The sequence below is a fragment of the Comamonas sp. A7-5 genome (assembly GCF_039581385.1).
Lineage (GTDB): Bacteria > Pseudomonadota > Gammaproteobacteria > Burkholderiales > Burkholderiaceae_C > Comamonas > Comamonas thiooxydans.
In genome coordinates, this window is sequence record NZ_JBCPWO010000009.1 from 57,672 (window position 1) to 171,901 (window position 114,230).

The window sequence follows — 114,230 nt, forward strand, 5'->3', positions numbered from 1 at the left end:
GGACGGTCGCCTGCGCGAGCGCTGGGCCGACCTCTATCTGAAGGAGCAGGCGCTATGGCTGCTGCAGTGCCGCGCTCTGACGGCGCTGAGCAAGGGTCGCCAGCCCGGCCCCGAAATGAGCGGCGCCAAGAACGTGGCCGCTGCCGCACTGCAGTCCTTTAGCTATTTCGCCATCGACTTGCTGGGCGAGCGAGGTGTGCTGGCCGCCAGCGAACTTGGAGAGCGTTTTGCCATGGTGGAGCGCCTGTGGTTCGGCTCTGCCGGCATGCGCATTGCGGGCGGTACCGACGAGGTGGTGCTCAACAGCATTGGCGAACGCGTGCTGGGGCTGGCTGCCGAGCCCCGTGCGGACAAGGACCTGCCCTTCTGCGAACTGCTTGCCTAGTGACTTGGCGCGGCACACCGCAATGTGCCGCGTCCTTTTTACTGGGCATACAAGACTCCATTCAATCCACGTGGCGGAGATCACGTTTTTCAGGAGACAGGAAATGAGTGCATCTGCTGCGGCCCGTGTGCCGCAAGCCGCTTCGGCCAGGGTGATGCCGGTCAGCAATGTGACGGGCTGGCGTCGTCACTATCTGCTGCTGGTGCTGTTGCTCGTCTATGGCGTGAGCATGATAGACCGTCAGATCATGGGGGTGCTGATTCAGCCCATCAAGCAGGAGATGGGGGTTTCGGACAGTGCCATGGGCCTGCTCACAGGACTGGCCTTTGCTCTGTTCTACAGCATTCTGGCAGTGCCATTTGGCCGCTTTGCCGACCGTACCAACCGCCGCAACCTGATTGCCTGGTGCTGCGCCGGCTGGAGCGTTGCCACGGGTCTTTGCGGCATGGCGGTGGGCTTCTGGAGCCTGACGGCTGCTCGTGTGGGCGTGGCTGTGGGCGAGGCGGGCAGCACGGCGGCATCGACCACCATGATCGCCGACGTCTACCCGCCCGAACAGCGCAGCCGAGCCATGAGCGTGTTCAGCCTGGGCCCACATCTGGGCTCGCTGGTGGGCCTGGGCGTGGGAGCCTGGATTGCCCAGCACCATGGTTGGCGTGCGGCCTTTTTGTGGCTGTCTGTGCCCGGCGTGCTGATCGCTTTGGTGCTGCGCATGACTTGTCGTGAGCCTGTGCGCGGCGCGCAGGAGGGCCGTGCCGTGGTGCAGGCAGCAACCGAAAAGTTCAGCGAGGTGATGTCAGCCCTGGTGCGCAACAAGGCGTTTGTGGGCCTGGGGCTGGCCAGCATGCTGATGGCGTTCTCGGGCTATGCGATCGGCATGTGGAATACCGCGTTTCTGGTGCGCTCCCACGGTCTTCAGCTCAAGGACGCGGGCGCCATCATGGGATTCATCGGCGGGCCGGGGGCGATTTTTGGGGCTTTGCTCAGCGGCTGGGTCACCGATCTGATGGCAAGGAGGGATGTACGCTGGCAGATTGGCGTTCCGGTTCTGGGGACGCTGATTTCGATTCCGCTGGGGCTGGCTTTCTATCTGAATGACTCTGCGGGACAGTGGACGCTGGCCGGCCTGCAGATTCCGCATGCGATTGCCTACTACGGCCTGTTCTCCATCTTCTCCAGCTTCTGGGCCGCGCCGGTGTTTGCTGCACTGACCAATGTGATTGCCTCCAGCCGTCTGGCGACTTCTCTGTCCATCTACAACCTGCTGCTGACTGCAGTTGGCGGTGGTCTGGGACCTCTGACGGTGGGTTTGCTCAGCGATGCATTCATCGTTCGGGCGGGCAGTGAATCGCTGCGCTGGGCGCTGGTTTGCATGCTCGCCTTTTATGCACTGGCGCTGCTGATCTATGTCTGGACCATCAAGCCCTATGTATCGATGATGACTGCGAAAAAGATCGCCTGAGGCGATCTGGAAACAGACGATGGAGAGAATTTCCACTGAGATTGTGCTTTCTTCGACTGAGTCTTGGGAAATGCCATGGCGGAAGTTTTTTAAGGGTAGGTGCTGTTGGGAGCTGCTTGCCTATCTGCGAGCATGCACCCTCGAAACCACAAGGGTCTGCACCAGGTTCAAGCGGACGATGAATGTGGACAGGCCGTCGTCGAGCATTGCAGCACCTGCGGGACAAGTGGATTCGTAAAAACGGGAAGACAGACGGAGACAAGAGATGACACGGACCTTCAATCTGGCGGATATTTTTGAGTTGGTGGTGCAAGCTGTGCCGGATCGCATTGCCTTTGGCTGCGGCAGGCAGAAGCTCAGCTTCAAGCAGCTCGATGAGCGAGCCAATCAGCTGGGCAATGCGCTGCGTGCGCGTGGCGTAGGACGGGGCGACAACGTCGGCATCCAGCTCTACAACTGCGCCGAGTATCTGGAGGCCTTTTTCGCCTGCTGCAAGATCGGTGCCGTGCCGGTCAACGTCAACTACCGCTACGTGGCCGATGAGCTTCAGGGGCTGTTCAACAGCCTGGACCTGCGCGGCCTGGTCTATGGTGCGGACTTCGATGCGTCGGTGCTGGAAGTCATTGCCCTTGTGCCCACTTTGCGTCTGGCGCTGCGGGTTGGCGAGGAGCGCCATGGCCTGCCCAGGACAGTGCAACCCTACGAGCGCGTATTGGCCGAAGGTGGACGGGAACTCACGGACGCCGAGCGCAGCGATGACGATATCTTCATGCTCTGCACCGGCGGCACCACGGGGTTGCCCAAGGGGGTGATGTGGCCGCATAAATCCTTGTTCATGGGGGCCTTGGGCGGTGGCGGCTATTACTTCCGCAGACCTCCCATCGAAAGGCCGGAGGAGCTGCTGCAACTGGTGCCCAACGGCCCGGCACTGGCCTATCTGGCGGCGGCACCGCTCATGCATGGCGCAGCCATGTGGGCCACCCTGATCAGCCTGTTTTCCGGACATCCGGTCTATGTGAATGATCGCAAGAACTTTGATCCCGTACACATGCTGGATCTGATCGAGCATCACCAGATCAATGTGATGGCCGTGGTTGGCGATGCCATGGCCTTGCCCATCATCCAGACGCTGGAGAACAACCCCGGGCGCTGGCCTCTCAAGTCACTGATGATCTTCGGCAACGGCGGTGCCGTGTTCTCGCGTCATCTGCAGGAGCGGCTGCTGGTGCAAGTGCCTCATCTGGTGCTCAACAACGGCATGGCCAGCTCCGAATCCGGAGTCTTGGGCGGAGGGGAGAAAACGCCCGAGGGCGAAGGCTTTATGCGCATCGCGCCGCGTCCCGACCTCAGCGTGATCTCCGAAGATCTGCGCATTCTGACGCAGCCAGGGGAGGAAGGCATTCTTTCGCGCCGTGGTCACATGCCCCTGGGCTATTACGGAGATCCCAGGAAAACGGCCGAGACCTTTGTGATGGTCGAGGGCAGCCGCTGGGTGTTGACAGGGGACAGGGCCCGCATCGACACCACGGGTGAATATGTGGTGCTGGGCCGTGGTTCGCAGTGCATCAACACAGGAGGCGAGAAGGTTTACCCCGAAGAGGTGGAGGAAACCGCGCGCCGCTACCCGCCGGTTCAGGATGTGGTGGTCGTGGGCCTTCCTGACGAACGCTGGGGCAGCAAGGTGGTGGCCGTGGTGCAGGTGCAGCAGGGCCACGAGTTTGATCTGCAGGAGTTCGAAAAGATCTGCCGCAGCAATCTGTCGGGCTACAAGCTGCCGCGCGCCGTGTATCTGGCCACTGAAGTCAAGCGCAGCCCGGCAGGCAAGGCGGATTACCGCTGGGCCAAGGCCTATGCGGCAGAACATGAACCGCTGAGCGCCGTAGCGGCCTAAACCGGAGGGAAGAACAGTTACAGACAGCACAAGGGATACCCTGTTCGTCGCGCCTGACGACGGGATTTAAAGGAGGCTCCGGCCTCCTTCTTTTTTTATCTTCAGCGTGGCGCAGCGCAGATCCGGCGCGCAGTCTTCTCGGACTTCAGCGCCACAAAGGCTTTGGCTTGCGTGTCATAGCGATGTGCAATCACATACTGGCTGCAGCGATCCGAATAGCGCGCGCAGGTCTGCATGGCAATGCAAAGATGGGGCCCGTTTCCCCAGACCTTGGCGGGCGGCCGGTCGTAAATGCCTTCGTACAGCGTCTGCTCCTGCGCTCCCCCGTCATTCCATCTGGCCACGATTTCAGAAGAGAAATGGTCAAAGCCTGCGCTGCTGTAGCCCACCTCGTAGTCAATCGTGCCCAGCCTGGTGATGGAAGTGCGGCCCGTGACCTGCTTTTCCCAGGCCGCAGCTTCCTGCGCGCTGCAAGGCATGACGCAAAAGCTCAGCAGCATGAGCCAGATCTGAGGCGGGATACGGAACTTGCGCAAATGCATGGGGTATGGACGTGGAAGATGACGGGGTCACTATATCGCTGGCATCCGCATGGAGTGAACACGATCTGCTCGATGTGCCTGCTCAAGGCGCTTGGTCGAGGCGCCCTATTTCTGCGAAGGAGGCCAGGGAGGATGGCTGCTCGCAAGCAGGGCGGGTCTGACGGATTGGGGCCGTTTTTGGATGAGGAGGGGATGAAAAACGAGCGCAGGCCTCAAGAGCCGGGCTTGCTTCGAGGCCTGGGGGTAGGATCGGCAGCGCTCAGTTGGCCCTGTGCTCGCTGCGCTTGAGCAAGCGGCCCGGCAATGCATCGGTGGCCATGCTGTCGCGGTAGGTGATCTGGCCGGACTTGATGGTGTAGCGATAGCCCTGCGCGCCTTGCAGGAAGCGCTTGCCGCCGGCGGGCAGGTCGCGAGCTATGTGCGGCGGCAGAATTTTGAGCGCCTGCAGATCGATGAGGTTGAGATCCGCCAGTTTGCCGACCTGCAGGACTCCTCGGTCGGCAAAGCCGTAGAGCGAAGCCGGCCGCTGCGTCAGCATATGGACGGCCTGCTCGATGCTGAACAGGCCGCGCTCGCGCACCCATTCGGTGAGCAGAAAGGTCGTGGCGCTGCCGTCGCAGATGGTGCCCACATGGGCGCCACCATCGCCCAAGGCGGGTACGGTGTGGGGATGGCCGAGCAGCTCGTGCAGGGCGCTGCAATCATGGTCCAGATAGTTGGCCATGGGCAGATAGACCAGTGCCTGGCCTTCATTGCCCAGCATGAAGTCATACATCCAATCCAGCGGTGGCTGGCCGGCTGCGTCGGCCAGAGCCTGAACCGAATCGCCTTCTTGCGGCAGATAGTTGGGCTCTTGTCCGCACCAGGGGTACATGCCCGCAAAGTTCTGGCCGAAATACTCCATGAACAAATGGGGATTGCGGTCCTTCTCGCCGAGGATGGCGCTGCGCGTGCCTGGTCGGGACAGCTCTTTGATGCGTTCTGCCGGACTGAGCTGTGCCAGCGCTTCATAGCTGGGCTTGCAGGAAAAGGGGTTCAGGCTGCATTCAAACCCCATGAGTACGCCCACAGGGCGGTTGAGCACCTGGCCCATGATGCGCAGCCCGCCGGCATTGGCTGTTTCAATATGCCGTAGCAGCTCTCGGTGCAGCTGCGGGCGGTGCGGATACTGAAGCACGGTGAGAGTGCCGGCGCAGCCTGTGCTCTGACTGACGCGTGTGAGAATGCTGAATTCGTCCTCGATGTGCTCGAAGTCCGAGATCATCTGGAAGACGCTGTTCGGATAGCTCTTGAGCGAGAGTCCCAGCTCCAGCAACTCCTCGCTCACGGCCTGGTACATGGGGGTGAAGTCCCCCGACTTGGAGCGGTGGGCCATGGTGCGCGAGGTTGACAGACCAACGGCACCGGCGGCCAGACCTTGCTTGATCAGCTCCTGCATGGTGCCGATGTCCTCGGCATTGGCCTGCTCGCGCCGTATGGCGCGCTCGCCCATGGCATAGACGCGCAGCGGACCGTGAGGCAGCAGGGCTGCAATATCGATGTCGTAGTGCCGCCCTGCCAAGGCTTGCAGATACTCAGGAAAGCTTTCCCAGTTCCAGGGCAGGCCTTCATGCAGCGCGGTGTCGGGGATGTCTTCCACGCCCTCCATGAGCGCAATCAGCGTGTCGCGGTCCTCGGGCCGGCAGGGGGCAAATCCCACGCCGCAGTTGCCAATCACTGCGGTGGTCACGCCCTGCTGGGAGCTTGGCCAAAGCCTTTCATCCCAGGTCGCCTGACCGTCAAAGTGGGTATGCACATCCACAAAGCCCGGCGTCACCAGCAATCCGTCGGCATCGATTTGCTGCGCGGCGGCTCCCAGGTCTTGGCCGATGGCGGCGATGCGCCCGTTGCGCACGCCAAGGTCTGCGCGGTAAGCAGGGGCGCCGGTGCCGTCCACGATGCGGCCGTTGCGGATCAGCAAGTCGAATTGCTGCATGTGTCAGTCTCCTTGAGGTTCTGGCATGCGGTCGAGCCCGCAGCCGCATTCCATTAAGAGGCAATCCGCACACAAGGCCAATCCGGGTTAGGGAATCGTCCGTTGGGACGATGTGAGGGCGGCTGCTCATGACCACGATGCTCAAGGCGGTGCCATCGAACTGGACATGGATGCGGCCGCGATGCGAGACGTGCGCAAAGACCTGCTCTCGCGCTCCTTGCGTCCGAGGGCAGACAGCGCTGCTGAGGCGTGAGCAGCGGCGAGAGCCATGACGTGATGCAAAAAACCAAGAAAACAATGACAAACAAAAATCATCAAAGCTCATCCAGAGTGTATGTGCTGGTGCTGCTGACGGCCTTGTCTGCCCTGACCTTCATGGACCGGCAGATCCTGGCTGTGCTGCTGCAGCCCATCAAGCAGGAGTTCGGCTTCTCGGACCTGCAGATCGGCCTGATCACCGGACTCGGTTTTGCGCTGACGTTCGCAGTGCTGGGCATTCCTCTGGGACGACTGGCAGACAGAAAAGAGCGCCGCAGCCTGATTGCCTGGTGCCGTGGCGTTGGTGGCAGCGTGGCGGCGCTGGGCGCGCTGGCCACTGGCTCGGGTGGACTGACTGCATCGCGCGCCGGTGCCGCATTGGGGGATGCCGGTGGCGGCGCTGCGTCCATGTCCATACTGGCCGATCTGTACAAGCCCCATGAGCGCTCGCGTGCCATGAGTGTTTTTGGTGTCGGCAATGCGATCGGCGCCTTGCTGGCTTTGCTTCTGGGGCCGTTGTTTGCCGAGTGGTGGGGGTGGCGTGTGACCATGGTCATCATCGGTGTGGCCATCATGGTCTTGTCCCTGGTGCTGCGCCTGAGCATCAGCGAACCCGTTCGGGCCATCGCGCAGGTGATCTCCGAGCCGCAGGACGGCCGGCAGCAGGCCAAATCTGCCGTCGCCTTGATATGGAGAGAGCCCGTGACCCGATTTCTAATCGTGGGCGCTGCTTGTGTCCTGATCGCGGGAATCTCGATCGGCGCCTGGAATGTGGCTTTGCTTGCGCGGCGTTTCGATCTCAGTCTCAAACAGGCGGGGACGATTTCTGCAGGGGCCGCTGTGCTCTCGGTCTCGGGCAGCCTCTTTTCTGGCTGGTTGACGGACCGGCTGGCGCGCAGCGATGTGCGCTGGCAGATTCGCATCCCCGTGATCGGCACCAGCCTGGCCATGGTGCTGGGTTTCGGCTATCTGCTGGTGGGCTCGGACATGTTCATGCTGTCCATGGCCTGCATGTTGATCTATTCGTTCTTCACATCCTGGTGGGCTCCGGCCACCTACGCTGCCTTGAGCCTGGTCGTGCCGACCGAGCGGCGCGCCACGGCCAGCGCCATGGTGCTGATGGCCGGAGCCCTGCTGGGCAACGGAGTGGGGCCTATTGTGGCCGGCTGGCTCAGTGATGTGCTCAACACTGTTGCGCCCGGCGAAGGCCTGCGCTATGCCATGGCGATCATGATGTGCACGCTGCTGCCCGCGGTATGGGCGTTTTACCGTGCTCTGCAGCATTACCCCGGCGCCTATCGCAAGGCCCACGCGCCCGTGGTCGCTGCCGCATGAAGGCGGAAAAAGTGACCGAGAAGGATTCTTGCGTCGTCTGGAAGATGATCTATCTGGCGCGGCGCAACCCGGCGCTGCGCCCAGAGGAGTTCGCGCAGGCATGGCGCGAGCATTCCGCGCTGGGCCGCCAGTGTCGCAACGTGGGCCAGCGCGTCAAGGCCGTGGCCCAGTGCTCACGACATCTGCAGGCAGATGCCGCAGAGCTGGGCAAGGACTATGACGGCGTCAACCTCATGGTGCTGGCCGAGCGCGAAGCGGGCTCTGCGATCTGGAGCGACCCCGAAACCCTGGCCGTCATGCGCCCCGACGAGCCGCGCGTGTTTGCCGACTATGTTCGCAATTTCTCGCTGCTATGCCGTCAGCAGGTGTTGCGTGGCAGCCTGTGCGCAGATGTCTTGCCGCAGCACAAACAAGTCATGTTGATCGGCTTTTTGCAGCGCAGCGACGTCTGGCGCGGGGCTGCGGCCTTGCCGGAGATTTGTCCACCGCAGTGGCAAAGCCTTGCTCTGGACCTGGCCAGCCGCATTGTCTGCAACACCGTCGATGAGCAGCCTCCTTCCGACTACGGCTACCGCCATGTGGTCGAGTGGTGGTTTGACACGGTGGAGCAGGCGCAGGCGGCAGCGGCTTCACTCGATGTCTCGGCCCGTGCGCAGGACGGCGAGTTCGGCTGGGGCGAGCATGTCTTCATGCTGACGGAGGTGACACATGCCAGACCTTGAGGGATTGAAAAGATAGTAGCTGCTTGCGCTTTATGAATAAGGATTTCAATATGTTTTGTATTGAATTTCCATGGAGATAAAGCGCTGGAAGCTATGGTTTTAAAGGGCAGACCTTCACCCCGACAAAAAAAGGCCCATGCAAGCGCATGGGCCTTTGGCCTTGGAGATTCTCGGGATCAGGCCGTCGCTTCCTCGGCTTCCTGGGTATAGGCCACCATTCCGCGAGGAATGTACCTGCCTTCGCACTGGTCCAGATACTCGGCCGCCTTGGCGCGGGGGTTGTAGAACTGCTTGTACCAGATGCGGGCCTTGAGGAAGGCGCCGTCACTGGGGATGAACAGCGGGTTCAGGCAGGGCGCCTTCTGAGACCAGACCTCAAAGTCCTGAGCAAAGGCCAGGCGGCTGGCCTCCTGGTACTGTTTGGCCGCGATTTCGTCCGCCTTGGTGGGCAGGCCGCCGTGTGCAGTCTTGACCAGCAGGTTGTGCCAGACCTTGATCCTGCCGTCCTCGATGGGGGTGTGCATGATCATCATGAAGGAGTTGAACATGCCGCTGACCTTGGAGACCAGGATGGAGGGGCCGTGGTACCAGGTGTCGGTGTGCAGATCGGCGCTGGCGCCGCCTTCGCCCACCAGGGTGCGGTGACCGCCGCACTGGCGCTGGATGGCGTTGTGGCCCTTGAACTCGTTCTCGAAGCGTGCCACGGTGGAGCCGTGGATGGGGCTCAGATGACCATAGTCGGCAATATTGTCCACGACCTCCATGGGGTGCTGGTTCAGCTCGCCCAGGTAGTCCCACTGGCCGTTGACATAGGTCTCGTCATGCCAGTCGCCAAAAGTGGGCAGATCGTAGTCGGGCTCGCCGCCTTCGGGATCGAACCAGACCCAGATGGCTCCGTACTGCTCGACAACCTTCCAGCTCTTGACCGCAGCCGCTGCCGGAATGGCTCCGTCGTGATAGGGGATGTGGTTGCACTTGCCGTCCGCGCCGAAGCGCCAGCCGTGATAGGGGCAGCGGATGCCGTCGCCTTCCACATTGCTGCCGCCGCCGTCGATCACCACATAGCTGGTGGCATTGGGCGCTGCCAGATGGGTCTTCATATGGGGGCAGTAAGCGTCCAGCAGCACGACCTTGCCGCTTTCGCGGCCACGGTACAGCGCGAAATCCTGGCCGAAGAAGCGCACGGCCACGGGCTTGTGGGTGTCGAGCGCCTTGGCCTCGGAAATCATGAACCAGCCACGTGGGTAGGTGAATTCACCGAGGCGGTAGTCCTTCGTGGTTGCCATTGCAGAGGTCTCCGTATTTAGTTTTGGACGGATGAATCTTCTGGCAAGCGGCGTCGCCGCGCATACTCTGTTTGGACGAGTGAAGGCGCGGCTTTGATCTGGCGCAAACCGCACAGGGTTTGCCCTTGGTTGGGTGTTTGCGCACGCTTACCTGCTGCTCACATGGTCGCAGCCACGCGCTCTTTGTGAAGTGGTTGCAGGTCAATCATGGTGTAACTCTTGGCCAGTGGCAGAGCATCTTTCTCAGTGCCCAGCCAGAACAGTGCCGCCGCAATTTCTTCGGGGGTGGAGGCACCATAGCGCTGAGCCAGCAGGCCATCGTCGCCCAGCGTGGCCTTGACGGCCTCGGTGCTCACCACGCCGGGGTTGACGCTGAAGGCGCGCACATTCTGCTGCTTGTATTCGGTGTTGATGCAGCCGGCCAGGCGCGCGATGGCGGCCTTGGAGGCTCCATAGGCAAAGCCCCAGCCGCCCTGGTCGGCGGGCACGGGCGGGTTGTACTGGCCCGCAGCCGAGCACACATTGATGATGCGGCCGCCGCCTTGTGCCGCCATGGCCGGCAGCAGGCGCTGAGCCAGATGGAAAGGGGCGATGACATTGCCCAGCATGGAGCGCTGCAGCGACTCGGCCGTTATCTCGGGGATCAGGTGGTTGATTTCGCGGTTTTGGTAGACGGCGTTGTTGATCAGCAGATCGACACGGCCAAAGCGTGTCAGCACGGCGTCGGCGGCCTTGTCCAGGCTGCTCAGGTCCATCAGGTCCATGACATGCGGAAACACCTCGCCCCCAGCGGCCTCAATGGCCTTGGCTGTGGACTCCAGACTGCCGGACAGAAGCTGGCCGTTGGGCAGGCGCAGCTGGTTTTCCATCTGCGCACCTTCGGTCAGCGTGCGGGCGGTGATGGCCACGCGCCATCCCTTGGTGGCAAAGAAGACGGCGGTTGCAGCGCCGATGCCGCGGCTGGCACCGGTGATGAGAACTACGGGTCGGCTCATGAGAGTCTCCAATTTTTGATGATCAGGCGGCATTCATCTGCAACTGCTGCAGGCGCTGCTTATAGGGACGGATGGCCAAGGCGAAGAAAAGCGAAGTGATGACTAGCAGCGAGGTCACGCCCATCAGCGCCCAGCGCAGGCCTTCGGAGCCATGGGTTCGGGCAAAGTAGTCCGACAGAATGCCGGTTACCAGTGGACCCAGGCCCACGCCCAGCAAGGTCATGAAAAGATTGAGAAGTGCCGAGGCGACGCTGCGTTCGGCTGCAGTCACCATCTGGCTGACGGCGCTGTATGAGAGCGTGGCAAACCAGCTCGCAAAAAAGCCGAACAGCAGGGCGAATGCCATGGCATAGGGGACCTTGATGCCGGCAACCGTCCAGAAGTCGGATACAGGCCAGAAAAACACGGCGACGCCTGCAGGCACGGCGCAGAAGGTGCCCATGGCGGCCAGACGCAGCTGCCAGCGCGAGTCGCGCTGGGTCAATCTGTCGCTGAGCCAGCCGCAGAACATGGCGCCGAACACGGCACCCAGGCCGCTGGCCAGGCCGAACACCAGGCCGGCGTGAGAGATGCTCATGCCGTGAATGCGCATGAAAAAGCTCGGCGCCCAGACACCGTAGCCATAACCTGCAATACCGGCCACGCCGCAGGCGATGCAGATATAACGCAGCGGCGCCATGCCCAGCAGGCGCCTTATCTGGCGAAACATGGATTCGCGCGGGGCACTGTCTTGAGCTGCGGGCTTGATGCTTTCATAGGCGCCGCGTGCCGGCTCCTTGACAAAGAAATACACCAGCAGCGCAAGAATGACGCCCGGAATGCCGAAGGCGAGAAACACGGAGCGCCAGCCGTAATGCTGGGCCACCATGCCGCCTATGACCAGTCCCAGCAGCGTTCCCAGGTTGGGGCCCATCATGAACAGACTGATGGCAAACGAACGCATCTTGGGAGGATACAGATCCGAGACTATGGACACCGAGGGCGCCATGCCGCCGGCTTCGCCCACGGCCACGCTCATGCGGGCCAGCAGCATGTGCCAGTACTGGGTGGCCATGCCGCAGGCAGCGGTGGCAAGGCTCCAGATCCCGCAGCACAGGGCCACGATGTTGCGGCGGTTGCGGGTGTCGGCCAGACGCCCCACAGGCACACCCAGCATGGCATAGATCAGACCGAAGGCCAGCCCCGTGAGCAAACCCATCTCGGTATCGGAGGCGCCGAATTCCTGTTTGACGGGCTCCAGCAAAATAGACAGAACCTGTCGGTCAATGAAGGAGAAAATATAGACCAGCGCCAGCAGGGCGAGGCTGAGATGAGTGCGCCAGCTGACGGCGGGAGGCGGAGTTTGAGGGGTGTGCATGCGCTGCATCGTGCGAGGGGCTTAGGGTTATGCCATCGTCTTTTTGGACGACGACCGCGAAATCCGGAGGTCTGAGCATGTGCCTTCCGTTCATGGCTTTCAAGAGAAATATCGAGGAGACAAAATGACCCAGACGAATTCGTCCATCGGCATTCGCCAGCTGCTGGACATGCAAAAACAGGCCTTTATCGAGGAGGCTGCGGTCAGCGCCGATGTGCGCATGCAGCGCATTCAGCAAGTCATCGATATGCTGGTGGAGCACAAGGAGGAACTTTGCCAGGCCATGGGCGAAGACTTTGGTGGCCGCCCCGCCGTGTTCTCGCTGGCCAATGACATTCTTGGCTCGCTCTCCTCGCTCAAGCATGCACGCGATCACCTCAGGGACTGGCTGGGTGACTCCGAACGTCCCAGCGTCAAACCCTTTGACATGTTTGGCGCCACGGCCTGGGTCAAGTACCAGCCCAAGGGCGTGATCGGCATCATCGGCACCTGGAATGCACCTCTGTTCACCTTGCTGTCGCCGCTGGCCTGCGCGTTCGCGGCTGGCAACCGGGCCGTGCTCAAGCCCTCCGAAATTGCGCCGCGTACGGCCCAGGTGCTGGCCGAGGCCGTGGCCAGGCGCTTTGATCCCCAGGTGCTGGCCGTGGTGCAGGGAGGCCCCGAAGTGGCTGCGGCGTTTGCCGAGCAGCCCTGGAACCATATGGTCTTCACGGGCTCCACCAGCGTGGGCAAGCTCATCATGGCTGCTGCCGCCAGGAACCTGGTGCCCGTGACGCTGGAGCTGGGTGGCAAGTCTCCCGTGCTGGTGGGCGATTCCGCCGACATCGCCAATGCGGCCGAGCGCATCGCCGTAGGCAAGTCGCTCAACTCCGGCCAGCTTTGCGTGTCACCCGACGTGGTCTGGGTCCATGAATCCCGCCTGCAGGCGCTGGCCGATGGCATTGCTTCGCAATACCAGGCGCTGTATCCCTCGGTGACAGGTAACGCAGACATGACGCCCGTGATCAACGAGCGCCACTACGCACGTGTGAAAGCCTATGTCGATGATGCCAAGGCGCGCGGTCTGACCGTGTTGGAAGTCGGCGCCGCGCAAGCCGGCGCAGACCGCCGCCTGCCGCTGGCGCTGGTCGTCAACCCGCCAGCCGAAGCCGAAATCTCTCAGCACGAGATCTTTGGCCCGGCCGTGGTGCTGCGCAGCTTCCAGAACATCCGCGACGCCGTGGCCGCGATCAATGCCGGTGAGCGCCCGCTGGCTCTGTACTACTTCGGCAGCGACGAGACGGAGCAGAACTGGGTGCTGGACAACACGCTGTCCGGCGGTGTCTCCATCAATGATGTGGTCATGCATCCGGCGCTGGAGGATGCGCCGTTTGGCGGCGTGGGCGCTTCGGGCATGGGCCACTATCATGGCCGCGAGGGTTTTCTCGAGTTCAGCCATGCCCGCTCCGTCTACAAGGCCGGCAACCACGACCCGCGTCGCGAGTGGGGCATGCTGCCGCCCTACAACCCGCAGTTCGAACAGATGCTGCAGGCCGCAGTCACCCCCTGAGCCGTTGCGCGGCTTCCCCCTCTGTGCTTCGCGGAGGGGGACGACAGCCTCGCTGCGGGACGGCGGGGCCGCTTTGGCCCTTGCTCGCTGTCCTTGATCTGGACTTTGCCTGATTCGCGGCTCTGCCCTGGTGCAGCGCTATCAATTTCAAGGGCTCAATGCTTGCGTGTTGACGCAAGCTGCAGGGGCAGGCCATGGGACTTGTCCCATGGTCCGTTTGGCTGATGTCCTGAAAGCGTTTCGTACAGAGCATGGGCGGGTCTGAACGCAATCATAGGAAGAGACATGAACGAGATTTTTCGCCAGTTTTCGCTGGAGGGGAAGGTGGCCGTGGTGACCGGCGCGGGCAAGGGTATCGGTCGTGCATGCGCTGTCACGCTGGCCAAGGCCGGCGCCGATGTGGCGCTGTTTGCGCGCACCGAGGCGGATCTGAAGGCAGTCAAGGCCGAAATTGAAGCGCTGGGCCGCCGTGCCATTGCCGTGCAGGGCGATGTGAACAAGGAAGAAGATCTGGACAAGCTCATCGTCCGCACTGTGGAGGAGCTGGGCAAGATCAATGTGCTCATCAACAATGTGGGCGGTGGCGGCCCCAACGACCCGCGCAAGGTGGCGGGCAAGGCCGTGGGCGACATGCTGGCCTTCAATGTGGTGCCTGCATACACGCTGATCCAGAAGGCGGCCGCGGCCATGGAAGCTGCGGGCGGCGGAGCCGTGGTCAATATCTCGTCGACGGCGGCACGCTACTCGCAAAAGTACTTCAGCGCCTATGGTGCGGCCAAGGCCGCTCTCAACCAGATGACACGCTGCCTGGCGCAGGACTTTGGTCCCAGGGTGCGTATCAACGCCATCGAGCCCGGCACCATCATGACCGATGCACTGGCGCCGTTTCTCACGCCGGATCGCAAGGAGCGCATGGAAAAGACCACACCCATGGCACGCATGGGCCAGCCCGAAGACATCGCCAGTGCCGCGCTGTTTCTGGCCAGCCCCGCATCGAGCTGGGTGACCGGTAAAGTGCTGGGGGTGGACGGAGGTGTGGAAGCGCCCAACTTCTGAGTCTGATGGCATCGCTCAGGCGGGAGCGGCCGCCTTGCACAGAAAAAGGGGAGCTTGGGCTCCCTTTTTCTTTGCCCTGTTGACGATGTCGCTTGAGCCGGTCCGTAGCAGGAATCGAGCCGCTGCGTTCCCGGTCAAGCGCAATTGCAAGGTCTGCAAGCTGCTGCCCGGATGGCGTGGCTGCTGTGCGGTGGTGGTCCGATGTGTCTTCAGCATGCCATCGCCTGAGCCGCTTGTCAGCTGTCTGATGGCCGACCTTGGTCATGCCCTGGAGCGGATTTGCTCCTGCATCAGGTCCACGAAGGCTTTGACCTTTGCCGGTCGGAATCGTGCGGTCGGGAACACGGCATGAACGCCCCCCGATGGCAGCGACCAACTGGGCAGCACCTGTATCAGCGCGCCGCTTTTCAAATCATCGGCCACGGCAAAGTCGGGCAGTACCGACAAGCCCGCCCCATGACGCACGGCTTCGCGCACGGCCAGTGTCGCATCGAGCGAGATCACAGGGTGCACTGTCACGCTCTGGCGCTCCAACTCGCTGCGCGAGAAGCTCCAGTTGCAGGGTTCACGCAAGGCCGTGTTCGCGACAAAGGGAAGCTCGCTGATGTGCTGTGGCTGTTTGAGCTGCGTCACTTGCCGGCGCAATGAGGGAGCGGCGACCAGCAATTGCCTGAAGCTCCCGATCTGACGGGCCTGCACATTCAAGTGGGAAAGCCAGCCGACGCGGATTGCCAGCTCGACCTGCCCCGACATCAGATCAAGCGGCTGGTCGCTGAACACGGCGTCCACCTTGCATTGGGGGTAGTGCCGCGTGAACTCGGTGATGGCTGGCACCACTGCCGTGATGCCATAGTCCAGCGGGGCGGTCAGACGCAAGGTTCCCGAAGGCTCGGCCGCAACTTCCCCCAGCTCGTCGAAAGCATCGCCCGCTTCCTTGAGGATGGATGCGCAGCGTTGATAAAAGATCCGGCCTGCATCGGTGGGAACGACCTTGCGGGTGGTGCGGGTCAGAAGCGTCGTGTGGAATTCGCGCTCCAGCCTTGCGACCTGCTGGCTGACCACGGCCTTGGTGATGCCCAGACGGTCCGCGGCCGCCGTGAAATTGCCGGTTTCCACCACGGCCGCGAAGTAGGCCAGGCGCTTGAGATTGGCAAGCCTGCCGGCGACGGATTCTTCTGAATTGTTTGCTATTGGCATACAGTTTATCTATTCGATCAGGCTTTTTCTGTCAATGCTTTGTTCCTACGATCACGGTATTGAAGCAACGGAGCCCTCGGTGACCAAGACCCTGCATTACGTATTCGACCCCCTGTGCGGCTGGTGCTACGGTGCCGCCGCAGCGGTGGCGGCTCTGGGCAAAGTGCCTGAGGTCGAACTGCGCCTGCTGCCCAGCGGCCTTTTCGCAGGCGCGGGTGCACGTCTCATGGACGATGGCTTTGCAGCCTATGCCTGGAGCAACGATCAGCGCATCGAGCGCCTGACGGGCCAGCGCTTTAGCGAGCGCTACCGCAGCCATGTGCTGTCGGATCGTCAGCAACTGTTCGACAGCGGCCCGGCCACCCTGGCGCTGAGCGCTGTCAGTCTGTGCACCCCAGAGCGTGAGCTTGACGCCCTTGAGGCCATTCAGCATGCCCGCTACGTCAATGGCGAGGACATCACGCAACCGGACACATTGATGGCCGTTCTGCAGGCCCTGGGGCTGGAGCAGGCTGCTGCAAGCCTGCGCCGGTCCGATGGCGAACTGCTGGCTGCCAATCGAGCCCGCATCGAGAGTGCAAAGGCGCTGCAGAGCCAGCTTGGTGCACGTGGAGTTCCAAGCTTCATTCTGGAAACCAATGGCCAGCGCCAATTGCTGAACTCCAGTGCCGCTTACTCCAACCCGCAGGCCTTTGCCGAGCAGCTCAGCGCGGCCTGAGCCTTTCGCGTCTGACCCCCGCCATTTTTGAAATTCACTGAAGGACCATCATGATGAATCGCCGAGACTTTGTTCAAACCGCTGCCGCTGTCGGCATTGCCACAGGCCTGGCTGGTTGCGCCGCAGCTGTGAGCGGCCATTCCAGGCTGCAATGGAAGCACTTTCCCGCAGGCGACAAAGGCTTTTTCCGTGCGCCCGTGCTGCTCTCGGGCGATAGGGAGGCCGTTCTCATCGACGGCGGCTTTTCCCTGCCCGATGGACGCGCCGTGGCCGAAGCCATCAAGGCATCGGGCAAGCAGCTGACCACCATCTACGTCAGCCAGAGCGACCCGGACTATTACTTCAGCCTGGGCCCGATCAAGGCCGCCTTCCCCGCCGCCAGGGTGCTGGCAGCCTCCGACACCATTGCCGCCATCCGTGCCAATGTGCAAAAGAAGATAGCTACCTGGGCGCCCCAGCTCAAGGAGAACGGTCCGCAGAAGCTCGCCGACATCGTCTTTCCTGAAGCCTATGACGGCCCTGCACTGATGCTGGAAGGCAACACCATCGAAATCGTCAAGGCACAAGGACTGGACAATCGCCGCTACCTGTGGGTCCCCTCGCTGAATGCGGTCTTCGGTGGCGTGCTGATCTTCTCCGGGTTGCATGTGTGGACGGCCGATACCCCGACGGCTGCCTCTCGCGCGGCCTGGGTAAAGAACCTGGAAGCTATCGCCGCCCGCAATCCGGCCGTGATCGTGCCGGGCCACCTCGGTGCCCATGGAACGCTGGATGTTTCGGCCGTGAACTACACCCGCGAGTACCTGCTGGCCTTCGAGCAGGAGCTGGCCAGGGCGGCCAATGGCGACGCGCTGATCGCAGCCATGAACAAGCGCTACCCTGACGCCGGCCTGGCCGCCGCGCTGCAGATCGGCGCAAAGGTGGCCATGGGTGAGATGAAGTGGGGCTGAAGCCCGGGATGCACACCATGACCACCAATCTGGATATCATCCGCGCGACCTACGAAGGTTCGTCCGAAGAGAACGGCAGGAATCTGCTGGCAGCACTGGCGCCCGATGCCCAATGGACCGAGGCCGCCGGTTTTCCCTATGCAGGAACTTATGTCGGCCCGCAGCAGATCGTCGCGGGCGTGTTCCAGCGGCTGGCGACGGAGTGGGACGGCTACAGCGCCAAGGTCCACACCTACCTGGCCGATGGCGACCGTGTGGCAGCTTTCGGCGTCTATTCGGGAACCTACCGCAAGACGGGCAAGGCGATGACGGCGGGCTTCGCTCACCTGTACCGGCTCAAGGAGGGCAGGATCACGAGCATGGAGCAGTATGTGGACAGCCACCTGGTGCAGCAGGCGCTGCTGGCCTGAGCGCGACGGAGTCCTGTCATGAGCGAAGTCAATGCGCAGCTGCAAGCCATTCTGTCGCTGATGCGAGCCGGGCAATGGAATGCCGCGCACGATGCCGTGCAGCGACATGAAGGCCTGCTCGCGGCCTGGCTGCACGGACTGCTGCATCTGCAGGAAGGCGATCTGGAGGACGCCGAGAACTGGTATGAGCGGGCAGGGCTGCGCTTCAGGCAGCGCGGCACGCTGCAGCAGGAGCTGGCCCGGTTCGAAGCGGCGCTGCGCGCTCGGTCCGGCGCGTGAACCCGAGGCCGGCCGTTCGAGAGCCGGCTTTTTGGCGGCAGAGCTGGAAGCCTCATCCCAGTGCCTGTCGGGCGAGATGCGCAACGGCCAGCTGCCTGTTGGCCCTGGTGCGCTCTCCGTCCTCCAGGAACCAGGCTGCCGACAAAGCGGCGTGAGCCATCACCCATTTGAGTAAACGCCGACGTTCCAGCCCCGTGACATTGATGACTACTGCAAGCTGCCGCGCGAAGCGCCCCGGGTCGGTGCAAGTCTCCAGGTCGGGGTTGCACAGCACGCTAACGTAGTCGTAGTACCGCTCACCTGTGACGCGCTTTGGATCTATCGCCAGCCATCCACGCCTGTCGAAATCGAGTATGTTGCCATGGTGCGCGTCGCCATGCAGGACGACAGGCTCGCGCTGCTCATGCAGCAGCTCAGCTGCCACCGTTGCGCATTCGGCCATCAAGCCGCCTTCCTGCTGCGCCATCAACGCGAGTGACCTAAAAAAATCCGTCAGCGGCAGCAGTTCTTCAGGTGGTGCCGAGGATCTCTTTGAATGCAGTTGCTCGATGGTGTGGCAGATACAGCTTGTCGCAGCATCATCTTCGCCTTCTCTAGCCATGTGCAGCAAATGCCTGGAGCCGGTTGCGCGCTCCATCAGCAGCGCTCCTGAATCTTGGTCGCAAGCATAGACTCGCGCTGCGCCATTGCCGTCCCACCATTGAAGCACTCTGCCGCCGATGCGCTCGTCAAGGTTTCGCGTGATCTTGATCATCGCAGGAAGATCTGCCCAGTTCCTTGCAAGGATGACTGGCAGAAGGTCACTTGTATGAGTTGTGAAGGGGTCACCAGCCGCCTTCGCACTCCAGCGGTGGAGATGGATATCAAACAGGTCAAGGTTGGGCATCTGGCTGATTTTCGAGCTAACTCATGCAATCCGAAGATGTGGTGCGATATCCAATGTCCGCTGACGGCTGTGGTTTCAACGGGTCAATGCAGCTCCTTGACCGGGGCTCCGCAGTGTCGGGCATGCCTGGGAAGGTCGGCTGGGTGGTGTGCTCAATTTCTCCGGCATTACATTCTTCCGGTGCTCAAGCCAGCTTCCACAAGCAGCCAAGGCCATGCTACGGACATTGGTCGCCCTGAAAGGGCCCGCGACTTCTGAACAAGGGTCTTGTCCGGAGGTTCAGTCCTCGCTCTCACGCGGGTAGCCTGCGTCTGCCCAGTGCTGTGCAGAAGCACGGGTGAGACTATGGTCCGGCCGGACTCGTACCTTGGCCAATTCGCTGCCGTCCGCCGCGGTGGCCGTGAGAGTCGCCGTGGGATTGTCCTCATCGGGCTCAATATCGAGAGCCACCGTCACGCGCAATCCGCGAACTTCAATCTGTATGGCTTTGTGCAACAGCGCTGCCTGGTGCTGCTCATGGCGACGTATCACTTCGCTGGCAGTTTTCACCAGCGTGTTGAAGGCCGACACGTCAAGAGGCTTGGGATTCTTCTTGTCGCGCCCCATGGTCCATGGTCCGACCAGAGCTGGTTCCGCCTGGCCGTCCTGAGTCATTGACACCGCCCATCCATCGTCGTCTTCATTCTTGATGACGCGGGCTTCCCAGCCCTTGTGGTGCCAAAGGCGGTCTTCGAAGATGGAGACGTCTTCTGGTTCGAGTTCTGCTGGCATGTCTGGACTTTTCCTGGAGCTATCAAGTCCAAAGTCTACTGTTTCTTTATACAGCTCGTGAGGCTGGGTCTATCTCGAGCTGGACGCTGTGGGCCATGCATGCCCTGACCAGGTCGATGCAGAGGCCGGCATTGGGCAAGAGCGTCCTGGTTGAAAGCAGCGGCTGCATTCGAGCATCGAGTCAACCCAAAGCCAGCATTAATTGACGAGCCTCATTCGCCCATCTGGAGTGAGAGACTACAGTTCATGGCTATACACGATGAAACCGCTATGTTTGGCTAACTTGTCGTAGAGCGCTCGGCCGGCTTCATTGGTTGCTTGTGTTTGCCAATAGACGCGATTTGAGCCAGCCAGCATTGCTTGCTTATAGACGTTGCTGATCAGGGCCTTTCCAACTCCAAGCTGACGCCTTTTCGGGGCCGTGAAAAGATCCTGCAGATAGCAGACCGGACCAAGTCTCGTAGTACTACGGTGAAATATGTAATGCGCTAGACCAACCACTTCTCCTGCATCTTCAGCGACCAGCGCAAATACAGGTTCGATGGGATTGAAGAATCGCTCCCAGGTCTTTTGGGTAATTTCCTTCGCCAGTCCGGTAGCTCCGGACCTTCCATAGAAAGCGTTATAGCCATCCCAGAGTGAAAGCCAGGCTTCAAAGTCATGTGGCTGGACTTCTCTTACTACGACAGTTGTTGCTGCGTCACTTTTAGACATGGGAAAGACTTTTCATAGTGCGAGCCGTGAGTAAATTGAACGGCCTGCACCGAAGTGTAAGGTCTGCTCGTGGCCGGTAGGCCACCGTCCCAGCACGACCCTGGGCGGACATGCATGCACACATCAGAGTGCATCAATTCTCTGAGGCTGATGGCCGTGGGCAACGATTCGCAGCCATGGCCAACGCGCTCGGTAAGACTCGGCCTTCTTTTGGAAAAGCTCACGATGCGGGGTCAATGGATTGAGTGCCAAAACTCCGTCATAGATCAGATCCAGGCTGTTCGGTGCATAGAGGCCGCCTGGGCGAAGACCCACGCAGGTAGCTGGGATCAGGAATCGGTCTATTCCCTCGCAAGAGCTTCGCAGTGCCTCATATGGGCGACCGAAATATGACTCATACCACAAGTGAACCCGAGCTTGGTTCGTGACTTCAATCCTGATGCCCAGGTCGCGTAAGACGCGATCGGCATGTGCTTGTACTTTCTGCTCCGCACCGTCAGTGGTGCTCGATGGATCAAAGTAGAAGAGATCGTAGTCTTTGATGGAATCCTCTGGATTCCGCTGCGCCTGCAAATTCCACACTGTCTGAAATAAGCAGCCTGCAACAAGCCAGCCGTCTGGAAGATTCAAATCATCCCAGCGTTCAAGAATCGTACGATTGTTGATATTTTGGAGGACATCCGCAACGAAGCGCTCAGGCGTAGGCATCGGGACAGTCAATCCTTGGTGGAGCAAAAGTGAGAGGCAGGTTCGAGCCTATTTTGCTGCAGTTGCGGAGACCCGCTTCCGGCCAGATTAAGCCTCTTGCTCCGTTCTACCGAAATGCGATGACTCCAATAGAAAACCGCCTGCGTGCATGGAGCGCGCAGGCGGTTTCAGCTATCAAGGAGTATCTTCAGACTTCGCGTCCGGCCTGATGGCCTGAATGCATGGCGCCCTCGATATAGCCCAGGTCCTGGCAGTCGCCGATGCGGCGCACGGGAGTCCGGGTAAGGGATTGCAGTTGGTCGGCAACGGCGGAGTCAGCCTCGGCTCCAATGGCCAGCACCACGGAGTCGGCTGGCGTGCGGTATTCCTCGCCTTTTTTGTCCGTCCAGACGACTTCCTTGCGCTCGATGCGCGTGACGTTGGACTGCATCAGCAGCTTGCCGTGCTTCTTCACGGCGTCGTACACGCGCCAGCGGCGCACGATGGCCAGCTCGGTACCGGGATGGGTGCCGGGGTCCAGTACGGTGACTTCGCGGCCGCGATCGAGCAGGAACTCGGCCAGTTCCAGGCCGACCAGGCCTGCGCCGATGATGACCACGCGCTTGCCCAGGGGCATCCACAGCTTGGACAGGTTCTGGATCGCTGCCGTGCTGTCCGTCACCTTGAACATGCCGCCGGCCTTGAACAGCGCGCGCTCGGCCAGATTCAGCTTGGCCTTGGCAATTTCTTCGGCGCGATCGCCCGTCATCAGACGGCGCAGTTCGTCGCCGCTCCAGACATGGCTTTGCTGCGCGCCTTCGATGGCGGGCGCGGCACGCCTGGCGCCGGTGCCCACCAGAATTTCGTCAGGCTGCAGCTCGGCCAGCAGCCCGGCGTCGACCGTGGTGTTCAAGCGCAGCTGGATGTTCGGGTGGTCCATCTGCCGCACCAGATAGTCGAGCAGGCGGCCGTTCTCGGGATAGGCCAGTGCGGCAAAGAACAGCGTGCCGCCCAGGCGGTCGCTGCGCTCGACCAGCGTCACGCGATGGCCGCGAAGGGCGGCGACGCGGGCGGCTTCCATGCCCGAAGGGCCGCCACCGACGATCAGTACATGCTTGGGCTTTTCGGCAAAGGTGATGGTCCTGCTCGCCTCGTGGCCGGTCTGTGCGTTGACCGCGCACTTGATGCCCTTGTTGATGAAAATCTCGCTTACGCAGGCATAGCAATAAATGCAGGGGCGCACGCTCTGGGCGGTGTTGGCTTGCAGTTTGTTGGCCAGGTCGGGGTCGGCCAGCAGCTTGCGGCCCATGGCCACAAAGTCAATCTCGCCATTGCTGATGGCGGCGGCGGCGGCATCCAGCTCCCAGCGGCCGGCCGAGATGATGGGAATGCCGACAGCCTTTTTGATGCCGGTGGCAAATTCGCGATAGGCATTCTGCTTTTGCGGAATCGGTGCATCGGTGAAGGCCGTGCCTGTGGGCAGGCGCGCATAGGCCGAGACATTGATGGCATCCACGCCCAGCTCTTCGCAGAGCTTGGCGGTCTTGAGCGCCTCGTCCATGGTGATGCCGCCGGGCGTGTGCATTTCCTCGGCGTCGATACGCACCCAGATGGGGAAGTCGGCGCCCACGCGCTCGCGCACGGCAGTCAGAACTTCGCGCAGCAGGCGGCTGCGGTTTTCATAGCTGCCACCGTATTCGTCGGTACGGCTGTTGAAAAAGGGGGAGAGGAAGTTGGCGATCATGTAGTTGTGCGCGCAGTGCACTTCCACAGCATCGAAGTTGGCCTGCTTGGCGCGCAGGGCGGCCGCAGCAAACCATTCCACCATCTGTGCAATATCGGCCTTGTCCATCACGCGGTAGCGGTCGGGGTAGGGGCCAACTCCCACAAAGGTCGAGAACTCCTTGGGCGTGACGGTGCGCATGGCTTCGGCCACAGGGCCGTCGGGCGGAATCGAGGACACCCACATCTCGCGCCCGTGGGTGCGGTCATTGGCCGCGACCTTGCCGCTGTGATTGATCTGGATGGCGACTTTGCCGCCGTGCGAGTGAACGCGGCGCGTGACTTCGGCCAGACCGGGGATGAAGCTGTCGTTGGAGATACCCAGTTGGTGCGGCTCGCTGGTGCCGGTGGGCCAGGAGATGGCGGCCGTGCCCATGATGATGAGGCCGGTGCCGCCCTTGGCACGCTCTTCGTAATAGTCCTGGGCGCGTTCGCCGCAGATACCGTCGGTGCCGCCGTAGTTCTCGCCCATGGGGGCCATGATGATGCGGTTCTTCAGCTCCATGGTGCCGATACGGCCCGGCTCCAGCATTGATGCGTGGGGATTGCTCATTTTGTTTCGCTGTCTCCTATAGTTTTCGGCCGAGTTCGGCCCCTTCTTCGATGGCGCGCGCTGCATCAATTTTGTGGGCATTGCGCGCGCCCCCAATCACTGTGTGCGCAATGTTTTGTGCTTGAAGTCTTGATGACCAGGGGTCATGTGATTCCTGGCCGGCGCAGACCACGATGTTGTCCACGCTCAGGCAGCGCTGCTCGCCGCGTATGCGCAGGTGCAGGCCGTTGTCGTCGACGTGGATGTACTCCACGTCGTTGAACATGCGTGCGCTTTTGTTCTTGAGCCGGGCGCGGCGAATCCAGCCCGTGGTGGTGGGCAAGGTGCTGCCCATGGCCGCCTTGCTGCGCTGAAGCAGCCAGATCTGACGCGGCGAATCGGCTTTCTCGCTGGCCTTGATGCCGCCGCGCTGCTCGCGCTTTGGATCAATGCCCCATTCGCGGTCAAAGGCGGCCACGCTGCCGTCGTCGGCCTTGTGATGGGCCAGCAATTCGGCCATGTCAAAGCCCAGCGGCCCCGCGCCCACGATGGCCACGCGTTCGCCGACAAAGCGGGGGCTGCGCAAGGCCTCGATATAGTCCACCACCTTGGAGCTGTTCTCCCCCTCGATGCCGCTGCGTCGCGGTGTCACTCCCGTGGCCACGACCACGTGATCAAAGACGCTCAGGGTGTTGATGTCCGGTGTGGTGTTGAGCCGCAGTTCTATGCCAAGGCGCTGGATCTCATGCTCGAAGTAGCGCAGCGTCTCGCCCAGCTCCTGCTTGCCGGGCACCTTCTGCGCCAGAAAGAACTGGCCGCCGATGCGGATGCCGGGCTCGAACAGCGTCACCTTGTGGCCTCGGTCGGCCGCCTCGCGCGCGCAGGCCAGTCCTGCAGGTCCAGCACCGAGCACGGCGATCTTGCGCGGAACTGCGGCTTTGTCCTGCGGCCATTCCCATTCGCGGCAGGCTCTGGGGTTGACCAGGCAGCTGACCTGCTGGCGCGTGAAGATGCGATCCAGACAGGACTGATTGCAGGCAATGCAGGTGTTGATGGCGCTGCTCTGGCCCGCCTGCGCCTTGCGCACAAAGGCCGGGTCGGCCAGAAAGGGGCGAGCCATGGCCACCATGTCGGCATGACCCTGGGCAATCAGGTCATCGGCCACTTCGGGGGTATTGATGCGGTTGCTGGCCGCCACGGGAACACTGACTGCCTGCTTGAGCTGCTCGGCAGCCCAGCTGAATGCAGCGCGCGGCACCATCATGGCGATGGTGGGAATGCGCGCCTCATGCCAGCCCACGCTGGTGTTGAACAGGTTCACGCCAGCGGCTTCCAGCTGGCGGGCCAGATCCAGCACTTCCTTCCAGTGGCTGCCATGCTCGACCAGGTCCATCAGAGACAGGCGAAAGCTGATGACGAAGTTCTCGGGCACAGCCGCGCGTATGCCTTGCACGATGCGCAGCGCAAAGCGGCTGCGGCCGGCGGCATCGCCGCCCCATTCGTCGGTGCGGAAGTTGGTCAGCGGCGCCAGAAACTGGTTGATCAGATAGCCCTCGCCGCCCATGACTTCCACGCCGTCATAGCCGGCTTCGCGGGCCAGGCAGGCGCAGCGCACATAGTCGGCAATGATCTGCTCGATCTGGGCCGCGCTGAGTTCGCGCGAGCTGCGGTTGCTGAGTCTGGAGAGCACGCTGCTGGGCGAGACGCCGCCGCTGCCGTGGTCGTAGCGGCCCACATGCAGTACCTGCATGAGGATATGGCAGCCCTCGGCATGCACCGCATCGGTGATGAGGCGGTGCCGCGCCGCCTGCTCTGGCGTGCACAGTGTCGAGAACTCGGCATGCTCGGGCATTCCCAGTGCGTACTCGTTGACGCCGAAGCCCCCTGTGACTATGAGCTGCAGCCCTTCCCGTGCACGTTCGGTGTAGAAGAGGGCCAGCTTTTCAAAACCCTGCGCCTGATCCTCCAGCCCGGTATGCATGGAGCCCATCAGAACCCGGTTCTTCAGGGTGATATGGCCGATGGTGATGGGCTGGAAGAGATGGGGGTACATGGCTGGATTTCCTCACGCGCAGATGTTGCGCCAGTGTAGGAAGGGCCACGGTAAATTTTCCCTAGGGGAATTACATCGTCCGTTTGCATGTAGTCTGGCTGTTCATGATGGGCTTAGATGTGCGCCATCACTACCCAGACAAAAGGAAACAAGACATGTCCATCATCGTGATGAGCGGCTGCGCCACCGGCATTGGTGCCGCTACGCGCAAGGTCCTGGAAGCGGCCGGCCACCAGATCGTAGGCATCGATATACGCGATGCGGAAGTGATTGCCGATCTCTCGACGGCCGAAGGTCGAAAGCAGGCGATTGCCGATGTACTGGCGAAGTGCAGCAAGGGCATGGACGGCCTGGTGCTGTGCGCCGGCCTGGGGCCGCAGACCAAGGTGCTCGGCAATGTGGTTTCGGTCAATTATTTTGGCGCGACCGAGCTGATGGATGCTTTTCTGCCGCTGCTGAAACAGGGCCGGCAGCCCGCAGCCGTCGTCATCTCGTCCGTGGCTTCCGCGCATCTGGCTTTTGACAAGAACCCACTGGCACCGGCACTGGAGGCCGGCGAGGAAGCCAAGGCCCGCGCCATTGTCGAACAAGCGGGAGAGCAGGGCGGCAATCTGGCCTATGCGGGCAGCAAGAATGCCTTGACGGTGGCTGTGCGCAAACGCACCGCCGCCTGGGGCGAGGCCGGCGTGCGCCTGAACACCATTGCCCCCGGCGCGACCGAGACTCCCTTGCTGCAGGCGGGTCTGCAGGATCCGCGCTATGGCGAATCCATTGCCAAGTTCGTGCCTCCCATGGGCCGCCGAGCCGAGCCGTCCGAGATGGCGTCGGTCATCGCCTTTTTGATGAGCCCGGCCGCAAGCTATGTGCATGGCGCGCAGATCGTCATTGATGGCGGCATTGATGCGGTGATGCGTCCGACACAGTTCTGACATCCCCCGAGGCAGGCCCTGCGTCTTCCCCCTCTCTCTGCGGGAGGGAGACTATGGCCTCGCCGCAAGGCGGCTTTTTTGCTTGCCGTCCCTTGTTTGGGCATTGCCGGTTTTCAACGGCGCTTGCTAAAAGGATGATTTGAGATGAATACCCCAGAACATATGACCGCAGTTGTGCAGCGCTATGTGGCTGCGCTGAACGCCGGCGATCTGGACGGCATCGTCGCGCTGTTTGCCGATGACGCCACGGTGGAAGACCCGGTGGGCTCCGAGCCGAGGTGCGGCACGGCTGCGATTCGTGCGTTTTACGCCAACTCGCTCAAGCTGCCGCTAGTGGTGGAGCTGACGCAGGAGGTGCGCGCGGTTGCCGACGAGGCGGCCTTCGCTTTCACCGTCAGTTTCGAGTATCAGGGCCGCAAGACCGTGATTGCGCCCATCGATCACTTTCGCTTCAATGGCGCCGGCAAGGTGGTGAGCATGCGCGCCTTGTTTGGCGAGAAGAATATTCACGCCGCCGTCTGATGAGAGCCAGGCGCTTGACTGCTCCTGATATAGAAGCTGTCTTCGCCTGATCTAAAAGGATTACAAGACTCTTTGAATCTGAAATCCATTGATATACGGCGGGAGATGCTATTGATTTTGTTGTTCAAGGCGGTGCAGCGAATGCCCCCAGCCTGAGCCGGCTTACAGATGGAAGTGTCCGGCTGCCTCGGGCTGGTAGAGCACTTTCTCGATCCGGATATGGCGGGTGCGATCGAGAATCCGCCAGTCGATGCGGTCTCCTTCCCGACAGCCCAGAATGGCCGTGCCCACGCCCGAGAAAACCGAGAGCCTTCCTGCACTGTCATCGGCATCCTCGGGATAGACCAGGGCCACTTCGACGGCCACCTCATCGAGGCGCAGCAAGGCTTTGGAGTTCATCGTGACCACATTGCGCTGCACCTGCCGGGCATCGACGACGGCGGCACGCTCGATTTCATGCTCCAGATCGACCGCTTGCGACTCCCATTCCAGGGCGAGCAGATCTCTGAGGCGTGCCTGATCCACGGCGGTGATGCAAATGCCGCCCGCCGCTCCCGGCAGCCCGGCGCGCAAGCGCTGGAGGTAGCGCTGCGCCGTCATCGCATAGGACTTGAGTGCGGGCGTTTCACTCTCCAGCACAAAGCCGTTGTGCGCAAAGGTCTTGAGCGAGCGCGTGTTGTCGGCATGGATCCTCGCAATCAGTCTTTCGGCACGCATGTCGAAAAAGGCCAGCTTCATGCCCTCGTGCAAGGCGCTGGCGCCGAGCTTGCGCCCCCAGTTGTCGCGCTTGCCGATGACCAGCACGATTTCGCAGTCCGGTCCATTGCGGATCAGGCGCACGAAGCCCACGGGCAGGTCGTCGCGGTCGTATGCCATGAAGAAGCGGCCGCCCTGATTGAAGAGATGGGTGAGTATGGGCAGCTGAACCCGGTCAATGAGCTGCTCTATGTGACGCGAGACATGACGCGAATCGCTGAGGTGACGCACGACGTCTTCGTCGCTCAGCCAGTCCATCAGATTCAGTGCATTGGCCCGCGTGATTTCCGGACACAGGGATATGAAAGGCTTGCTCATCTTCAACACCGTCGGTTGCAAGAATGAAAGCCTTTCATGGCCACGGCGCGGGCCATGACGGTTCTTTCGACACAGGCGCCGATTCTAGGCAAGCGGATTCTGCTGCGCAGGCGCAGCGCTGATCTCGCATCTCTTTGCTCGGTCTATGGCGAGCCTGTGGTGTGGCGTGCGGCGCTTGCCCCGGAGCCGGATAAGCCATGGCGCCGGCGCTGCAACACAGCAGCAGCCGGCGGCTGCGATGCTCTGTATTCAGAAGCTGCTTGCGCCTGACTGCATTCGAATTTCGAATGCTTTGTGGTCATAGTCAATAAAAGACAGGCGTAATATGCTCTTGTTTATATAGCGTTTGAAGCGCTGGATGTTGCGATCCGTGCCGGGTCGGCGTGCGTAGTCCAGCCGGCCGGCCATTCAGGGATTGGCGTATTTGAGATGGATGATCGGGTAGGCGCGGCCTTGCCCGTCGAGCGGAGAGCGGCCCGTGCGCTTGAAGCCCAGGCGCTCGTAAAAGCCCACCGCCTGAGCGTTGTGCTCGTTCACATCGGTGCTCATCTCGGGATGCAGTGCCAGGCCGTGGCGCACCAGCGCCGCACCGAGGCCCCGGTGTCTGAAAGCGGGGTCCACAAATAGCGCTTCCATATGGCCCTGGTCCATGAGCATGAATGCCAGGGGATAGTCCTGCTCGTCGACGGCGAACCACAGCGGGGCGTCTGGCAGAAAGCCGCACACCATCTCGTCAATCTCTGCGCGATCCTGCGGACTCAGAAAGTCATGTGTGGCATCAACGGCATGGCGCCAGATCTCGATCGCTCGTGCCCCTTCGTCGGGGCGGGAAGCTCGAATGGAAGTCATCGCCGAATTATGCATATGCACCATGCTCGCCCTGGGGCCAGGCATCAAGAGCGGTCCATGCCTGTCAGATGGGGCTCCAGCACCTCGGTGATCCAGTTCAGGAAGGCAGTGACCCGCGGCGCAATATGTCTGCGATGCGGGTAGAGCAGGGACACCGGCATGGGCGCGGCCTTGAAGTCGGGCATGACCTCGACCAGCAGGCCCTGATCCAGCAGATGGCGCGCACCCCGGACGGGCGCCTGAATCAGGCCCAGACCGGCAAGGCAGGCTGCCTGGTAGGCATCCGTGCCGTTGACCACCAGGGCGCAGCGCATGGGCTGCAAGGCGGTCTCCTTGTCGTGCTGATACTCCCAACCCGCGCCATGCCGCCCGAGCTGGTTCGCATAGTGAATGATGCGGTGGCGTGACAGATCGGCCAGTGTTGCGGGCGTGCCGTGGCGCTCCAGATAGGCGGGACTGGCCAGATTGCACATCTCCATCTCACCGATGGTGCGGGCGATCAGGTCGGTATCTGCCAGCGGGCCGATGCGCACCACGCAGTCAAAGCCCTCCTGCACCACATCCACGCGGCGGTCGCTGGTGCTGATGCCTAATTCCAGCAAAGGGTGGGCCGAGAGGAATTCGGGCAGTTTCGGAATGACGACATCCCGGGCCAGAGAATTGGGCATATCGATGCGCAGACTGCCTCGCAGCCCGCTGGCGGCAGGCTGGAACATGGCTTGCAGCTGTTCCAGGTCGGCCATGAGTTCCTTGCTGCGCTCAAGGAACTGCTCGCCATCGGCGCTCAGCCGCACATGTCTGGTGGTGCGTTGCAGCAGACGGGTTCCCAGCTGCTTTTCCAGCTGCTGCACCACGGTAGACACACGGCTTTTGGTCAGCCCGAGCTGCTCTGCGGCCTGGGTGAAGCTGGAGAGTTCGGCAACGCGGGTGAACACATGAAGCGCATTGAAATCCATGGCTTTATTGTATTTTTAAAGTGAACAGTGCGATCTTTTTTCTCGTGTTTATTCATAAATGGAGAACACCTAAAGTCCTGGCTTGTTGACATCCTCCATGAGACCGACATGCAAGCATCAGCACCCCGTATCGCATTGATCACCGGCGCAAGCCGTGGCCTGGGCCGTAGCGAAGCCCTCAAGCTGGCCGAGCTCGGCGTTCATCTGATCATCACTTACAAGGACAGCGAAAGCGATGCGCAGGAGCTGGTCTCCCGCATCGAGGCACAGGGCAGTCGCGCCGTGGCGCTGCGCCTGGATGTTGGTGAAAGCAAGAGCTTTGCCGCATTTGCCGACAGCGTCAGGCGCGTGCTGGCCGATACCTGGCAGCGTGAACAGTTGGACTATCTGGTAAACAATGCCGGTATCGGCCTGGTGGCGCCGTTTGCCGAAACCACGGAAGAGCAGTTCGATCTGCTCGTCGATATTCACCTCAAGGGCACGTTCTTTCTGACACAGAAACTGCTGCCCCTGATCCGGGACGGTGGACGCATCATCAATACCTCGTCCGGGCTGGCACGCTTCAGTCTCCCCGGCTATGCCGCCTATGCGGTGATGAAGGGCGGCATTGAGGTGATGACGCGCTATCTGGCCAAGGAGCTTGGCGCACGCGGCATCGCCGTGAACACGATTGCACCCGGCGCCATAGAGACGGATTTCGGTGGCGGCGTGGTGCGCGACAACGCGCAGCTCAACGCCCATATCAGCGGCCTGACCGCCATGGGCCGGGCAGGGCGCCCCGACGATGTGGGTGCCGCAGTTGCCGCATTGCTTGCCGATGGCAACAACTGGGTCACGGGCCAGCGCATTGAAGTGTCTGGTGGCATGATGCTCTGAAACTATGCCGGGCAACTCCATTCGGAACGCGGCCTTGCCCGGCAGCGCCGGGACGGTCAAGGCATATGGGATGCATGCAGACACGCAGCGGCAGATATTCGATGCCTGCGGACCAGGTGCTGGGGATAGAGGATTTGGAGACTGAGTCGTGCCCGATAACTATCTGGGAAGCTGTTTATGTGCAAGAGTCGGCTATCGGCTGCTGTCGCCGCCCAGGGCCGTGACCCACTGCCATTGCGGGCAGTGCCGTAAAAGCCATGGCTCCGCGTTTGCGAGCTATGGCGCCGTGCCGCGCAAGGATTTGTGCATAGTCTCCGGGCAGAGCGACATCAAATCCTATGCATCGTCGGCTTCCGTGCACAGGCAGTTTTGCCAGCACTGCGGCTCATCCCTGTTCTGGTCCAGGCAGGCCGGTGACTGGGCCGACTGGATATGTATCGCACTGGGCACGCTGGACTCGCCTTTTTCGGCTCTCAAGCAAAAGCATGCGCATCTGGAGTCGCAGCCTTTGTGGTCAAGCTTTGCCGGTGGCTGCATGCGCAATGACTGAGGGCCGCCTTAGCCCCTCGGGCTGCTACACCGCCCTCCAGCAAGGCGATGTTGCGGCTCTGGCTTGATGCGTTCACTCCCCCTTGAACACCGGCTGGCGTTTCTCAATGAACGCATTCATGCCTTCCTTCTGGTCGCGGGTCGCAAACAGGATCTGGTTGGCCTTGCGCTCCAGCATCAGGGCGGCATCGAGCGATGCGTCCATGCCGGCAATCACCACTTCCTTGATCTGCTCCACGGCCAGTGGCGGCATATTGGCAATCAGTTTTGCCATTTTCAGCGCCTCAGGGATTACCTGATCGTCTGCACAGACTAGGCTGACCAGACCCATGGCATAGGCTTCGTCGGCGCTGACGGGCTTGCCGGTCAGCAGAATGCGCATGGCCTGGAACTTGCCCACGGCGCGCACCAGCCGCTGGGTGCCGCCGATACCGGGCATGATGCCGATGCGAATCTCGGGCTGTGCAAAGCTGGCTCCTTGCCCGGCAATGATGATGTCGCAATGCATGGCCAGCTCGGCCCCGCCGCCAAAGGCATAGCCGCAGACCGCTGCAATGATGGGCTTGGGGCACTTCTCAATGGGGGCCCAGACGCGCTCTGTGTGGCGCTTCATGATCTCTATGGGGCCGCAGGAGTCCATGCTCTTGATGTCGCCGCCTGCCGCAAACACCTTGTCGCCGCCGGTCAGAACGATGCAGCGCACGCTGGCGTCTGCGCTCAGCTCGGCGAAGGTCCTGGACAACGCAGCCTGCAGAGAAAGACTCAGCGCGTTCGTTGCCTCGGGGCGGTTGAGCTGAACGATTGCTACGCCATGGTCCTGATGCCGAACCAGTAGCTCTCGCTGCGCGGCGTCCATGTTTTCAATAGCGGAAAGCGATGCCGACATAAGGATTCCCAGGGAGTTGAACAGGGACGATGGTCGTTTTCAAGGGATAGAGCAACATCGTCCTTTTGGACGTATCTGCTGCTGGTGCCGAAACCTAAATTGGCAGGCATGGATACGAACAAAAGCTTTCAAGACAAGGTAGTGCTGGTCACTGGCGGCACCAAGGGCATCGGCAAGGGCATTGCCCAGGCGTTTCTCGCGGCAGGTGCCACGGTAGTGGTGTGCGGCCGTCAGCAACCTGAAGCGTTGCCAAGCATCAATGGCAGTAGCGCGGACTTCGTTGCATGTGATGTGCGCGAGGCCCAGGCCGTCAAGGACATGGTCGATGAGGTGCAGCGCCGCCATGGCCGTCTGGACGTTCTCGTCAACAACGCCGGTGGCGCCCCCCATGTGGATGCCGCTACGGTGTCTCCGCGCTTTCATGAAAGCGTGCTGCGTCTGAATCTGTTCTCGACCTTGCACGCCTCCCAGGCCGCCAATGCCGTGATGCAGCAGCAGGATGGCGGTGGCGTGATTGTCTGCATCGGCAGCATCAGCGCGCTGCGTCCTTCCCCCGGTACGGCGGCCTATGGAGCGGCCAAGGCTGCAGTGCTGAGCCTGGTCAGTTCTCTGGCTGTGGAGTGGGCGCCCAAGGTGCGTGTGGTGGCGGTCAGCCCCGGCCTGGTGCGCACCGAACAGTCGCACCTGCATTTCGGGGATGAGGCGGGAATTGCCTCTGTCGCCGGGACCATTCCTGCGGGTCGTCTGGCCGAGCCGCAGGACATTGCCAATGCCTGTCTGTATGTGGCTTCCGAAAACGCCTCTTACATGAGCGGCACCAATCTGCTGCTGCATGGCGGTGGTGAGCGCCCCGCATTTCTGAGCGCATCGAACTCGGAATCCGTGCAACAAAAACACTGAATTTCAAAGGAGACAATCTTGACCGATCAAGACTGGATGGCAGAGGTCCGCGCATACGTGGGCAAGCAATACGGGCGTGTCTATGCCTGGGACAAGGTCAACAGCCCCATGATTCGTCAGTGGAGCGAGCTGATGGGGGTGGCCGTAAAGACCAACAAGGATGGCAAGACCATTGCCCCTCCCGCGATGCTGCAGGTCTGGTGCATGGAAGGGCCGGTGCAGAACAACTACCCGCCAGGCTCCACGACAGAGAATCCTTATGAAGTTCTGAAGCTGATCGAAGCGCACGACTTTCCTTCCACCGTGGCGGTGAATTCCGAGCTGAGCTTCGAGCGCGATGTGCTTGAAGGTGAAGACCTGTACTACACGACACGCCTGGAAGCCATCAGCGAAGAGAAGACCACGGCCCTGGGCACGGGTTACTTTGTCACGCAGATCATGGAGTACTTCTCGATCAAGGCAGCGAATGGCGAAGACGAGAAGGTCGGCCAGTTGATGTTCCGCGTCTTCAAGTTCCGTCCTGCCAATGTGCAAAAGGCCGAACCCGCGCAGGCGGCCGCCCCGAAGATCAAGCGACCCGCACCAGGCGTGAGCGATGACAACCGCTTCTTCTGGGAAGGCCTGAAGGAAGGCAAGCTCCTGATTCAGCGCTGCAAGAGCTGCGGCGATCTGCACCATCCACCGGGTCCCGTCTGCCCCAAGTGCCATTCGTTCGACTGGGACACGGTGCAGGCCAGCGGCAAGGGCACGGTGTACTCGTTCGTGGTCATGCACTACCCCGAAGTACCGCCTTTCGACCACCCCAATCCCATCGGTCTGGTGGAGTTGCAAGAGGGCGTGCGTCTGATTGCCCAGCTGGTCGGCGTCAAGCCCGGCGAGGTGCAGATCGGTCAGAAGGTTCAGGTTGAGTTCAACACCTTCGACGGTGATCTGACTCTGGCCCAGTTCCGTCCCGTGGGCTGATGCGAGGAGACCGTCATGGACTTTCAACTCAGTGAAGACCAACGTGCATTTGCAGACATGGCGCAAAGCCTGTTTGCAGACTATTGCACCGACGACAAGCTGCGCGAGCACGATGCCTCGGGTCAGCCTTTCATGCAGGATCTGTGGCAGCAGTGCGTGGCTGCGGGCCTGCACAGCATCCTGGTGCCGGAAGCTGCAGGCGGCCTGGGTCTGGGAATGAGCGAGATGCTGGCCGTGCTGGAGCAGCAAGGCCGTGCGCTGGCGCAGGTTCCGCTGTGGCAGCAGCAGGTCGCTGCTGCCGCGATTGCCAAGTTTGCCGAGGGGCAGGACGCAGTCGTTCAGTCCGCCATGGAGGGCGAGTTGCTGGCTCTGTCGCTGCAGGCCGCAGTGGCTGCACGCGGGCCGGCGCTTGAGCTGCAGGGTGAGCGACTCAAGGGCCAGCTGCAAGCCGTGCCTCTGGGCGAGCAGGCCCGGGTGGCTCTGGTGGCGGCGGCGGCGGGCGATGAGATCAAGCTGGTGCTGGTGAGCCTGCAGGCGGATGGCGTCAGCCGCGTGGCCGGCATGCGCGAAGACTACTGTGCGGTGGCCGACATCAGCTTTCGCAACACGCCGGTGCTGGCCGTGCTGGGCGGCCGTGCGCTGGACTGGGTCAACGAAATGGCAATCGCCTGCCTGGCCAGCCTGCAGCAGGGCGTGACGCAGGAGCAGTTGCGTCGCACCGTGGAGTATGTGAGCGAGCGCAAGCAGTTCGACCGTCCCATCGGGACTTTCCAGCTGGTGCAGGGCCAGATGGCCGACGGCTACATCCTCATGCAGGCGCAGCGCAGCGCACTGAGCCAGCTGGTCTGGCGTCTGGATGCCGGCCTGCCTTGCACGCCGCAGGCCCACGCGGTGCGCGCTCAGTCCAACGAGCTGGGCCTGAAGGTAGGCCGCGTTGCACAGCATGTGCATGGCGGCATGGGCGTGGATGTGACCTATCACATTCACCGCTTCATGTTCTGGTGTCGTGCACTGGCTGCCGAGGCCGGCAGTGCCGAGCAGCACCTGCAAGCGCTGGGCCAGTGGCTCGCAGACAACGACACGCTCGGCTGGAAGTACGACCTGCCCGAAGACCGCTAAGGAGACAACAACATGGCAAACCAATCTATTCGCTTCGAGTCGGTGAACGTGGGCGACGAACTACAGCCCGTCAGCGTGCCCATCACCGTGCCGCTGATTGCCGGCGGCGCCATCGCCACGCGTGACTATTTCCCCGGACATCATGACCGCGATGCCGCGCGAGAGTTGGGCTCACCCCATATCTTCATGAACATCCTGACCACCAACGGTCTGGTGCAGAGCTTTGTCGAGAGCTGGGCTGGCGACGATGCGCGCCTCATGGATCTGAAGATTCGCCTGGGCGCGCCCAACTATCCCGGCGACACCATGAAGTTCACGGGCTCCGTGACCGAGAAGAACGAGGCCACGCGCAGCGTTCAGATCACGCTCAAGGGCAGCAATTCCATGGGCTCTCACGTCAGCGGCACTGTGCAAGTGGCCCTGGCCTAAGAACAACAAGCGGAGACATTCCTGTGAACGATATGAATATTTCCGGTCGCGCCGCCATTGTGGGTCTGGGTGCAACAGAATTTTCCAAGAACTCGGGCCGTACCGAGCTGCGTCTGGCCATGGAGGCCACGCTGGCTGCGCTGAGCGATGCCGGCATCGACCCCAAGGAAGTGGACGGCTTTTCCTCGTACTCCGTGGACAAGGTCCCCGAGTATGAAATCGCCCGCCTGCTCGGAGCTCGCAATGTGAGCTTTTTCTCGCAGGTTCCGCATGGCGGTGGCGCGGCCTGCGGCCCCGTGCTGCATGCGGCCATGGCCGTGGCCACGGGCATTGCCAAGACCGTCGTGGTCTACCGCGCCATGAATGAGCGCAGCTGGTACCGCTTTGGCACCGGCAGCTATGGTTTTGGCAGCACGCCATTCTTTGACAATGTGAACTATGGCTGGTACATGCCCCACGGCTTTCACACGCCGGCATCCTGGGTGGGCATGTTTGCCCGCCGCTATATGCATGCCTTCGGTGCGACCAGCGAGGACTTCGGCCGCGTGGCCGTGGCCGTGCGCGACTTTGCAGCCACCAATCCCAACGCATTCTTCTACGGCAAGCCCATCACACTGGAGGAGCACCAGGCCAGCCGCTGGATCTGCGAGCCGCTGCACCTGCTGGACTGCTGTCAGGAGTCCGACGGGGCCGTGGCCATGGTCATCACATCGAGCGACCGTGCCCGTGAGATGAAGGCCAAGCCGGTCTACATCAAGGCGGCTGCCCAGGGAATCTCTGACGGTCAGCAGTCCATGACCTCGTTTTACCGCGAGGACATCACCGGCCTGCCTGAAATGGGGCATGTCGCCAGTCAGCTGTGGCAGCAAAGCCGCCTGACTCCCAAGGATGTGCAAAGCGCAGTGCTGTACGACCATTTTTCGCCCTTTGTGCTGCCTCAGCTCGAGGAGTTCGGTTTCGTCAAGCGCGGCGAGGCCAAGGACTTCATTCGCGCCGGCGAGCATGCACGCGGCGGCTCCATGCCCATCAACACCCATGGCGGCCAGCTGGGCGAAGCCTATATCCATGGCATGAACGGCATTGCCGAAGCCGTGCGCCAGATCCGGGGCAGCTCCGTCAATCAGGTCAAGGACGTGCACAACATGGTGGTGACCGCCGGTACAGGCGTGCCCACCAGCGGCCTGATTCTGGGCGACGAGGCCTGATTGCAAGGGAGACATTCATGTTCATTGACCTGACTCCCGAGCAGCATGCGCTGCGCCTGAAGTGCCGTGACTACTTTCAGGCGTTGATGACGCCCGAGCTCAAGGCCCGCATGCGCGGTGCAGAGGGCGGCGACGAGTACCGCGAACTGATCCGCAAGATGGGGCGCGACGGCTGGCTGGCCATAGGCTGGCCCAAGGAATTCGGCGGCCAGGGCCTGTCGGCCACCGAGCAGCTGATCTTCTTTGAGGAAGCCAATATTGCCGGAGCTCCCCTGCCTTTCGTCACCATCAGCACCGTCGGCCCCGCGCTGATGGAGCATGGCACCGAGGCGCAGAAGCAGGAGTTTCTGCCCGGCATGGCCAGCGGCGACATCATTTTCGCCATTGGCTACTCCGAGCCCGGTGCTGGCTCCGACCTCGCCATGCTCAAGACACAGGCTCAGCTGCAGGGCGATCTTCAGACCGGGCATTTCGTGGTCAACGGCCAGAAGCTGTGGACTTCGGGCATCGAATCTGCCGACTATGTGTGGCTGGCCGCACGTACCAACCAGGAACTGGCTCGCCACAAGGGTATTTCCATCATGGTGGTGGACACCAGGGACAAGGGCTTTTCGCATACGCTGATTCAGACCGTGGGCAACTACACGGCAGCCACGTACTTCGACAACGTTGAAGTGCCGGCAGCACGTTTGATCGGTGAGCTCAATGGGGGCTGGAAGCTGATCACTGCACAGCTCAACCACGAGCGCCTGGGTCTGGGGGCCTGGTCGGACAAGGTGTTCGCCCCCTTCGTCAAGGTGTTGCAATGGGCCAAGGCCAAGGATGAGCAGGGCCGTCGCGCTGTCGATCAGGCCTGGGTGCGACGCAGTCTGGCGGAGTGCTATGCCCGCCTTGAAGCCATGCGACTGACCAACTTCCGCATCGCGGCCAGTCTGGAAGCCGGTGCCATGGACGTGAGCCTGGCATCTGCCACCAAGGTTTATGGCTCGGAAGGCGTGGTCGAGGTGCTGCATCGATTGATGGACATCGTGGGCAGCAGCGCTCTGGTGCGTGGTGGCTCGGCGGCCTCCTATCTGATGGGCGAGCTGGAGTATGAGCTGCGCGCCTCCACCATCAACACCTTCGGTGGCGGCACGAACGAAATTCAGCGCGAGCTGATTGCCCAGTTCGGACTCGGCATGCCGCGCCCCCAGCGCTGATCGAAGACATCTCACACATAACAAATACCAAGGAGACATGTGATGAGCGACACGACTGTGGTGTCGCGCGAGCAGACCCAGCTCAAGCTGGATCGTCGCGCGCCCATTGCGGCCAAGTACCTGGCCGATACGCCCTACACCATGGCTGATCGTCTGGAGGACTGTGCGCGAGATTTCGGCGAGCGCATCTTTCTGACCGAGGGCGATGTGCGCTACACCTATGCGCAATTCAACCAGCGCGCCAATCAAGTGGCACGTGCGTTGCACGAGCAGGGTGTGAGAAAGGGCGATGTGGTGGCCATGGCCATCGAGAATCGCCCAGCCTTCTTCTTTGCCTGGTTTGGCGTGGCCAAGCTGGGTGCCGTGGTGGCCTTCATCAACACCCATGTGATGGGCAAGCCTCTGACGCATGCACTGGAGGTGACCAACGCCAGCCATGTGATCGTGGGCGAGGAGTGTGCAGAGCGCTTTGCGCAGACCGAAGGACTGAACACCGCGCTGAGTTACTGGCACTGGCCGGATGAAGTGCGCCCCGCCGCGGCGGGAGTTCTGCAGCAGTTCGGCTCTGATTTGCAGGCTCTTGCCATGAGCCGGGACGGCACGGCCGTACCGCTGGAGTGGCGCGAGGGCGTGGTGGCCGGCGATACGGCGCAGTACATATTCACCTCCGGCACCACCGGCCTGCCCAAGGCCGCGGTCATCAGCCATGCACGCTGGCTGATGGCGGGGGACTCCATGCAGCTGCTGTGGGAAATCACCCGGGATGACTGCTTCTACTGCTTTTTGCCGCTCTACCACGGCGCGGCTTCCATGTCGCTGACGGCAACCGCCATGGCTGCAGGAGCGCGCATCGTGGTGCGCCGCAAGTTCAGCCGCAGCGAGTTCTGGCGCGATATCCGCGTGCATGGCATTACCTTTTGCCAGTATGTGGGGGAGATCTGCCGCTTCCTGCTCAGCGCGCCCGCGACGGACAGCGACCGGGAGCACAGCTTGCGCAAGATGGCCGGAACCGGTCTCACGCCCGAGATCTGGCAGCAATGGACATCGCGCTTTGGCGCCGTGTTCCAGATCTATGAAGGCTGGGGAGGCACGGAGTCCAACACCAATACCATCAATCTGGACAATCGCATCGGCTCCTGCGGCCGCGTTCCCTTCTGGGAAAAAACCAATTTGCGCCTGGTTCGCTACGACCAGGAAAAAGGCGATTACATCCGAGATGAAAACGGCTTCTTGCAATTGGCCGGCGTGAACGAGCCCGGCGAGGCCATCGGCATGGTCATCCAGTATCCCGGTGTGGTTGCCGGGCGCTTTGAAGGCTATACCAGCGAGGAGGCCTCCGAAAAGAAGCTGCTGCGCAATGTCTTCCAGCAGGGCGATGTGTGGTGGACATCGGGCGACCTGCTGCGCTGCGACGAAGACGGCTACTGCTGGTTTGTGGACCGTATCGGCGATACCTTCCGCTGGAAGAGCGAGAACGTCTCGACTATGGAGGTCAGCGACGCACTCGGGGACTTTCAGGGGCTGGATGCGATTACCGTCTATGGTGTGCAGGTTCCCGGTCACGGTGGCCGTGCGGGCATGGCAGCGTTGGTGATGCATGAGGGAGCCCAATTCGATCCCAAGGCCTTCTGGAAGATGGCCATCGCTCGTCTGCCGCGTTATGCGGCACCACTATTCGTGCGTCTGATGGATACGCCGGACATGACCGGCAACTACAAGCTGCGCAAGGTGGATCTGCAAAAACAGGGCTATGACAGCGCTCAGACTGGCGACCCGCTGTTTGTACGCAATGACAAGCTGCAGACCTATGTGCCGCTGAACGCTGCAACGCTTGAAGAGGCTCTGCGTGGATAGCGCCGTCGCGCAGGAGCGCGTACGGGCCAAGCCCGCAGATGTGCTGCGTTATCCCTTTGCGCCGCCTGCAGCCGATGGCAGCCATGTGGAGATCGTCCCCGGCCTGCTGTGGCTGCGCATGCCCATGCCCATGGCTCTGGACCATATCAATGTCTATCTGCTCAGGGACGGCGACGGCTGGGCGGTGGTGGATACGGGGCTGGGAATTCCCGGCACCTTCGAGCTGTGGGAGAAGATCTTCACGGAGAAATTGGCCGGCCAGCCGCTGACCCGTGTGATCTGCACCCACTGTCACTACGACCATGCGGGTGCGGCATGGTGGTTGCAGGAGCGCTTTGGCGTGCCGCTGCTCATGAGCTATGGCGAGTTCATGATGCTGCGCTCGCTGATGGGGCCGCCGCCCGATCCTCTGCCCGAGGCGCATCGCGAGTTCTATGCGCGTGCCGGGGTGAGCAGCGAAGAGCTGGACGACATGCTGGCTGCCATGCGCAAGGATCCGTTCATGCCCAGGCAGCCCAGCCATTACCAGCGCATTCGTCCGGGTGAGGTGCTGCAGATCGGGGAGCGCCGATGGCGCATTGTGCTGGGCGAGGGGCACTCGCCCGAGCATGCCTGTCTGTATTGCGAGGAAGACGGCATTTTGCTGGCCGGTGATCAGGTGCTGCCGCGCATCACCTCGAATGTGATGGTCAGCCCCATCGAGCCCGAGGGCAATCCGCTCAAGCTCTGGATCGATTCGCTGCATCGTTTGCGTGAGCTGCCGGCCGAGACCTTGGTGCTTCCATCGCACCAGGGCGTTTTCTACGGCCTGCATGAGCGCCTGGTGCAGGTGCTCGAGCACCATGCCGAGCAGTTTGCACTGCTGACCGGACATCTGGGCCAGGTGGGGCGGGCAACGGCTGCGGAGCTGGTGCCCGTGCTCTTTCCCAGGCTGCGCAGCCCCGTGGATCGCCTGATGGCACTAGGGGAAACGATAGCCCATTTGAACCTGCTTCACCAGGATGGAACGCTGCTGCGTACCCCGGGTGAGGGCAAGATTGCATATTTCTCGTTGGCCTGAGGTGAGGAAGCCATGACGGAACTGGAAACATTCAAACAAGAAGTGGCGCAGTGGCTGGAGGAGAACTGTCCTGCGAGCATGCGCCGGCCCATTGTTTCAGAGGAGATGGTCTGGGGCAGCTCCAAGCTGCAGTTTCTGAACGAGGATCAGAAGCTGTGGTTCGAGCGCATGCGCGACCGTGGCTGGTTTGCACCGTCATGGCCGCGTGAATACGGCGGCGGTGGACTCTCCCCAAGGGAAGCCCGTATCCTGGACACGGAGATGGCCCGTCTTGGCTGCCGTCAGCCCCAGTACAACCTGGGCGTGTGGATGCTGGGGCCGGTTCTGGTGGAGGTGGGGACGCATGAGCAAAAGCTCGAGCATCTGGTTCCCATGATGCGCGGCGAGCAGCGCTGGTGTCAGGGCTTTTCGGAGCCCAATGCCGGCTCCGATCTGGCCAGCCTCAAGACCTCGGCCAGGCGCGTGACGGACGAGCAGGGCGAGGCCTATATCGTCAACGGGGGCAAGATCTGGACCTCGGACGGAGACAAGGGCGACTGGATGTATGCGCTGGTGCGCACCAGCAGCGAAGGCAAGAAGCAAGACGGCATCAGCTTTTTGCTGATCGACATGAAGAGTCCCGGCGTCACGGTCAAGCCCATAGAGCTGATCAGCGGCAAGTCCAGTTTCTGTCAGGTCTTCTTCGACGATGTGCGGGTGCCTGTGCGACAGCTTGTGGGCAAGGAAGGCGAAGGCTGGTCGCTGGCCAAAAAGCTGCTCCAGCATGAGCGTGCGGCCATGTCCAAGTTCACGGAAGGTGGCGCACCGTCGCACGATGCACTCAAGACCGCCTTGCCCTACATGGTGGACGAGCAGGGGCGGATCAGCGATGGTGCGCTGCGCGAGAAGCTGGCAGGACTGCTGATGGATGCACAGTCTTTCGCTTTGACCCATCGTCGGGTGACCGAGAAGGCTCTGGCGCGTCAGGACGTTGCTGGCCCCTCCAGCATCATGAAGCTGGTGCAGACCGAGCAGGAAGTCGCCAAGTACGAACTGCTGGAGCAGGTGCTGGGCCTGCGCGGTCTGGGCTGGGAGGCAGGCGATGATTTCACAGCCGATGAGATCGATATAGGTCGTGCATGGCTGCGCTCCAAGAGCTACACGATTGCAGGCGGAAGTTCGGAAGTGCAGCTCAACATCATTGCCAAGCGAGTGCTGGAATTGCCTTGACCCCCTGAGCCGCTGTGCGGCGACAGCCTCGCTGCGGGGCGACAGGGCTGCCCAGGTCCTTGCTCGCCGGCTCTGAGCTGGGCAGTGCTGGTCGCGCAGGCTGAGGATAACGAATTGAAATGGAGACAAGAATATGACCATGCTTTTGTCGCAAGAGCAGGAATTGCTCAAGGACAGTGCTGTTGCCTTTCTCGCGCAGGAAGCACCCGTGGCCCAACAGCGCCGTCTGCGGGATGACAAGGTGGAGCAGGGCTTTGATACACAACTGTGGCAGCAGATGGTGGAGATGGGGTGGCCCGTGGCGGTGCTGCCCGAGTCGCATGACGGGCTGGCTGCGGGCTATCTGGGCATGGGCGCCGTGTTTGAAGCCATCGGCCGAAACCTGTCGGCACAGCCGCTGCTGAGCCAGGCCGTGATCGCACCTGAGCTGCTGATTCGCGCCGGCTCCGAAGCCCAGCAGGCGCAGTGGCTGCCCCTGCTGGGCAGCGGGCAGGCCAGGCTGGCACTGGCTCTGGATGAAAAGTCCGGCCAGCATCTTTCAGCCAGATTGAGCACGGTAGCCGAGCAGACCAGCACGGGCTGGTGCCTGAGCGGTGAGAAAGCCTTTGTGATGGATGGCGTGGGCGCCAATGGCTTTGTGGTGCTGGCGGCGTCTGGCGAAGGTGCTCCCGGTTTGTGGCTGGTGCCAGCTGATGCACAAGGCGTCAGCATCAAACCCATGTGCATGATTGACAGCCGTAACATGGCCCGCGTGCAGTTCGAGAAGGTGGAGCTGAGCGCTGATATGGCGTTGGTGGCCCGGCCTGCTGCTCAGGTGCTTGATGAAGTGCTGGATCGAGCCCGTGCCTGCCTGGCCGCAGAGTCTCTGGGTCTGATGCGTGAGGTGTTTGATCGTACGGTTAGCTATCTGAAGGAGCGCGTTCAGTTCGACGTGCAGATCGGCTCATTCCAGGCATTGCAGCACCGTGCTGCACGTCTGTATGTGGAGCTTGAGCTGCTGGAGAGCTGTGTGCTGGCCGCTTTCGAGGCCATTGATTCAGGTTTGGAAGCCAAGGTGCCCGAGCTGGTCAGTGCGGCCAAGGCCAAGGCATCTGACTTGTGCGAGAAGTTGTGCAACGAGGCGATCCAGTTGCATGGCGGCATCGGGGTGACCGATGAACTGGATATTGGCCTGTTCTTCAAGCGGGCACGCGTTCTGCAACGCCTGCTGGGCGACGGTGGTTATCACCGCAACCGCTTTGCACAACTGAAAGGTTTCTGAGATGAGCGATGCCTTGGTTTCTATGGGTGAAAAGATCAGGAACATTCGTGAGCAGCTGACTTCGCAGGGCGCACCTTTTGAAGTGCAGCAGGTCACGCTGTCCGATGGGCGCAGCGTGGCAGCCTATCGCAATGCCTTTCAGAATCTGGCACAGGTAATTGACGCCGGCCGGGTTCATGGTGCGGCCGAGTTCATGGTCTATGGGGAGGATCGATGGACCTTTGACAGGTTCTTTGCAGCAGCCGATGCACTGGCCAGTCGTTTGCAGAAGCAGCGCGGCATCAAGCCCGGCGACCGGGTGGCGATTGCCATGCGCAACCGTCCCGAATGGGCCGTGGCTTTTGCTGCCATTGCCTTGCTTGGCGCAGTGCCGGTGCCTTTGAACAGTTTTGGCCTGAGCAGCGAGCTGATGGCCAATCTGGAGGACACCCGGCCGGTGATGCTGATCTGTGATGCGGACCGCCATGCTCGCATCAGCCAGGCCATTGCGCAGACTGCCATCAAGACGGTGGTGGTGGATGGCGAGGGGGGCGATATCAGCTGGTCGGAGTTGACCGCAGGCGGCCATGATGGATTCGTGTCGCCGCAGCTGAGTGCCGATGAGCCTGCGCTGATTCTGTTCACTTCGGGCGCCACCAGCCGGGCCAAAGGCGTGGAATCCACCCACCGCGCCGTTTGCCAGGGCATCTTCAATATTGACTTCATCGGTGCAGTGGCAGCCATGACTTCGCCGGACGCCATCGCCGCCATCATGGCGCGACAGCTGCAGCCCACGACCTTGTCGGCAGTTCCTCTGTTTCATGTCAGCGGCCTGCATGCCCAGTTGCTGGTCAGCCTGCGCCATGGTCGCCGCCTGATCTTCGTGCACCGCTGGGAGCCAGAGAAGGCGGCCGAGCTGATTCGCAAGGAAAAGGTCACGCAGTTCAATGGTGCGCCCAGCATGGTGCAGCAGCTCATTGGACTGCCCGGCTTCGAGCAGCCTGAAAGCTCTGGCAACCTCTCCGGTGTGGGCTTTGGCGGAGCGGGCCTGCACCCGCGCCTGATCGATGAGGTGTTGGCCAAGTTCAAGGGGCGCATGTCAGGCATTGGATTTGGACTGACCGAATCCAATGGAGTCTGCGCAGGCAGCTCGGGGCGCATGTTCGAGGCGCATCCGCGCAGCTCGGGGGTGCTGTCGCCCATCATCGAGGTACGAATCGCAGACCTGGATGGCACAGCCTTGCCTATCGGTGAGCCCGGTGAGGTCTGGCTGCGTGGCGTGACCCTGATGGAGCGCTATTGCGGTGATGCAGAGGCCACAGCCAAAGCCATGCAGGGCGGCTGGTTCCACACTGGAGACATAGGCGTTCTGGACGATGAAGGCTTTTTGACCATCGTCGATCGCATCAAGGACGTGATCAACCGCAGCGGTGAAAAGATTGCTGCGGCGGAGGTCGAGGCCTGTCTGCTGCAGCATGAGGCACTGGAGGAGGCTGCTGTGTTCTCCATGCCGCATGAGGTCACGGGCGAGCAGGTCGTTGCCGTGGTCGTCGGAAAGTCCGGGAGTCAGGTGACTCCCGAGCTGCTTCGCGAGTTCGTGGCACAGCGCCTGGCGGGCTACAAGGTTCCCAGTCGGATCGTTGTGCGCGCGGAGCCTTTGCCTCGCAATCCCGCAGGCAAGATGCTCAAGGCATCGATTCGCAAGGAGTGCGCTCACCTGCTGACCTGATGCACGGAATTGGGTGGTCCTAGGACTTTCCCGATCACGCTCCGAAAGCCTGCTGCTGCTTCGTGCACCAGCAGGTTTTTTCATTCGGGGCGGCGCTTCAGGTGACCCATGTGGACTAGGTCGCTAGGGTCTGTCAGTAGTCAACTCAGACGATGGTTGAAGAGACCTGCTGGCGCAGTATGCAACTGCCTGCAAACGGCAAAACCAATGGGGCGATGCGAGGCAATCTACCTCGTTTGTAGCACCCGCCAAAAATAAGTTCTAGAACCTAGGAGACAGAGATGAAGTTTGTGACAGCCAAGACTCCACTCGCCGTGGCGGTGGGTTTGATGGTGGCGACGTCGGTATGGGCGAAGGTACCGGCGAACGAGGCAGAACAGCTGGGCAAGGAATTGACATGCGTGGGTGCCATCAAGGCCGGCAACAAGGAAGGCACGATTCCAGAGTTCACAGGCAAATGGGTCGGTGCCCCTGCCGGCGTGGCTCATGTGCAAGGAAGCGGCAAGCACCCTGTCGATATCTATGCCGATGAGAAGCCGCTTTTCAGCATCACTGCCGAAAATATGGACAAGTACGCTGACAAGTTAAGCGATGGTCAGAAGGCCATGTTCAAGAAGTATCCCGCGACTTACCGCATACCTGTCTACAAGGGGCATCGCGACTTCCGTTATCCCGATTACGTTTGTGAAATTGCCAAGAAAAACGCCTTGGAGTCGGAGGTCATTGATAACGGCTTGGGTATCAAGGGACATTTCGGTGCGATCAACTTCCCTATCCCCAAGTCTGGTGTGGAGCTTCTCTGGAATAACCAGCTGCCCACACGTGCATACACCGAGACAATCACTCGTGACATGGCGAATGTGCTGTCTGATGGCTCAATGAGTTTTGGCCGGATGCTTAATCGAAATCTCGATCGCGTAAATGATCCGGCCAATCGCGGCCAGCCCGTGGAAGGCATTCAGGCTTACAGCCAGACCAAAGGCATGTTGCCCGAGCGCGAGAAGGGGGGAGTGACAAATTCCGTCGAGCCGGTGAACTATGCCAAGGACAAGCGTCTGGCATGGTCTTACGACCCCGGTACGCGTCGTGTACGCCAGGTGCCCGAATATGGCTTTGATCAGCCCATGACCGGTACCGGCGGCAAGATGACCATTGACTCTGATCGCTTCTTCAATGGCTCGCCAGAGCGCTACAACTGGAAATCGCTTGGCAAGAAGGAGATGTACGTCCCCGCCAACAATTTCAAGATTCATCAGGCTACGGTTAAGTACGCAGATTTGCTCAAGCCCAATCATGCAAATCCTGACTATGCCCGCTACGAACTGCGTCGCGTTTGGGTGCTGGAAGGCACTCTGAAAGAAGGCTTCCGTCACGTCTATGGCAAGCGCGTCATGTTCCTGGATGAGGATACCGGCCAGGCCGTTGTTTCCGACTTCTACGATGCACGCGGCCAGCTCTGGCAGCACGCGTTGATCAACTACTACTACTCGCCCGACATCACCGCATGGCATGCCGGAACGTCCTTCTATCACGACCTGAATTCCGGCGGTTACATGGGCTACAACATGTTCCAAGAGCGTCCCGTTGGCCCGATTCTGAACAAGGGTGACCTGACCCCCGCCATGTACACGCCTGAAGCCGCACGCAACGCGGGCAACTAAGTTTTATCAAAGAGCGACTCACTATGAAAAACAATATGAAGAAACTCACCCCCATTGCAGTGGCTGCGCTGCTGTCCCTGGGTATGGGTGCTGTTCACGCGGGGGAGACTGTCGAGCTGGGAGATGGCCTCAAGTTCGACTGGCGTCTGAACGTGAGCTATGGCCTGGGTGTTCGTCTGGATAACCCGTCTCCGGTGCTGAACACAGACGGCAACAACAATTTCAAGAAAGGTGCTCTGACGGCGAACCGACTGGGTGCCGTCTGGGAAAGCAAGCTGTCAAAAGGTGACAGCGGCTTTGTGCTGAATGCCAGCACCTTTTATGACGATGTATATCACCAGCGCAACGACAACAAGGGACCGATCAGCACGGCAGGTCCCGTCAATGAGTTCAACTCTGCCGCCAAGCGCTACGGTGGCGGCTATTCGCGCCTTCTGGATACCTACGCCTACACCAGCTTCAACATGGGGGAGACCCGTGCCACGGTGCGTCTGGGCAAGCAGGTGGTGAACTGGGGCGAGTCCATGTACTTTGCCAATATCGCTGCGGCCCAGGGCCCCAGCGATGCGGCAAAGGCAGCTTCACCTGGCGCAGAGGTCAAGGAAATCCTTCTGCCGGAAGATCAGATCTCGGCTTCGCTGGAAGTCAGTCCCAAACTCTCGCTGCTTGGCCACTACCAGTTCGGCTTCCATGAAACGCTGCTGCCGGCTCCTGGCATGTACACCAGCACCAGCAATGCCCTGGGTCCCGGCGCCTCCTGTCTGGGCGTCTACAACGGCGCGACCTGTCGCGGCCTGCGACGCGGTACCGACATCCGGCCCAGCAGCTCGGGTCAGTGGGGTATCGGCGGTCGCTACCGCGTCACCGACGAGACGGAAGTCGGTCTGTACTACCTGAACTACAACGACCGCACTCCATCGCTGGTCGTGAACATGAATGGCGCGATACCGACCGGCTATCAGGTTCGCTATTTCGACGACATCAAGATGCTGGGAACGACGGTCAGCACGACCTTCGGCAAGTTCTCTGCATTTGGTGAAGCGAGCTATCGAAAAGGTACGCCAGTGCTCAACGGCAATGGTGTGGCGGTGCGTGGCGATGTGGTGCAGGGCAACGTCGGCGGTATCTTCAATATCGGCCGCACCGGTATCGCGGATGACATGTCCCTGGCTGCCGAAATTTCCGGCTCTCGCGTGATCAGTGTGGCCGATGGCAGCTCTACCGATAACCTGAGCTTCAAGACCCGCAACTCCCTGGTGGCCGGTGCGACCCTGACGCTGGGCTACCCCGGCATCTTCGAAGGCTGGGATCTGAGCATCCCCATCAGCTACCAGTCGCAACTGCGCGGCCGTTCTCTGGTTGGCACCTTCGGCGGCGGCCAGAGCGACAGCCGGTTGAGCATTGGCGCGACTTTCGTTCGCAAGAGCAATTTCTCGATCAACGTGGCCTACATCAACTACCTGGGCAATCCTTCTGCCGATTCCCTGCGTGCACGCCCGCTGGCCGACCGCGACCAACTGTCTGTTACCGCCAAGTACTCGTTCTGAACCACACCAACGAGCCAACACCACAAAAGCCCGGCTCTCCGGGCTTTTGTGTTTGAAAGAGGCGCAAGCGAATGCAAATACTGACCGGAAAATGGGTAACTCCTTTGGGAGCTGCAGCCCTGAGCCTGATGAGCAGTGCGGCATCAGGACAGCATCTGTTCGATGCTTTGCCTCCTTTGCCCAAGGTGGCTCCCTTGATGGCCCCCACGGAGCTGCATGGTGATACACAGGGCGATATCCGCTTCAAGTCCAGCAGCCCGTACGACCTCGATGTGCTGCTCAGTCAGCCTGCCAGGGCAGAGGCAACCATGGGTATGGGAAAGCTGTTCCTGCCCAAGGGGGCCAGCGAAAAGAAGCAGGTGCCGGCCATGGTTGTCCTGCCAGGTGGCGCGGGGGCCATTCCCGGGCGAGAGAGCGAAACAGCCCAGATGCTGGCCGACAACGGCATAGCTGCGCTGTTGGTCGATAACTTCAAGCCGCGTGGCATCAGCGAAGACATGCCTTATGCGCTCAAGATCATGGGTACCTCCGAGTTCGATGCCGTGGCCGATGCCTATGCCGCCCTCAAGGCCTTGAACAAGCACCCGGCCATCGATGGCTGGCGTATCGGGGTGATGGGATTTTCCAAAGGCGGAATTGCGGCACGCATGAGCCTGGATGCGCGCATTCGCGACAAGCTGGCGCCTTTCATTCAGCCCTTTGCCTTGCATGTGGACTTCTACGGGCCTTGCTATGCGCTGCTGCAGTCACGCAAAACCACGGGTTCGCCCTTGCTCAGCTTCAGAGCGGGGGAGGATGCATCGAATGATCTGGTGGCCTGTGCACAGCAGGAAAAAATCCTGCGTGAGGCGGGCTCCGAGGTCAGTACCGTGGTTTATGCCAGAGCAGGCCATGATTGGGAAAGCGACAAGCCACGAGAGATGACGAACCGCCCCTATCTGTCCGGCTGCACGATAGAGTTCAATGACAAGGACTTTCCCGTCCTCAATGGCCAGCCGCTGATTCCCGCCGGGGCTCAGTCCGATCGCCAGACCCGCTACAGGATTCGGGTGCAGAGCGGCAAGGCTCTGGGGGACTGCGTCAAGGTGGGCTATATCGCCGGACGCGATGAAACCGCACGCAGTCTGGCCGGCAAGCAGTTGCTGCAGTTTCTCAAGGTAAAGTTCGAGCAGTAGACAGGACTCGGCGGAAAAGCAGAAGGCCAGCAAATGCTGGCCTTTTTCACGTGTCAAATTTGCCCGAAGTTCTTTTTTGATGGAACGTAGGCTTCTGTCAATTGAGTCGTCCGGAAGCAGAAAAGCCGCGCAGCATGGCCGCGCGGCTTGATTGATGGAGTGTGGCTGCTCAGGTGCCGGGCTGCAGCACGGAGCGCTCACCGATCTCAAGCAACATGGTCATGCTGCGCTTCTGGATGCGCCAGCCTTCGGGCAGCTTTACCCATTCGTCTTCATAGAAACCAATGGCGTCGTAGCGCAGATGACTGCGCTCGCCCAGTCCCTGATGCGCGGCTCGCACCTGAATCCTGCTGAGCGGGCGCTGCGGGTCGGCTGCATCGACTTCCAGATTGCCCAGCAGATGCTGGGTGGGGCCGCAGCCGTCAAGATGGGTGCTGATCATGCGGCGGACCTTGGCGACCCCTTCGCAGATGTAGCTGCCACCGTAGACCGTGGTGCAGTCAGGTGTGAACACCTGCTGCAGCAAGTCCCAGTTGCGTGTGTCGCAGGCCGTGGCGTAGCGGGTCAGGGTCTGGGCCAGAGCATGTTCAAGAAGAACCTGCTCCAGCGTGCTTGCTGCGGTCTGCATCACACTTTGCCGTTCACGGATGACTGGGGCTCGGGTTTGAGCATGCCGCCCGCATGGCTGATACCGCCTGCGCTGCCCGTCGCATGGGCGTGTCTGGGCTGCCGGTGCAGGCGCTTGATGCGCGCCCTGGCTTCCGCCGCGCCCACATTCAGCCAGTAGGCCATGGCAGGCAGCAGGAAGATCGCGCCCAGCATGTTCACCAGGAACATGAAGGCCAGCAAGATGCCCATGTCGGCCTGGAACTTCAGTGCCGAGAACGCCCAGGTACCCACGCCTATGGACATGGTCAGCGCCGTGAAGATGGCGGCGTTGCCGCGCTGGCGCATGGCTTCATAGAAAGCCTCGCGCAGCGTGATGTCTCGCTCGCGCAGCTCATGCTGCATGCTCTCGAACAGATAGATGCCGTAGTCCACGCCCACGCCCACGCCAAGCGCCACCACGGGCAGTGTGGGGACCTTGAGACCTATGCCCAGCATGGCCATCAAGGCATTGCAGAGTATGGAGACGATGGCCAGGGGCACGACGATGCATAGCACGGCGCGCCAGCTGCGGAAGGTCAGCCAGCACAGCAGCGTGATGGCGCCGAAGATGGAGCCCAGCATCTGCACTTCGGCATGTTCCACGGCTTCGTTGGTCGCGACCGCCACGCCGGCGTTGCCGCCAGCCAGCAGGAACTTGACGTTGGGCGTCTTGTCCGCAGCGATGAAATCACGCACTTCATTGACGACATGGGTCAGCGTGGCGCCTTCGTGATCCTTGAGGAAGACTTGCAGATTGATGACCTTGCAGCCTTCGGTGTTCAGGCCCAGATCGGGAGAAAGTGCCTTGGCCCCCGAACGCAATGCGGCTTCGGTGCGCTGCAGCGCTGCCCAACGGGGGTTGCCCTCGTTGTTGCTGGAGGCCGCGATCTTGGCCAGGCCGGAGACGGTGGAGACGGATTGCACGCCGTCAACCCGGCGCATGCGCGACTCAAAGCGCTCCACGGCGTTCATCACCTGCCAGTTAAGGCAGCCTTCGTCGAGCTTGGAGGTTTCGACGAAGACGGACAGCACGTCCATGCCTATGGAATAGCTGCCGATGATGGTGTCGTTATCACGGTTGTAGCGCGACTCGGCGCGCAACTCGGGAGCGCCCGTTCCCACATCACCTGTCAGCAGATTGCGCGATTCGTAGGTGCCGGCGGCCAGCAGCAGCAGCGACACCACCAGAGTCAGCATGGCGGGCTTGCCTTCGGCCAGTGCCGACAGCTTCCACCAGATGGGGTTACGGCCATTGGCTGAGGAGGAGGGGGCTTGCATGGCCTTTTTTTCCAGGCGCAGATTGGCCAGCACCGCGGGCAGGAACACCTTGTTGGTGATGATCATCAGCAGCACGCCCATGCAGGCGGTCACGCCCAACTCGTGCACGATGGGGATGTCGATCAGCATGATGACCATGAAGCCCAGAGCATTGGTCAGCAGCGCCAGAGCTCCGGGAATGGCCAGCTTGCGAATCGCGTTCTCGGCGGCCAGTCTGGAGCTTAGGCCGGCGCGCACATCATGCTTCCAGGCTCCCGTCATCTGCACCGCATGGGATACACCGATGGAGAAGATCAGAAAGGGAACCAGGATCGACATGGGGTCGATGCCGTAGCCGATCAGCGGCAAAATGCCCAGCAGCCATATCACGGGCAGCAGTGCCACGGCCAGGCCGACCACCGTGATGTTGGTTGACTTGGTGTAGAGACGCAGCATGATGGCCGTGATGACAAAGGCGATGGCAAAAAAGGTCATCACCGTGGTCAGGCCGTCCATCACATCGCCCAGTACCTTGGAAAAACCAATGATGTGGATGGAGATGTCCTTGCCTTCGAACTTGCTGCGGATCTCTTCCAGGCGCTGCGCAACCTTGTGATAGTCGAGCTTTTCTCCGGTCTTTGGGTCGACCTCGAGCAGGTCGGCGCGCACCATGGCGGATTTCAGATCGTTGCTGACCAGAGAGCCGATCTGACCGGACTTGGCCACGTTGGAGCGTACCTGGGCCAGGCCTTGTTCGTTGGCCTCGAAGCGCGAAGGAATCAGCACCTCGCCCACGTAGCCGTCTTCGGTGATCTCGATGTATTTCACGTTCGGTGTGAACAGCGAATACACCTGGCCGCGGTTGACGCCGGGGGTGAAGAAGACCTCGTCCGTCACGCCACGCAGGGCTTCGAGAAATTCCTTGTTATAGATATCGCCTTGCCGGCCCTTCCATTCCACGCTCACCAGAATGCGGTTGGCTCCGGAGAAGGTGGCTGAATGCTTGAGAAATGCCGTCATGTACTCATGACGCATGGGGATCAACTTGTTGAAGCCCGGATCCAGGTGCGTGCGCATGGCCGAGACAGCCAGCAGTGCCGTGGCAATCAGCGTCAGCACGACTATGGACTTGCTCCACGAGATCAGCCAGCGTGCCGTGGATGCAATAAACCGGTCCAGCCGGCTGGTGGGTTCGCTCAGAGTCATTGTGTCGCTCCTGGGTCAGCCTGAGCGGCTGCCTTGGCTTGTTGTGGTGGGGGAAAGGGTTGCAGGCCTGCGTCGCTGGACATCCATCCGCTGTCGGGGCCGGTAAGCACAATGTCGGTCAGGGTGGCGCGGCCCTTGGCGCGTTGCAGGCTGAAGCTCTTGCCGCCGTCCTTGCTCAGGCCGAGCATGCTGCCCTGTCCTACCAGGATGATGGTTCCGTCCTTTTCCTGGGCATGGCCAAAGAAGGAGACCGGAGCCTGAATCGTCGACTTGACCCATTGCGCGCCCGGTGCGGCCTGCACAAAGGCGTTGCCGCGCATGCCATAGATCAGCCAGCCGCCGTCGCGTGTAGGCATGGCGTTGTAGAAAGATCCGTTGTAGAACCCGGGCTCGATCTGCCAGCTTGCGCCGGAGTCCTCGGACTTGATGACCAGGCCGCGCTCGCCCGCTATCAGCCAGTGCTTGCCATCTTCGGAGCTGGCAATGCGGTTCATGTGCTTGTCCTCCACCTCTGAGGGCAGGGGCAACTGCTCCCAGGTCTGACCGTTATCCTTGGAGGTGATGGCACGGCCGAAGGCGCCGACACTGATCCAGTCGCCCGAAGGAAGGCGCGCGATCGACATCAGAGGCTCTCCGTTTTCCTTGGAGAAAGCGACTTCCTCCCAGGTGCTGCCTCCGTCCTTGGTACGCAGAATCCAGCCTTCGTGCCCCACGGCGAAGCCGGTCTTTCTGTCGGGCGCAAAAGCCATGCTGACGATGAGCGCCTGACGCTGTTCCTTGATCTGTGCCTGCTGCCAGTGAGCACCCTTGTCGTCCGAGTACAGGATTTCACCGAGTGCGCCGGCTGTCAGCAGACGATCGCCCACCTGAGTGATGGTGTTGAAGTGACTGCGCTCGATGCCAATGGTGGTGGGGGCCAGGGGGGGCGGTGTGCGGGGTGCAAAGGCGAGCGCTGAGGCAAAGGCCACCAATGCTGCTGCGCCTATACCGACGGCTGTTTTCACGTTGTCTCCTTATTGATTCGTACACGCTGTGCATGTATTGCAAACACGGGTGCAGGTTCTTGATTTGGAGCTTCAGCAACATCGTCCGAATGGACGTTTGCCCGGAGAATTAGGGGTATGTACGGGGCCGGCTTTTTAGTCTCTACAGACGATGGATTCGGTCTGCTTCATTTACACAATGAATGCACACTTTCTTGGTAAGGGAGACATATGGGTTTGCAAGGAAAAGCGGCGCTGGTTGGCGTCGCGCAGTACAAGCCGCAGAAGTACGCAACGGCGCCGCGCATGTTCCATCTGGAACAGGTGGCCGATCTGACGCTGCAGGCTCTGGAGGACGCCGGCATGGAGCTGTCCGAGGTGGACGGTCTGATCACCAGCGCTCCGCACTTTCATGAAGCCAGCTGTTTTGTGCCGGCCATGGCCGGCGAATACCTGGGCGTGCGCCTGAACTTTGCCGAAGTCGTGGATCTGGGGGGAGCCAGTTCCGTGGCCATGGTCTGGCGTGCGGCTGCTGCGATCGAGCTGGGGCTGTGCAACACCGTGGTCTGCGTGCTGCCCTCGCGCATGGCACCGATCTCAGAACATGACGACCACATCAAGGAAGTCATGAAGGCCAGCCGCTTCGGCGGCCACAGCACTCGCTTTGGAGCGCCCGAGGCCGAGATGGACCTGCCCTATGGCCATATGGCGCAGAACACCGGCTATGCCATGATCGCCCAGCGCTACGGCGCGGTCCATGGCTACGACGCGGCCGCTCTGGCACGCATCAGCGTGGACCAGCGCTTCAATGCCTGTCACAATCCCGACGCCATGTTCTACGGTCAGCCCATCACGGTGGATGACGTGCTGAACTCGCGCATGGTGGCCGACCCTTTGCATGTGCTGGAAATCGTGCTGCCGGCTGCGGGTGGCGGCGCCATGATCGTCACGCGCGCCGATCGCGCCAAAACCACCAGACACCGCCCCGTCAGCATCGTCGGCTGCGGCGAGCATGTGAGCAGCAAGTCACCCACCTATATGGCCGACATGCTGCAGACCCCCATCGGCCCGGCTTCTGCCAAGGCTTTCGAAATGGCGGGCATGCGTCCCTCAGACATGCATATGGCGCAGATCTATGACTGCTACACGATCACCGTGATGCTGACGCTGGAAGACGCGGGCTTTTGCGAGAAGGGCAAGGGCATGGACTTTCTGCGCAACAACGATTTCACCTTCAAGGGCAACTTCCCCATGAATACCCATGGCGGCCAGCTGAGCTTCGGTCAGTCCGGCACAGCGGGCGGCATGTCCCAGGTGATTGAAGCGGTGCACCAGATTCAGGGGCGTGCCGGCGACAGGCAACTGGGTCGCAACGATCTGGCCTATGTGTCCGGCACCGGTGGCGTGATGAGCGAGCAGGGCGCCTTGATCCTGCGGGGAGCATAAGAACATGGCTTGGAACAAACCTCTGCCCCATCCCACGGAAATTTCTGCGCCGTACTGGGAAGGTCTCAAGGCCCACGAAGTGCGCATTCAGCAATGCGATCGTGGACACTCGCTGTTTTTCCCACGCACCCATTGCCCCACTTGCGGATCGCGCACCCTGAAGTGGAACAAAGTGTCGGGCGAAGGCACGCTCTACAGCTTCACCATCGCACGCATTCCCACCATGCCCGAATTCACGGACGAGATGCCCCAGGCCCTGGCCGTGGTCGAACTCCGTGAAGGCGTGCGCATCAACACCACCATGGTCGGCGTGGATCCCGAGGCGCTGAAGGTGGGCATGGAGGTGCGTCCCGTGTTTGACGAGCGCCCCGGCGAGGTCACCCTGCTGCGTTTTACCGCCCGTGCGGGCAGCCACCCGACCGTCATCAAGGCCGACGCCGAGGCCGCAGTTGCGGTTGCCGTGGTGGAGGAGGCTGCCGCAGCCAAGCGCAAGATTTCCGTCAAGGACATCGAGGCCATGAAGTCGCTGGTGTCCGAGGAGTACAGCCCCTGGTCCAACGAGTTCACTGTAAGCCAGGAAGTCATCAACGAGTTTGCCAAGCTCTCCGGCGACGACTACTGGATTCACACCGACCCCGTGCAGGCGCGCGAGAAAAGCCCGTTCGGCACCACCATCGCCCACGGCGCTCTGGTGCAGGTGCTGGCCAGTCAGCTCAGGATTCCGCTGGACTACGAGGTGGTGGACTTCAACAACATGGTCAACTATGGTTCGGACCGCCTGCGCTTCCCTACCCCCGTGCCCTCCGGCTGCAAGATCCGTGCGCGGGCTCGCATCAAGGCTGTGGAGCAGGTCAAGAGCGGCGTGCAGGCCACGATGGAGCTCAACATCCATGTGGTCGGCCAGGACCGTCCTGCAGTCATCAACGACCTGGTGATTCTCTACATGTAATCGCCGTTGCCCGCCCGGTGAAGGCGGGTGTTTCAGTTTCTTCAAGGGTTGGGGCTTTGCGCAAGCAAAGCCCTTTTTTTGCGGCCGTTCACGGATGGGATCCTGGCTCTGTTGGAATGCGAGAAATATCAGTCAAATTGGCTTTATACCTATGTCTTAAAAGCGATGGCAGCTATCAAATTATTGAAACTCTGCCGGCAGGAGTCAAAGCCATGCGGCGGCGCCATCGAGTCGGCGATCTGGGGTTGCCACCTAAGTAAATACCTGCTCATCAAAATGGACGATGTTGCGTTTTCCGTGCTGGCCATACTGCGAACCAGAAAGGCCATAGAGCCTGTAAAGGAGACAAGCATGAAAACCTCTTTTCGCCGGATGAATGCACTTCGCGCAGTGTCGCTGGCCGCTGCGGCACTGGCGCTGTATCTGCCCGCCATGAATCTGCCTCAGAGTGCCGCGGTGGCGGCGCAGGCGGACTCTGCGCTTAAGCTGCCCGCAGGCATCGTGCTGGCCAGTGCCCAGACCTCCTGGAGCGCGGTTTTTGCATCTGGCTATTGAGCCCTGGCCTGAAAGCTCTGCCGGTTGGGCCCTCTCGTTTTCCCTTGATCGGTCCTGAAATCGGCGGCCTGATGGCAGCGAGTTGCCGTTGCATCGGCATCGCCTCCAGCCCGCCTCGGAGGGGCGGATACGGCTTTGTTAAGCCATGGACTCTTGCTGCTTTCAAAGCATGTACATGACTTTGATCTCCAGATAATTTCTGTACTGTAAAGTACAGGTAAATGAGACTGATTCTCGCTTATGATGCGCACGCTTTTGCACAGCACACAGGTTGTAGCCAATTGATGCCGTAGTCCCTGCTGCGGACGATACCCGCCAAGCCGAATTAAAACTCCGTATAACGAGGCATTCATGGCATTGAGGTATTCGCCGCTGGCAGCGGCATTGGGGCTGGCTTTTTCCGGTGCAGCGTGGGCGCAGCAAGCTTCAGAGGTGGTGCTGGACGAAGTACAGGTCCGCAGCGATCGCCAGCCCGATTCCGGCTACAACCCACCCACGGCAACGAGCGCCACCAAGATCGAGGCCCCGTTGCGTGATATTCCTCAGACCGTGAATGTGGTGCCTCAGAGCCTGCTGCGCGATCAAGTCGCTCAATCCATGCAGGACGCTCTCAAGGCCGTGCCAGGTGTGGGCTTTTCTCATGGTGACGGTCAGCGCGATCAGGTCACCATTCGCGGCTTCTCCGCCATTGCCGACCAGTTTGTGGACGGCTTGCGCGATGACGCGCTGTATTTCCGCGATCTGTCCAATATCGAGCAGATCGAAGTGCTCAAGGGTCCGGCATCGGTGCTGTACGGACGCGGCTCGTCGGGCGGCCTGATCAATCGCATCACCAAGAAGCCGGGCGTCAATCTCAGTGAAGTGGGCTTGACTCTTGGGCGCTGGAACCAGCGCCGTGGCGAGTTCGACCTGGCGCGCGCGCCGCAGGACAGTGCGGTCTCCTATCGCCTGACCGGCGCCGTTGAGCGCGCCGACAGCTACCGCGACCAGCAATTTCTCGATCGCAAGGCGCTTGCGGCATCGGTGCTGATCAAGCCCAGCTCGGACACCAGCATGCTGCTGCAGGCCGACTATCTGAAGGACAGCCGCCTCACGGACTTCGGCATCCCCGCGTACCAGGGTCGGCCGGTCAATGTGTCGCCCGGCACCTATTACGGCGCGGCCAATGCCAGGGATGTGGATGTAAGCCGTGCCGAAGTGGCATCGCTGGGGGCCACGCTGAATCACCGGATCAGCGACAGCCTGTCCTTGCGCAATGCCTTGCGCTACTACGATTATTCGCTGGATAGAAACAACACGCTGGTGGGCTCGGTCAACGAGAAGTCGATGACGGCATCGTTGACCCGGGGCAATGTCCAGCGTGACGAGAGCGGATTTTTCAACCAGACCGAGCTGAGCCAGAGGCTCGAGTTCGCCGGGATGAAGCATCAGCTGCTGTACGGCTTTGAATTCGGCCGACAGAGCAAGGATCTGCTGTCATACAGCCGAGCCAATGTGGCAACGGTCTCGCTGTTCAATCCGGTGTTGCCGACTTTGCCGCTGCGCATCGACGGCAAGCCTGGGGCCGACAATCACAGCGTCTTCAAGGTGGCCAGCGCCTACCTGCAGGATCTGGTCACCATCAGCCCTCAGTGGAAGGCACTGGCTGGTGTGCGCTATGACCGCTTTCAGCAGGAAACGCATGAGCGTCAGCCCGGCAAGCCGGATCTGAGCCGTACGGACACTGCCTGGAGTCCGCGCGTCGGGCTGGTCTATCAGCCCTCGTCGGCGTGGTCCTACTATGCTTCTTGGAGCAAGTCCTTCCAGCCTTCAGGTGAAACCTTTGCGCTGGCTGCCAACAATGCACAGTTGGCGCCGGAGAAAACGACCAGCCAGGAAGTCGGAGTCAAATGGGATCTGCCGGACGGCAAGGCTTCGGTCACGGCCTCGCTATTCAAGCTCGAGCGCACCAATATCAAGAGCGTCGACCCCACAAGCAACACCGTCGTGCCTCTGGGCGTGCAGCGCACCAACGGGCTGGAGCTGACGTTTGCCGGAGAGATTGCACCGACCTGGCAGGTCTGGGCCGGCTATGCATTCCTCGATGGCGAGATGACCACATCGCCTGCCGTCGATTCCGGCCGGCCGGTCCAGGGCAAACGCCCCACGCTGACGCCCAGGCAAAGCGCCAACTTATGGGTGACCAAGGCACTGGGCCAGGGCTTCGGCCTGGGCGGGGGGCTGAACTATGTCGGTGCCCGGTTCGCCAATCCCGGCAATACCGTGACCTTGCCAGGCTACACCACGGTGGATGCCATGGCCTACTACCGCATGGGCCCCTGGGATGTGCAGCTCAAGCTCAACAATCTGCTGAATCGTCGCTACATCGTGGCCGGTCATGGCAGCTCGCCCAACCTCAACCTGCCGGGCGCACCGCGCTCGGCCCAGGTGGTGGCGCGCTATCGCTTCTAGAAAAGGTGTGCCATGTAGCCCGGGCAGGCTGGCCTGGATGGATAGAGGCCTGATGCTCAGGCCGATGCCGCAAAAAAAGGGTTCAACGGCCGCCCTAAGCAGCCGCTGAACCCGATCAAAGTGGCAAAGAGAGCCTGAAGTCAGAAGTATCAGGCTGCCACAGCCTGCCTCTGGCGCTCGCGCACCATGGTCAGTGCCGTGTCTTCGATCATGTCTTCCTGGCCGCCCACCATGCCGCGGCGGCCCAGCTCCAGCAGCAGCTCGCGTGCGGGGATGCCGTACTTGGCTTCGGCACGCTTGGCAAACAGCAGGAAGCTGCCATAGACGCCTGCGTAGCCCAGGGTCAGCGCGTCGCGGTCGATGCGGATGGGAAAGTCCATCAACGGTACGACCAGGTCTTCGGCCACGTCCTGGATCTTGAACACGTCCACGCCGGTTTCAATCCCCATGCGCGCGCACACGGCTACCAGCACTTCCATAGGCGTGTTGCCCGCACCGGCGCCCAGGCCGGCAGCCGCAGCGTCGATGCGGTTGGCACCGACTTCCACTGCAGCCAGAGAGTTGGCGATGCCCATGGCCAGGTTGTGGTGGCCATGGAAACCCAGCTCGGTCTCGGGCTCCAGAGCCTGGCGCACGGCGGACAGACGCTCTTTCACGTCGTCCGGCAGCATATAGCCGGCCGAGTCCGTGATGTAGATACAGTTGGCGCCGTAGCCTTCCATCAGCTTGGCCTGCTTGACCAGGCCTTCGGCACTGTTCATATGCGCCATCATGAGAAAGCCCACGGTATCCATGCCCATCTTGCGGGCCATGGCGATGTGCTGCTCGGAGACATCGGCCTCGGTGCAATGCGTGGCCACACGGATGGTGGAGACGCCCAGCTCGTGGGCCATCTTCAGGTGATCGACAGTGCCGATGCCGGGCAGCAACAGGGCCGAGACCTTGGCCTGCTTCATCAGCGGGATGACGGTGGACAGGTACTCCTCGTCCGTATGTGCAGGAAAGCCGTAGTTGACCGAGCTGCCGCCCAGGCCGTCGCCATGGGTCACTTCAATCAGGGGCACGCCAGCGGCATCCAGTCCCGTGGCCACGGACTTCATCTGTTCCAGGGTCATCTGGTGGCGCTTGGGGTGCATGCCGTCACGCAGCGTCATGTCGTGAACGGTGATCTTCTTACCTTTGAGGGACATGTTCTTCTCCTGGATCAGACGGCAACAGCGGCTTCGGCCAACTCGAAACGGCCGGCGAGGATTTCTTCGGCAAACATCTCGGCCGTGCGCGCCGCGGCGGCGGTCATGATGTCCAGATTGCCCGCGTACTTGGGCAGGTAGTCGCCCAGGCCTTCGACTTCCATATAGATGGAGACGCGGTTGCCGTCGATCACGGGGCCGTTGACCAGCTTGTAGCCGGGCACGTATTTCTGCACTTCCTTGATCATGGCGTGCACCGAGGCTTCGATCTCGGCAGGCTTGGGCGTATCCACCGTCAGGCAGTGGATGGTGTCGCGCATGATCAGCGGCGGCTCGGCGGGGTTGATGACGATGATGGCCTTGCCCTTTTGCGCGCCGCCAATCTTTTCCACGGCACCCGATGTGGTGCGGGTGAATTCGTCGATGTTCTTGCGCGTGCCGGGGCCGACCGAGCGGCTCGATACCGTGGCCACGATCTCTCCGTAGCTCACGGCCTGCACGCGCGAAACCGCCGCCACCATGGGAATGGTGGCCTGGCCGCCGCAGGTGACCATGTTCACGTTCATGGCCTTTTCCGCAACCTTCTCGGCCAGATTCACGCTGGGCACGCAGTAGGGGCCGATCGCTGCAGGCGTCAGGTCGATCATCAGCACGCCCAGCTCGTTGAGCTTGCGGCTGTTTTCGGCGTGGACATAGGCGCTGGTAGCGTCAAAGGCGATCTGGATGCCGTCTTCCTTGACAAAGGGCAGCAGGCCATCCACACCGTCGGCCGTGGTCTTGATGCCCATCTCGCGGGCACGCTTGAGACCATCGGACTCAGGGTCGATGCCGACCATCCACACAGGCTCCAGTATGGGGGAACGCTGCAGTTTCATGAGCAGATCGGTACCGATATTGCCGGGGCCGATCAGTGCGCACTTGATCTTTTTTTGCGTCATGGTTTCTTACTCGGTGAATTGAATGGAACAAGTACCCATGCCTTCGATGACCATGTCGAAACGGTCGCCGGCGGCGGCGGGCACCAGGGGGGCGAGAGAGCCAGAGAGAATCACTTCACCGGCTTTGAAAGGAATGCCAAAAGCGCCCAATGTGTTGGCCAGCCAGGCTACGGCTTCAGCTGGGTGGCCCTGCACGGCACTGCCCAGGCCAGAGCCTGCGGGCTGGCCGTTCCGTCGCATCTCCATGGCGGCAGCGGCCAGATCCAGTGAAGCCGGATCTGTGTGCTGCTTGCCGATCACGAAGACGCCGCAGGAGGCGTTGTCGGCCACGGTGTCCTGGATCTTGATCTTCCAGTCCTTGATGCGCGAATCGACGATCTCGAAGCAGGGGGCGACCCACTCGGTGGCGGCCAGCACGTCTTCCTTGGTCACCCCCGGGCCTTGCAGATCCTTCTTGAGCATGAAGGCAATTTCGCCTTCGGCGCGGGGCTGGATCAGACCGGCTGCCTTGAGCGAGACGGCAGCGCCGTCCTCGTATTCCATGCTGTCGGTCAGAAAGCCGAAGTCGGGCTGGTGCACATTCAGCATGTCCTGCACGGGCTTGGAGGTCACGCCTATCTTCTTGCCGATCACACGTTCGCCCGACGCTTCGCGCAGGCGCAGCATGTGCAGGGAGATGTGATAGGCGTCTTCCACCGTCATTTCGGGGTGGCTTTCGGTCAGCGGAGCCAGCGTCCTGGCGGTGCGCAGCGCGTCATACAGGCGCCGGCCCTGGGTCTCGGTGAATGACAGATCAAGTTCGGTGGTGCTCATGGATTCAACCGTTTTTCATGAAGTCTATGCAGGTGCGGTTGAACATCTCGCGATGCTCGACCTGCACCCAGTGGCCGCACTGGTTGACCAGCACCACGCGGCAGTTCTTGATGCCCTTGGCCAGCTTGTCGGCACCACCCACGGGATTGAAGGCATCCTGCATGCCCCAGAACCCCAGCACATTGCACTTCAGATCAGGCAGCTGCTCGGTCATATTGGGGATGTACAGGCGCTGGCGCGAGGCCTCGGTCTGGGTCAGCGCAATCGGGGCGCGTTCATTGATGATTTCGTCCGTCAGCAGCGATTGGTCCACCACCTGCATGCTCATGACGGCGCGCATGGCTTCGGGGCCGGTCTTGCCCGACTTGTAGACATTGAACATATTGGCAATGCCGGGCATGGCCATATAGGCTTCAAACTCTTCCACGCCACCGGGTGCCATGAGGATCAGGCTCTTGACGTCCTCGGGGTACTTGAGCGCATAGCCCAGCGCCACGGCACCGCCCAGCGAATTTCCCAGCAGGGTGATGTTTTTCAGGCCCAGCTGCTCCACCAGACCTTTGACGCCGGCGATGAAGAAATCCATGTCGTACTGCCTGGGCTCCTCGGTCTTGGACGAGAGGCCGTAACCGAGCAGGTCGGGAACGATGGAGCGAAAACCGGCCGCAGCAAACTCGGGGTAGTTGCCCTTGAAGTTGCTGTAGCCGCTGGCACCGGTGCCAGCGCCGTGCAAAAAGATCACGGGGTCGCCAGAGCCTTGCTCATGGTAGTGAACGCGCTGAGGATGACCGGCCACATTGCCGATGTCCACATACTTGCCTTCTGGGATGGAAAATTGGCTCATCTCTGTTCTTTATGCTTGGAGTGGATAGGCGAAGGCTGTCTCCTGCCTTCGGGTGAGAAATCTTGGATGACGAGGCTTATCAAGCCCTGGCTTGCCAGAGCTTGGGCAGGCCGGGATCGGTGGCGGCAATCGCCTTTTTGAGCAGATTGCGCAGCGTGGCTGCCTCCATCTCGCCAAGGCTTGCTATCAAATCGGTCTCCACGGCTTTGGCTGCCGCCAGCACACGCAAGATGGCTTCGTTGCCCAGGGGCGTGAGTTGCAGCGACTCGGCGCGCTCGCGGCTTTCCTCCACCCAGCCCTTGCTGATCAGCGACTGCAGGGCCACGGCTCCGATGTCGGTGCCGGTGTAGGCCATGTGAGACGCAATTTCGGCAGGCGACTGGGGCTGCTGGATGCTCAGCAGCGAGAGCACGTAAAAATCGGCATCGGTCATGCCGTAAGCCGCCATGGGCTTGCGCAAGCCGCTCAGGAATTGAAAGTGCGCGCGGCCCATCAAATATCCGATCAGGTTTTCCGAGTAGGCGGTATTGGTGTCTGCGGCAGGTTCGCTGGCCACGGCGTTGGCCTTGCGTGAAGCCAGGGCGTAACCGCCGGTCACGTAGAGCAGGGGAGGGTGTGGGTTGGCGTCGTAGTCGGTCACCTCGCCCACAAAGATGATGTGGTCGCCGCCGTCATACTGAAATGCCGTCTTGCACCTGAAGCGCGCACTGCAGTCCTGCAGCAGCGGGGCATGGGCTGCCTCGGAGTCCAGCGGCAGTCCGGAGAACTTGTCTTCGCCAGCACGGGCAAAGCGGTTCGACAGGGCTTCTTGCTCGTTGGAGAGGATGTGCACATTCCAGGTGTCGGCGTTCTGGAACACAGGCAGGCTGCGGGCGTTCTTGGCCAGGCTCCACAAAACCATGGGGGGCTCCAGCGAAACCGAGTTGAAGCTGTTGGCGGTGATTCCTACAGGCTCGCCATTCTCTGCACGGGTGGTGACGATGGTGACCCCGGTGCCAAACATGCCCAGGGCGCGGCGAAAGTCTTTGGGGTCGAAGGTTGCTGCAGTGCTTTGCATGGGGTGAATGTCTCCTTGGTGCAAGAGTGCTGCGAACAGGGCTTTTATGAATCCTTCACATGGACTAGCAGCGCAAAACAGGGCTTGGTGTTTGTCCTAGGCTCCGTGTTTTTGCTGTGCGGGATCAGGCTTTGGAGAGGTCCGCAAACGCCTGCTTCATCGTTAGTCTGATCGGACGATGAACGGAAAATTGCATGGTGAGAGCATTTCTGTCATAGGCGAAAAGGCCTTGCCCACCACACCACAAGCCGTCCGGTGGAGCGGCAACTGGAGACCTGAATGAACACAATGACAGATAACTACCTCACCCCTGATGCGCTGGCCGTGATCGAGCGTGCCAAGGCCCTGGCGCCCAAGCTGGCGGCGCGCGCGCAGCAGGCGGATCGCGAAGGAAAGATCAGCGACGAAACCGTTCAGGAGATGGCTGAGGCGGGTCTGTTCCGTGTGCTGCAGCCCAAGCGCTGGGGTGGCTATGAAATGGATCCCCGTGTGTTCTACAGCGTGCAGATGGAGCTGGCCAAGGGCTGCATGTCCACGGCCTGGATTTACGGGGTGGTCGGCGTTCACCCCTGGCAGCTGGCGCTCTTCCCCGACCAGGCCCAGCAGGATGTGTGGGGCAAGGATAACGGCGTGCGCATCGCCTCGACCTATATGCCTACTGGCAAGGCCGAGCCCGTGGAAGGCGGATTCAGGTTCAGCGGTCGCTGGAGCTTTTCCACCGGCTCCAAGCATTGCGACTGGCTGTTTCTCGGCGGTCTGCTGCCCAAGCGTGATGGCTCGCCTGGCATGGAGCATGTGACTTTTCTGGTGCCCAAGGCGGACTACCGCATTGAGGACAACTGGGATGTGCTGGGCCTACGCGGTACAGGCAGTCATGACATCGTGGTGGAAAACGCGTTTGTCCCGGCACATCGCATCCAGTACACCAACGACCACAGCGATGTAGGCTGCCCCGGTCGCACGGAGAACACCAGCTGGCTGTTCCGCATTCCCTTTACCCATGTGTTCCAGCGTGCGGTGTCCACCGCCTGTCTGGGCGCGCTGGAAAGCGCCATCGCATCGTTCACCGAGCGCGCGACGGCGCACGTTGGAAAGCATGGCAACAGGATGGCCGAGGACGTGAACGCACAGACGGCCGTGACCGAAGCCACGATTTCGCTGGACCAGCTCAAGATGGTTCTCTTCCGCAATTACGCACGCATTGTGGATGCGGCCAAGACTGGTATTCAGCTGACGCTGGAGGAGCGTCTGCTGCAGCGTGCTCAGGCGTCATACGTTCCCAAGCTGACGGGCTTTCATGCCAATGAGCTGATGCGTGCCTGCGCAGCCAGCGGTACTTTCAAGAACAACCCCATCGAGCGCATCTTCCGCGACATCCATCAGGGACGTACCCACATTGCGAACAACACGGATGCCTATGTGCGCGCCTATGGCTCGCATGTGCTGGGCATTCCCAACCAGGAGCCCTTTGTCTGATTGAATTCAGGCCAAGCTGCGGCAGCGTTCTCACAACGGAGGCTGCCGCCAGCGTGTATTTGCGAGAGTCCATCCATAAAACAAAAGCTTGACGGAGACAAGGTATGGCAGAACAAGAATATGACCTGATCGTCGTGGGGTCGGGGGCAGGTGCCATGTTGGGCGCCATTCGCGCGCAGGAGCAGGGCCTCAAGACTCTGGTGGTGGAGAAGACGGAGCTGTTCGGCGGCACTTCGGCCCTGTCGGGAGGCGGCATCTGGATTCCGCTCAATTACGATCAGAAGACCGCCGGCATCAAGGACGATCTGGAAACCGCATTTGGCTATATGAAGCGCTGTGTGCGAGGCATGGCGACGGACGACCGCGTGCTGGCCTATGTGGAAACCGCCAGCAAGATGGCCGAGTATCTGCGCCAGATCGGCATTCCTTATCGCGCCATGGCCAAGTATGCGGATTACTACCCCCATATCGAAGGCTCCAGGCCCGGCGGTCGCACCATGGATCCGGTTGACTTCAATGCCGCCAGGCTGGGCCTGGCGGCGCTGGAAACCATGCGCCCGGGCCCTCCCGGCAATCAGTTGTTCGGCCGCATGAGCATCAGTGCCTTTGAGGCGCATTCCATGCTCTCGCGCGAGCTCAAGTCGCGCTTCACCATCCTGGGCATCATGCTCAAGTATTTTCTGGACTACCCCTGGCGCAACAAGACCAAGCGCGATCGTCGCATGACGGGCGGCCAGGCGCTGGTGGCAGGCCTGCTGACTGCTGCCAACAAGGTCGGTGTCGAGATGTGGCGCAGCTCTCCGCTCAAGGAGCTGGTGAAGGATGCATCGGGCCGTGTGACGGGTGTCATCGTTGAAAGGAATGGTCAGCGCCAGCAGATCAACGCCAGACGTGGCGTGTTGTTGGGGGCTGGTGGTTTTGAGCGCAACCAGGAGATGCGTGACCAGTATCTGAACAAGCCCACCAAGGCAGAGTGGACGGCCACCCCAGTGGGAGGCAATACCGGTGATGCTCACCGGGCTGGTCAGACCGTGGGCGCGCAGCTGGCGCTGATGGACTGGTCCTGGGGCGTGCCCACCATGGATGTTCCCAAGGAGCCGGCCTTTCGCGGCATTTTCGTGGAGCGCTCGCTGCCGGGGTGCATGGTTGTCAACAGCAGAGGGCAGCGCTTCCTCAACGAGTCCGGCCCTTATCCTGAATTCCAGCAGGCCATGCTGGCCGAACATGCCAAGGGCAATGGCGGCGTGCCTGCATGGATTGTGTTCGACGCCAGCTTCCGCGCGCAAAACCCCATGGGGCCGCTGATGCCTGGCTCGGCCGTGCCGGACAGCAAGGTGCGCAAGAGCTGGCTGAACAATGTCTACTGGAAGGGCGAGACGCTGGAAGATCTGGCGCGCCAGATCGGCGTGGACGCTGCTGGCCTGCAGGACAGTGCGCGTCGCATGACAGAGTACGCCAGAGCTGGCAAGGACCTGGACTTTGACCGGGGCGGCAATGTGTTTGACCGCTACTACGGCGATCCGCGTCTCAAGAATCCCAACCTCGGCCCCATCGAGAAAGGTCCTTTCTACGCCATGCGCCTGTGGCCCGGCGAGATCGGCACCAAGGGAGGGCTGCTTACCGATAGAGAGGGGCGTGTGCTCGACACGCAAGGCAGGATCATCGAGGGGCTGTACTGCGTGGGCAACAACTCCGCCTCCGTCATGGGGCCGGCCTACGCAGGCGCCGGTTCCACCTTGGGGCCTGCCATGACTTTTGCCTTTCGCGCCGTGGCCGACATGGTGGGTAAGCCCCTGCCCCTCGAGAACCCGCATCTGCTGGGCAAGACGGTTTGATCTGGAGGCGCAGAGATGTCCAATTTCAAAAAGCATGTCAGCACCATCAATCCTGTGGGGGCAGTCTTGGATGTGGGGTCGGCCGATGAGGTTCAGTGGTCCGATGCAAGCGATGTGGTGGTGGTCGGCTGGGGAGGCGCAGGTGCCAGTGCAGCGATTGAGGCGCGCGAGCAGGGGGCCGAAGTTCTGGTGATAGACCGCTTCAGTGGCGGTGGCGCCAGTGTGCTGTCGGGTGGTGTGGTCTATGCCGGTGGCGGTACCAGGTACCAGAAGGAGGCGGGCTTCGAGGACTCACCCGAAGCCATGACTGCCTACCTCAAGCATGAGGTCAATGGTGTGGTCAGTGACGAGACACTGGCTCGCTTCAGCCGCGACAGCGTGGCCAACCTGAATTGGCTGGAAAAGCAGGGCGCTACCTTTGCGTCGACCATGCCTGCGTACAAGACCTCCTATCCGACCGATGGCATGTATCTGTACTACTCGGGCAACGAAGTGGTGCCCGCCTACGGCAACCCGCAACTGGTCAAGAAGCCTGCACCGCGCGGTCATCGCGTGGTGGCCAAGGGGCAGTCGGGTGCGACGTTCTTTGCCGCGCTGCAAAAATCCACATTGGCGCACGGAGCCCGCACATTGACGCAGGCCCGCGTCCAGCGCCTGGTGCGCGAGAAGAACAGTGGCCGTGTATTGGGCGTGGAGGTGATGGTGTTGCCCGAAGGCGATCCACGTACCGAACGCCACAAGAAACTCGATGAGTTGGTGGCCAAGTGGCGTTTGTATCAGGCACCACGTGCCCAGGCGGGTCGTCGTGAAGCTGCGCAGATCGAAAGCGAGATCGGCGAGAAGCGCTACATCCGTGCTCGCAAAGGTGTGGTGCTGTCCACTGGCGGCTATATCTTCAATTCGGAGTTGCTGGAACGGCATGCGCCGGCTTACAAGCCCGGCTGGCTGACCGGTGCTGCGGGCTGCGATGGCTCTGGTCTGCGCCTCGGGCAATCCGTGGGAGGGATCGCTCAGGACCTGAACAATATTTCGGCCTGGCGCTTCATCACGCCACCCTCGGTCTGGCCCAAGGGTCTGGTGGTCAACACCAAAGGCGAGCGCTTCTGCAATGAACAGGTCTACGGTGCCAAGCTCGGCTACGAGATGATGGAAAAGCAGGGGGGACAGGCTTGGCTCATCATTGATAGCAAGCTGCGCAGGCAGGCTGCGTGGCAGTGCCTGTTTGGCGGTTTGTGGGCCTTCCAGTCCATGCCCGCGCTGGCGCTGATGTACAAGGTCGCGATCAAGGGCAAATCTGTCGCCGACCTGGCCAAAAAGCTTCGCATGGATGCAACAGTGCTGCAGCTCCAGTTCGATCGCGCCAATGCCGCTGCACGCGGTGAGATCGAAGACCCGTTGGGCAAGTCTCAGGACATGCGCCATGAGTTCAAGGGCGACTCGCTGTTTGCCATCGATATCTCCATCAGCCAGAAGATGTTCCCGCTGGCCGTCCTGAGCCTGGGGGGCCTCAAGGTCAACGAGGACAACGGTGCAGTGATTGACGGTGCCGGCTATGACATTCCCGGGCTGTATGCCGCGGGGCGCACCGCCATTGGTGTGGCTTCCTCGCGTTATGTGAGCGGCTTGTCCCTGGCCGACTGCGTGTTCTCGGGGCGCCGAGCGGGCAAGGCGGCTGCACTGGAAGGGGACGAGTCCCCTGCTGCCCAGGCAGTGTGTCCGCAGGCAAGCGCTGTGGAGAGCGTCAGTTCCTGACCCCGTGGATTGGGGACGATCTTGTGCCGGGCGCCAGTGCAAGGTTGCACAAAAGAGTGAGTGAGTAAGGGGTAAGAAGAAATGAGCAGTGAAGCCACAACAACCGCATCGCGGTATCACCCGCTGCGCGTGCGCGCGGTGATTGACGAGACGCACGATACCAAGTCAATTGTGTTCGAGGTGCCAGAGGCTCTGGCTGAGCAATTCAGCTATCGTCCCGGCCAGTTTCTAACTCTGCGACTGCCTATCGAGGGCCGTTATGTACCTCGCTGCTACTCCATGTCCAGTGCTCCGATGCTCGACGATGCCTTGCGGGTGACTGTCAAGCGCGTCGACAAGGGACGAGGCTCCAACTGGGTTTGCGACAGGGTTCAGGTGGGGGATTCCATCGAGCTGATGCCTCCCTCGGGCCTGTTCTCGCCACGGAATCTGTCTCAGAACTTTTTGCTGCTGGCTGGTGGCAGCGGAATTACGCCGGTGTTCTCCATCTTGCGCACCGTACTCAAGCAGCATCAGGGCAATGTGGTGCTGTTCTATGCCAACCGCGATGAGCGCTCGGTGATCTTCAAGAAGGACCTGCAGCAGCTGGCGGCCGAGTACCCAGATCGCCTGCAGGTCATTCACTGGCTGGACTCTGTGCAAGGCGCGCCTTCGCAGAAGCAGCTCGCAGCCTGGGCCACGCCCTGGGTGGCCGATGCTGGCCAGGCCTTTATCTGCGGGCCGGGCCCTTTCATGGATGCCGCACAGGCCGCGATGATCGAGGCCGGCATGCCTGCCGAGCAGGTACATGTGGAGCGCTTTGTCTCTCTGCCTGACGAGGAGACTCTGCAACTGATGCAGGAGGCAACTGCTCCCGTGGAGGCTGCTGTCGACCAGGCCCTGGTGCAGCTGCGTCTGGACGGCGAGGAATACGAATTCAACTGCAGTGGCACGGAGACCATTCTGGAGGCCGGACTGCGCGCCGGCATCAATGTGCCCTACTCCTGCCAGGCCGGCATGTGCGCATCCTGCATGTGCCAGGTGCAGGACGGCAGCGTACATCTGCGACACAACGAAGTGCTGGATGCCAAGGATCTGTCCAAGAAGTGGACGCTGGCCTGTCAATCCGTGCCCACCAGCGAAAAGCTGCGCGTCAAATTTCCGGAGTAACTTATGTCGAATACCAACCAGAACGCGATGCCCGAGTCTTCGCTGACCTTGCCCGGCATGCTGGCTGACGTGGTCAGCCGCTTTGCCGGTCGCGCGGCGATTGTCGAAAACGGCAAGTCCATCAGCTATGCCCAGCTGCAGCAGCTGAGCCGCCTGGCCGCACGTGCCTTGATGAGCCTGGGCGTGCAGGCCGGCGACCGTGTGGCTCTGTGGGCACCGAATCTCAGCGAGTGGATCGTTGCCGCCTGCGGTGTGCATGCTGCGGGCGGCGTGCTGGTGCCCTTGAACACCCGCATGAAGGGCGCCGAGGCTGCCGATATTCTCGAACGCAGCCGTGCCAGGGTGCTGGTGTGCGTGGGCGACTTTCTGAACAACTACTATCCGGATCTGCTGAACGGCCTGCGTCCTGTCACACTGCAGCAGGTGGTGGTACTCGGTGACAAGGTGCTACCCAGCGCAGATATGAACTGGGCGCAGTTCATGGCCAGGGCCGATGGCACGACTGCCGAAGCCCAGCAGCAGCGTGAAGCCCGGATCAAACCTGACGATACGGCCGATCTGATGTTCACTTCCGGCACCACGGGACGCCCCAAGGGAGTGATGTGCGCGCACCGCCCGACGATCCTGGCTTTCAAGGCCTGGTCGGATGTGGTGGGTTTGACCGAAGGCAGCCGATACCTGATCGTCAATCCGTTCTTTCACACCTTTGGCTACAAGGCCGGCTGGGTGGCAGCCTTGCTGCAGGGCTCCACCGTCTATCCCGAGCAGGTATTTGATGCGCAAGCCATCTTGCATCGCATCGAGAGCGACCGTATCAGCTTCCTGCCCGGGCCGCCCACTCTGTTTCTGTCCATGCTGGCGCATCCGGGGCTCAAGAATTTCGATCTGAGTTCGCTGAAGTCCTCCGTGACCGGTGCTTCCACAGTACCTCCCATTCTCATCAAGCGCATGCGCGAGGAGCTGGGCATCATGAATGTCACCACGGCCTACGGCCTGACGGAGTGCGGCGGTTGTGCCACGCTCTGCGAGCCCTCCGACAATGTGGAAACCGTGGCCAATACCTGTGGCAAGGCCCTGCCCGGGACCGAGGTGCGCTGTGTGGACGAGCAAGGACAGCCTGTTGCCCCAGGTGAAGCGGGGGAGGTGCTGCTGCGCGGCTATCACATCATGCAGGGCTACTTCGAGGATGAAAAGGCCACGGCAGAAACCATTGATGCCGATGGCTGGTTGCATACAGGCGATGTGGGAGTGCTTGACGAGCGCGGCTACCTGCGTATTACCGACCGCCTCAAGGATATGTTCATCGTGGGCGGCTTCAACTGCTACCCCGCAGAAATCGAGCGCATGCTGTCCAACCACCCCGATGTGGCGCAGGTTGCCGTGGTCGGGGTGGCCGACGAGCGCATGGGCGAGGTAGGCTGTGCCTGCGTGGTGACATGCAACGGCGTGGCACTGGACCAGGAGGCCTTCATCGCCTGGTGCCGCGCCAATATGGCCAACTACAAGGTTCCGCGCTTTGTTTTGCAGCTCGATGGCCTGCCCGTCAATGCCTCCAACAAGGTGCAAAAGCGCGATCTGCTACAGATCGTCAAGAGCAGGTTCGCACCTGCTTCACAGCCGGCCTGAACAGGACTATCTGAAAAAGCCACGCGGTTTTCGAAAACCGGCTCAAAATCGTGGCTATAATTCAAGTCTGCTCTGTAAGGCGAACGGCTTTGCAGAAATGCGGGAATAGCTCAGTTGGTAGAGCGATACCTTGCCAAGGTATAGGTCGACGGTTCGAACCCGTTTTCCCGCTCCAGATTTTGAAAAGGGAAGCAAAAGCTTCCCTTTTTTATTGCTTTGGTCGCATGGCTGATGCAATACTTCTCGCTGGCGCCCTGCGCCGGTTGTGAAGTGGGCCCCGATGGTGAAATTGGTAGACACTGCAGACTTAAAATCTGCCGCTTTTAACGAAGCGTACCGGTTCGATTCCGGTTCGGGGCACCAGAATTGAAAAGCCTGCTATATCTTGTGTAGCGGGCTTTTTTTTATTTGTGACTTGAGTAGCCGTTGCTGCCCGCAGTCTTGCTGAAGGTGGGAAAATTCAGCCACTGCGATGCCGTAGGGCTGTGGGCGTCAGGCTTGGCCAAGGCGCTTGGAAAAGTCCTGGCTTCGATGCAATATGGCTTGCAGTTCTGTCATGCTGACGAGGCCTGCACTCCCAGAGAAAAAAGATGTCTAGTTACAACGCTGCTTTTGAAATTCATGTCCACGGACAGGTTCTGCTCCGTGCTGATGTTACGTATGAGCAGCTGCAAGATGCATTGCGTCCCTTGTGGGCCTATGCTGGCGCGCGCTCATTGACCGACGGCGAGGGAAGTCTCTATGAAGAAGAGCCCGGCATTCAGTTCGACGCCAAGGAGCACCTGCTGCAGATGTGCTGGACCGTGCGTGGTGACGATGATTTTCGTCAGTCCCTGGACGATATGTGCATGGGGCTCAACGAGCTGGCCGAGCAGGGCTCGCCGATCGAAGTGACCTTCTACGACACCGAGTTCGACGAGGAAGAGGCTCCTGCGGAGGCCCAGAGCCGCGATGACTTCCTGATGCTGTTTGTTGGCCCCAATCCTGCGGCCATCATGCAGGTGCAGCGCGATCTGCTGGTGCAGGATGTCATCAACATGATGGAGCGTCACTTTGACGGCGCAGAGCTCGGCGGAGTGGTGCAGGAGATCGACAAGCTGTTCTCGCAGCGCTTCGAAGCCCTGGTCAGCTCGCTGGAGCTGGGCAAGCCACCGCGTGGTGGATCGGGGGGCTCGGCCTCCGGTCATGGCGGCAATCGCCGCCCGCGCCATCTGCATTGATTCCTTCGATCATCCGCTGTCAAAGCCCTCTGTGCTGCAGTCCCGAGACTGTGGCGGAGGGCTTGTCTTTTGTCATGAAGCCCATTCCTACACCCAAGTATTCAGGAGCCGTGACTCAGCAGTTGCGCAAGGACAGGGCTGCGCGCGCCAGCATGGGCGAAGAAGGGGTGAATGCATCCATGCCGCTGGCATTGCCCTATCTCTCGGGCTACGCGCCATCGCTGCAGAATCAGGTGCGCGACTGGCTGCTTGCGGGCAGGGCCGCTGACTGGCTGCTGCGCAAATATCCGCAGGCCCACGCGGTTCGCACGGACAGGGCGCTCTATGACTATGTCGATGCGCTCAAGGCGCAATATCTGCGCAATGCAGGGCAGTTGCACAAGGTGGCCTACGACAGCAAGATTCATGTGGTGCGCAATGCCCTGGGTCTGCATACGCGGCGTGCGATTGCGCATGGAGGCCGGCTCAATGCCCGACACGAGATTCATGTGGCGGCCATGTTCAAGCAGGCGCCAGATGCCTTTTTGCGCATGATTTGCGTGCATGAGCTCGCGCATATCCGCATCATGGATCACGACAAGGCTTTCTATCAGTTATGCACGCATATGGAGCCTGATTACCATCAGTTGGAGTTCGATGTGCGCTTTTACCTCAGCTATCTGGACCAGGGTGGCGAGCTGCTCTGGAGCTGATGGCGCAGATCAGGCGGGTGTGGCCAAGGCGCTTGGCGAGCACACGTTGACGGCCAGGCTGCAGCCTGCGGGCAGATCCAGCCAGCGCTGGGCCGCGGCTTGCATGGCCGTCAGGCGGCCGGTTGTCATGAGCTGAATCTGCTCGGCCTGGGCCAGCTGCAGCGATCCATCGGTCTCGGCTCCCAGCAGATTGCGCTGCTCCAGCATGCGCCGGGTCTGGCGTGCCACGGGGGCCCCCGTGTCCAGGAACTGGATATCGGGCCCCAGCAGGGCACGCAAATCGTCCTTGACGAACACATAGTGGGTACAGCCCAGCACCAGCGTATCCATCTGTCCTGTCTTAAGGCCGAAACTCCCTAAAGCGCTTGTGTACTTTGCGCACAGCGCTCTGATCTCCGTGGCGCTTGCATCCTCGGGCAATGCTTGCTCCGTGCTTTGCTCGATCGCCCTGGCCAGGCCGTCGCAGGCTTGGAGGTGAAACTCGGCGCGTTGGCCATGCTCCGACACCAGGCGTGCCACACGCTGGCTGGAGATGGTGCCCCGGGTGGCCATCACGCCCACATGATGGGTCTGGCTGGAAAAAGAGGCAGGTTTGATGGCCGGTTCCACGCCAATGACGGGCAGTTGCGGCAGGCGTTCGCGCAACAGTTCCACGGCCGCAGCGGTGGCGGTATTGCAGGCAATCACCAGAATCTTGATGTCGTGCTGCTCCAGCAGGTATTTCGCAATGGCCAGGCTGCGCTCCTGCACAAACGCATCGCCGCGTGCATCGCCATAGGGTGCATTGCCACTGTCGGCCAGATAGACAAACTGCTCGTGCGGCAGCTCATAGCGCAGTGCCTGCAGCACGCTGAGGCCGCCCACACCGCTATCAAAAATACCGATGGGGGAGTGAGGAGTGGGCATGGTGCAAGAGGTAGGTGGAGGCGATGTTGCGGCCGTCAGTATGCGCCGCTTTGGGTGCTGGCGGCGCCTCCAGGGCTATGGTTTATCAGGGATTCGGGCTGTCCTGGGCTGCAGGCAAGCCGCAGACCGGGCAGAAATTATCACCATGACCGACTTCATGCCCGGCCGGGCAGTGGCGGGTCTTGAGCATGGAAGGCAGGTTCCAGCTCGAGAAGAAGATGCAAAATGCCATGCCGTAGAAGATCATCCAGTGGCCCGAGAACACGCGCAAGCCGTGCTGCTGCTCCGCCATGCCGCCCGCAATGCCGAGAAAAAAGTTGGCAAAAGCGTAAATGAAGACCGCATAGGCAGCGTTGCGCATCCAGGAGGGGCAGCCTGCGAGCACCTTCTTCCAGGAAAACTGCAGGCGATTGCCGTTGTTGATGCGCTGAGCAATCAGTGCCGCAGGCATCCAGACGGCAAAAATCCCGATGGTCATGGCGCTTGTGAATGTCTCCAGGACATCTTGAGGCAAGTGTGTTTCAAGTGCATCGATCTGCCCTGAAAATGCTGCCAAATGTGTGATTGCACTGAGTGCAAAGCCCATTCCGGAAATCAGCATCAGTGGCGGCAGAAGAATTTGCATGGCGGCTTGAAAATATAAAAAAGGAGCTGAAAGCGCTTGTTTACTGGTAGTTTCAGTAGTCAGTCAGATGTTTTTTTATTGTGGCACAGCGATCAGTGCTCATCTTTTTGCTGTGGGGCCGCCAGACGAATGCTGTCCACAAGCCTGCCGAAGTAGCTTTCGCGCATGGACAGCGAGGCGGGCAATGGGGCAGATGGCAGGCTGTCGTAGCCATCTTCATCAATGCAGAACTCGAAAAACAGGTAGTCGACTTCGGGCAGCTTGAGCTGATGGCGGCAGGCATGGCGGCCTGTGCCCCGTTTTTTCTCGGCAATGGTCTGCATGCTGGTATTGCTTCCCAGGACCGCCGTATAGGCCATGGGCAGGGTGGCTGCCAGGTTGAGCCAGAGCATGAAAGCCATGAAAGCGGTGCATAGCAAGGCCATCAGCCAGCGCTTGATGGGGCCGTAGCTGAGCCAGGGGCCTGCCGGTTGCCAAAGTCCCAGCCTATGGAGTCGCAGCAGCCAGATGCAGGCGGCTGCCGTAAGTGCCAGCGCCAGATACAGCGCGATCAGCTGCCAATGCGCATCGGGTATGAAGCTGCGCCAGAAAATGGGGGCGAGTGCGCCCACCATCACCGCCATGAAAGCGACGATCAGCCATTTCTGTGGATTGGGTGTTTCAGGTTTCCAGAGCCAGTTCATGCTTGTTGCATCGGTTGGGGTGCTGCCGGTAGTTTGATCTGAGCCAGGTTCAAAGAGTTTTTCGCATACGCGCGTTGCTCAGGGCAATGCCACGTACGACGGGGATTTGCTGGCGCTGTAGCTCAAAGCCGAAATGAGCGAAGAAAGCCTGGGCATTGAGACTGACATCGGCGGTCAGCTCAGACAGGCCGTTTTGCCGTGCTGCTTGTTCGATATGTGCAAGCAGCAATCGGCCCACGCCCTGGCGCGCATATTGCGGAGCTACAAAAAAGTGGTCGATATAGCCATTGGCCTGCAGATCGGCATAACCCATGGGTGAGTCATTGGCGCAGATAGCGACAAAAGGCTTGAGTGCCTGGATGCGCTGGCGCCACTCCATCCAGTCGGGATGTTGTGGCGCCCAGGCGTCAAGCTGCACCTGGCTGTAGTGCTTCACTGCCAGCTGATGAACAGCCTCGTGAAACACCTGCCATAGCGCGACTTCATCTCCGGGGCGATAGCTGCGTACATGCATGGGTTGGCAGATTGATTGAGTTTGGCAAAAATGGTTTGCAGCAGATGTATGACACCGGTGCCGCGCGCAAGGCGGCTGTGGAAGCACTTCTTTATCTGCATGCAACCCGCTGTTTTGATGAATTTTCTGTCATCAACTAAAGGTGAACTGTGGTCTAAAGTCTGTGAAATGCTCAGGTTTTTATAGCGGAAAAAATAACGTCAACCTCTAGAATGATCCGCCCATGCCCTTGATATACCTCATCCTCCTACCTTTTGCAGGCAGCCTTCTGGCTGCTTTATTGCCTGCGAATGCGCGCAATACTGAATCAACACTCGCGGGTGTCATTGCGCTGATATGCGCAATTCAGGTAGGGATGCTGTTCCCGGAAATGGCCGACGGAGCGGTGCTCAGGCAGGAGATTTCCTGGCTGCCGGCGCTGGGGCTGAATCTGGTGATCCGCATGGACGGGTTCGCCTGGCTGTTCTCCATGCTGGTCTTCGGCATTGGTGCGCTGGTAGTGCTTTACGCACGCTACTACATGTCGCCCACTGATCCTGTACCGCGCTTTTTCTCGTTTTTTCTGGCCTTCATGGGGGCCATGGCGGGGGTTGTGCTCTCGGGAAACATCATTCAGCTGGTATTTTTCTGGGAACTGACCAGTCTTTTTTCGTTTCTGCTGATCGGCTACTGGTATCACCGCAAGGATGCGCGCCGGGGCGCACGCATGGCTTTGACGGTCACGGGAACAGGCGGACTGGCCATGCTGGTGGGCATGCTGGTGCTGGGTCATATCGTGGGCAGCTATGACCTCGACAATGTTCTGGCTGCAGGGCAGCAGATTCGCGATAGTCACCTCTATCTGTTGGCATTGGTGCTGATTTTGCTTGGTGCGCTAACGAAGAGTGCTCAATTTCCATTTCAGTTCTGGCTGCCAAACGCCATGGCGGCTCCCACGCCCGTGTCGGCCTATCTGCACTCGGCCACCATGGTCAAGGCCGGCGTGTTTCTGCTGGCACGGCTGTGGCCGGTGCTGGCAGACACCGATGCATGGTTCTGGTTGGTCGGTGGAGCCGGTGCCATGACGCTGCTGATTGGCGGCTATTGCGCGATGTTCCAGCATGATCTCAAGGGTTTGCTCGCGTATTCGACGATTTCACACCTGGGTCTGATTACCTTGCTGCTGGGCCTGAACAGCAAGCTGGCCGCCGTGGCGGCGGTGTTTCACATCATGAATCATGCGACCTTCAAGGCTTCGCTGTTCATGGCTGCTGGCATTGTGGATCATGAAAGCGGCACGCGTGACATCAGGCGTCTCTCGGGCCTGCGCTTCATGATGCCGATCACGGCCACGCTGGCCTGTGTGGCCAGTGCCGCCATGGCCGGCGTGCCCTTGCTCAACGGCTTCATCTCCAAGGAAATGTTCTTTGCCGAGACGGTCTATCTGGATGCAGCACCCTGGGTCAAGACTGTGCTGCCCGTGGTTGCGACCGTGGCGGGCATGTTCAGCGTGGCCTATTCGCTGCGCTTTACGTTCGATGTCTTTTTCGGGCCCCAGGCAAACGATCTCCCTCACGAGCCGCACGAGCCGCCGCACTGGATGCGTGTACCGGTGGAGCTGCTCGTGCTGGCTTGCCTGATCGTCGGCATCTTCCCGGCCTGGGCAGTGGGCGGTTTTCTGGCTGTCGCTGCAACTCCAGTCGTAGGCGGTGACTTGCCGCAGTACAGCCTGGCCATCTGGCATGGCTGGAATATGCCGCTCATCATGAGCCTGGTGGCGCTGGCTGGCGGTATCTTGCTCTACACCATGCTGCGCTGGCAGCGCACGGTCGGACACTTTGATACGACGCCTGTGCTGGGCCGTGTCAGCGGTCGCAGGATTTTTGAGAATCTGCTGGCTCGCATCACCTGGCTGGGCCGGGCGGGGCGCCGCAATCTGTCCACGCGCCGCCTGCAGTGGCAGATGCTGTGGCTGGTCTGCGTTGCTCTGGTCGCAGCGGCCCTGCCGCTCTGGCTATGGGGCATGAAGCTGGGCAATCGCGGCACTTTGCCCGTGTCTTCGGCTTTTGTCCTGCTCTGGGCGATTGGCTGCCTGTGTGCGCTGGGCACGGCCTGGAAAGCCAAGTACCACCGGATGACTGCATTGATCATGCTCGGCGGCACGGGCCTGTGCACGGTGCTGACCTTCCTCTGGTTCTCGGCTCCCGATCTGGCTCTGACTCAACTGGTGGTGGAAGTCGCCACCACGGTGCTGATCCTGCTGGGGCTGCGCTGGCTGCCCAAGCGGGACAAGAATATGCGCACGGCCGATAACGCCGATGCCAGGGCCAAGGCACGCCGCCTGCGCGATCTGGTGCTGTCGCTGATTGCCGGCGGTGGCATGGCCTGGCTGGCGTTTGCCATGATGAGCCGGCCTTTCTATGAAAGCACCTCCACCTTTTTCCTCGAAAACGCGCTGGGCGGCGGTGGCGGCACCAATGTGGTCAATGTGATGCTGGTGGACTTCCGCGGCTTCGACACCTTTGGCGAAATCGTGGTGCTGGGCATTGTGGCCATCGTCATCTATGCGCTGCTGCGCCGCTTCCGTCCGGCACGCGAGGCCATGGACATCCCGGAGCAGCAGCGTTATGTGCCTGGCGATTTGCAGACCGACCTGCTCAACCCGCGCAATGCCAGCGATACAGCCGTGGGCTACCTGATGGTGCCAGCCGTGCTGGTGCGATTGCTGCTGCCGTTTGCGACGCTGGTGGCTGCCTATATCTTTGTGCGCGGCCATAACCAGCCTGGCGGTGGGTTTGTGGCGGGGCTGGTGTTTTCGGTCGCCTTGCTGATGCAATACATCATCTCGGGCACGCATTGGGTGGAGGCGCATCTGCCGTTGTATCCACGTCGCTGGATTGCCGCGGGTCTGCTTTTTGCGCTGGGCACGGGCCTGGGCTCGGTGGCCGTTGGCTACCCCTTCCTGACCAGCCACAGCTTTGACTTTTCGCTGCCGTTGGTGGGACATGTGCATCTCGCCAGCGCCACCTTCTTCGATATCGGGGTGTTTGCGCTGGTGGTGGGCTCCACCATGCTGATCCTGACGGCGATAGCCCACCAATCGGTGCGCGGACACCGCTTCCATGCACGCTTGCTGGAAGAGCAGGAACAAGAGGCCAAAAAGGCCGAGGCCGAGGTGCAGGCAGCCACAGCTGCAGCACTGGCAAGGGGAGGTATGTAATGGAAATCGTTTTGGCCATTGCCATCGGTGTGCTCACCGGCTCGGGCGTCTGGTTGTTGCTGCGTCCGCGTAGCTACCAGGTCATCATGGGGCTGGCGCTGCTGTCCTATGCCGTCAATCTGTTCATCTTCTCCATGGGACGTCAGGGCCTGTCGATCAACAAGGTGCCGGTGCTGCAAAACGGTGTGCCGACCGATTTGTCGCACTATGCAGACCCCATGCCTCAGGCCCTGGTGCTGACCGCCATCGTCATCGGCTTTGCCATGACGGCGCTGTTCCTGGTCGTGCTGCTGGCATCGCGCGGCGCTTCTGGAAATGACCATGTGGATGGCGTGCACTCGCGTACCGAACAGGAAATGCTATGACCGGGTGGACCGAGCGTTTGATGCCGCACCTGATGCTGGCTCCCATCATGCTGCCCATGCTGACGGCAGCGCTGATGCTGTTTTTGCGTGAAGAGCGTCAGCGCCTGAAGCTGGGCATGAACATCCTGTCCACCACGATCAGTCTGGTGATCGTGGTCATGCTGCTGGGCTGGACCAACCAGGCGGGCTCTGCCGTCACCATGTCGGTCTATATGCCCGGCAACTGGCCTGCGCCCTTTGGCATCGCGCTGGCGCTGGACAGGCTGACTGCTCTGATGCTGCTGGTCACCTATGTGGTGGCACTGGCCGCGCTGGTGTTTTCCGCTGCGCGCTGGCACAAGGCCGGGGTGCACTTCCACCCCTTGTTCCAGCTGCAGCTGATGGGGCTCAGCGGTGCCTTCATCACGGCCGATCTGTTCAATCTGTTCGTGTTCTTCGAGATCATGCTGGCCGCCTCTTACGGTTTGCTGCTGCATGGTTCCGGCAGCACGCGCATTCAGGCCGGCCTTCACTATATCGCCATCAATCTGGCAGCGTCTTCGCTGTTCCTGATCGGCGTCTCCATGCTCTACGGCATCACCGGTACGCTCAATATGGCCGATCTGGCCCGCGCCATTCCGCAGGTGCAGGACGCTGACCGCGGCCTGCTGCATGCGGCAGCGGGGGTGCTGGGAACGGCCTTTCTGATCAAGGCGGCGCTGTGGCCGCTGAATTTCTGGCTGGTGCCTGGCTACAGCGCGGCGACTGCGCCGGTGGGAGCCTTGTTTGCGCTCATGACCAAGGTGGGGGTCTATGTCATCTTGCGCCTGTGGACCTTGCTGTTCAGCTCGGAAGCCGGGGCATCGGCCCTGTTTGGCAGTACCTGGCTGATCGTGGGCGGCATGCTGACCATGGCCTTTGGTGCGATAGGCATGCTGGGCTCGCAACGGTTGACCCATCTGGCGGGCTTTGCTGCCATTCTTTCGTCCGGTACCCTGCTGGCCGCGACGGGCTTTGGCCAGAATCTGCTGACAGCCGGCCTGCTGTATTACCTGCCGGGCTCCACGCTGGCAGTTGCGGCCCTGTTCCTGATCGCCGATGTGGTGGACCGCTGGCGCGTGGATGATGACGCGGGCGAGCCCTATGAGGATGATGAAGCGCCATTCCTCAATGCAGAGCTGTTGCCCACCGAAGGCTTCAATCTCGACGATGATGAAGAGCTGATGATCGGCCGGGCCTTCCCGGCAGCGGCGGCTTTTCTGGGTCTGAGCTTCATGGCCTGCACCTTGCTGATCTCGGGCCTGCCGCCTCTGGCCGGCTTTCTCGGCAAATTCGCCATGCTGACCAGTCTGCTCAATCCGCTGGGCATGGGGACATCCAGTGGTGTGAAGGCCGGTCCGCTGGGCTGGAGCATGGTGGCCCTGCTCATCATCACCGGTCTGATGGCGTTGGTGGCACTCACGCGCGCCGGTATCCGACATTTCTGGGCCAATCCGGAGCAGAGCGCGCCATCACTCAAGGTGGCGGAAGGCCTGCCCATCGTTGCACTGCTGCTGTGCTGTGTGGTGTTGACGGTCAAGGCCGATGATGTGATGCGCTATACCCAGCGAGCGGCCAATGCCCTGCATTCGCCCGATGTCTATGTGCGTACCGTCCTGGGTCTTGCTCCGGTACCTGCGCCCAAGGAGAAGAAGGCTCAGGAGGCTGCGGGTCCCGAGGCGGCGGCACGTGCTGCCGCGCTGGAAATGCAGGCGGAGCCCGTCCCCGGTATTGGCGATGAAAGCGAAGCTGCGCAGGATGCTGCTACCCAGACCGCCGCCTCGGCTCAGAAAGAGGAGGGCCGCCCATGAAGAACATCATGAAATCCATCTTCCCGGCACCGTTGCTGTCGGTAGCTCTGCTGGTGCTGTGGCTGTTGCTCAACCGCTCGGTCAGTGCCGGCCAGATCTTGCTGGGCCTGATCCTGGGCCTGCTGATTCCCGTGCTGCTGCGCGGTCTGCGCCCCTTGCCGGTGCGGGTCAGCCATCCGCTGAGCATTCTCAAGCTGGCATTCCGTGTGGTCTGCGACACCTCGGTCTCCAACTTCAATGTGGTGCGTTTTCTGCTGCTGCCGCGCATGCGCAAGCACCCGGCGGCCTTTGTCCATATTCCGCTCGAGCTGCGCGATCCCAACGGGCTGGCAGTACTGGCCATGATCGTCTGCCTGACGCCCGGCACTTCCTGGGCCGAAATTTCGCGTGACCGCTCCATGCTGCTGCTGCATGCGCTGGAAGTGGAGGATGCCAAGCAACTGGCCGACTTTGTGAAGTCCCGCTACGAGAGCCTGCTGATGGAGATTTTTGAATGAATCCCTGGTTTTATTGGGTGCTGATGGCATCTCTGGTCATGCTGCTGGCGGCCATGGGCTGCTCGGTGCTGCGCCTGCTCAAGGGGCCACACGCGCAAGATCGCGTGCTGGCGCTGGACTGCATGTATCTCAACGGCATGCTGGTCATGCTGGTCATGGGCATTCTGTATGACAGCACCAACTATTTCGAGGCGGCCTTGCTGGTGGCTCTGTTCGGCTGCGTCGGTTCCACGGCCATGGCCAAGTTCCTGTTGCGCGGCGAGGTGATCGAATGAGTACCGAGGTCATTGGCGTGGATCTGCCGCTGTGGGCCCAGATTCTGGTGGCGGCCCTGGTCTTCGGTGGTTCGCTGATTGCTCTCATGGGTTCGGTAGGACTGCTGCGGCTCAAAAGCTATTTTGAGCGCGTGCACGCGCCCTCCATCATCGCCACCATGGGCTGCTGGCTCATCATGCATGCCACCTGGATCTATTTTTCCGTCAGCGGCCAGGGCTTTGTCATGCACTCGGTGCTGATTGCCATCTTCATTGCCGTGACCGTGCCCATCACCACCATCTTCCTCATGCGCGCGGCGCTGTTCCGCTCGCGCCGGGCAGGAGAGAGCGTACCGCCCACGCTCAGCAATCTGGTGCGCAACGAACCCCTGGACGAGGAAGAGGCCGCCGAGGCCGATGAAAAGCCTGCGGCGCATAAAGCCTGAAATCCTGCCGCCCAAGCCTTTCAGGGCCGCGGTCTTGCGCTAGATTGGCAGCCATGCTCAATATTGTTGCCATCTGCATCGGTGCCTGCCTGGGCGCCCTGTCGCGTTGGGGGCTGGGACTGTGGCTGAGTGCCGGAGCCAGCATGCCCTGGGGCACTCTTGCCGCCAATCTGATCGGCGGCTATCTGATCGGCGTCTTCATCGCGCTGTTTCAGGCCATGCCCCAGCTGGACCCGGCCTGGAAACTAGCCATCATCACCGGCTTTCTCGGTGCTCTGACCACGTTTTCCAGCTACTCGGCCGAGGTCATCGGCCTGCTGCAGCAGCAGCGCCTGGCCGCAGCCCTGGGCTGGGCCTGTGTGCATCTGGTCGGCTCTCTGTTCATGACCTACATGGGTATGCTCAGCTGGAGCATCGGGTTCAGCCGTTAAGCTGGCAGACCATTTGCCACTATTGCGGCAAACTGCTTCAGCGTTTAGAGGCGAAATACTCTCCAGGGCTATAGCTTTGTGAGCGTATAGTGCAAGCATCATCTGCACTACAGGTGCATTTGAGCTTGAAGTACTTGACGGATGGGCGGTCAGCGCTACGAAATCTTTAGGGATGGCTGTAGTCCGTGCTGCTCAGCATTCTAAGAACCGAGGGTCCATGCAAATTTCTTCACCCCTGTCCGATACCGATCTGGCCAATGCCTGGGCCGAGCTGCACAACCAGGCCCATAACGGCAAAGAGCTGGAACCTCAATCCAACCGCCTTGCATTCGCCGATCCGGAGTTCATGTTCCGCCGCGAAACCCGTGGCATCCGCATGCAGCTGGAAATGCTCAAGCCAGATCTGACCCAGATCGAGCGCGGCATCGAGCACACTGTGGTTGTCTACGGCAGCGCACGCTTTGTGGATATGGAGCAGGCGCGCGAGCAGCTTGCGCAAGCCAAGGCCAGCGGCGATACCCAGCGCATGGCGCTGGCCGAACGCGGCATGCGCAATGCCGAGCGCTATGAGGCGGCACGCGCCTTTGCGCGCATCGTGGCGACCGAAGGCATGAAGCAGGCGCCCAGCGAGCGCTTCTACATCTGCACGGGCGGTGGCCCCGGCATCATGGAGGCGGCCAACCGCGGCGCGCATGATGCGGGTGCTCCCAATGTGGGGCTGAACATCTATCTGCCGCATGAACAGCATGGCAACCCCTACATCACGCCGGGGCTGAGCTTCAAGTTCCACTACTTTGCACTGCGCAAAATGCATTTCATGATGCGCGCCAAGGCGCTGGTGGCCTTTCCTGGCGGCTTCGGCACCATGGACGAGCTGTTTGAAGTGCTGACGCTGGTGCAGACCCACAAGAGCAAGCCCGTGCCCGTGATCCTGTTCGGCACGGAGTTCTGGAAGCGGGTGCTGAACTTCGACGTGCTGGTGGAAGAGGGCACCATTTCCGCCAAGGATCTGAACCTGTTCCGCTACACCGATGATCCGGCCGAGGCCTGGTCCTTCATCCAGCAGTTCTACCAGACTGGCTGGAACAACGGATAAGCAGTCACGCCTGATCACCAAACGGCCAGAAACCGCCAGAAGATTTTCCTCTGGCGGTTTTTTGTTGCCCATCAATGCATGAAGATAGCTCTTGATGAGCCAGCGCTTGGGCCTGGTTCGGCTTAAATGCCGTGCAGCGACTGCTCGGCCAGTTGCTGGGCACGCGCGATCGAAATGCCTTCATGCTGATCGACGACCAGCGCATCGCTTTCCTCATCGCAGCGGTGCAGCACCACGCGCGGGCGTGTGCCGTCGGCCTGGATATGCACGTCGGCCGGGCGTGATTTTTGCGTGGGGTAGACGGCAATCAGATTGGACAGCCAGCCAAAGAAAATCGGGTCTTCGGGAGGTTTGTCGAAGGAGTCCAGATAGCGCTGAAAACTGGCTTCGCTGGCCGACACCCAGATGCCCCAGAGAAAGGGCTCGTCCAGGCCATGGATCGGCACTTCCAGAAGGGCGCGCACATAGTATTGCGTGCCTTCGGGGTGGGCGATGACGCAGAGCTCGTCGCTCAGCTCGGCCCATTCCTCGCGTTCTTGCTCGCTCAGGCGTCGGTAGGGTGCAGGGGCATCGAAAGCAAAGCTTGGCGATCCTTCGTGAATCTGATCGCATTTGCTGCATTGGTAGGCAAAGATGGCGGCCATGGTGTAAGAGTTCAGCGTTTGCGAAAGACCAGCGTGCGGTTATTGGCCGGCATGGCCTGATCGAGTTCAAGTTGCAGGCCGTGCTGACCGGCCAGGGCCACGATGGCTTCAAAATCGCGCAGGCCGCTGCGCGCATCACGCTGGCGCAGCCAGGCGTCGAAGGCGCGGTTGCTGTCGCTGGTGAAGTGGCCGCCATAGTTGAACGGGCCATAGATGGCAAACACGCCTCCTTCGAGCAAGTGCGAGCCCACCAGATCAAACATGCGCTGCACCAGCGGCCAGGCCACGATATGGCAGGTGTTGCTGGTAAAGACGGCATCAAAGCCTGATGGATCCGTGGTTGCGGGCCAGGCATCGGCTGCCAGGTCGAACTCTAGCGGAGCACGCAGATTGGGTGCTCCATGGGCGGCGTGCCAGGCCTGGATGCCTGCATGACTGTCGGCCAGGTCGCTGGTCTGCCAGACCAGCTGCGGCAGGCGCGGTGCGAAGTACACGCTGTGCTGCCCGGTGCCGGAGCCTATTTCCAGCACATGCCGGCTGTGCTGAAAAGCGGACTTCAGTACCTCGAAAATAGGGGCCTGATTGTTTTCGCAGGCCTGAGAAAAAGGCAGTTGCAGGGCTGTCGATGGAAGGTTTGGGGTCATAAGGGTCTTGGCGGGCAGACACGGGAAATCGTGCAGGCATCTTCTCCCGAAATGCCAAGTCCGAGCACTGCGACAGCCTTCACGGTTTTAAGCGCAGCCTGATCTCGGGTCGTACGTTCAGGCTGCCGATTTTCCAGCTGTACGCGCCCAGGCCCAGCGTGGGCGTGGAGCTGGCGTTTTGCGAGAGAACCTCGGCATTGCCGGGCAGGCTGACCTTCAGGCTGCCGTTCATGGTGATGCCCAGTTGCGCGAAGTCTCTCTTTTCCTTGTCCTTGAGCGGTTTGGCGGCAATCGTCATCACGCCGTTTCTGTCGGTCTGCACGGTGAACATGTCCAGCAGTTGCAGGCCTTCACCGGGCTTTCGCTGGCCGGCAATCTCCAGCGCATAGCGCGCATTGCCTTTGTAGACGGCTTTCCTGACCTCGGGTTCGCGGCTCAGCTGCTGCGCTTGCGCCGCCAGCTCCTGGTGATCTTTCTCGCTCAGCACACCTTGTTTTCTGAGCTTCATTACGGCCAGGGCATTCACCACCGTGCCGTCAAAGCGGTAGCTGTAGCCGCCATCGGCCTGCACTTCCACGCTGGCGGAGAAGCGCTCAGGTACCAGGCAGGCAGTCAGCAAGGCGACGAGGGCGGTGGTCGTCAACAGCGCAAAAATCTTGTGCATGAGGACTCCTTTTGAGTGGCATTGCAGTGGCCCAGGGTGTAGAGGTCTGAGTCATCGTAGAGCAAACAGGGCATGCGCCAATAGGGGCTGCCATCAAGATTGCGTGGAGTCTTGCCGGAAGATTATTCAAAAAGAGTAGCCGCAAGCGATTGCTACATAAGGGATATAGAACCTTTGACTTTGATTTCGGCGGGCCGGAAGCGATCGTTCACTTGGATTTTGATTCGGCTTTGAGCTGGCTGATGGCTTCCTGATAGCCCTGTAGATATTTGGTGCGCGTCTGCTCGGCCAGGCCAGGCCACTGCGCGGCTGGCAGGCTCAGCGATTCCATCGTCAGCCTGGCGGCCAGTTGCGGGTCCCGGGAGGCCTGCACCGCCTGCATCCCGTGCAGATTGATCCAGTGCGGGTCGTAGGCGTGGGGTGTGCGGCGATCCCAGTCCACAACCTTGGCGATCAACTCCTGAGCCTTGTCCAGATCCTGAAACAGATGGCGGTTGATGGGGGCTCCATAGCTCTGATTCATCACATCGACCGCTTGTCTGGCAGTGACGTCGGCGCAGCGATTGGCGTCGAAGCGGGCACGCAGCTGGCCAGCGTAGAACCAGAAGGCAGCCTCGTCCCGCAGACCTGCCTTGAACAGTGTTTGCGACAGCACATAGAACACGGGCGGTTGAAAGCGCTCGGGCGCGGCGCGTATGCGCTCGAGCACGGCTTGCTGCTGCTGAGGCGTACCCTGCGACAGCAAGCGAAGCGCCTCCTGCCCCAGTCTGGTGTCGATCTGCGCATAGACTCCCTGGGGGACCAATACCTGAGTCGCAGGGGAGGGCAGCGGTTTGGGCGCAGCCGATGGCTGCTGAGTCTGTGCGGAAGCAAAGCCCGAGAGCGCCACCAGCGCACCGGTCACCATCTTTGCTGCGACATGGCTCATGCTGAACTCCTTGTGCTTGCGATGCAAATCATTCTGGACGGCGTCAGACAAATACCCACTCTGTCGCATATCTTAATTAGCATGCTTGGTATCTGTGTCTCGTATTTACCAAGAAGCCCTGATTTCGACGAAGACTAGGCATCGCGTTGCCGTGAACCCCGAAAGCTTTGCTTGCTGATGGCGGCTGTGTACCCCATGTCGGCTTGGCCAGCACATCGGCTTTGTCATCGGTGCTGCGCCGATGGCCGAGTGTGGATGCCGCCTCGCCGCCGAGCCGACAGACCGTCAAAACCGGCAGGCTCAGTCCCGGGCGTTGAATGCCCTGTGATAACTCACTTCGCCTTGCGGTGGCAGGCCTTTGAAAGACAGGGCTTGAAAGTACTCGGCAGGCACTCCGGGCAGCACCAGGCCCGGCACCGTCCGGAAACCAAAGCGTCGGTAGTAGTCCGGATCGCCAAGCAGCACGCATCCCCGCGCAGACTGCGCTTGCAGAGCGCTGATGGCTGCCTGCATGAGTGCACTGCCGATACCCTGTCGCTGTCTTTGGGGAATGACGGAGATGGGGCCCAGGCCGAACCAGTGCTGGCTGCCGTCGCTGATGGTGACGGGAGAGATGGCGACATGCCCGACGATTTGCTCGTCAATCTCTGCGACCAGGGACAGGGCAAGCGCCCCGGCTGCGCGCAACTCACGCACGATGAATTGCTCGGTGTGATCGGTATGCGGTGCATCCTTGAAGGCCTGGATCGTCACTTGCTCGATGGCCTTGGCATCGGTGGGGAGTTCTGCTCGGATATGCATGCGTTGGATTGGGGTTTCGAAAAATCTCGGGAAAAGGCCAATTCGGCCCATCAGCCTATTTCAACTGCTTTCTTTAAGCTTCGGGACGAAAAAACCGCCCGAAGGCGGTTCTTTATGGCGGGGCCTGCTGGGTGATTACACACCGGCCACTTCAATGCCCTTGAATTCCCCGGTCGCGATCTTTTCCTTCCAGATCGCGGGGCCGGTGATGTGGGCGCTGGTGCCGCCGGCATCCACGGCCACGGTGACAGGCATGTCTACCACGTCGAATTCATAGATGGCTTCCATGCCCAGGTCTTCGAAGCCAACGACCTTGGCTTGCTTGATGGCCTTGGAGACCAGGTAGGCGGCGCCGCCCACGGCCATCAGATAGGCACTCTTGTGCTTCTTGATGGCCTCGATGGCGACGGGGCCGCGCTCGGACTTGCCGATCATCGAGATCAGACCGGTCTGCGACAGCATCATGTCGGTGAACTTGTCCATGCGGGTGGCCGTGGTGGGGCCTGCAGGGCCGACCACTTCGTCGCGCACGGGGTCCACGGGGCCTACGTAGTAGATCACGCGGTTGGTGAAGTCCACAGGCAGTTTCTCGCCCTTGGCCAGCATGTCCTGGATGCGCTTGTGGGCAGCGTCGCGGCCGGTCAGCATCTTGCCGTTGAGCAGCAGTGTGTCGCCGGGTTTCCAGCTGGCCACTTCTTCCTTGGTCAGATTGTTCAAATCGACCTTCTTGGACTTGTTGTAGTCGGGGTGCCAGTCGATCTTGGGCCAGGTGTCCAGCGAGGGGGCATCCAGGTGCACGGGGCCTGATCCATCCATCACGAAGTGGGCGTGGCGCGTGGCGGCGCAGTTGGGAATCATGGCCACGGGCTTGGAGGCCGCGTGCGTGGGGTACATGTTGATCTTGACGTCCAGCACCGTGGTCAGGCCGCCCAGGCCTTGGGCACCGATGCCCAGGGCGTTGATCTTTTCGAACAGTTCCAGGCGCAGCTTTTCCACGTCGTCGAGCTCTGCACCGCTGGCAGCTTTTTGCTGCAGCTCGTACATGTTGAGGTCTTCCATCAGGCTTTCCTTGGCCAGCAGGACGGCCTTTTCAGCCGTGCCGCCGATGCCAATGCCCAGCATGCCGGGCGGGCACCAGCCAGCGCCCATGGTGGGGACGGTCTTCAGAACCCAGTCCACGATGTTGTCGCTGGGGTTCATCATGATCATCTTGGACTTGTTCTCGGAGCCGCCGCCCTTGGCGGCCACGGTTACGTCCACCTTGTCGCCGGGCACGATCTGCACATTGATCACGGCGGGGGTGTTGTCCTTGGTGTTCTTGCGCTTGAACTGGGGGTCGGCCACGACGGAGGCGCGCAGCGTGTTGTCGGGGTGGTTGTAGCCACGGCGTACGCCTTCATTGATGGCGTCTTCCAGCCCCATGGTGAAGCCTTCCCACTTGACGTCCATGCCCACTTTCAGGAACACGTTGACGATGCCAGTGTCCTGGCAGATGGGGCGCTGGCCGGTGGCCGCCATCTTGGAGTTGGTCAGGATCTGCGCCATCGCATCCTTGGCCGCAGGGCTTCGCTCGCGTTCATAGGCGCGGGCCAGATGCTGGATGAAATCCGGCGTGTGGTAGTAACTGATGTACTGGAGGGCACCTGCGATCGAATCGATCAGGTCCTGCTGGCGGATGGAGGTGGTCATCGTGAAGCTTCTCGGGGGTTGCAATCTGTACGCGTGGGGCGCGCACGGTAAACCCATCGATTATCGGTCCAGACGACAATTCTTGCAGCCATAACCCACCAGTCTTATATATGACTGGTGGGTGCTGTGCGGCGTTCAGCCGGTCAGTGCGCCGAGGATGGAGGCCGAGAAATCGGCCTGACCACCTCGGCGATCGCCTCTTGCCCAGGCCAGCAGGCTGTCCGCCGACATGGGGCGCGCGTAGAAGTAGCCCTGAAGCTCATCGCATTGCATGTCGATCAGGATGTCCCGCTGACCCGCAGTTTCCACCCCCTCGGCCACCACGCGCAGGCCCAGGGCATGGGCCAGGCGCACGACGGCATGGACCACGGCGCGGGCATCTTCCTCGGTTTCCAGGTCGCGGATGAAGCTGCGGTCGATCTTCAACTGCTGCGCGGGCAACTGACGCAGGTAGTTGAGGCTGGAGTAGCCGGTGCCAAAGTCGTCGATAGAGAGAAAGATGCCGATGTCGCGCAATTCCTCGATTGCGCGCTGCGTGGCCTGGGTGTCTTCCATGGCCACGGATTCGGTGATCTCGCAGAGCAGCTGGCTGGCCTGTACGTCGTGGCGCAGCAGCGTCTGGGTGATGCGATCTGCCAGGCCGCTTTCGCGCAGCTGGTGCACAGAAAGATTGATCGCCACCCGCATCTGCAGTCCCATATCGCGCCACAGGGCCAGCTGGCGGCAGGCTTCTTCGATTACCCAGTTGCCCAGGCTGTTGATGATGCCGAAGCGCTCGGCCAGGGGAATGAAGATGTCCGGGGCAATCATGCCGCGTTCGGGGTGAGCCCAGCGCAGCAGCGCCTCGACCCCGATGATGTTGCCGCGCTCGCTGTCGATCTTGGGCTGGTAATGCAGCTCCATCTGACTGCGCTGAATGGCATGGCGCAGGTCGTTTTGCAGCTCCAGCTGCTCGGAGGCATCGCTGCCCATATGCGGCTCGAACACTGCAAAACCGTTGCCGCCATTGCGTTTGGCTGCGTACATGGCGGCGTCGGCATTGGCGATCAGGTGGTCGCGGTCACCATGGTCGGGAAAGGCCACGATGCCGATGGAGCAGGTGATCTGCAGCTCCTTGTTGCCTAGGCGAAAGGGCTGACTAAGCGCCTTGAGAATGCGATTGGCCACCGCCATGCAGGCGGCCACGTCCTGGGTGTCCTCCAGCAGCACCAGGAACTCATCCCCGCCCACGCGGGCCACGGTATCGCTGCTGCGGGCTTCCGCCATGAGGCGCTCGGCCGCGCTGATGAGGATCTGGTCGCCTGCTGCATGACCGAAGGAGTCATTGATGGGCTTGAATCCGTCCAGATCTACAAACAAGATTCCCAGCCGCTCCTTGATTCGTGAGCGGTTGGCGCGCTCCAGGCGCAGCAGGGCATGGATGAGGCGGTCTTCGAACAGCAGCCGGTTGGGCAGATTGGTCAGCGGATCGGCAAAGGCGCGCTGGCGCAGCTCGGTATTGGCCAGTTGCAGCTTGGCATTGGTTTCCTGCAGCGATTGATTGAGCTTGAAGGCTGTGCTTTGCAGGCGCGCATCGAGCAAGGTGCTGAACATCGCCGCAATCAGCAGCATGACCGTGGTGATGATGATGATGGTGGTGAGCTCGGGGCCGCTCAGGGCTTCCGCGCTCAGGCAGACCGAGCCGCTGGCAAAGCTGGCCGCCGACATCCCGGTGTAGTGCATGCCGCAGATGGCAAAGCCCATGACCAGTGCCGCCAATGTCTGGAACAGCCACAGCCGCTTGCCGGAGAGCGAAAAAAGTGCACGAAACAGAGTCAGCGCCGTGGCCGAGGCCAGTACAGCGATCAGAGCGGAGGCCGCCACCAGCGGCCAGTCCCAGGCAATCGGGATGGACATCTCGATGGCTAGCATGCCCAGGTAGTGCATGGCGCAGATGCCGCCGCCCATGAGCAGCGAGGCGCCCAGAAAATGAGGCCAGCGGTATTCGGCCCTGGTTGCCACTCCAAAGGCCAATGCCGATGCCGCGACTGCCGCGACCCAGGAGGCCAGCGTCAGAGCACCGCTGTAGCCCAGGGTGATGGGCAGCTCAAACGCCTGCATGCCGATGAAGTGCATGGCCCAGACCCCCGTGCCCATCACCATGGCGCCGATGGCCCACCAGATGCGTCCGATTCTGCCCGAGGCCATGCGCATGCGACGGGCCAGACCCAGCGTCACAAAAGAGGCAAATACCGCGATGACGATGGAGACACACACCATCATCGTGCTGTAGCTTGATGTCATGACGGTGGTCGCAATGGGGATGGAAAGGTCAGTGAACATTGATGTGGCGGGCCAGCAAGGCCGGTCGGATTCTTTGTCCGACATTGATTTAATGTAACTATGTATTTCTGGCCTTGCCGGCGCAGGGGTGTTGCCTCGATTGTGCTTGCCGCCTGCCGGGCTGAGCTAGCATGGACCGGTTGTGGAAGTGGCCTGCCTGGCGGTGGGTCGACTTCCGTTTGCGGCCAACGGCAGCCAGATTTCTTCAGCCAGCTGCGCCGAGTTGTATTGCAAGGAGCGATTCCATGACAGTCACCCGCCAGGAAAAAGACACTTTTGGCCTGATCGATGTACCCGCCAACAAGCTCTGGGGCGCGCAGACGCAGCGTTCGCTGCAGAATTTTGACATCAGCGGCGAGCAGCAACCGCGTGAAATCATTGCTGCGCTGGCGCAGGTCAAAAAGGCCTCCGCCAGCGTCAACCAGGCGCTGGGTCTGCTGGACGAGAAAAAATCCAGAGCCATCAACGCGGCCGCCGATGAGGTGCTCGCGGGCAAGCACCCCGATGAGTTCCCCCTGGTGGTCTGGCAGACCGGCTCCGGCACCCAGACCAATATGAACGTCAACGAGGTGCTGGCCAACCGAGCCAGCGAGCTGATGGGCGGCGAGCGCGGTGAAGCCCGTCTGGTGCACCCGAATGACGATGTGAACAAAAGCCAGTCCAGCAACGATGTCTATCCCACGGCCATGCATGTGGCTGCGGTGACGGCCATCGAGCACAAGTTGCTGCCCGCCATCGCCAAGCTGCGTGTCACGCTGCTGGCCAAGAGTGAAGCCTTTGCCGATATCGTCAAGATCGGTCGCACGCATTTGCAGGATGCCACGCCGCTGACGCTGGGTCAGGAAATATCCGGCTGGGTGGCCCAGCTGGCCCATGGCGAAGCCCATGTGCGGGCCGCATTGCCGCATCTGTATGAGCTGGCACTGGGGGGGACGGCCGTGGGTACGGGGCTGAATGCCCCCAAAGGCTACGCCGAAGGCGTGGCGGCAGAACTGGCCAGACTGACGGGCTCCCCGTTTGTCACCTCGCCCAACAAGTTCGAGTCCCTGGCGAGCTGCGACGGCTTGGTTTATGCACATGGTGCTCTCAAGACGCTGGCTGCAAGCATGATGAAAATCGCCAACGACGTGCGCTGGCTGGCATCCGGGCCGCGCAGCGGCCTGGGCGAAATCTCGATCCCGGAGAACGAGCCGGGTTCGTCCATCATGCCGGGCAAGGTCAATCCCACGCAGTCCGAAGCCGTGACCATGCTTTGCGCCCAGGTGTTCGGCAACGATGTGGCCATCAATTTCGGCGGAGCCTCGGGCAACTTCGAGCTCAATGTGTTCCGCCCCATGGTGGCGCACAACTTCCTGCAAAGCGTGCGCCTGCTGGCCGACGGCATGGTCAGTTTCAACGATCACTGCGCCGTGGGCATAGAGCCAAACCGTGCGCGCATTGACGAACTGGTAGGCCGTTCGCTGATGCTGGTGACAGCGCTCAACACGCATATCGGTTACGACAAGGCAGCCTATATTGCCAAGAAGGCGCACAAGGAGGGTAGCAGCCTGCGTGACGCGGCCATTGCCAGCGGCCATGTGACGGCCGAGCAGTTCGATCGGTGGGTCGTGCCCGAGCAGATGGTCGGCAATCTGTAAGCCGGTTCCGTCCTGAAAAGAGCCCGCCTGCCGGGCTCTTTTCTTTTTGCCCGGCTGGTCAGGTGTGACCAGCAATCTGCACAAGCCTTTATGACTGCGCGCTGGATGCCTGTGGGCGCGGACTGGATTGCGGGCCTGTCTATCGCGGGGCTGCTGCTGCCCGAGGCCGTGGCCTATTCTGGCATTGCCGGTGCGCCGTCCCAGGCCGGGGTGATTGCGCTGTTTGCGGGCTTGCTGGTCTATGGGCTGCTCGGTACCAGCCGCTTTGCGATTGTGTCGTCGACCTCATTCTCAGCGGCTGTGCTGCAGCGCGTGCAGATGCGGGGCTCAATCCCGACTGCTATTCAGCCTGGAGCGTGGACGATGCCGTGCAGGCCTTGAACGCCGATTTTCACCAGGTGCCCGGCGGTGCCACGCAGCCTGCGTCTTCGATATAGACATGCTTGCCTTGCTCCAGCTCGTCGGCCAGCAGCGCCAGCCAGGCCGAGAAGCTGGGTGCAAACACGCCCTTGGGGCCTCCCTCGTGATCAAACTCGATGATCTGGCCCGCATGGCCACCAGCCGCTGGTGCAAGGTCCAGCATGGCGCCATCGCCGCAGTTGTCGGTCAGGGGAATACGCAGTGCATCCCAGTACACGGGGCGCAGAGGGCCTTGCAGATAGTCCGGGTTGTAGTCCGGGCCAAGCCCCCAGCCTTCGCTCTTTTGCATGTCCGCATACATCTGCCAGACCTCCAGCATGCGCTGTGTGGACAGCAGCTCGCCAAAGTACAGCAGATAGGCCTCATTGGCCGCGCCGTTGTGCAGGGCCAGTGACTCACGCACATCGTCCGGCAGGCGCTGACCCAGGGCGGCTTCCAGCTCGGCAATTTCTGCCTCGCTGGCGCCATCGGCCAAGACCAGAGTGTCTTTGGGGGTGTTCTGGGCATACCAGGCGCTGATGCGCTGCCAGCTTTGGGCGATGGATGACATGCTGCTCCTTGAATCTGTTTGCTACTGAATATATAGCTGTTTACGATTTTCCATCAAACGCTAGAGGCCGGTTTCATCTTGAGCGCACTGCGAAAGCCCAGCTGACCCACGATGCTGGCAATCAGCAGCACTGTAAAAGCCGATAGCGCCGGGCTGCCGCCCAGGCTGGCGCCAAAGGTGCACAGACCGCCCACGGCCATTTGCGTGAAGCCATAGACTCCGGCAGCCGATCCCGTCAACTCGCTGTGCACGCCCAGAGCCTTGGAGAGTGCGGCGGGGCTGGTCATGCCGGAACCCAAGGTAAACAGCAGCATCAATGTCACTACGGCGGGCACGTTGATCAGCTGCAGCAGCGTCAGGACTACCAGTGCTGCCGCGCAGCCCAGGCTCAGCATATTGCCGCCCAGTATCAGCCGCTCCAGTGGCCAGCGTTTGATGAGCTGGCGTGCCAGCGCATTGCCTGCTGCCATGCCGGCCATCAGCACCCCCAGGTAGATGCCAAGCTGCGCCTTGCTGGTGTGCAACTGCTCGATGAAGATGAACGGCGCTGCAGCAATAAAGGCGTACAGGGATGTGGTGGCGCTACCGCCGCCTATGGCGAAGCCCAGAAACTGGGGTGAACCCAGCAAGGTTCGATAGTCATTGCGCACGGTGCGCCAGTTCAGCTTGCCGGTGGGGTGACCGGTCTCAGGAAGCAGGCGCCAGACTCCGATGGCCGTTAACGCCCCCATGAGCGCCAGCACTGCAAAAATGATGCGCCAGCCGAACAGGGCATCCAGCCCCGAGCCGATGGAGGGGGCGATGCCCGGGCCAATCATCATCATGAGATTGAGCAAGGCCAGGCTGCCCACGGCGGTTTCGGGTGTCGCGGTGTCGCGGGCAATGGCGCGGCCCAGTGCCAGGCCGGCGCAGCCGCCCAGAGCCTGAATCAGGCGCGCGCCAATCAGCATATTCGCGCTGGGGGCCAGAAAGGCCGCAAGGCTGGCGACGGTGTAGAGACACAGGCCGACAAGCAACAGGGGGCGGCGGCCCAGTGCATCCGACATGGGGCCGTAGATCAGCTGGCCCAGTGCCAGGCCGAGGATGTAGACGGTGATGGTCTGCTGCATCTGTCCGCTGCTGGCGCCGAAGTGGCGAGCTGCATCGGGCAGAGCCGGGATGAACATATGCATGGCCATGGTGCCGGCGATGGTGACCATGACCAGCAGCCAGAGCGGCGCTTTGCGTACAGGGGTGACGGGACTTTGCATACAAGTGAAATCCGGAACTGGCCGTGAGGGTTCTGTTGCGTGTGGCGCTAGTTCAGCTTTCGGGCTGGGAGCCCTCGCTGGCGCTTGCTTCCAGCGCAGCCATCTTTTCCAGCATGGTTTCCAGTGCATCCAGTGCCGCATCCAGCAGATCGGGGGGCAGCTCCTGCATGACTTCGCTGCGGACATCCGCCACGATGGTCTTGACGGTCTCGACCTGCAATAGTCCGGCCGTCGTGAGCTGTATGCGCTTGACGCGCCGATCGGCATCATCGATGCGTTCCACCCAGCCTTGGGCCTGAAGGCCGTCAATCAGTCGCACGATGGAAGAGCTGTCCAGCGCCAGCGCCAGAGCAAGGTCCTTTTGCCGCATGGCACCCGCGCTGCGCTCCAGGTGGACCAGGGGCAGCCACAGCGCCTGCGTCAGACCCAGGGGTGCCAGGACCTTGTCCAGCGTGCGGCGCCATTGCTTGTTGACCTGCGCCATGACGAACATGAGCTGGCGCTGACGACTGGACAGTGAGGCGGTGTTGGACATTCCGAATGCATTTAAATAGTTGGTATTCAAATTATTGCGCAAACAGTATTTATCTTGTTAACAGGGTTTTAGGCCAGGATGCTGTGACCTGCTGTCGTCGGACATGGCACCTTGTCAGACGTGCGACGCATCGTCCAAACGGAGTGCGGATTTGCCTGTGATGCGAGCTGCTCCTGTTTGCCCAAGAATTTTCCGAAGCTGGCGGGAGAACTGCGGCAGAGCGACCCATCACCACAGGAGACAGACTCTATGCAAAACCCTGCGTGCATCCGCACCCACCACAGGCCAAACCGGCGTTTGGTGAGCCTGGCCGTTGCAGGATTGCTGGGCTGGCTGTCCATGCCGGCGCTGGCTGCGGGGCATGTGGATGACGCTCATATCGAAGCCAATGCCAGGACCGGCAAGGACTGGCCCAGCCATGGGCTGAACTATCAGGAAAATCGCTTCAGCCCGCTCAAGCAGATCCACAGTGGCAATGTGGACCAACTGGGCCTGGCCTGGTCGTACAAGCTCGATTCGTCGCGCGGCGTGGAAGCCACTCCCATCGTGGTGAATGGCGTGATGTATGTTTCCGCCCCCTGGAGCGTGGTGCATGCGGTGGATGCGCGCACGGGCAAGGCGCTGTGGACCTACGACCCACAGGTGCCGCGCGAGATGGCCTACAAAGGCTGCTGCGATGTGGTCAACCGAGGTGTGGCCGTCTACAAGGGCAAGGTGTTTGTGGGTGCTTTCGACGGGCGGCTGATTGCGCTGGACGCTGCCACGGGCCGGCAGGTCTGGTCCACGGACACCATAGACAACAAGAATTTTTCATACACCATCACGGGCGCTCCGCGCGTGTTCAAGGGCAAGGTCTATATCGGCAATGGCGGCGCCGAATATGGTGCTCGCGGTTATGTGACGGCCTACGACGCCGAGACCGGCAAGCAGGTTTGGCGCTTTTATACCGTGCCAGGCGATCCGGCTCGGGCTTATGAGAGCAAGGCGCTGGAGGAGGCGGCCAAAACCTGGGACCCGGCAGGCAGGTACTGGGAGAGCGGCGGTGGCGGAACGGTCTGGAACTCGCTGGTGTTCGATCCCGAACTCGATCAGATGTATATCGGCGTGGGCAATGGTTCACCCTGGGCGCACCGCAAGCGCAGTCCTGCGGGGGGAGACAACCTCTATCTGGGCTCTATCGTGGCGCTGGACCCGGACACGGGTGCCTACAAATGGCACTACCAGGAAACGCCGGGCGATAACTGGGACTTCACTTCTGCCCAGGATATCGTGCAGGCTGACATCAGAATTGACGGCAAGCTGCGCAAGGTATTGCTGCATGCGCCCAAGAATGGCTACTTTTTTGTGATCGACCGTCAGAGCGGAAAATTCATCTCCGCCAGGAACTTTGTGCCCGTGAACTGGGCCAGGGGCTATGACGGCAACGGCCGTCCCATCATGGAGGAGGCCGTGCGCGGCGCCGGCAAGGCCGAGATCATTCCCGGCCCCCTGGGGGCGCATAACTGGCATTCCATGGCCTATAGCCCGCAGACAGGGCTGGCCTATATTCCGGCCCAGCATATTCCCACGGCCATGGCCGACGATCCGAACTGGACCGGCTTCAACAGCAATACGCCGGGCCAGCTCATGAGCAATACCGGCTGGAATACGGGGCGCGTGATGCTGGAGCCCAGCAGCCCGCCCTTTGGTCGCCTGATCGCCTGGGACCCGGTGCGGCAAAAGGAAGCCTGGCATCAAAAGCATGTCTCGCCCTGGAATGGAGGAACGCTGGCGACGGCCGGTGATCTGGTCTTTCAGGGAACGGCCGATGCGCGGCTGGTGGCCTATCACGCCAGAAGCGGCAAAAAGCTCTGGGCTGCTCCCATGGGCAGCGGTGTGATTGCGGCACCGGTGAGCTATGAACTGGACGGCCGGCAATATGTCTCGATTGCCGTGGGCTGGGGTGGTGCTTTTGGCCTCGGTGACCGCGTGGCCGACTTCAAGAGCCCCGGCACGGTCTATACCTTTGTGCTGGGAGGCAAAGCCCCGATGCCGGAACGGGTGGCCTATCAGATGAATGCCCTGATCGGTGGGCTCAAGTACGACCAGCAACTGGTGCCGGCCGGGGCCGCACTCTACAACAGCAACTGCATTGCCTGTCACGGCTATCCTGGCATCAGCAAGGGCGGAGCCCTGCCCAGCCTGACCTATCTGCCTGTGGCCATGATTGACAATCTGGGCAGCTTCATCATCAACGGCCCGGCCACCTCGCGTGGCATGCCCGATTTTGCGGGCAAGCTCAGCGACGACGATGTGCAAAAGCTACGCGCCTTTATTCTCGCAATGGCAGATGCGGTAAGACCGGGCCTGCCGGCAGAAAAAGGCCGGTAAGCGCCGCCGACGCAAGACCGATCACGTGCAAACGCGAGCTCCCGGGCCGTCGCTCTTGCCTTAGAGGCCCAGCGACTTGAGCAGGTCGTCTGTATCGCTGGAGGCTACAGCAGTATTGATAGCGGCAGGCGCCTGGCCAGTCTGGGCTTCACGGGTCTGGGCCATGACCAGATCGGGGTCGGGCTTCTCCTGGGCTTCGAAGTCCTTGATCTTGATGAATTCCATGTGATCCACCGCCATCTCCAGATAGAAGATGTTGTTGTTGCCCGTGTAGAAGGTCACGCGGCGAGCTTCGGGGGCATCGAGGTTGGCATCCACGCTCAGATTGACCTGCTTGTTCAGGCGGATCATCTTGGGCTGGCTTTGCGCGATATGGGTCTGCAGCTCGCGCTGCACCTTGCTGGTGAAGTCGCCAACGACCTGGTTCATCAGTTCGCCCATGACGTTGCTCACATCGTCCGAGGTATAGGAACTGGCCAGATCGCTCTCGGCCATGCCCATGGACAGCAGATAGCTGCGGTAGAGCTCCATGGCCGCATCGGCCGAGAAGTTGATGATGATGAGCGCCGAAAAGCCGCCATCGATCAGCACAAAGCAGCCGATATCGGGCTTGAGACTGGTCTTGGTGATGCGTTGCACCATGCCCGAGTACTGAATCGGGCACTGGGTGGCCACCTGCAGCACGCGCGAGACGGAGTTGCACAGGGCAATCAGCACATCTTCGGTGCCGTGGACGATGGGGGCGGTGGGTTGGCTCATGGCTGCATTAGTTCAAGAGATCGCTGATTATGTATGCAACACTTTGTTGCATAGAGATATCTGCAGCAATTGACGGCTGCCGCTGTCTGTTAACGTGCCTGCTTTTGGAAAATCAGAGGTATTCATGCAGAGCAAGCTGTGGCGCCTGGCGGCCAGTGTCATTGTGGTGACGGGTTTGACCGCCTGTTCGAGCTTGTCCGGCATGACGGACAAGGTTTCCCAGACCTGGGACAAGACCTGGACCGGTCTGACGGGCAAGAAGCAGGCCCAGGCCCAGACCGAGGTCAGGCAGGCCGGCCCTGCCGCCGCAGGCCTCAAGCCTAGCGAGGAAAGCGGGCGCTGGCAGGGCCTGTACAGCCTGGACGGCGAGACGGCCCGGTTTCAGGAATGCGAAAGCGGCCAGATCATCGGCGTGCTGCCCGAGGGAGACAGCGTGCTGCTGGAGCAGGCCTATCTGAACACGCGCAGCAGTGCCACCGTCGCCATGCTGGCCGAGATACAGGGCAGGGTGGTGGAGCGAGCCGTGGCTGATCCGGTGCTGGCCCGACAGGGGCGCAAGATGCTGGCGCTGCGGGTGGAGCGCTTTGTCGCCCTGTCCAGCCAGGCGGCCTGCCGCAATGCCAAGGCCAATTGGTAGGCGGGGGCCCGCTGTCGAAATCACTTTTGATGGCTGTCAGCGCTTTGCCATAAAGCGCTGCAGCCGTTTTTAATCCTTATTTTGCAGCGGCGCGCGCCTGCTCCAGCCAGCCGTCAAAAGTCTGCTGATGGGCCTTGATCCAGCCGTCCACATGGCGGCTGACGTCGGCCGAGCTGCTCTCGCCCTGGCGCATGCGCATGTTCTGGGCGTTGATGTCCTCGATAGGCAGCTGCATCACGGCAAACAGCTTGGCAGCTGCCGGATTTTTCTCGGCCCAGGCCTTGTTGGCCAGGATGTACTGCTGATTGAGCTGGAAGCCATAATTCTTGCCATTGGGTAGCTGGGTCTGGTCTTCCCCCCGGGCACCGGGGACATTGGGTACCTCCAGCCAGCTGACCTCCTTGCCCGGGCGCAGCACGGTGTTCACCCAGAACGGGGTCCAGACATAGTAGAGAATGGGCTTGTCGCTTTTGTAGCGGGTGATGGTGTCGGCAATCAAGGCCTGGTAATTGCCTTGCCTGTGGGTGATGCTGGACTCCAGATCCAGCCCCTTGAGATGTTTGTTGATGGCCAGCTCGCAGCCCCAGCCCGGGTTGCAGCCCGTCAGATCGGCCTTGCCGTCGCCATCTGTGTCGAACAGCGCTGCCAGCTTGGGGTCCTTGAGCTGCGTGATGCTGGTGATGTGGTACTTCTCGGCCGTGGCCTTGTCGATCAGATAGCCTTGGACCGCATTGCGCGAATAGGTGCCTGCGCGATAGAAGGCCTTGTCTGCGCCATTGCTCTCATAGAAGGCACGGTGCAGCGGCATCCAGTGAGTCGCGGTAAAGGTGGCATCGCCCTGGGCCACGGCCACATGCTGGGTGCCGTTTTCCAGGCTCTTGACGGGCTGTACCCGGTAGCCCAGCTTCTCCAGAGCACGCGAAACCAGCAGGGTCTGGAACATTTCCTCATCCACCGTGCCCTTGAGCGGTTGCACCGAGACGCCTTTGCCGGGCAGATCGCCAGAGCTCGTTTGCGCTTGAGCGGCAGCAGCACCAAAGCTCAGCAAGGCGATGGCAACCAGATAGCGGTATCGGGGCTGCAGGGTTGGGAGAGGGGAATGTGCGGGCGTGTCGCGGTGCATGAATACTCCTTGGATGCTGGGTGCCTACCCCGAAATCGGCATGAAAAAAGCGAGAGGGTTGATGAAAGAAACGGCGCCCGAACCCGGTTTGGTGCGCCGTTGGCGAATCAGGATTTCAGGGCTGCGGCCTTGGCCTGGACAATCCAGGCGTCAAAAGTCTTCTGGTGGCCCTTGATCCAGGCGTCCACATGGCGGTGGATATCGGTGGGCTTGCTTTCCCCTTCGCGCAGCAGCTGGTTCTGGCGGCTGATGTCGCTGATGGGAATCTGCATGATCTCGAACAGCTTGCCGGCAGCCGGGTTCTGTTCGACCCAGAGCTTGTTGGCCACGATGTACTCGTTGTTGAGCGGAAAGCCGTAGTTGCGGCCATTGGGCAGCCGGGTGTCGGTGCCGGCCTGCACGCCGGGCATGGAGGAGCGCGGTACTTGCAGCCACACCACTTCCTGTCCCGGGCGCAGCACATTGCTGAGCCAGTACGGTGTCCACGCGTAGTACAGCACGGGCTTGCCGGCCTTGAAGCGCGCCAGCGTGTCGGCAATCAGGGCCGGATAGTTGCCCTGTGTGTAGCTGACGGTGTTTGCCAGACCGAAAGCCTTGATCTGGTGGGCCACCACGGCCTCGCCGCCCCAGCCGGCGTTGGGGCCGATCAGATTGGCCTTGCCGTCGCCGTCGATATCGAACAGGGCCGCCAGTCCAGGATCCTTGAGCTGGTCGAGATGGGTGATCTTGTGTTCGTCGGCCGTCTTCTTGTCGATCATGTAGCCCTGGGCCGCACCGGCTGCATACACGCCCTTGCGCGAGAGCTTGGCGTCGCCACCGGCCTGCTGATAGAACTCGGCGTGGTGCGGGTTCCAGTGGTTGGCCATGAAACTGGCATCGCCATTGGCCACGGCCACGTGGATCAGCGGGTAGTCCAGCTCTTCCCAGGGCTTGACGGTATAGCCCAGCTGCTGCAGCGCCTTCATCACCAGCAGTGTCTGGAAGTTCTCCTCGGCCAGAGCGCTCTTGACGGGCAGCACGGTGATGCCTTTGCCCGGAAGCGCATCGCCAGGCACATTCTGGCCGGCTGCCCAGCTCGGTGACTGGCCCAGACTCAGCGCTGCGGCGCCGGCCGTGCCCAGCAGCAGCTGGCGCCTGGTGCGTCGGTTTGGGGTCTGGGTCTGCACAGACTTGCTCATTGTTCTTGTCTCTCCTTGGCTTGGGTGGGCCTGCGGCCCGATTGAAAATGACACCCCACGCTCCCCACTGCGTGTGGTTCGCTGCCCCTCCAGGAGGGGCGTTTTATCTTGGGGCGGCCCGGTGATAAAAAAACGGCGGCCGCGCAAGCGGTCGCCGTGATTCGGGGATTGTGATCAGGACTTCTTGGCAGCCGCCAGCGCCTGGCTGATCCAGCTGTCGAAAGTCTTCTGATGGGCCTTGATCCAGCCGTCGGTGTGACGCTCGATGTCGGAGGCCTTGTTCTGGCCCTGGCTCATCATGTAGTTCTGGGCGTTGATGTCGCCAACGGGCAGCTTGATGATTTCAAACAGCTTGGCTGCCGCAGGGTTTTGCTCGGCCCAGGCCTTGTTGGCCACGATTTGCTGGTTGTTGGCAATAAAGCCGTAGTTCTTGCCGTTGGCCAGCTTGGTGTCGGTGCCGGACTGTTCGCCGGGTAGCGCGGAGAACGGCACCTCCAGCCACACCACATCCTTGCCGGGCTTGAGCACATTGCTCACCCAGTAGGGCGTCCAGGTGTAGTAGAGGATGGGCTTGCCGGCCTTGTAGCGCGTGATGGTGTCGGCCATCAGCGCCGAATAGGTGCCTTGCTTGTGAGTGACGGTGTCGCGCAGCTTGTAGGCGCCAAGCTGGTGCTCGATCATGGCTTCGCAGCCCCAGCCCGGCGTGCAGCCCGTTAGGTCGGCCTTGCCGTCACCGTCGGTGTCGAAGAGCTTGGCAATTTCGGGGCTCTTGAGCTGGCCGAGATTCGTGATCTTGTACGCATCGGCCGTCTTCTTGTCGATCAGATAGCCCTGGGCCGCATTGGCCGAGAACACGCCCTTGCGGTAGAGCTTGGCGTCGCCGCCCGCATTCTTGTAGTAGTCGGCGTGCAGCGGGTTCCAGTGATTGGCCATGAAGGTGGCATCGCCGTTGGCCAGTGCAATATGGGCCGTGGGGTATTCCACTTCCTTCATGGGCTGGACCTCGTAGCCCAGCTTTTCCAGGGCCCTCATGACGAGCTGGGTCTGGAAGGCTTCTTCGGCAATCGAGCTCTTGAGCGGCTGGACCTTGATGCCCTTGCCCGGCAGTTCGTCGGCAGCGAAAGCAGCGGTGCTCACCATGGACAGGGCCATGGAGGCTGCGGCTGTGCTGGCAAGCAGCCAGTGGCTCAGGCCGTGGCGGATGCTGGCAGTGTTGGTGGCTGTACTCATGCGTTCTCCTTGTTCTTGATTCAGATCGTTGCTGGCTTGGTGGCTTCGCTGCCGGGCTTGGGAGCCGGCGCCGAGCGCTTGTTGCTCAGCAGACGCACGGCCAGACCAGCTGGGCCGGTGGCCCACCAGCGGGCACTGCCGCGCTTGGGCTCGCCCATGGCCTGGGTGATGCGGTCCAGCACGATGGCCAGCAGCACGATGCCCAGGCCGCCGACGGTGGCCAGACCCATGTCCAGACGGCCAATGCCGCGCAGCACCATCTGGCCCAGACCGCCGACGGCGATCATGGAAGCGATCACCACCATGGACAGGGACAGCATCAGCGCCTGGTTGATACCGGCCATGATGGAGGGCATGGCCAGCGGCAGCTGGACTTTCCACAGCAACTGGGCCGGCGATGCACCGTAGGCACGGCTGGCCTCGATCAGGTCGGGGCGTACCTGGCGAATGCCCAGATTGGTCAGGCGGATCAGCGGCGGCAGCGCAAACACGATGGTCACGATCACGCCGGGCACATTGCCGATACCGAACAGCATGACCACCGGCACCAGATAGACGAAGGCCGGTGTGGTCTGCATGGCGTCCAGCAGCGGGCGCGTCCAGCGCTGGGCTCGGTCGCTGCTGGCCAGCAAGATGCCGACGGGCAGGCCGATCACGATGCAAAAGAACAGCGAGGTCAGCACCAGGGCCAGCGTGACCATGGCTTCGGACCAGATGCCTAGCAGGGCCACAATCAGCAGCGAAACTGCCGAGCCAATGGCCAGCTTACGGCCTGCAAACTGCCAGGCCAGCAGGGCAATCAGCAGCACCAGCGCGGGCATGGGGATGGTCTGCAGCACATCGGTCACGCCGTTGAGCGTGGCGTCGATGGGGGTGCGAACAGCCTGGAAGAAGGGACGGAAATGATCAACCACCCAGGTGAGGCCGTTGTTGATCGAGTCCTGCACGGGCAGGCCTTCGGTGGTGATCTGGTGCCAGAGCTGGCCTATGCCGCCGTCATGCTCGGGCACATCGGTGGGCGAGGGAGCGCTGAGCCAGTCGGTGCTGCTGGCCTGGCTGGCAGCATCGCCGCTGCTCCAGGCATCGGTGCTTGAGCCGGCATCCGCATCGGCATAGGAGGCAGCCCAGGGATCGGCATCTGCCGCCGAGCTAGTGACATTGGCGTTGGCCGGCTCGGTGGCGGGCGCAGAGGCTGCGGCCCACGGGTCGTCAAAAGCCGTGCTGGTGGTTTCTGTGTTGGGGTTGTTCAGTGCGTTATCGTTCAAATCGGCTCCCTTCTTTTAATGCGCAGCGTGCTGGGCAGCTTGCGTGTTGGGCTTGGGCTGGAAGTGCTGATCCAGCTTGATGGGCGGAATTTCCTTCTGAGGTGGCGGCACCGGCGGGGTGGCACGATCCAGGAACTTGAGCATGGTGGTGCGGCTGATAACGCCCAGGTATTTGCCCTCTTCATCCACCACGGGCAGCGGGTAGGCTGGAGTGGCCACGGTGCCGAACAGTTCGGCCACCGGCGTGCTGCTGGCGATGGGCTTCACATCGGAGATAAAGGCGTGCTTGAGGCCCAGCATTCCCTCGTGGCCGTGCAGCGCATCGCGCAGCGACTGCGACGAGACCACGCCCAGAAAGCGTTTGCGTGCATTGAGCACATAGGCGTAATCGCGGTCGGAGTCCTCCAGCAGGCGAAGCGCGGCGCGGCAACCGCGGTCGCTGTGCTCTGAAATCACGGTCAGCGCCTGGCGAGCGATGTCGGAGGCCTTGAACACGGCTGCCGCATCCACACCCTGAATGAAGGTGCGCACATAGTCGTTGGCCGGATTGCGCAGAATCTCGTCGGGCGTGCCGACCTGCTGGACCATGCCGTCTTTCATGATGGCGATGCGGTCGCCAATGCGCATGGCTTCGTCCAGATCGTGAGAGATGAAGACGATGGTGCGGCGCTTGATTTCCTGCAGACGCAACAGTTCGGACTGCATCTCGGTGCGGATGATGGGGTCCAGCGCCGAGAAGGCCTCGTCCATCAGCAAAATGGACGGGTCGGAGGCCAGCGCGCGGGCCAGGCCCACGCGCTGCTGCATGCCGCCGGAGAGCTCGTCCGGGTAGCAGGCGCCCCAGGCACCCAGTCCTACCTGCTCCAGGGCATCCTGCGCCTGCTGCTGGCGTGTGGCGCGGTCCACGCCGGCCAGCTCCAGACCAAAGGCCGTGTTGTCCAGCACCGTGAGGTGGGGCATGAGGGCAAAGGACTGGAACACCATGGAGATGTCCTTGCGGCGCAGTGCGCGCAGTTCCTTGTCATTGAGCGTATTGATGTCCTGGCCGTCGACCAGGATGCGGCCGCTGGTGGGCTCGATCAGGCGATTGAGCATGCGCACCAGGGTGGACTTACCCGAGCCCGACAGGCCCATGACCACAAAGATTTCACCGGCCTCGATGGTGAAGTCGGCGTCGAACACGCCGATGGATTGCCCGGTCTGGGCGAGGATCTCCTGCTTGCTTCGGCCCTGTTTCACCAGGTTGAGCGCGGTTTTCGGATCGTTGCCGAAGACCTTGAAGACATGATCGATAGCGATTTGCTTGGCCACTGTGGCGTTCTCCTTTTTGATGAGATGGAACACAGTCCAGCGCCCACAGCCGGCAATGCCGGTGGGCGCTGGCGCACAAGCCAAAATAAAAGCCCTGATGCCGCAGCTCAGCCCGGCCTTGTGGACAGGGCTGCGCAATGCAGATGGCGCAGCGATGGCGCCGAGTTTTCAGCCCGGATGGCACAGCCAGGTGTGCGCAAGAGCTGGCAAATTGGAAGAAGCAGCTGGCTGGCAGAGCGGGTACCGACTGGCACGCGTCTGCACGGCTTCTTGTCAGGCCAACCCCGGCAATATCGGCCGGGGAGAGCCCCCTACATCAGGGCCGTGTTTCGGCCCGGTTGACGGGGCTGCGCCAAAGAGCGGCAAGCGCTCATGAATTGACACAACGATCCGCCGGGAAGTGAGTCAACCGCATCTCAACAATGCGGTGACGACCTGCACGGCAGGTTGTAAATGACTTTTTAATATATCGAATTGGGTTTTATGCGTCAAATCAAACTGTAAGCTTTGCTGCCTGCATCCGCCGGAAATCGCGCCATTGAAACATTTGCATACGCAAAAACAGGAGGCGCAAGTGCTTGATAGATAAGGCGTGGCAGCTTATCGAGGGCTTTTTTTTGCCGGTTGTCAGCTTTTGACGCGTTTTGCCGTTGCCACGGACATGAAAAAAGCCCCTTCATGGTCAACCATGCGGGGCTTTTTGGGGAGGACGTGCTGTCTCAATGATGAGCGCTTTGGGTGAGTTTGTCGGTCAGCGCAATGGCCAGGGCGCTGAGCAGGAAGACCACGTGGATGATGGTCTGCCACATCAGCACCTGCACTTCATAGCTGCCGGCGTTGATAAAGCTCTTGAGCAGGTGGATGGAGCTGATGCCGATGATGGACAGCGCCAGCTTGACCTTGAGTACCGAGGCATTCACATGGCTCAGCCACTCGGGCTGGTCGGGGTGGGATTCCAGGCCCATGCGGCTGACAAAGGTTTCGTAGCCACCCACGATGACCATGATCAGCAGGTTGGAGATCATGACCACATCGATCAAGGCCAGTACCACCAGCATGATGATGGTTTCGTTCAGATGGGTGATCTGGACATCGCTTTTGTAGCCAATATTGGTGATCAGGGCATGCAGGGCTTCCTGATTGCCGAAGACCGCCTCCACCAGATGCCAGAGCTCCAGCAGAAAGTGCCAGACATAGACACCTTGGGCGGCAATCAGACCCAGGTACAGCGGCAACTGCAGCCAGCGGCTGGCAAAGATCAGCGAGGGCAGTGGGCGCAATGCGCCAGAGGGCTGGAAGCCGCCATGCGGCGTGTGGTGGGTGGAGTTGCCTGCTTCGTCGGAAGGGATGCGGCTCATGATGTGTGCTCGGGGCGGACTGGATGCGATGGGTGGGCAACGGGATGCCGCCACCTTGTAAGACTGGTTTTGCTGGGGCCGCGTCCCGGACTGCCTGCGCCTTCGAGAGCAGGCCGTAATGTGGGCCCAGGCCTCTGCAGCAGCAGGTGCGCGATTCTAAGGGTTTGTTCCAGGGTATTTTGAAAAAAGTGCAAGCAAATCAACACCAAGCAGGCACTTTCTGCTGCAAAAATGGGAGCGAATGACAGACTTGACGGCACGCAAAAGCCGCTTGTCAATTTCAGTCAGTGGGGTGTAAGACCGAGCCTTGACAGTACACCCACAATTATTTCATTGCTTATGCATCAGGAGACAAAACGATGAGCGCTGCGACATCAACCATCGAATCCGTGCTGGTGGAAAACCGAGTGTTCCCGCCCCCGGCGGATTTCGCCGCCAAGGCCCGCATCTCGGGCATGGCGCAGTACCAGGCCTTGTGCGACGAAGCCGAACGTGACTATGAAGGCTATTGGGCACGGCTGGCCCGCGAGAGCGTGAAGTGGACCAAGCCCTTCACCCAGGTGCTGGACCAGAGCAACCCGCCGTTCTACAAATGGTTTGCCGACGGCGAGCTCAACGCCAGCGCCAACTGTCTGGACAAGCACATGGGCACGCCCGTGGAGAACAAGACGGCCATCATCTTTGAAGCCGACGGCGGCGAGGTCACCAAGGTCACTTACAAAGAGTTGCTCGCCCGCGTGAGCCAGTTCGCCAATGCGCTCAAGGCGCGCGGCGTGCAAAAGGGCGATCGTGTGCTGATCTACATGCCCATGACCATCGAGGGCGTGGTGGCCATGCAGGCCTGTGCACGCATCGGTGCGACACATTCCGTGGTGTTCGGCGGCTTCTCGGCCAAGGCCGTGCAGGAGCGCATCGTGGACGTGGGCGCCAGTCTGGTCGTCACCTCCAACTACCAGATGCGCGGCGGCAAGGAGCTGCCGCTCAAAGCCATCGTCGATGACGCGATTGCGCTGGGCGGCTGCGAAGCCGTCAAGAGCGTGCTGGTCTACGAGCGCACGGCCACTGCCTGCAATATGGTCGCGGGCCGCGACATCAGCTTCACCGATGCGCTGGCCGGTCAATCCACCGAGTGCGAAGCCGTGCCTGTCAATGCCGAGCACCCGCTCTTCATCCTCTACACCAGTGGCTCCACTGGCAAGCCCAAGGGCGTGCAGCATGCCACCGGCGGCTATGTGCTGTGGGCCAAGCAGACTTTCGAGTGGACCTTTGATGTCAGGGACAGCGATGTCTTCTGGTGCACGGCCGATATCGGCTGGATCACCGGCCACAGCTATGTGGCCTATGGCCCGCTGGCGGCCGGTGCCACGCAGATCGTCTTCGAAGGCGTGCCGACTTTCCCCAATGCGGGCCGTTTCTGGCAGATGATAGAGCGCCACCAGTGCAGCATCTTCTACACGGCACCCACGGCCATCCGCTCGCTGATCAAGGCCGCGGACTCCGACCCCAGCGTCCACCCGAAGAACTGGAATCTGTCCAGTCTGCGCCTGCTGGGCTCGGTGGGCGAGCCCATCAATCCCGAGGCCTGGATGTGGTATCACAAGCATGTGGGCGGCGAGCGCTGCCCCATCGTGGACACCTTCTGGCAGACCGAGAACGGCGGCCACATGATCACGCCGCTGCCCGGTGCCACGCCTCTGGTGCCCGGCTCCTGCACCCTGCCCCTGCCCGGCATCACGGCTGCCATCGTCGATGAGGCCGGCAACGAGATCCCCAATGGCGCCGGCGGCATCCTGGTGGTGAAAAAGCCCTGGCCTTCGATGATTCGCACCATCTGGGGCGACCCTGAGCGCTTCAAGAAGAGCTACTTCCCCGACGAGCTCAAGGGCTACTACCTGGCTGGCGACGGTGCCGTGCGCAGCGAGGATCGCGGCTATTTCCGCATCACGGGCCGTATCGACGATGTGCTCAACGTCTCGGGCCACCGCATGGGCACCATGGAAATCGAGTCGGCCCTGGTGGCCAAGACCGATCTGGTGGCCGAGGCCGCCGTGGTCGGCCGTCCCGACGACCTGACCGGCGAAGCCATCTGCGCCTTTGTGGTGCTCAAGCGCGGCAAGCCCACGGGCGAAGAGGCCAGGCAGATTGCGACCGAGCTGCGCAACTGGGTGGCCAAGGAGATCGGCCCGATTGCCAAGCCCAAGGACATCCGCTTCGGCGACAACCTGCCCAAGACCCGCAGCGGCAAGATCATGCGCCGCCTGCTGCGCTCGCTGGCCAAGGGTGAGGCGATCACCCAGGACACCAGCACCTTGGAGAATCCCGCGATCCTCGAGCAATTGTCGGAGGCCAATTGAGCCGGCGCATGCCGCTGATCTGAACGCATCATGACGACAGGGCCGCTGGCAACAGCGGCTTTGTCATTTCTGGCGCTTGCTGACGCAAGCCGGTGCGATCTTGGGTTAAAACAAGGCATCCCGGAGTACAAGGAGAAGAGCATGAACTTTCGCACCATCTGCATTGCCATCATCGTGGCCCTGATTGCCGTATTGGCCGCCTTCAACTGGACGGCGCTGTCGGCCCCTGCCGCAGTTTCGCTGGGCGTGACCGAAATCCAGGCACCGCTGGGCGTGCTCATGCTGGCGCTGACGATTTTGCTGAGCGTGTTCTTCATCGCCTATGTGCTGTGGATGCAGGGCTCGGTGCTGCTGGAGGCACGTCGTCACGCCAAGGAGATGCAGGCCCAGCGCGATCTGGCCGACAAGGCCGAGGCTTCGCGCTTCACCGAGCTGCGCGGTGTGCTGGAAGCACTGCATGCCAGGGACAAGGAAGAGGTGATGGCCCGGCTTGATGTGCTGGAGGCACATCTGGTGCAGCGTGCCCAGGAGTCGGACAACAGCACGGCCGCCTATGTGGGGCAGCTGGAGCAGCAGGTGCATCAGATCAATCGCTGATGCCTCAATACTGATAGCTTCAATCGATTTGCCTGCAAGCGATTGAGGCGTATTCGGCATGAAAAAAGCCGCTGCAGTGCAGCGGCTTTTTCGCGCAGGCGAACCGAATTACTTCTTGTCGTTGCCCAGCTGTGGCAGGGCGTTGGCGCTGCTCACGCTCAGCAGGCCGGCTTGCGAGTAGATGGCCAGCTTGGCGCGGGTGTCGATCAGGTCCAGGTTGCGCATGGTCAGCTGGCCGATGCGGTCGATGGGGCTGAAAGGCGCATCTTCGACCTTTTCCATGGACAGACGCTCGGGAGCGTAGGTCAGGTTGGGCGACTCGGTGTTCAGGATGGAGTAGTCGTTGCCGCGGCGCAGTTCCAGCGTCACGGTGCCGGTCACGGCGCGGGCCACCCAGCGCTGCGAGGATTCGCGCAGCATGATGGCCTGGGGGTCGAACCAGCGGCCCTGGTACAGCAGACGGCCCAGGCGCAGGCCGTTGATGCGGTACTGCTCGATGGTGTCTTCGTTGTGGATGCCGGTCACCAGACGCTCGTAGGCAATGTGCAGCAGGGCCATGCCGGGGGCTTCGTAGATGCCGCGGCTCTTGGCTTCGATGATGCGGTTTTCGATCTGGTCGCTCATGCCCAGGCCGTGGCGGCCGCCGATGCGGTTCAGCTCCAGGAAGACTTCCACGGCATCGGTGTATTCCTTGCCGTTGATGGCCACGGGGCGGCCTTCTTCGAAGGTGATCGAGACTTCTTCAGCCTTGACTTCGACTTCTGGTTTCCAGAAAGCCACGCCCATGATGGGGTTCACGATGCGGATGCCGGAGTTCAGGAACTCCAGATCCTTGGCTTCGTGGGTGGCGCCCAGCATGTTGGAGTCGGTGGAGTAGGCTTTTTCGGCCGACATCTTGTAGCCAAAACCTTCCTTGGTCATGAAGGCCGACATTTCGGCACGGCCGCCCAGCTCGTCGATGAAGTTGCTGTCCAGCCAGGGCTTGTAGATCTTCAGCGCGGGGTTGGTGAGCAGGCCGTAGCGGTAGAAGCGTTCGATGTCGTTGCCCTTGAAGGTCGAACCGTCACCCCAGATGTTGACGTCGTCTTCCTTCATGGCAGCCACCAGCATGGTGCCGGTCACGGCACGGCCCAGGGGCGTGGTGTTGAAGTAGGTGATGCCGCCGGTGGAAATGTGGAAGGCGCCGGACTGGATGGCGGCAATGCCTTCGTTGGCCAGCTGGGGACGGCAGTCGATCAGACGGGCCTTTTCTGCGCCATATTCCATCGCCTTGCGGGGAATTTCGTCGTAATCGGCTTCGTCGGGCTGGCCCAGGTTGGCCGTGTAGGCGTAGGGCAGGGCACCCTTGTTCTTCATCCAGCGCAGAGCGGCAGAGGTGTCCAGGCCGCCGGAGAAGGCGATGCCGACCTTCTGGCCGACGGGAACATGTTGCAGAATGGTTTCCATGAGATTTCTCTTCAAAGTGATAGCTGCAAGCGCTTGATGGGTAAGCGATTGGGGCTGAAAAGGCTTGAAATTCTCGGGTCTGGCCCGAAGCCGGGCCAGGCGCGGATTACGCGTAGTGGCAGATGTAGTGGTAAGCCTCGGTTACGCGGATGTCGAACTTGGAGTTCGCGGGAATCTGGAAGCTCTCGCCGGCCGAGGACTTCTTCCACTCGTCGCTGCCGTCGAGCTTGTATTCGCAGGAGCCGCCCACGCATTCCATGATTTCTGCGGCTGCGGTGCCAAAGGTCAGCGTTGCAGGCAGCACCACGCCCACCGACTTCTTGGTGCCGTCGGCCAGCGTGAAGCTGTGGCTGACGCACTTGCCGTCAAAGTAAACATTGGCCTTGGTGGTGAGGCTGACGCCTGCGATGGTTTCGGTGGTCATGGAAGAAGTACGCTGTGCGTGGTCGAAGATCAAAAGCATTGATTTTAGGCCACGGGATTTGCACCTGTGCGAATGCCAGGCAAAGGCAGGAAAAACAAGAGCCCCGTGACGGGGCTCCTGAGCGGCCTGCAAGGCCGGATCGGCTTGGGTCAGCGGCGCCAGCCATGGCCGCCGTGGCTTCCGTGCCAGCCCGGACGGTAGCCAGGGCGGTAGTAATGGGGGCGGGTGGCGTAATAGGCCCCCGCACCAATGGCTGCGCCAATCAGCAGCGGCGCCACATAGTCAGACGCCGAGTAGGTCGAGCCTACCGAGTAGGTGGGCGCCACGGGCTGAGGGGCGTAATAGCCGCTGTCGTAGTTCTGCGGATAGCTGGTGCTGTAGGCGCCCTGGGGAGGCGTCTGGGTGCTGTAGTAGCCGTCGTTGCTGTAGACCGGGTCGTTGGCCACGGGCTGCACATTCAGCGCAATCCATTGGCCGGGCGGGTTGGCGGTCTGCGTGGTGTAGTTGCGACCGTTGTACTCATAGGTCACGTTGTAGCCCACGGTACGGTTCTGGTAGAAGGTCTGCGTGCTGCACTGGCGCATGTTCTGGTACTGCACCGGGCCGGAGGCTTCGGCCTGATTGCCGAGCATGGCACCGCCGACCACGCCGGCTGCTGTGGCTGCTGCACGGCCGCCGCCGCCACCGATGGCATTGCCGATCAGGCCGCCGGCAATGGCTCCGACCACGGCACCCGCACCGGTGGGGCGAGGTGCGACCGCCACCGGCTGGTCGCTGCAGACTTGCTGCGGCACGGCGACCTGCTGGGTGATGGGGGTCGAGGACAGCACGCGACCGCGCTCCTGGGCATAGGCCCCGGTGGCGGCCACGGCGGTCAAAGTCAAAACTGCCAGAGTTTTCATCAACATCTCTCCTGTCTCTGAAGCTTTAACGCATCAGATCACCGAAAAGTTTAGGGGATCTGCGTAAATTCAAGCACTCGGCACCGTAAAACTAGGTAAAGCCATGTGTAAATGTGAGCGGTTGCTTATGTGTTTTGCAGCGTATCCCATTCATCGGCCTTGAAACCGACGGTGATTTTTCCGTCGGCCCATTCCACCACGGGTCGCTTGATGGTGCTGGCGTGCTCCTGCATCACGGCGGCGGCACTGGGCGCATCCACGGCAGAGGCCTTGGTCGCGTCATCGAGCTTGCGCCAGGTCGTGCCCTGGCGGTTGAGCAGCTTTTCCCAGCCCAGGGCCTGCATCCACTGGGGCAGACGCTCGGCGGGAACGCCTTGTTTCTTGAAGTCGTGGAATTCGTAAGTAATACCTTGCTCACTGAGCCAGCTGCGTGCTTTCTTGACGGTGTCGCAATTGGGGATGCCGTAGACGGTGGTGATCTTGCTCATGGTGTTCGGTAGCTGTGAAACGGTTGGAGTCAGATGTAACGCATTTGCC

At 61.2% G+C, this 114,230-nt stretch carries 103 protein-coding genes, 2 tRNA genes and 1 pseudogene (1 of these 106 only partly in view); 57 read left to right on the plus strand and 49 right to left on the minus strand.

What is annotated here, in order from left to right; translation table 11 throughout:
- The 3 genes from AAIL67_RS16320 to AAIL67_RS16330 all read left to right on the plus strand — a co-directional run.
- A protein-coding gene (locus tag AAIL67_RS16320) for an acyl-CoA dehydrogenase (protein ID WP_343484391.1) crosses the window boundary here: on the plus strand, positions 1-385 show its end. The gene continues 2,027 nt to the left of window position 1, outside the view; 385 of the gene's 2,412 nt are visible here — the last part of the coding sequence; its start codon lies beyond the left edge, outside the window; its stop codon occupies positions 383-385.
- Between the two features lie 103 nt (positions 386-488).
- Positions 489-1,847, plus strand: a complete 1,359-nt coding sequence (locus tag AAIL67_RS16325) for an MFS transporter (RefSeq protein WP_343484392.1) — start codon at positions 489-491, stop codon at positions 1,845-1,847.
- Between the two features lie 265 nt (positions 1,848-2,112).
- Entirely contained in the window at positions 2,113-3,738 is a 1,626-nt protein-coding gene (locus AAIL67_RS16330; RefSeq protein ID WP_343484393.1) for an AMP-binding protein, read from the plus strand.
- Between the two features lie 101 nt (positions 3,739-3,839).
- Here AAIL67_RS16330 and AAIL67_RS16335 read toward each other — a convergent pair whose 3' ends face one another.
- Together AAIL67_RS16335 and AAIL67_RS16340 are read right to left on the minus strand one after the other, a co-directional pair.
- Positions 3,840-4,280 (minus strand): hypothetical protein, encoded by a 441-nt coding sequence (locus AAIL67_RS16335; protein WP_343484394.1) that lies wholly within the window; start codon positions 4,278-4,280, stop codon positions 3,840-3,842.
- 259 nt (positions 4,281-4,539) lie between these two features.
- Positions 4,540-6,255 carry an amidohydrolase family protein gene (locus tag AAIL67_RS16340; protein WP_063664635.1) on the minus strand — a complete coding sequence of 572 codons (1,716 nt, stop codon included), beginning with the start codon at positions 6,253-6,255 and terminating at the stop codon, positions 4,540-4,542.
- Positions 6,256-6,552: 297 nt separating this feature from the next.
- Between AAIL67_RS16340 and AAIL67_RS16345 the strand changes: the two genes are divergently transcribed.
- Together AAIL67_RS16345 and AAIL67_RS16350 are read left to right on the plus strand one after the other, a co-directional pair.
- Positions 6,553-7,848: an MFS transporter gene (locus AAIL67_RS16345; protein ID WP_231905917.1), complete on the plus strand. Its 1,296-nt coding sequence runs from the start codon at positions 6,553-6,555 to the stop codon at positions 7,846-7,848.
- Between the two features lie 11 nt (positions 7,849-7,859).
- Complete coding sequence (locus AAIL67_RS16350; protein WP_343484395.1) at positions 7,860-8,570, plus strand: EthD domain-containing protein; 711 nt, start codon at positions 7,860-7,862, stop codon at positions 8,568-8,570.
- 176 nt (positions 8,571-8,746) lie between these two features.
- Here AAIL67_RS16350 and AAIL67_RS16355 read toward each other — a convergent pair whose 3' ends face one another.
- From AAIL67_RS16355 to AAIL67_RS16365, 3 genes are all read right to left on the minus strand, one after another.
- Complete coding sequence (locus AAIL67_RS16355; protein WP_034360249.1) at positions 8,747-9,856, minus strand: Rieske 2Fe-2S domain-containing protein; 1,110 nt, start codon at positions 9,854-9,856, stop codon at positions 8,747-8,749.
- A gap of 158 nt (positions 9,857-10,014) precedes the next feature.
- Positions 10,015-10,851: an SDR family oxidoreductase gene (locus AAIL67_RS16360; protein ID WP_343484396.1), complete on the minus strand. Its 837-nt coding sequence runs from the start codon at positions 10,849-10,851 to the stop codon at positions 10,015-10,017.
- Between the two features lie 22 nt (positions 10,852-10,873).
- Positions 10,874-12,208 carry an MFS transporter gene (locus tag AAIL67_RS16365; protein ID WP_233425231.1) on the minus strand — a complete coding sequence of 445 codons (1,335 nt, stop codon included), beginning with the start codon at positions 12,206-12,208 and terminating at the stop codon, positions 10,874-10,876.
- A gap of 124 nt (positions 12,209-12,332) precedes the next feature.
- Here AAIL67_RS16365 and AAIL67_RS16370 point away from each other — a divergent pair, with 124 nt between their 5' ends.
- Both AAIL67_RS16370 and AAIL67_RS16375 read left to right on the plus strand, forming a co-directional pair.
- Positions 12,333-13,757, plus strand: coding sequence for a coniferyl aldehyde dehydrogenase (locus tag AAIL67_RS16370; protein ID WP_343484397.1), 1,425 nt, complete (start codon positions 12,333-12,335; stop codon positions 13,755-13,757).
- A gap of 285 nt (positions 13,758-14,042) precedes the next feature.
- Positions 14,043-14,813: a glucose 1-dehydrogenase gene (locus AAIL67_RS16375; RefSeq protein ID WP_034360265.1), complete on the plus strand. Its 771-nt coding sequence runs from the start codon at positions 14,043-14,045 to the stop codon at positions 14,811-14,813.
- 261 nt (positions 14,814-15,074) lie between these two features.
- Here AAIL67_RS16375 and AAIL67_RS16380 read toward each other — a convergent pair whose 3' ends face one another.
- Positions 15,075-16,010 carry a LysR family transcriptional regulator gene (locus tag AAIL67_RS16380; protein WP_034378339.1) on the minus strand — a complete coding sequence of 312 codons (936 nt, stop codon included), beginning with the start codon at positions 16,008-16,010 and terminating at the stop codon, positions 15,075-15,077.
- A gap of 79 nt (positions 16,011-16,089) precedes the next feature.
- Between AAIL67_RS16380 and AAIL67_RS16385 the strand changes: the two genes are divergently transcribed.
- Genes AAIL67_RS16385 through AAIL67_RS16400 form a run of 4 tightly spaced genes read left to right on the plus strand, consistent with a single transcriptional unit; the run spans position 16,090 to position 18,367 of the window.
- A complete protein-coding gene (locus AAIL67_RS16385; RefSeq protein WP_034378341.1) occupies positions 16,090-16,728 on the plus strand; it encodes a DsbA family protein in 639 nt (212 codons plus the stop codon).
- Positions 16,729-16,778: 50 nt separating this feature from the next.
- A complete protein-coding gene (locus AAIL67_RS16390; protein ID WP_224650194.1) occupies positions 16,779-17,678 on the plus strand; it encodes an MBL fold metallo-hydrolase in 900 nt (299 codons plus the stop codon).
- Positions 17,679-17,695: 17 nt separating this feature from the next.
- Positions 17,696-18,088, plus strand: a complete 393-nt coding sequence (locus tag AAIL67_RS16395) for a nuclear transport factor 2 family protein (protein ID WP_034396877.1) — start codon at positions 17,696-17,698, stop codon at positions 18,086-18,088.
- A gap of 18 nt (positions 18,089-18,106) precedes the next feature.
- The gene (locus AAIL67_RS16400) at positions 18,107-18,367 is read left to right on the plus strand and encodes a hypothetical protein (RefSeq protein ID WP_034360276.1); all 261 of its coding nucleotides are present in this window, start codon (positions 18,107-18,109) and stop codon (positions 18,365-18,367) included.
- A gap of 52 nt (positions 18,368-18,419) precedes the next feature.
- Here the strand turns inward: AAIL67_RS16400 and AAIL67_RS16405 are convergent, their stop codons facing one another.
- The 6 genes from AAIL67_RS16405 to AAIL67_RS16430 form a co-directional block, all read right to left on the minus strand.
- Positions 18,420-19,253, minus strand: coding sequence for an aminoglycoside phosphotransferase family protein (locus tag AAIL67_RS16405; RefSeq protein WP_080746879.1), 834 nt, complete (start codon positions 19,251-19,253; stop codon positions 18,420-18,422).
- Positions 19,254-19,532: 279 nt separating this feature from the next.
- Complete coding sequence (locus tag AAIL67_RS16410; protein ID WP_034396802.1) at positions 19,533-20,024, minus strand: hypothetical protein; 492 nt, start codon at positions 20,022-20,024, stop codon at positions 19,533-19,535.
- Between the two features lie 237 nt (positions 20,025-20,261).
- Positions 20,262-20,738 (minus strand): GNAT family N-acetyltransferase, encoded by a 477-nt coding sequence (locus AAIL67_RS16415; protein WP_224650196.1) that lies wholly within the window; start codon positions 20,736-20,738, stop codon positions 20,262-20,264.
- A gap of 123 nt (positions 20,739-20,861) precedes the next feature.
- Positions 20,862-21,446 (minus strand): nucleotidyltransferase family protein, encoded by a 585-nt coding sequence (locus tag AAIL67_RS16420; RefSeq protein ID WP_224650198.1) that lies wholly within the window; start codon positions 21,444-21,446, stop codon positions 20,862-20,864.
- Positions 21,447-21,633: 187 nt separating this feature from the next.
- Positions 21,634-23,760, minus strand: coding sequence for an NAD(P)/FAD-dependent oxidoreductase (locus tag AAIL67_RS16425; protein WP_034396805.1), 2,127 nt, complete (start codon positions 23,758-23,760; stop codon positions 21,634-21,636).
- Between the two features lie 16 nt (positions 23,761-23,776).
- Positions 23,777-25,792 (minus strand): FAD-dependent oxidoreductase, encoded by a 2,016-nt coding sequence (locus AAIL67_RS16430; protein ID WP_343484398.1) that lies wholly within the window; start codon positions 25,790-25,792, stop codon positions 23,777-23,779.
- A 155-nt stretch (positions 25,793-25,947) separates the two neighbouring features.
- Between AAIL67_RS16430 and AAIL67_RS16435 the strand changes: the two genes are divergently transcribed.
- Positions 25,948-26,721, plus strand: a complete 774-nt coding sequence (locus tag AAIL67_RS16435) for a 3-alpha-hydroxysteroid 3-dehydrogenase (protein WP_012837515.1) — start codon at positions 25,948-25,950, stop codon at positions 26,719-26,721.
- Between the two features lie 144 nt (positions 26,722-26,865).
- Positions 26,866-27,243, plus strand: coding sequence for a steroid Delta-isomerase (locus AAIL67_RS16440; protein WP_034378486.1), 378 nt, complete (start codon positions 26,866-26,868; stop codon positions 27,241-27,243).
- A 162-nt stretch (positions 27,244-27,405) separates the two neighbouring features.
- Here the strand turns inward: AAIL67_RS16440 and AAIL67_RS16445 are convergent, their stop codons facing one another.
- From AAIL67_RS16445 to AAIL67_RS16455, 3 genes are all read right to left on the minus strand, one after another.
- On the minus strand, positions 27,406-28,317 hold the full coding sequence (locus AAIL67_RS16445) for a GNAT family N-acetyltransferase (protein WP_343484399.1): 912 nt from the start codon (positions 28,315-28,317) through the stop codon (positions 27,406-27,408).
- Between the two features lie 408 nt (positions 28,318-28,725).
- Complete coding sequence (locus AAIL67_RS16450) at positions 28,726-29,166, minus strand: acetyltransferase (protein ID WP_343484400.1); 441 nt, start codon at positions 29,164-29,166, stop codon at positions 28,726-28,728.
- A 44-nt stretch (positions 29,167-29,210) separates the two neighbouring features.
- Positions 29,211-30,122: a LysR family transcriptional regulator gene (locus AAIL67_RS16455; protein WP_343484401.1), complete on the minus strand. Its 912-nt coding sequence runs from the start codon at positions 30,120-30,122 to the stop codon at positions 29,211-29,213.
- Between the two features lie 108 nt (positions 30,123-30,230).
- Between AAIL67_RS16455 and AAIL67_RS16460 the strand changes: the two genes are divergently transcribed.
- Together AAIL67_RS16460 and AAIL67_RS16465 are read left to right on the plus strand one after the other, a co-directional pair.
- Positions 30,231-30,998, plus strand: a complete 768-nt coding sequence (locus AAIL67_RS16460) for an SDR family oxidoreductase (protein WP_012837520.1) — start codon at positions 30,231-30,233, stop codon at positions 30,996-30,998.
- 148 nt (positions 30,999-31,146) lie between these two features.
- Positions 31,147-31,548 carry a GFA family protein gene (locus tag AAIL67_RS16465; protein ID WP_343484402.1) on the plus strand — a complete coding sequence of 134 codons (402 nt, stop codon included), beginning with the start codon at positions 31,147-31,149 and terminating at the stop codon, positions 31,546-31,548.
- A 72-nt stretch (positions 31,549-31,620) separates the two neighbouring features.
- Here the strand turns inward: AAIL67_RS16465 and AAIL67_RS16470 are convergent, their stop codons facing one another.
- A complete protein-coding gene (locus AAIL67_RS16470; RefSeq protein ID WP_059440876.1) occupies positions 31,621-32,433 on the minus strand; it encodes an enoyl-CoA hydratase in 813 nt (270 codons plus the stop codon).
- A 108-nt stretch (positions 32,434-32,541) separates the two neighbouring features.
- On the opposite strand from AAIL67_RS16470, the gene AAIL67_RS16475 reads away from it, so the two are divergent.
- From AAIL67_RS16475 to AAIL67_RS16540, 14 genes are all read left to right on the plus strand, one after another.
- Positions 32,542-33,333, plus strand: coding sequence for an SDR family oxidoreductase (locus tag AAIL67_RS16475; RefSeq protein ID WP_034360305.1), 792 nt, complete (start codon positions 32,542-32,544; stop codon positions 33,331-33,333).
- A gap of 18 nt (positions 33,334-33,351) precedes the next feature.
- Complete coding sequence (locus AAIL67_RS16480) at positions 33,352-34,296, plus strand: Zn-ribbon domain-containing OB-fold protein (RefSeq protein ID WP_034360306.1); 945 nt, start codon at positions 33,352-33,354, stop codon at positions 34,294-34,296.
- Positions 34,297-34,311: 15 nt separating this feature from the next.
- A complete protein-coding gene (locus AAIL67_RS16485) occupies positions 34,312-35,415 on the plus strand; it encodes an acyl-CoA dehydrogenase family protein (RefSeq protein WP_063664604.1) in 1,104 nt (367 codons plus the stop codon).
- Positions 35,416-35,427: 12 nt separating this feature from the next.
- The gene (locus AAIL67_RS16490; protein ID WP_003078281.1) at positions 35,428-35,844 is read left to right on the plus strand and encodes a MaoC family dehydratase; all 417 of its coding nucleotides are present in this window, start codon (positions 35,428-35,430) and stop codon (positions 35,842-35,844) included.
- A 32-nt stretch (positions 35,845-35,876) separates the two neighbouring features.
- Positions 35,877-37,049: a lipid-transfer protein gene (locus AAIL67_RS16495; RefSeq protein ID WP_034410426.1), complete on the plus strand. Its 1,173-nt coding sequence runs from the start codon at positions 35,877-35,879 to the stop codon at positions 37,047-37,049.
- Between the two features lie 17 nt (positions 37,050-37,066).
- On the plus strand, positions 37,067-38,248 hold the full coding sequence (locus tag AAIL67_RS16500; protein ID WP_034396832.1) for an acyl-CoA dehydrogenase family protein: 1,182 nt from the start codon (positions 37,067-37,069) through the stop codon (positions 38,246-38,248).
- A 42-nt stretch (positions 38,249-38,290) separates the two neighbouring features.
- Positions 38,291-40,102: a long-chain-acyl-CoA synthetase gene (locus tag AAIL67_RS16505; protein ID WP_034360311.1), complete on the plus strand. Its 1,812-nt coding sequence runs from the start codon at positions 38,291-38,293 to the stop codon at positions 40,100-40,102.
- A complete protein-coding gene (locus AAIL67_RS16510; protein WP_034410431.1) occupies positions 40,095-41,162 on the plus strand; it encodes an MBL fold metallo-hydrolase in 1,068 nt (355 codons plus the stop codon). Before AAIL67_RS16505 ends, AAIL67_RS16510 begins: the two co-directional genes overlap by 8 nt.
- Before the next feature lie 12 nt (positions 41,163-41,174).
- Positions 41,175-42,371, plus strand: coding sequence for an acyl-CoA dehydrogenase family protein (locus AAIL67_RS16515; RefSeq protein ID WP_034396838.1), 1,197 nt, complete (start codon positions 41,175-41,177; stop codon positions 42,369-42,371).
- Between the two features lie 133 nt (positions 42,372-42,504).
- A complete protein-coding gene (locus AAIL67_RS16520) occupies positions 42,505-43,632 on the plus strand; it encodes an acyl-CoA dehydrogenase family protein (protein WP_063664600.1) in 1,128 nt (375 codons plus the stop codon).
- Between the two features lies 1 nt (position 43,633).
- The gene (locus AAIL67_RS16525; RefSeq protein WP_063664598.1) at positions 43,634-45,340 is read left to right on the plus strand and encodes a class I adenylate-forming enzyme family protein; all 1,707 of its coding nucleotides are present in this window, start codon (positions 43,634-43,636) and stop codon (positions 45,338-45,340) included.
- 281 nt (positions 45,341-45,621) lie between these two features.
- A complete protein-coding gene (locus tag AAIL67_RS16530) occupies positions 45,622-47,001 on the plus strand; it encodes a DUF1329 domain-containing protein (RefSeq protein WP_063664596.1) in 1,380 nt (459 codons plus the stop codon).
- 35 nt (positions 47,002-47,036) lie between these two features.
- The gene (locus tag AAIL67_RS16535) at positions 47,037-48,548 is read left to right on the plus strand and encodes a DUF1302 family protein (RefSeq protein ID WP_343484403.1); all 1,512 of its coding nucleotides are present in this window, start codon (positions 47,037-47,039) and stop codon (positions 48,546-48,548) included.
- 71 nt (positions 48,549-48,619) lie between these two features.
- Positions 48,620-49,723, plus strand: coding sequence for a dienelactone hydrolase family protein (locus tag AAIL67_RS16540; RefSeq protein WP_052052641.1), 1,104 nt, complete (start codon positions 48,620-48,622; stop codon positions 49,721-49,723).
- A 169-nt stretch (positions 49,724-49,892) separates the two neighbouring features.
- On the opposite strand, the gene AAIL67_RS16545 is transcribed toward AAIL67_RS16540, so the two are convergent.
- From AAIL67_RS16545 to AAIL67_RS16555, 3 genes are read right to left on the minus strand one after another with little or no spacing between them, the layout of a single operon-like run.
- Positions 49,893-50,351, minus strand: a complete 459-nt coding sequence (locus AAIL67_RS16545) for a nuclear transport factor 2 family protein (RefSeq protein ID WP_034396846.1) — start codon at positions 50,349-50,351, stop codon at positions 49,893-49,895.
- On the minus strand, positions 50,351-52,834 hold the full coding sequence (locus AAIL67_RS16550; RefSeq protein ID WP_034396848.1) for an MMPL family transporter: 2,484 nt from the start codon (positions 52,832-52,834) through the stop codon (positions 50,351-50,353). The genes AAIL67_RS16545 and AAIL67_RS16550 overlap by 1 nt, the downstream gene beginning before the upstream one ends.
- On the minus strand, positions 52,831-53,838 hold the full coding sequence (locus AAIL67_RS16555; RefSeq protein WP_343484404.1) for a YCF48-related protein: 1,008 nt from the start codon (positions 53,836-53,838) through the stop codon (positions 52,831-52,833). The genes AAIL67_RS16550 and AAIL67_RS16555 overlap by 4 nt, the downstream gene beginning before the upstream one ends.
- 210 nt (positions 53,839-54,048) lie before the next feature.
- Between AAIL67_RS16555 and AAIL67_RS16560 the strand changes: the two genes are divergently transcribed.
- The 4 genes from AAIL67_RS16560 to AAIL67_RS16575 all read left to right on the plus strand — a co-directional run bounded on the left by AAIL67_RS16560 (position 54,049) and on the right by AAIL67_RS16575 (position 59,218).
- Positions 54,049-55,263, plus strand: coding sequence for a thiolase family protein (locus AAIL67_RS16560; protein WP_034360356.1), 1,215 nt, complete (start codon positions 54,049-54,051; stop codon positions 55,261-55,263).
- Positions 55,264-55,267: 4 nt separating this feature from the next.
- On the plus strand, positions 55,268-56,212 hold the full coding sequence (locus AAIL67_RS16565) for an OB-fold domain-containing protein (RefSeq protein WP_059440886.1): 945 nt from the start codon (positions 55,268-55,270) through the stop codon (positions 56,210-56,212).
- A gap of 27 nt (positions 56,213-56,239) precedes the next feature.
- Complete coding sequence (locus tag AAIL67_RS16570; RefSeq protein ID WP_343484405.1) at positions 56,240-56,767, plus strand: hypothetical protein; 528 nt, start codon at positions 56,240-56,242, stop codon at positions 56,765-56,767.
- Positions 56,768-57,118: 351 nt separating this feature from the next.
- A complete protein-coding gene (locus AAIL67_RS16575) occupies positions 57,119-59,218 on the plus strand; it encodes a TonB-dependent siderophore receptor (protein ID WP_343484406.1) in 2,100 nt (699 codons plus the stop codon).
- Positions 59,219-59,367: 149 nt separating this feature from the next.
- On the opposite strand, the gene tesG is transcribed toward AAIL67_RS16575, so the two are convergent.
- The 5 genes from tesG to AAIL67_RS16600 all read right to left on the minus strand — a co-directional run bounded on the left by tesG (position 59,368) and on the right by AAIL67_RS16600 (position 64,060).
- Entirely contained in the window at positions 59,368-60,408 is a 1,041-nt protein-coding gene (gene tesG, locus AAIL67_RS16580) for a 4-hydroxy-2-oxovalerate aldolase TesG (protein WP_034360364.1), read from the minus strand.
- Between the two features lie 14 nt (positions 60,409-60,422).
- Positions 60,423-61,346: an acetaldehyde dehydrogenase TesF gene (gene tesF, locus AAIL67_RS16585; protein ID WP_004341179.1), complete on the minus strand. Its 924-nt coding sequence runs from the start codon at positions 61,344-61,346 to the stop codon at positions 60,423-60,425.
- A 6-nt stretch (positions 61,347-61,352) separates the two neighbouring features.
- The gene (gene tesE, locus AAIL67_RS16590) at positions 61,353-62,159 is read right to left on the minus strand and encodes a 2-hydroxyhexa-2,4-dienoate hydratase TesE (protein WP_063664584.1); all 807 of its coding nucleotides are present in this window, start codon (positions 62,157-62,159) and stop codon (positions 61,353-61,355) included.
- Between the two features lie 4 nt (positions 62,160-62,163).
- Entirely contained in the window at positions 62,164-63,003 is an 840-nt protein-coding gene (locus tag AAIL67_RS16595; RefSeq protein WP_343484407.1) for an alpha/beta hydrolase, read from the minus strand.
- Positions 63,004-63,082: 79 nt separating this feature from the next.
- On the minus strand, positions 63,083-64,060 hold the full coding sequence (locus tag AAIL67_RS16600) for a flavin reductase (RefSeq protein WP_003071341.1): 978 nt from the start codon (positions 64,058-64,060) through the stop codon (positions 63,083-63,085).
- A 288-nt stretch (positions 64,061-64,348) separates the two neighbouring features.
- Between AAIL67_RS16600 and AAIL67_RS16605 the strand changes: the two genes are divergently transcribed.
- The 9 genes from AAIL67_RS16605 to AAIL67_RS16645 all read left to right on the plus strand — a co-directional run bounded on the left by AAIL67_RS16605 (position 64,349) and on the right by AAIL67_RS16645 (position 73,810).
- Entirely contained in the window at positions 64,349-65,536 is a 1,188-nt protein-coding gene (locus AAIL67_RS16605; RefSeq protein WP_343484425.1) for an acyl-CoA dehydrogenase family protein, read from the plus strand.
- Between the two features lie 104 nt (positions 65,537-65,640).
- On the plus strand, positions 65,641-67,371 hold the full coding sequence (locus tag AAIL67_RS16610; protein ID WP_063664580.1) for an FAD-dependent oxidoreductase: 1,731 nt from the start codon (positions 65,641-65,643) through the stop codon (positions 67,369-67,371).
- 15 nt (positions 67,372-67,386) lie between these two features.
- Positions 67,387-69,123, plus strand: coding sequence for an FAD-binding protein (locus AAIL67_RS16615; protein WP_343484408.1), 1,737 nt, complete (start codon positions 67,387-67,389; stop codon positions 69,121-69,123).
- A gap of 81 nt (positions 69,124-69,204) precedes the next feature.
- The gene (locus tag AAIL67_RS16620) at positions 69,205-70,272 is read left to right on the plus strand and encodes a ferredoxin--NADP reductase (RefSeq protein WP_012837543.1); all 1,068 of its coding nucleotides are present in this window, start codon (positions 69,205-69,207) and stop codon (positions 70,270-70,272) included.
- 3 nt (positions 70,273-70,275) lie between these two features.
- Positions 70,276-71,898, plus strand: coding sequence for a FadD3 family acyl-CoA ligase (locus AAIL67_RS16625; RefSeq protein WP_343484409.1), 1,623 nt, complete (start codon positions 70,276-70,278; stop codon positions 71,896-71,898).
- 99 nt (positions 71,899-71,997) lie between these two features.
- Positions 71,998-72,073, plus strand: a tRNA-Gly gene (locus tag AAIL67_RS16630).
- A gap of 99 nt (positions 72,074-72,172) precedes the next feature.
- Positions 72,173-72,261, plus strand: a tRNA-Leu gene (locus tag AAIL67_RS16635).
- A 227-nt stretch (positions 72,262-72,488) separates the two neighbouring features.
- Positions 72,489-73,118: a DUF6806 family protein gene (locus AAIL67_RS16640; RefSeq protein WP_003061017.1), complete on the plus strand. Its 630-nt coding sequence runs from the start codon at positions 72,489-72,491 to the stop codon at positions 73,116-73,118.
- Between the two features lie 74 nt (positions 73,119-73,192).
- A complete protein-coding gene (locus tag AAIL67_RS16645; protein WP_034407375.1) occupies positions 73,193-73,810 on the plus strand; it encodes a YgjP-like metallopeptidase domain-containing protein in 618 nt (205 codons plus the stop codon).
- A gap of 9 nt (positions 73,811-73,819) precedes the next feature.
- Here AAIL67_RS16645 and murI read toward each other — a convergent pair whose 3' ends face one another.
- The 4 genes from murI to AAIL67_RS16665 all read right to left on the minus strand — a co-directional run bounded on the left by murI (position 73,820) and on the right by AAIL67_RS16665 (position 76,538).
- Complete coding sequence (gene murI / locus AAIL67_RS16650; protein ID WP_343484410.1) at positions 73,820-74,716, minus strand: glutamate racemase; 897 nt, start codon at positions 74,714-74,716, stop codon at positions 73,820-73,822.
- Positions 74,717-74,801: 85 nt separating this feature from the next.
- Positions 74,802-75,194, minus strand: a complete 393-nt coding sequence (locus tag AAIL67_RS16655; RefSeq protein WP_231905915.1) for a hypothetical protein — start codon at positions 75,192-75,194, stop codon at positions 74,802-74,804.
- A gap of 239 nt (positions 75,195-75,433) precedes the next feature.
- A complete protein-coding gene (locus AAIL67_RS16660) occupies positions 75,434-76,024 on the minus strand; it encodes a hypothetical protein (protein WP_343484411.1) in 591 nt (196 codons plus the stop codon).
- Between the two features lie 49 nt (positions 76,025-76,073).
- Positions 76,074-76,538: a GNAT family N-acetyltransferase gene (locus AAIL67_RS16665; RefSeq protein ID WP_343484412.1), complete on the minus strand. Its 465-nt coding sequence runs from the start codon at positions 76,536-76,538 to the stop codon at positions 76,074-76,076.
- Positions 76,539-76,549: 11 nt separating this feature from the next.
- Between AAIL67_RS16665 and AAIL67_RS16670 the strand changes: the two genes are divergently transcribed.
- The 9 genes from AAIL67_RS16670 (at position 76,550) to AAIL67_RS16710 (ending at position 84,655) form a co-directional block, all read left to right on the plus strand.
- The gene (locus AAIL67_RS16670; RefSeq protein WP_343484413.1) at positions 76,550-76,678 is read left to right on the plus strand and encodes a hypothetical protein; all 129 of its coding nucleotides are present in this window, start codon (positions 76,550-76,552) and stop codon (positions 76,676-76,678) included.
- Positions 76,679-76,761: 83 nt separating this feature from the next.
- Positions 76,762-79,737: a monovalent cation/H+ antiporter subunit A gene (locus tag AAIL67_RS16675; RefSeq protein WP_343484414.1), complete on the plus strand. Its 2,976-nt coding sequence runs from the start codon at positions 76,762-76,764 to the stop codon at positions 79,735-79,737.
- Complete coding sequence (locus AAIL67_RS16680; RefSeq protein ID WP_003061035.1) at positions 79,737-80,102, plus strand: Na+/H+ antiporter subunit C; 366 nt, start codon at positions 79,737-79,739, stop codon at positions 80,100-80,102. The genes AAIL67_RS16675 and AAIL67_RS16680 overlap by 1 nt, the downstream gene beginning before the upstream one ends.
- Positions 80,099-81,931 (plus strand): monovalent cation/H+ antiporter subunit D, encoded by a 1,833-nt coding sequence (locus tag AAIL67_RS16685; RefSeq protein WP_034407379.1) that lies wholly within the window; start codon positions 80,099-80,101, stop codon positions 81,929-81,931. Before AAIL67_RS16680 ends, AAIL67_RS16685 begins: the two co-directional genes overlap by 4 nt.
- Positions 81,928-82,428: a Na+/H+ antiporter subunit E gene (locus tag AAIL67_RS16690; RefSeq protein ID WP_003061039.1), complete on the plus strand. Its 501-nt coding sequence runs from the start codon at positions 81,928-81,930 to the stop codon at positions 82,426-82,428. Before AAIL67_RS16685 ends, AAIL67_RS16690 begins: the two co-directional genes overlap by 4 nt.
- On the plus strand, positions 82,425-82,703 hold the full coding sequence (locus AAIL67_RS16695) for a K+/H+ antiporter subunit F (protein ID WP_059440895.1): 279 nt from the start codon (positions 82,425-82,427) through the stop codon (positions 82,701-82,703). The genes AAIL67_RS16690 and AAIL67_RS16695 overlap by 4 nt, the downstream gene beginning before the upstream one ends.
- The gene (gene mnhG, locus AAIL67_RS16700; protein ID WP_045840133.1) at positions 82,700-83,128 is read left to right on the plus strand and encodes a monovalent cation/H(+) antiporter subunit G; all 429 of its coding nucleotides are present in this window, start codon (positions 82,700-82,702) and stop codon (positions 83,126-83,128) included. The genes AAIL67_RS16695 and mnhG overlap by 4 nt, the downstream gene beginning before the upstream one ends.
- 53 nt (positions 83,129-83,181) lie before the next feature.
- Positions 83,182-83,559 (plus strand): fluoride efflux transporter CrcB, encoded by a 378-nt coding sequence (gene crcB, locus AAIL67_RS16705; RefSeq protein WP_034378558.1) that lies wholly within the window; start codon positions 83,182-83,184, stop codon positions 83,557-83,559.
- A gap of 217 nt (positions 83,560-83,776) precedes the next feature.
- Positions 83,777-84,655, plus strand: a complete 879-nt coding sequence (locus AAIL67_RS16710; RefSeq protein WP_003078213.1) for a TIGR00730 family Rossman fold protein — start codon at positions 83,777-83,779, stop codon at positions 84,653-84,655.
- Between the two features lie 122 nt (positions 84,656-84,777).
- On the opposite strand, the gene AAIL67_RS16715 is transcribed toward AAIL67_RS16710, so the two are convergent.
- The 7 genes from AAIL67_RS16715 to AAIL67_RS16745 all read right to left on the minus strand — a co-directional run bounded on the left by AAIL67_RS16715 (position 84,778) and on the right by AAIL67_RS16745 (position 92,287).
- Complete coding sequence (locus AAIL67_RS16715) at positions 84,778-85,299, minus strand: DUF2199 domain-containing protein (RefSeq protein ID WP_034378532.1); 522 nt, start codon at positions 85,297-85,299, stop codon at positions 84,778-84,780.
- Positions 85,300-85,310: 11 nt separating this feature from the next.
- Positions 85,311-85,943, minus strand: coding sequence for a DUF938 domain-containing protein (locus AAIL67_RS16720; RefSeq protein WP_063664573.1), 633 nt, complete (start codon positions 85,941-85,943; stop codon positions 85,311-85,313).
- 79 nt (positions 85,944-86,022) lie between these two features.
- Complete coding sequence (locus tag AAIL67_RS16725; RefSeq protein WP_059440898.1) at positions 86,023-86,607, minus strand: hypothetical protein; 585 nt, start codon at positions 86,605-86,607, stop codon at positions 86,023-86,025.
- A 208-nt stretch (positions 86,608-86,815) separates the two neighbouring features.
- Positions 86,816-87,535 (minus strand): hypothetical protein, encoded by a 720-nt coding sequence (locus AAIL67_RS16730; protein WP_343484415.1) that lies wholly within the window; start codon positions 87,533-87,535, stop codon positions 86,816-86,818.
- Between the two features lie 300 nt (positions 87,536-87,835).
- Positions 87,836-88,336, minus strand: coding sequence for an N-acetyltransferase (locus AAIL67_RS16735; RefSeq protein WP_343484416.1), 501 nt, complete (start codon positions 88,334-88,336; stop codon positions 87,836-87,838).
- 135 nt (positions 88,337-88,471) lie between these two features.
- Complete coding sequence (locus AAIL67_RS16740; protein WP_224650248.1) at positions 88,472-90,025, minus strand: fumarate hydratase; 1,554 nt, start codon at positions 90,023-90,025, stop codon at positions 88,472-88,474.
- A gap of 135 nt (positions 90,026-90,160) precedes the next feature.
- Positions 90,161-92,287, minus strand: coding sequence for a bifunctional diguanylate cyclase/phosphodiesterase (locus AAIL67_RS16745; protein ID WP_063664569.1), 2,127 nt, complete (start codon positions 92,285-92,287; stop codon positions 90,161-90,163).
- Positions 92,288-92,592: 305 nt separating this feature from the next.
- Here AAIL67_RS16745 and fumC point away from each other — a divergent pair, with 305 nt between their 5' ends.
- Positions 92,593-93,984 carry a class II fumarate hydratase gene (fumC, locus tag AAIL67_RS16750; protein ID WP_034360456.1) on the plus strand — a complete coding sequence of 464 codons (1,392 nt, stop codon included), beginning with the start codon at positions 92,593-92,595 and terminating at the stop codon, positions 93,982-93,984.
- Between the two features lie 90 nt (positions 93,985-94,074).
- Positions 94,075-94,290 (plus strand): annotated as a pseudogene (locus AAIL67_RS16755) (SulP family inorganic anion transporter); the annotation flags it as partial.
- An 85-nt stretch (positions 94,291-94,375) separates the two neighbouring features.
- Here AAIL67_RS16755 and AAIL67_RS16760 read toward each other — a convergent pair.
- From AAIL67_RS16760 to AAIL67_RS16770, 3 genes are read right to left on the minus strand one after another with little or no spacing between them, the layout of a single operon-like run.
- Positions 94,376-94,954 (minus strand): SMI1/KNR4 family protein, encoded by a 579-nt coding sequence (locus tag AAIL67_RS16760; RefSeq protein ID WP_343484417.1) that lies wholly within the window; start codon positions 94,952-94,954, stop codon positions 94,376-94,378.
- A gap of 53 nt (positions 94,955-95,007) precedes the next feature.
- Positions 95,008-96,204: a multidrug effflux MFS transporter gene (locus tag AAIL67_RS16765; protein ID WP_343484418.1), complete on the minus strand. Its 1,197-nt coding sequence runs from the start codon at positions 96,202-96,204 to the stop codon at positions 95,008-95,010.
- A gap of 52 nt (positions 96,205-96,256) precedes the next feature.
- On the minus strand, positions 96,257-96,739 hold the full coding sequence (locus AAIL67_RS16770) for a MarR family transcriptional regulator (RefSeq protein ID WP_343484419.1): 483 nt from the start codon (positions 96,737-96,739) through the stop codon (positions 96,257-96,259).
- Between the two features lie 339 nt (positions 96,740-97,078).
- On the opposite strand from AAIL67_RS16770, the gene AAIL67_RS16775 reads away from it, so the two are divergent.
- Positions 97,079-99,109, plus strand: coding sequence for a PQQ-dependent dehydrogenase, methanol/ethanol family (locus AAIL67_RS16775; RefSeq protein WP_343484426.1), 2,031 nt, complete (start codon positions 97,079-97,081; stop codon positions 99,107-99,109).
- A 60-nt stretch (positions 99,110-99,169) separates the two neighbouring features.
- Here AAIL67_RS16775 and AAIL67_RS16780 read toward each other — a convergent pair whose 3' ends face one another.
- Complete coding sequence (locus AAIL67_RS16780) at positions 99,170-99,868, minus strand: DUF3334 family protein (protein ID WP_063664557.1); 699 nt, start codon at positions 99,866-99,868, stop codon at positions 99,170-99,172.
- A gap of 124 nt (positions 99,869-99,992) precedes the next feature.
- Between AAIL67_RS16780 and AAIL67_RS16785 the strand changes: the two genes are divergently transcribed.
- A complete protein-coding gene (locus tag AAIL67_RS16785; protein WP_059440902.1) occupies positions 99,993-100,505 on the plus strand; it encodes a hypothetical protein in 513 nt (170 codons plus the stop codon).
- A 76-nt stretch (positions 100,506-100,581) separates the two neighbouring features.
- Here AAIL67_RS16785 and proX (AAIL67_RS16790) read toward each other — a convergent pair whose 3' ends face one another.
- The 6 genes from proX (AAIL67_RS16790) to AAIL67_RS16815 form a co-directional block, all read right to left on the minus strand.
- Complete coding sequence (proX, locus tag AAIL67_RS16790; protein WP_082877411.1) at positions 100,582-101,628, minus strand: glycine betaine/L-proline ABC transporter substrate-binding protein ProX; 1,047 nt, start codon at positions 101,626-101,628, stop codon at positions 100,582-100,584.
- 107 nt (positions 101,629-101,735) lie between these two features.
- Positions 101,736-102,806: a glycine betaine/L-proline ABC transporter substrate-binding protein ProX gene (gene proX / locus AAIL67_RS16795; protein WP_034360481.1), complete on the minus strand. Its 1,071-nt coding sequence runs from the start codon at positions 102,804-102,806 to the stop codon at positions 101,736-101,738.
- Between the two features lie 174 nt (positions 102,807-102,980).
- On the minus strand, positions 102,981-104,036 hold the full coding sequence (gene proX / locus AAIL67_RS16800) for a glycine betaine/L-proline ABC transporter substrate-binding protein ProX (protein ID WP_343484420.1): 1,056 nt from the start codon (positions 104,034-104,036) through the stop codon (positions 102,981-102,983).
- A 20-nt stretch (positions 104,037-104,056) separates the two neighbouring features.
- Positions 104,057-105,301 (minus strand): glycine betaine/L-proline ABC transporter permease ProW, encoded by a 1,245-nt coding sequence (gene proW, locus AAIL67_RS16805; protein WP_343484421.1) that lies wholly within the window; start codon positions 105,299-105,301, stop codon positions 104,057-104,059.
- A gap of 15 nt (positions 105,302-105,316) precedes the next feature.
- Entirely contained in the window at positions 105,317-106,612 is a 1,296-nt protein-coding gene (proV, locus tag AAIL67_RS16810) for a glycine betaine/L-proline ABC transporter ATP-binding protein ProV (protein ID WP_149353971.1), read from the minus strand.
- Between the two features lie 719 nt (positions 106,613-107,331).
- A complete protein-coding gene (locus AAIL67_RS16815; RefSeq protein WP_034393946.1) occupies positions 107,332-107,970 on the minus strand; it encodes a YqhA family protein in 639 nt (212 codons plus the stop codon).
- 359 nt (positions 107,971-108,329) lie between these two features.
- Between AAIL67_RS16815 and acs the strand changes: the two genes are divergently transcribed.
- Together acs and AAIL67_RS16825 are read left to right on the plus strand one after the other, a co-directional pair.
- The gene (acs, locus tag AAIL67_RS16820; RefSeq protein WP_343484422.1) at positions 108,330-110,324 is read left to right on the plus strand and encodes an acetate--CoA ligase; all 1,995 of its coding nucleotides are present in this window, start codon (positions 108,330-108,332) and stop codon (positions 110,322-110,324) included.
- Between the two features lie 141 nt (positions 110,325-110,465).
- Entirely contained in the window at positions 110,466-110,921 is a 456-nt protein-coding gene (locus AAIL67_RS16825) for a hypothetical protein (protein WP_034360486.1), read from the plus strand.
- A gap of 108 nt (positions 110,922-111,029) precedes the next feature.
- Here AAIL67_RS16825 and argG read toward each other — a convergent pair whose 3' ends face one another.
- The 4 genes from argG to AAIL67_RS16845 form a co-directional block, all read right to left on the minus strand.
- On the minus strand, positions 111,030-112,367 hold the full coding sequence (gene argG / locus AAIL67_RS16830; RefSeq protein WP_003057205.1) for an argininosuccinate synthase: 1,338 nt from the start codon (positions 112,365-112,367) through the stop codon (positions 111,030-111,032).
- Positions 112,368-112,473: 106 nt separating this feature from the next.
- Positions 112,474-112,791, minus strand: coding sequence for a pyrimidine/purine nucleoside phosphorylase (locus AAIL67_RS16835; protein WP_003057202.1), 318 nt, complete (start codon positions 112,789-112,791; stop codon positions 112,474-112,476).
- A gap of 149 nt (positions 112,792-112,940) precedes the next feature.
- Positions 112,941-113,693, minus strand: coding sequence for a glycine zipper 2TM domain-containing protein (locus AAIL67_RS16840; protein WP_063664682.1), 753 nt, complete (start codon positions 113,691-113,693; stop codon positions 112,941-112,943).
- A 125-nt stretch (positions 113,694-113,818) separates the two neighbouring features.
- A complete protein-coding gene (locus AAIL67_RS16845; protein WP_034360488.1) occupies positions 113,819-114,181 on the minus strand; it encodes an ArsC family reductase in 363 nt (120 codons plus the stop codon).
- Between the last annotated feature and the right edge of the window lie 49 nt (positions 114,182-114,230).

Coding starts and splice junctions, on each gene's coding strand:
- mnhG (WP_045840133.1), top strand. CDS start 82,700: ATGAGTACCGAGGTCATTGGCGTGGATCTGCCGCTGTGGGCCCAGATT.
- AAIL67_RS16565 (WP_059440886.1), top strand. CDS start 55,268: ATGGCTTGGAACAAACCTCTGCCCCATCCCACGGAAATTTCTGCGCCG.
- AAIL67_RS16625 (WP_343484409.1), top strand. CDS start 70,276: ATGTCGAATACCAACCAGAACGCGATGCCCGAGTCTTCGCTGACCTTG.
- murI (WP_343484410.1), bottom strand. CDS start 74,716: ATGCCCACTCCTCACTCCCCCATCGGTATTTTTGATAGCGGTGTGGGC.
- AAIL67_RS16340 (WP_063664635.1), bottom strand. CDS start 6,255: ATGCAGCAATTCGACTTGCTGATCCGCAACGGCCGCATCGTGGACGGC.
- AAIL67_RS16815 (WP_034393946.1), bottom strand. CDS start 107,970: ATGAGCCGCATCCCTTCCGACGAAGCAGGCAACTCCACCCACCACACG.
- tesE (WP_063664584.1), bottom strand. CDS start 62,159: ATGAGCACCACCGAACTTGATCTGTCATTCACCGAGACCCAGGGCCGG.
- AAIL67_RS16360 (WP_343484396.1), bottom strand. CDS start 10,851: ATGAGCCGACCCGTAGTTCTCATCACCGGTGCCAGCCGCGGCATCGGC.
- AAIL67_RS16460 (WP_012837520.1), top strand. CDS start 30,231: ATGCAAGCATCAGCACCCCGTATCGCATTGATCACCGGCGCAAGCCGT.
- AAIL67_RS16640 (WP_003061017.1), top strand. CDS start 72,489: ATGTCTAGTTACAACGCTGCTTTTGAAATTCATGTCCACGGACAGGTT.
- acs (WP_343484422.1), top strand. CDS start 108,330: ATGAGCGCTGCGACATCAACCATCGAATCCGTGCTGGTGGAAAACCGA.
- tesF (WP_004341179.1), bottom strand. CDS start 61,346: ATGACGCAAAAAAAGATCAAGTGCGCACTGATCGGCCCCGGCAATATC.
- AAIL67_RS16785 (WP_059440902.1), top strand. CDS start 99,993: ATGCAGAGCAAGCTGTGGCGCCTGGCGGCCAGTGTCATTGTGGTGACG.
- AAIL67_RS16575 (WP_343484406.1), top strand. CDS start 57,119: ATGGCATTGAGGTATTCGCCGCTGGCAGCGGCATTGGGGCTGGCTTTT.
- AAIL67_RS16500 (WP_034396832.1), top strand. CDS start 37,067: ATGTTCATTGACCTGACTCCCGAGCAGCATGCGCTGCGCCTGAAGTGC.
- AAIL67_RS16615 (WP_343484408.1), top strand. CDS start 67,387: ATGTCCAATTTCAAAAAGCATGTCAGCACCATCAATCCTGTGGGGGCA.
- AAIL67_RS16735 (WP_343484416.1), bottom strand. CDS start 88,336: ATGCATATCCGAGCAGAACTCCCCACCGATGCCAAGGCCATCGAGCAA.
- AAIL67_RS16645 (WP_034407375.1), top strand. CDS start 73,193: ATGAAGCCCATTCCTACACCCAAGTATTCAGGAGCCGTGACTCAGCAG.
- AAIL67_RS16365 (WP_233425231.1), bottom strand. CDS start 12,208: ATGCACACCCCTCAAACTCCGCCTCCCGCCGTCAGCTGGCGCACTCAT.
- AAIL67_RS16610 (WP_063664580.1), top strand. CDS start 65,641: ATGGCAGAACAAGAATATGACCTGATCGTCGTGGGGTCGGGGGCAGGT.
- AAIL67_RS16410 (WP_034396802.1), bottom strand. CDS start 20,024: ATGCCAGCAGAACTCGAACCAGAAGACGTCTCCATCTTCGAAGACCGC.
- AAIL67_RS16445 (WP_343484399.1), bottom strand. CDS start 28,317: ATGAGCAAGCCTTTCATATCCCTGTGTCCGGAAATCACGCGGGCCAAT.
- AAIL67_RS16375 (WP_034360265.1), top strand. CDS start 14,043: ATGAACGAGATTTTTCGCCAGTTTTCGCTGGAGGGGAAGGTGGCCGTG.
- AAIL67_RS16515 (WP_034396838.1), top strand. CDS start 41,175: ATGACGGAACTGGAAACATTCAAACAAGAAGTGGCGCAGTGGCTGGAG.
- AAIL67_RS16455 (WP_343484401.1), bottom strand. CDS start 30,122: ATGGATTTCAATGCGCTTCATGTGTTCACCCGCGTTGCCGAACTCTCC.
- AAIL67_RS16845 (WP_034360488.1), bottom strand. CDS start 114,181: ATGAGCAAGATCACCACCGTCTACGGCATCCCCAATTGCGACACCGTC.
- AAIL67_RS16605 (WP_343484425.1), top strand. CDS start 64,349: ATGACAGATAACTACCTCACCCCTGATGCGCTGGCCGTGATCGAGCGT.
- AAIL67_RS16420 (WP_224650198.1), bottom strand. CDS start 21,446: ATGCCTACGCCTGAGCGCTTCGTTGCGGATGTCCTCCAAAATATCAAC.
- tesG (WP_034360364.1), bottom strand. CDS start 60,408: ATGTCCCTCAAAGGTAAGAAGATCACCGTTCACGACATGACGCTGCGT.
- AAIL67_RS16695 (WP_059440895.1), top strand. CDS start 82,425: ATGAATCCCTGGTTTTATTGGGTGCTGATGGCATCTCTGGTCATGCTG.
- AAIL67_RS16380 (WP_034378339.1), bottom strand. CDS start 16,010: ATGCCAATAGCAAACAATTCAGAAGAATCCGTCGCCGGCAGGCTTGCC.
- AAIL67_RS16485 (WP_063664604.1), top strand. CDS start 34,312: ATGGACTTTCAACTCAGTGAAGACCAACGTGCATTTGCAGACATGGCG.
- AAIL67_RS16450 (WP_343484400.1), bottom strand. CDS start 29,166: ATGACTTCCATTCGAGCTTCCCGCCCCGACGAAGGGGCACGAGCGATC.
- proX (WP_082877411.1), bottom strand. CDS start 101,628: ATGCACCGCGACACGCCCGCACATTCCCCTCTCCCAACCCTGCAGCCC.
- AAIL67_RS16745 (WP_063664569.1), bottom strand. CDS start 92,287: ATGATGGTGTGTGTCTCCATCGTCATCGCGGTATTTGCCTCTTTTGTG.
- AAIL67_RS16765 (WP_343484418.1), bottom strand. CDS start 96,204: ATGCAAAGTCCCGTCACCCCTGTACGCAAAGCGCCGCTCTGGCTGCTG.
- fumC (WP_034360456.1), top strand. CDS start 92,593: ATGACAGTCACCCGCCAGGAAAAAGACACTTTTGGCCTGATCGATGTA.
- AAIL67_RS16390 (WP_224650194.1), top strand. CDS start 16,779: ATGATGAATCGCCGAGACTTTGTTCAAACCGCTGCCGCTGTCGGCATT.
- AAIL67_RS16840 (WP_063664682.1), bottom strand. CDS start 113,693: ATGAAAACTCTGGCAGTTTTGACTTTGACCGCCGTGGCCGCCACCGGG.
- AAIL67_RS16780 (WP_063664557.1), bottom strand. CDS start 99,868: ATGAGCCAACCCACCGCCCCCATCGTCCACGGCACCGAAGATGTGCTG.
- AAIL67_RS16560 (WP_034360356.1), top strand. CDS start 54,049: ATGGGTTTGCAAGGAAAAGCGGCGCTGGTTGGCGTCGCGCAGTACAAG.
- AAIL67_RS16770 (WP_343484419.1), bottom strand. CDS start 96,739: ATGTCCAACACCGCCTCACTGTCCAGTCGTCAGCGCCAGCTCATGTTC.
- AAIL67_RS16490 (WP_003078281.1), top strand. CDS start 35,428: ATGGCAAACCAATCTATTCGCTTCGAGTCGGTGAACGTGGGCGACGAA.
- AAIL67_RS16415 (WP_224650196.1), bottom strand. CDS start 20,738: ATGTCTAAAAGTGACGCAGCAACAACTGTCGTAGTAAGAGAAGTCCAG.
- AAIL67_RS16325 (WP_343484392.1), top strand. CDS start 489: ATGAGTGCATCTGCTGCGGCCCGTGTGCCGCAAGCCGCTTCGGCCAGG.
- AAIL67_RS16655 (WP_231905915.1), bottom strand. CDS start 75,194: ATGACCATCGGGATTTTTGCCGTCTGGATGCCTGCGGCACTGATTGCT.
- AAIL67_RS16545 (WP_034396846.1), bottom strand. CDS start 50,351: ATGCAGACCGCAGCAAGCACGCTGGAGCAGGTTCTTCTTGAACATGCT.
- AAIL67_RS16620 (WP_012837543.1), top strand. CDS start 69,205: ATGAGCAGTGAAGCCACAACAACCGCATCGCGGTATCACCCGCTGCGC.
- AAIL67_RS16335 (WP_343484394.1), bottom strand. CDS start 4,280: ATGCATTTGCGCAAGTTCCGTATCCCGCCTCAGATCTGGCTCATGCTG.
- AAIL67_RS16475 (WP_034360305.1), top strand. CDS start 32,542: ATGGATACGAACAAAAGCTTTCAAGACAAGGTAGTGCTGGTCACTGGC.
- AAIL67_RS16520 (WP_063664600.1), top strand. CDS start 42,505: ATGACCATGCTTTTGTCGCAAGAGCAGGAATTGCTCAAGGACAGTGCT.
- AAIL67_RS16525 (WP_063664598.1), top strand. CDS start 43,634: ATGAGCGATGCCTTGGTTTCTATGGGTGAAAAGATCAGGAACATTCGT.
- AAIL67_RS16825 (WP_034360486.1), top strand. CDS start 110,466: ATGAACTTTCGCACCATCTGCATTGCCATCATCGTGGCCCTGATTGCC.
- argG (WP_003057205.1), bottom strand. CDS start 112,367: ATGGAAACCATTCTGCAACATGTTCCCGTCGGCCAGAAGGTCGGCATC.
- AAIL67_RS16400 (WP_034360276.1), top strand. CDS start 18,107: ATGAGCGAAGTCAATGCGCAGCTGCAAGCCATTCTGTCGCTGATGCGA.
- AAIL67_RS16540 (WP_052052641.1), top strand. CDS start 48,620: ATGCAAATACTGACCGGAAAATGGGTAACTCCTTTGGGAGCTGCAGCC.
- AAIL67_RS16330 (WP_343484393.1), top strand. CDS start 2,113: ATGACACGGACCTTCAATCTGGCGGATATTTTTGAGTTGGTGGTGCAA.
- AAIL67_RS16760 (WP_343484417.1), bottom strand. CDS start 94,954: ATGTCATCCATCGCCCAAAGCTGGCAGCGCATCAGCGCCTGGTATGCC.
- AAIL67_RS16425 (WP_034396805.1), bottom strand. CDS start 23,760: ATGAGCAATCCCCACGCATCAATGCTGGAGCCGGGCCGTATCGGCACC.
- AAIL67_RS16470 (WP_059440876.1), bottom strand. CDS start 32,433: ATGTCGGCATCGCTTTCCGCTATTGAAAACATGGACGCCGCGCAGCGA.
- AAIL67_RS16435 (WP_012837515.1), top strand. CDS start 25,948: ATGTCCATCATCGTGATGAGCGGCTGCGCCACCGGCATTGGTGCCGCT.
- crcB (WP_034378558.1), top strand. CDS start 83,182: ATGCTCAATATTGTTGCCATCTGCATCGGTGCCTGCCTGGGCGCCCTG.
- proX (WP_343484420.1), bottom strand. CDS start 104,036: ATGAGTACAGCCACCAACACTGCCAGCATCCGCCACGGCCTGAGCCAC.
- AAIL67_RS16685 (WP_034407379.1), top strand. CDS start 80,099: ATGACCGGGTGGACCGAGCGTTTGATGCCGCACCTGATGCTGGCTCCC.
- AAIL67_RS16550 (WP_034396848.1), bottom strand. CDS start 52,834: ATGACTCTGAGCGAACCCACCAGCCGGCTGGACCGGTTTATTGCATCC.
- AAIL67_RS16440 (WP_034378486.1), top strand. CDS start 26,866: ATGAATACCCCAGAACATATGACCGCAGTTGTGCAGCGCTATGTGGCT.
- AAIL67_RS16835 (WP_003057202.1), bottom strand. CDS start 112,791: ATGACCACCGAAACCATCGCAGGCGTCAGCCTCACCACCAAGGCCAAT.
- AAIL67_RS16355 (WP_034360249.1), bottom strand. CDS start 9,856: ATGGCAACCACGAAGGACTACCGCCTCGGTGAATTCACCTACCCACGT.
- AAIL67_RS16370 (WP_343484397.1), top strand. CDS start 12,333: ATGACCCAGACGAATTCGTCCATCGGCATTCGCCAGCTGCTGGACATG.
- AAIL67_RS16395 (WP_034396877.1), top strand. CDS start 17,696: ATGACCACCAATCTGGATATCATCCGCGCGACCTACGAAGGTTCGTCC.
- AAIL67_RS16495 (WP_034410426.1), top strand. CDS start 35,877: ATGAATATTTCCGGTCGCGCCGCCATTGTGGGTCTGGGTGCAACAGAA.
- AAIL67_RS16775 (WP_343484426.1), top strand. CDS start 97,079: ATGCCGGCGCTGGCTGCGGGGCATGTGGATGACGCTCATATCGAAGCC.
- AAIL67_RS16505 (WP_034360311.1), top strand. CDS start 38,291: ATGAGCGACACGACTGTGGTGTCGCGCGAGCAGACCCAGCTCAAGCTG.
- AAIL67_RS16710 (WP_003078213.1), top strand. CDS start 83,777: ATGCAAATTTCTTCACCCCTGTCCGATACCGATCTGGCCAATGCCTGG.
- AAIL67_RS16600 (WP_003071341.1), bottom strand. CDS start 64,060: ATGCAAAGCACTGCAGCAACCTTCGACCCCAAAGACTTTCGCCGCGCC.
- AAIL67_RS16535 (WP_343484403.1), top strand. CDS start 47,037: ATGAAGAAACTCACCCCCATTGCAGTGGCTGCGCTGCTGTCCCTGGGT.
- AAIL67_RS16675 (WP_343484414.1), top strand. CDS start 76,762: ATGCCCTTGATATACCTCATCCTCCTACCTTTTGCAGGCAGCCTTCTG.
- AAIL67_RS16405 (WP_080746879.1), bottom strand. CDS start 19,253: ATGCCCAACCTTGACCTGTTTGATATCCATCTCCACCGCTGGAGTGCG.
- AAIL67_RS16430 (WP_343484398.1), bottom strand. CDS start 25,792: ATGTACCCCCATCTCTTCCAGCCCATCACCATCGGCCATATCACCCTG.
- proX (WP_034360481.1), bottom strand. CDS start 102,806: ATGAGCAAGTCTGTGCAGACCCAGACCCCAAACCGACGCACCAGGCGC.
- AAIL67_RS16690 (WP_003061039.1), top strand. CDS start 81,928: ATGAAGAACATCATGAAATCCATCTTCCCGGCACCGTTGCTGTCGGTA.
- AAIL67_RS16665 (WP_343484412.1), bottom strand. CDS start 76,538: ATGCATGTACGCAGCTATCGCCCCGGAGATGAAGTCGCGCTATGGCAG.
- AAIL67_RS16730 (WP_343484415.1), bottom strand. CDS start 87,535: ATGAGCCATGTCGCAGCAAAGATGGTGACCGGTGCGCTGGTGGCGCTC.
- AAIL67_RS16660 (WP_343484411.1), bottom strand. CDS start 76,024: ATGAACTGGCTCTGGAAACCTGAAACACCCAATCCACAGAAATGGCTG.
- AAIL67_RS16725 (WP_059440898.1), bottom strand. CDS start 86,607: ATGCACAAGATTTTTGCGCTGTTGACGACCACCGCCCTCGTCGCCTTG.
- AAIL67_RS16595 (WP_343484407.1), bottom strand. CDS start 63,003: ATGAGCCAATTTTCCATCCCAGAAGGCAAGTATGTGGACATCGGCAAT.
- AAIL67_RS16345 (WP_231905917.1), top strand. CDS start 6,553: ATGACAAACAAAAATCATCAAAGCTCATCCAGAGTGTATGTGCTGGTG.
- AAIL67_RS16530 (WP_063664596.1), top strand. CDS start 45,622: ATGAAGTTTGTGACAGCCAAGACTCCACTCGCCGTGGCGGTGGGTTTG.
- AAIL67_RS16680 (WP_003061035.1), top strand. CDS start 79,737: ATGGAAATCGTTTTGGCCATTGCCATCGGTGTGCTCACCGGCTCGGGC.
- AAIL67_RS16715 (WP_034378532.1), bottom strand. CDS start 85,299: ATGGCCGCCATCTTTGCCTACCAATGCAGCAAATGCGATCAGATTCAC.
- AAIL67_RS16720 (WP_063664573.1), bottom strand. CDS start 85,943: ATGACCCCAAACCTTCCATCGACAGCCCTGCAACTGCCTTTTTCTCAG.
- AAIL67_RS16740 (WP_224650248.1), bottom strand. CDS start 90,025: ATGACCACCTCCATCCGCCAGCAGGACCTGATCGATTCGATCGCAGGT.